Source organism: Alistipes sp. AF48-12, from assembly GCF_003477565.1.
GTDB lineage: Bacteria > Bacteroidota > Bacteroidia > Bacteroidales > Rikenellaceae > Alistipes_A > Alistipes_A hominis.
Genome location: NZ_QUDJ01000012.1, coordinates 1 through 107,402, shown reverse-complemented (window position 1 = coordinate 107,402; position 107,402 = coordinate 1). Strand labels below are relative to the sequence as shown.

The following is a 107,402-nucleotide window of genomic DNA, read 5'->3' as shown; positions in this document are numbered from 1 at the left end:
ATCTGAAAGTCGCTACGGTTCCCTACGCGTTCGACCGACCGCGCGGGTGGCTGCTGCACGAAGGCCGCCCGGTGCTGGTCGATAAGCTGACCCCGGTCGAACTGGAGTTCCTCGACTGGTCGGACATGGGGACGGGCCCCGTCGTGCGTTTCGTATTCAAAAAGGAGGAGTTCGTTTAGCTCCGGGAGCGCGCAAAAGAAGACCCTGCGGCGCAATTCCCGTTGCGGCCGCAGGGCTTCCTGCGTTTCGGTCGTCTGAAATCCGGACGTACGGCGCGTCTGTGCCCGTGCGACCGGACGGTCAGCGGATTTCGTTCCGTCCGCTGCGAAGCGTCAGGTTCCGGTCGCCGTGGCGGTAAGTTCCTTCGAGTCCTTCGGGCAGGACGATCGCCCCGTTCTCCCGGAAAAGCCTCGCCCGTACTTCGTCCTGCGAATATTTGCAGGCGTTGTCGATCTGTTTTTAGATGCAATTTTTTTGCAACTGATAATTTTTATATTTATATTGCGATAGATATGGAACGAAAAACGGGTATAACTCAGGCAATCAAGACTGCGGGACTGAAAGTCACCCCGCAGCGCAGGACGGTTTACGAGGTGATGCAGGAGCTGCGGCATGCTTCCGTCGATACGGTTATCGAGAAAGTGCGCGAACGCAATCCGGATATCACGGTGTCGACTATTTACCGGATTCTGGATTCGTTTTGTAGGGCGAAGGTGCTCTCTTCGGTCGGCAATCCCGCCGATGGGAAACATTATTTCGACATAACGGTCGGGAATCACCATCACCTGTTCGACGGACAGAAGATTGCGGACTACGACGATCCGGAGCTTACACGGCTGATTTATCGCTATCTGGCAGGAAAATTGCCCGGCGACACGAATATCGACAAGATACAGGTGCAAATTATTATTAACCATTTAAAATCCGAATGATTATGGAAAAGAAAAAAATGACTACGGCTTCCGGTCGTCCAGTGGCCGATAACCAGAACGTACAGACGGCCGGCCGGCCGGGGCCGATGCTTCTGCAAGATCCCTGGTTTTTGGAAAAACTTTCGCATTTCGACCGCGAGGTGATCCCCGAACGGCGTATGCATGCCAAGGGTTCGGGCGCTTACGGTACGTTCACCGTGACGCACGACATTACCAAGTATACCCGCGCCTCGATCTTCTCGGAAGTAGGTAAGAAAACGGAATGCTTCGTGCGTTTTTCGACCGTCGCCGGCGAGCGCGGCGCAGCCGATGCAGAGCGCGACATTCGCGGTTTCGCCATGAAGTTCTATACCGAAACGGGCAACTGGGATCTGGTGGGCAACAACACCCCGGTTTTCTTCCTGCGCGATCCGCTGAAGTTCCCCGACCTGAACCACGTCGTCAAGCGCGATCCGCGCACCAACATGCACAGCGCCAACAGCAACTGGGACTTCTGGACTTCGTTGCCCGAAGCGCTTCATCAGGTGACTATTACCATGAGCGATCGCGGTATCCCCGCTTCGTACCGCCACATGCACGGTTTCGGCAGCCATACGTTCAGTTTTATCAACAAGGACAATGTACGCACCTGGGTGAAATTCCACTTCAAGACCCTGCAGGGGATCAAGAATCTTACCGACGAAGAAGCTATGGAATTGATCGGCCGCGACCGGGAATCGCATCAGCGGGACCTTTACGAAGCCATCGAGCGGGGCGACTTTCCGCGCTGGGAACTCAAAGTACAGTTGATGACCGAGCAGGAGGCCGACGGTTACCGCATCAATCCGTTCGACCTGACTAAGGTATGGCCGCATGCGGACTTTCCGCTGCACGATGTCGGCGTGTTGGAACTCAATCGCAATCCGGAAAACTATTTTGCCGAAGTCGAACAGTCGGCCTTTAATCCGATGAACGTGATCGACGGTATCGGTTTCTCGCCCGACAAGATGTTGCAGGGCCGCCTGTTCTCGTACCGCGATGCCCAGAACTACCGCCTCGGGGTCAACCACGGTCAGATTCCCGTGAACCGTCCCCGATGCCCGTTCCATTCGTACCACCGCGACGGGATGATGCGTACCGACGGTAACAATGGCTCGGCGATCGGTTATGAGCCCAACAGCTACGGCGAGTGGCAGGACAGCCCCGAAATGAAGGAACCGCCTTTGAAGCTGCACGGCGACGCTTACAACTACAACGAGCGCGAATACGACGAAGATTATTACAGTCAGCCGGGCGATCTGTTCCGATTGATGTCGCCCGGACAGCAGAAGGCGCTGTTCAAGAACACGGCGGCCAACATGGGCGACTCGGAACTGTTCATCAAGCAGCGGCACGTACGGAACTGCTATAAGGCCGATCCGGCTTACGGTCGAGGCGTGGCCGAGGCGCTGGGTATTTCGCTGGAAGATGCGCTCCAATCGGCAAAGTAATATTGTGAGAACGAACTAATCTCTTTTCCTGACGGGTATGCTGGTGGCGCTACTCGTGGCCGGGGCCCATCACTGACAAAATCGATGCTATTTATTTTACTGCAAACGGGGGTACAAATTTGTACCCCCGTTTGCAGTAAAATGCTCCGTCCTGCCGGCTTTCGAAAAGGCGGTATGCCTCCCCGATCCGGCTCAATGGAAAGCGGTGCGTAATGAGCGGCATGGTGTCGATCTTGCCCTGTCCGATCGGGCGCAGTCGCAGCCATTCATGCCGCCGATACAGAAGGTGAGGTTCTTGCCATACATATCCGCTAAAAGCAGTGTCTGCGGCCGGTCGTAAAATGCCACTGCGGTGACGACGACCTTGGGCCGAACGCACTCCCAGGGCAAGCGGAGCGTATCGACGGCTCCCGCCGCTTCCAGCGCCGCGTCAGCCCTTCCGCGATCGCTGTGGTGCAGTGCGAAATCTCGGCATACCTCCGGTTCGGTAACCAGCGCATCGGAGTAATATTCCCGCACGAAACGAATCCGTTCGGGCGACTTTTCACAGACGATGATGCGCCGGGAGTATTTCAGCAGCACGCAGAGTAGGGTGCAGTTCACAAAGCCGGGGCTTTATCGGTATAACGTTAAAATCTGTTAGGCTCTGTGAAATCGCCGTTTTTTAAATCTGAGTATTTAGGATTATAAGCGCATTCGGTCACATTCCACCGCGTAGCATCGATATAAGGAACCAAAGCCGTGAACCCTGAGAAATCTTTCAGGCCTTTCAGGTTGTCGACGGTAACGCTGTTTACGGAAGTCAGCTTCCCGAAATCGAGCGATGTGATCGCCGTATTCGGCTTGAGAAGAGCTATGGTAGATGTCGGGCCGACAAAAAGATTTCCTCCGACGGCGGTAAGGGCCGGCATACCGATGGATTGCGGTGTGCCCGGACGTCCGGTTGCAAAAGTCATGTTGCCGCCGATCGTTTCCAGAGCAGGCAAGGTAAAAGACGTCGCTTTTGTCAAGGTGGTGATAACCGCTTCGAATTCGCCTCCCACCCGCTTTAGGTTCGGCATTTCGAAGGATGGGCAGCCGCCCATTTTGGTCAGGGTCAAATCACCGAGGATCTCTTCGACGGGCAGCGACACGGCATCGGACGGATTGGCGTTGATCGTCAATCCGCCCATTACCCGAAATCCTTCGATAACGGGCAGTTTAGTAGCCGAACTATTATTCAGGTTTAGCGTGCCTTCAAAACGGTCGGGACCGATGATCTTATCGATCAGCATACTGGAACCCGAAAGCGTGATATTGCCGGTGATGCCGGATTGGGTGAAGTCCAGTTCTCCTCCATCGACAGGAATATTGTTCAGGCCTAGACCGCCTATGTTTTTCAGAGTCCCCAGCTTGTCGAAAGAAAAGGTCAGTTCCTTCACCCCGTCCAGGCTCAGTATCCCGCCTACGGTTTCGAGTTTGCCGAATACGCCCAGATCGGACAGGGTCATCGAGGTCAAAGTAAGATCACTCGTCACGGTCGTCAGGGAGGAGAAGTCGAGCGAAGTGAGGCTGCTGTTGCAAATGATGCTCCAGGCTTTTTTCAGCGTAGGGAATTTATAGGAGGTCAATTGGCTGCACCTCTTGAAGTCGATGCTATAGGAGGTCGTCTCTTCCAGCGCCGGACAAAAGAGTTCGGTAAACTCCCTGCAATCTTCCAAATATATTCCGCCCACGATTTTCAGGGCCGGAACATCCAACTCGACCAATTGTCGTAGACTGTATAAATATAACCGTTTCCCGATGGTTTGAAGCGCGCCCAGCGAGATTTTTTGCACCTGTGCCTGGTTATTGTTGAGCTGTTGAATCTGGAGTTCTCCACCGATCGAAACGAGGGCGGACAACGATATTTCTTCCATTTTGTCGGCTTTCAGTATGAAATCCCCGTCAACCCGTGAAAGGCCCGCAAGATCCAGCGACGTGAGTTCGCCGCTGCATATTTCGGCGTTCATGCTTACGGCCTCCAGCGCGGGCAACGAAAGGCTCTGCACCTCGTCGGCCAAACTGCTCAATCGAAGGGCTCCGGTGCGCTGTAGGTTTTCGAGCTTTATTTCCGGCAGGGTACAGTATTCGCCTATGGTCAGGATGTAACGCACGTTTTTAAGGCTCTGCAATCCGTCGAGATTGGTAATGGGATCGTCTTCCGACGTTTCGGTTCCGACCGACAGGTTCCCGTCGATCGTTTCTATGCCCATCGTCGCAAACGCATCTACTGACGCCTGGGTGTTCAATACGAAATCTCCTTTCGTGTCGGCTTCTGTACGTACCAGCGAATAATGATAGGTTCGCTGCGTCTGGTTGTACGATACGGCTGTGAAATCACGGGACGCCTCCCAATCCGTAATCGAAGCCGGATCGGGCGAAACCGCCACGTGTTCGCAGGTTTCCAATACGACCGCGGCTCCGGACAGATCGGCACCGGCCGGAACGGTAACGGTTATGTTGTTATCGGCGATAATAGCCGGCCACTCCTGCTCCCCGTTTACCAGTTTAAAAGAGATGATATAGTTGTCGCTCCCTACGAAGTCGTTGTTCTCCTTTTCGCACCCTGCCAACAGCAGTGAAAAGAATGCGACGCACAGTAAATTGATCTTATTTTTCATGATATTTTGTACTGTTTGGTTAATTATTGCCTTCCGGAGTGTATTTTCCATCGAGCATATCCTGATAAGTCGGGTCGTAAACGCCTTGCCTTGTCTCCCATGTCGTCTCGTTCAGGCTCGGGATGACCTTTTTGAATGTCGAAAAATCGGTCATCCCGATACGCTGATATATACCGACCCGACCGATTCAAGGTTGTCGAAATTCCAACTGGATATTCCCGTGCTTGCACCCAGATTACGGTTTATAATGGACAGTTTTCCTCCAACGGTCGTCAGGGCTGAGAAATCCAGCGATCCTGGGCCTGTTTGAGTGGATACTTCGATCTCTATACTCCCGCCTATCGAGGTCAGGGCGGGAACGGAAAATCCGTTCGGGAATATTCCTTTTATATCCAGATTGATACTGGCGTCACCGGTGATGGTTTCCAAAAGCGGGAAATTGAAAGTACGCACATCCTCCGCTTTGCTGGTGTAGAGTCCGCCGAAACTCAGGCCGCCTATGCTGACCAGATTCTGAGCGTTTACCTTGCGGAAATATTGATGGTTCGTATATATGCGTAGTAAGCCTGTAATACGGGTAAGGTTCCCAAGGTCGGCCACCTCTATTCCCATCGTGGTGAACTGTAGGTTAAGGCTCCCGATCTGCTTGATCCCTTCGAAAAGGGGCATTTTCGTGACTCCGAAATAGTTGGTTCCGTCCATCGTAACGTCGCATTCGAGCACTTCGGGGCCGACGATCTTCGGCACGTTGAGCGTCGATCCGGTCAGTTGCAGTTTGGAAGTTACCTGAAGGTTCGTCAGGTCGAGTTCGCCGCTGATAGGGATGCGGTCGAGTATCAGTTCGCCTACGCTTTGCAGCGACTCCATTCCGTCGAAAGACTCGACCAGTTCCATATTCGTCAGGGATATTTTAGCCGCCGTTTTCAGGGACTTGAACCCGTCGAGGTTCATAATGGTCAGGGTCTGAAGGTCGAGGATGCCCACCTCGGCAAGGGCGGTGAAATCGACAAAACCTACCGTGCCGTCCAGGATATTGACGCTGCCCGCTTTTTTCAGGGTCGGAAATTGCACTTCCGACAGCGAATTGTTACCCGAGAGGGTCAGTTCCCCGGTCAGGTTTTCGAGTATCGTATTGGTCAAATTGGATATCTTGACACATCCGGTCATGCTGAATCCCCCGGCGGAGGCCAGATCAGGCAGATCGACCGCGGTCATCTGGGGAATATCCGAAAGGGAAAGCGTACCCCCCAACTCTTTCAGGGCCGGCAGGGAGAATGTCTCCAGTTTCGTACCGTTGCGGCCGGATGTAAACGAGAGGTCGCCCCGTACCGTCTCCAGCGAGGTCAGGTCTATGGCATTCAGTTCATCTGTATTGACGGTCATATTCCCGCCGACACGGACCAGTGCCGGCATTTCGATCCGCTGTATATGGGGTTGCCTGATCGTTATCCCGGATACTACTTCAGTCAGCGAGGGCAGGACGATGTTTTTCAGGTTTTTGCAGATAATATTATTGCCCCTGTCATCTGTCGTGCGCGTCAATCCGTACATGCTGCGAAGGCTTTTCAAGTTCAGGGTTTCCCCGGCGAACGTTTCGTTGACGATGACGTTATACTCGACCTCCAGCAGGTTTTCCAGTCCTTCCAGGTTGCGGATGGAATCGAAGGCCGGGCCCCCTTTTTCCGCGCCGATGATCAGGTTCCCCCGGATGACGTCTATTCCCGAACGGGCGAATGCGTCCACATCGGCCTGCGTGTTCAGTACGACGTTGCCGTCGGTGCTGACTTCGGGATGAATGATGCGGTAGCGGTAGATCCTGTCGCTGTTGTTATACGAAGTGGCGATGAACTGGTATTCTTCGCCCCAATCGGTTATGGTCGACGGATCGGGGGTCAGCCTCATGTTCTCGCACAGGACGATATCGGGTTTCCCCTGGCTCAGGTCGGTGCCTTTCGGGACGGTAAGACGGATCTCGTTATCCAGTATGACGGCCTTGTAACTTTCCGAACCCACTTTCATTTCGAACGATATGATGTGGTTGTCCGTTCCGGCGAAATCGCTCTCCTCCTTGCTGCATCCGGCCAGTATCAATCCGGCGAGCGAGGCGCAGAAAATATTTTTCAGTATATTTCTCATGGTTTAATGTTGTTAAGATTATTGAATCGCGGCTTCCGGATCGAGAGATGCGTAGCCGAATACCTCGGTCGAGTTTTCGCCCAGTGCGCCGGCCGAAACGTTCAGGGCCGTATGCACCTTGATAAAGTCGATATATTTCAGGTTTGCCGGTTTCCCGTCCGGGGTGATGGCGTCGCTGATACGGATACGGTTGCCCGAGGCAGTTTGCTGGGTCATGGGATTCTTTGTTGTTATGAGGTCTGTCGTACTGTAATTGTCCACATAGCCCCAGTCGAACGATTTGTTTTTCCAGATACCGCCTTCCTGCACCGTCCTCGGTTCGAGGCGCGTTCCGCGGAGCGTGTAGCTGTTCGGCCTGATCCATTTCGGATACATGGACGAAGTTCCGTGATTGATAAAGCCCATGCTGCCGTTGTTTCCCTGGTTGTCCGACCAGCGGATAGCGGATTTTTCGGAACGGTAATAAGTGATCGCGTAATCCTGGATCGTTTCGGGTTTGCCCGTTTCGCTGCCTTTCACTTCGTACCACGTATCGTTGGGAAGTCCGTCGCCATTCTCGTCCTGCATGACGTATACGATACCGGGTTCGGAACTTCCATCGAACGGGTTGCCGAACACACAGAAATCATAATCGCCGTTGCTGCTGACAATGCTGTGGCTGCAATATACGGTCAGGTAGCCGCCGAAACCGCCGAGGCTGACGTAGTTGCCTTCGTTCAGGCGTTTTTGGGCGTATGCATTGGCTTCTTCGTAGGTAGTCGCTTCATAACCCGCATTGACGAACTGGCCCGGAGCAGCCACGAATTCCATGACGGTAAAGCGTTCCGTGCCGGCATAAGGGCGGAAGCGGTTCATTTCATTGTCCGTACCGACGCAATTTACCTGGATCGTTGCGGATGCGGTATTGCTTTCGCTTTGGGTAAGATTCCGGGAAAGCACGGACCGGACCTGTGGCGTATGATTGGTAACGGTCAATTTTACCGTGTATTCCTTTTGTTCCGCAGGCGTGAAATTGAAATACGGGGTTGTAACGCCTTCCTGCTCGATGTCGTCCACGCTCCAACTGTAAGTCGGATCGACCGCATTGACGATAATGGGCTTGAGGAAAACGGAACGCCCTTCCATTACTGTGCGGGGAGCCGATTTGATGTGGGAAACAGGATCGGTCGTCTCGATTCTAAGCGTCGGGCTCTCTTCGACGCGGACAATCGTTTCGTACTCGGTTGTTCCGTCTTCGTTGGTAGCCACAAGCTTTACCTGGTAATCGCCCGTTTCGGTCTTGGTGAAAACCTGATCTTTGTCCGTCCCCGCCTTTTCATTGTCGATATACCATTGGTAGGTCGCCCCCTCGCTGTTCTGTACATCGGGCGAAAGGGTCAGTTCCGTATTCACATAAGTGACGATACCGCCTTCGGGCACAGCCAACGATATGACGGGAGGCGCCATCTCAAGGACGTCGACGCGCATCTCTTTTTCGGCATAACCGTTCTTGGTGTCAACCCTCAGCGTAACGTAATACTCGCCCGTTTTGTCCGAGCGGAAAATACAGACCGGTTGCGTACAGATGATTTTCCCGTCCTGTTTCCACGAATATATGCCGCCGTCGCCGTGTTCCACGGTGGCTTCAAGCACGATATCGCGGTTGACCTTTCCGGTGTAGATGCTGGTCGAACTACTCAATGTGATTTTCGGCGCGAGTGCATCGTTCACATCGTCTTTGCTACAGGCTGCGAACAAAATACAGCCGAGCAACAGGCATAACCAAGATGTTTGGTACATGTTTTTCATAGCGTAATAAATTATAAATGTTGATTATGAACTATTCCAGAGGTCGGAGTTTCCGTTTGGTAAATGCAAAATGGGCGGGAATATCCCCCGTAGTAGCCGACCATTTTTTCATGCCTTGGGGCGAGAAGCAGTATATCGTTCCCGGTGTTACGTAGTCCCGGGCATCGGTAGCGAAGATTTCACGCGTAACGGGATTGACCGCTATCCCGTATGGTGAGACTATGCTTTTTTCCGTTCCGTCTTTAATAAAATTGCGGGAGACGATCTTTTTCGTTTTGACGTTGACGATGGCATACGATTTTTTCCATGAATTGGTAACGTAGCTCCATTCGTTACTGTAAACATAAAGGGAATCGCCGCACCGGGTCATTTCACTGTTGGGAAGCAGATCCAGCACGTCGGTCACTTTATCCGTCCGGCTGTCGATAACAAGGGTTTTCGACGATGTCCCGTAATAATCTCCGCGGGACGAAACCCATATCTGGCCGTAGACATCCAATTCCATTCGGTGGAGATTGATGACGCCGGTTTCTATTTTTTTTATTTCGGTGAATGTCTCCAGGTCGACCACCGACACCGTACAATCATAATTCGGGTACCGGTATCCGCCTGAATTGGCTACGTATAGTTTATCTCCGGCCACCACCATTTCTTCGGGCTGGTATCCGACATCGCATGTACCTATTATCTCGAGGGTTGCCGTATCTACCTTGGCAATGTATCCGAGCCGGTAATTAGGATCGGATTCCACTACCGGGCCAGCATAAGAACTCACATAAGCATATTTGCCTTTGAACGCGATATAGCGGCAGTTGGGAATAGAAAAAACACCAATGTGCTTAGCCGTATTCACATCCATTACTTCGACGAAATTGGAGCAGTTGATGACGGCATACAAACGGCTGCCGTATATCTGCAAATCATTGCCCACATCGCCGAGCTCTTTCACTACTCCCGGATTGCGTTCTGCATAAATATTTTTGGTATATACTCCGGTTTCATAATCGAAATAATCGAGCGTGGCTTTATTGTTGCCCATATTGCCTTCGTTGAGCAGGAAAAAACCCTTGATCTCGCCGGGATTTGGATCCGGATAAACTACCTGTAAGGATGTCGAAGGGACAATCTCCTCCTCTTTGCGACAGGATGTAACGCACACGATTGCCGCCAGTATCAGGACATATATCAGTTTGTTGTTTTTCATATCGTTATGTTTATTTTAATTTTTAAATTCGTCCCGTGCATCAGGTAGCACTTGGGCGATCTCGTATTGTTGGTTGAAAATATTGTTGACTTCAGCCGTAATCCGTATGCCTACCCGGTTCCACTGAAAATTCTTGGATAACGACATATCGCGGGTGTACCACGGCTGTGAGTTGTTCACCGGTATAGAGGCCATAATCTTTAGCCGATTGGAACCCTGCCGAGGAATTGCCGCACGTTCTATATCCGATATCCCAAAAGGGAAATCATGATTTTTCTTTTGTTGCAAGGTGTTTATTTTCAGTTGTTTGTGTGCAAAGTTATTCGTTTATACAATTTACCTCTGCAATTGACCGAACAGAACAAACGCACTGAATGTTTGAGAAAGTCAATTACCTACCGCCCGTGTTCCCGCAGGGTAAATCTTCGTTGTCGCAAGGCAGGTCTTCTGACTCGTTTCCTCCGCTGCGCCTTCCCAGTTTAAAACCAGTGGCAAAGAGTGCGCGAAGTTGCCCAATCAGGGCTGAAACTCACAGCAACGGGTATTGTCGCCGATTCTCACGGCATTCCCTTATTATTTCCGGCAACAGAATAACTTCCGGAAAACCTTGCGACGCAAAGTTAAAAAAATATTTGTTTTATCGCTTTAAAATACAATGGAACATATTGCCAGATATGTGGAAGAAAGACATTTTATTCAAACGAGGACTTGCCGGTATCGGCTGGTGTCTGTCTTACCTGCTACGTAACGAGCAGGTCGAAAGCGACATGAATAGTATTTTGAGGGCTACCGATGCCGTGATTTTTCGGCGAATGGTTACGATGATTCAAGAGCCGCTACTACGGGATCTGTCCCGTTCGGTCGGGATCGGACTCTATGCAGTGAACAGGGATAGTCGTTTGTTTCAGGAGTTGTTGCGACGTTATGTTCTGGAATTATGTAGTCTGAGACAAAGGATCTAAGTACTCGCACAGCCGTTTGGAACGATTGCGGGCTTTATTCGACCGAAGGGTAAAATTGCAGATAAGCATCCCGATATCGCGCATTCATTCGATGTGCAAGACTATTTTTACGATTTACTGGAAGTCATGCCTATACAGGATCTCGATCTGAAATCGCAGTTTCTTATGGTAGATAAGGAAATTTGTCGTCCCGTAGCACTGAACGAACTGAATCGCCGCGCCCGCTGGACGGTCGAAAATGTGAAAGTCCTGCAATCTGAGGGGGCCGTACAGGCATTCAATACCAGTGTAACTTCATATGTTAACAACTCTACTCGGCTGTTCCGCTCCGTTCCAGTAACTCCAGAAGCGGCGGGGCGATTTCAATCTGTTCGCATTTGAGGGACGAAATCAATTCCTTTCCTTCGGGGTTAACGAAAAATACATCTGACGCTTGTCTTTTGTGCCTATCACGCGCTCGACCAGTCCTTTTTTCTCGATCGAGCCGATCACTTTCGAGTTATTCGACGAAGTCAGTCCCAACAGCTCGCCGATTTCTCCCGAAGAGAGGCTGCCGGCTTTGAGCAACGAACACAGCGCCATTCCTTCGTTCAAACAAATTCCGTATGTTTTTTCAAATCCTTGCTCGAATTGGTTGACCGCGCGCTGAATGTCGCGTATTTTACAGAGTCTATCCATGTCTTTGATGTTTCGATGCATGTTGCAGTATTTTAGTTATTTACCGCATTCGGTTTTCAAAAAGTTATTTATTGTCTTTTCTCTTTTTGGAACAGCCCGAACAACAGCGCCCGTCGACGCATTCCGGGCGACGAGGCGATCGGGCTCGCAGCCTACAAGTCCTCGATAGAGATTTCCGCCGGGGGAATCGTGGCAATGCTGAGCCGGATGATCCCAAACCTGTTCATGATCCTTTCCGTTTAGAATGCAAAAGCGGCATGTATGCCGGCCGACACATGGGAGTGATCCCGCGTCCATGCGTAACCTACGACCGGGCCGAAATGAAAGCCCCACAGATGGATCGCTTCGTAAACGGCCTCGGTGTGCAGGGAAAACTTCGCTTTGTCGACGATCGATATGCCCGGCATCAGCGACAGTTGAAGATCGTTCAGTACCTGAAATCTCGCTCCTGCGCCGATCTCCCAATGACGCTCCTCGCCGGGAATGAATTCTATTCCGGCGCCCAGGGCCCAGCGACTGTGCGGGGCGAGCGTCCTGAAATAGTGCGCGTGGATCGCCGGAGCCCACTCTTTATGCTCGATGCCGTATGCCGCGCCGAGGCTCAGTCCTGCTTCGTTTCGCGGGTGGGCGTGCTCTCCGTGTCCCGCTCGCTCTTGCGCCCGGAGACCGAGGACGGAGGTTGCCGCCGCGAGAACGACTAAAATTCCTTTTTTCATAGCATATGTCGGTTTTAGACGAACAGGTTTACATTCGCTCCTTCGGCACGCTCCATGTAGGTCGCAACGCCGCCTACGGTCGCTTCGTCCAACAGCTCTTCGCGTTTGACACCCATGACGTCCATCGACATCTGGCAGGCGATAAATTCCACGCCGTTGTCTATGGCCTGTTGCCGTAACGATTCGAGCGAGTCGATACCCTTTCGTTTCATGATGTGGCGCATCATCCGGTCGCCGATTCCCAGCATACTCATTTTGGAAAGGTGTAATTTCAGTGAACTTGACGGTAGCATCATGCCGAACATGCGTCCGAAAATATCCTTTTTTACCTTCGGCTTGGCGACTTTCTTGATCACGTTCAATCCCCAGAACGTAAAGAATATCGACACCTTCTGTCCGGTAGCCGCCGCGCCGTTGGCCAGCACGAATGTGGCCAGGGCTTTGTCCAGGTCGTCGCTGAACATGATGAGCGTTTTGGCTTTGCCGTCGCACGAGGTGGCCGTCCTGCACGCTTGGGGCGAACCTTTTTCAATGACGACCGTATATTTGCCCTTTTCTTCCGAATTGGATATCAGGATGTTTCCGGTCGTGTTGCACCATGCCTGCGCGTCGCGCGAGAATCCGGCGTCGGTGGCGACCATTTCGATTCGTTCGCCTTCGCCGATCGAGTCGATCGCCTGTTTGATCTTCATGACCGGGCCGGGGCACTGCAATCCGCAGGCGTCGATTTTCAAGGTTTTTATCCGCTCCCCGGTATGCTGCGTATCCGTTTTGCCATTCGTTCTGATCGTCGCCGTTTTATTTTCGATCGGCGCGGTCGCCGTCGCATAGGTTTTGTATCCGCCCGACAAGTTTTTGACACGGGTAAACCCGTGTCCCGTCAGAATTTTCAAGGCCAGGTATCCCCGTAGACCAACGGCGCAATAGATGTAAATCTCTTTGTCGCGCGGCAGTTCGCCGATCCGGCCGCGAAGCTCGTCCAGCGGAATGTTCACCGAACCGGGGATCGCTCCGAAGGCGTGTTCCTCGCGGGTACGCACATCCAGAAACAGCGTGTCGCAGCGATCCGCTTCCGCCATTTGCCGCCAGGTCGCCACAGGCATCGCCCCGCTGATGATGTTGCCGGCCACATAGCCGGCTATGGCGATCGGGTCTTTTGCCGATGAAAAAGGAGGGGCGTAAGCGTGCTCGACTTTTATCAGATCGTAAACCGTGCCTCCCTGCTTGATCAGCAGGGCAATCTGGTCGATACGCTTGTCCGCTCCGTCGTAGCCCACGCACTGACCGCCGTAGAGTTTGCCGCTCGCGGGGTCGAAGGTCAGCTTGAGGGTCAGCGGCAACGCATCGGGATAGTACCCCGCATGCGAGGCCGAATGGGTGGTCGAACTGGCATACGGAATGCCGAACTGTTTGAGCCGCTTGGCCGCAAGTCCGGTCGAAGCCACCGTCATATCGAACACCTTGGCGATAGAAGTTCCTATCGCCCCTTCATATCGGGTCGTATTGCCGAAGACCATGTTGTCCGCCACGATGCGTCCCTGGCGGTTGGCGGGATTGGCCAGGTAATTTAGCCAGGGTTTGCCTGTCAGCGGATGCGGAAATTCGATGGCGTCTCCCACAGCATAAACATCCGCCGCCGAAGTCTGAAGATAGTCGTCCACCCAGATGCCTCCCGTCTCGCCGATCCTGAGTCCGGCTGCTTTGGCCAGTGCCGTTTCGGGACGGACGCCGATCGAAAGGATAACCAGGTCGGTCGCGATACTCTTCCCGCTTGTGAAAAAGACCTCGATTTTGTCGTCCCGTTTTTCGAAGCGTTCGACGCTCTGCTCCAAATAAAGGTGCACCCCTTTTTGTAACAAGTGTTGGTGCACATGCGAGGCGATGGAGAAATCGACCGGCGCCATCACCTGATTGCCCATCTCTACGATCGACACTCCCGCTCCCGCGCGATGCAAGTTCTCGGCCATTTCCAATCCGATAAATCCCGCGCCCACGACGACAGCGCTGGCGACCGTTCGTGTAGTTATATAGTTTTTGATACGGTCCGTATCGTCGACGTTTCTCAGAGTGAAAATTCCTTCGCTGTCGATGCCCTTCAGCGGCGGACGCACAGGCGAAGCGCCCGGCGACAGGAGCAGCTTGTCGTAGCTTTCCGTATAGGTCGATCCATCCGCACGGCGCACTTCGACGCTCTTTGCCGCGGTATCGATGCCTACCGCCTCGTTTTCGATCCGCACGTCGATATTGAATCGTCCGCCGAACGAAGCCGGGGTCTGTAAAAAGAGTTTTTCCCGTTCGGCGATCGCGCCGCCGATATAATACGGCAGACCGCAGTTGGCGTACGAGATGTATTTGCCTTTTTCGAGTAGGACGATCTCGGCCTCCTCGTCTGCCCGGCGAATCCTGGCCGCCGCGGTTGCACCTCCCGCGACGCCTCCGATAATGATATGTTTCATATAGCCTGTTTGAAAATTATTTACAATGCGATCTAATGGAAGATACTTCTGTAGGAAAGTAATGGCGCAAAGGTGCGAATTGTTTTCCGATAAAACAAGATTCCTGTGGAAAATAATTTCCGGATTTGTATCGTTGTTCTTTTAATGATTTTATAATTAGTATATTATGTCTTTTGTGGGGCGGGTATGCGTTTAAAAATAATGACGTGACAACCGATGAGGGGCGGGAAATAGGTCTTTTTGAAACGGTCAATAGGGCCGGAGCGACTTAAAATATGCTATCTTTGCGGCTCAGCCGTAAATTGACATGAAGTGAAAACAAAAAGAATTACCGAACGCGATTACGTCAAAGCCTGTCGCAGAGGAAGCCGCGAGGCCGAGATCGAGAATCACAACCGTCCGATCTGTTTCAGTCGGATACACAAATCGAAAAAGGTCTACGACCGCAAACGTCGGAAGGCAGATGATAAAAGGCATCTGCCTTCGTCGTTTTACCGGGTCGGACGAATTTGGTAAGCGGACGGTGTCGATATTAAAGATATTTTCCGTCAAGGGAATATCCCTGATTCGTTGCGTTCCGCACTTTATTCGCACAAATCCGGCAGTATAGAATCCCAAAATATTACGGCGTTTCACCGAAGAAGATCTAGGCGCTTTGTCCGTTATTCTGAGCGATCAAAAAGTCAATCGGTTTCTACCGAATTATTTTTATTAAATTTACGGTTGTAGCCGTTCGTCGGCGAAAGCCGGAGAATCGTATCGTGCGGGGCCGGGTTCTGCGGTTGCGCGTGAAACGCGCCGGGCGTCGAAAGGGATCGGTTCTTCGATTCGGCAGGACGGCGCGTTTCGTGGCAAAGTATTTGATAAGCTTGTAGTTGGTATGAATTTAAATTGAATGTTATGTTATATCGTTTTTTATTTCCCGTTAGACCGGAAGGCGCGAAGACGTCGCTGTTATTGTTGGCGGCGAGGGTTATTTTCGGCGTATTGCTGATGTCGCACGGGTTGCAGAAGTGGGCCGGATTCGCGCAGATGGCCGATGTCTTTCCCGATCCGTTGGGCGTCGGCAGCCGTTTCTCGCTGATGCTGGCCATATTCGGCGAGCTGGTTTGTTCGTTCGGTTTTTTGATCGGCTTTTTGTACCGCCTCGCGATGATCCCGATGATTTTTACGATGGCGATGGCCTTTTTCGTGATTCATAGCCAGGATGCCTTTGCCGTTCGCGAGTTGGCGTTGGTGTACCTGGTCGTTTTCGTGCTGATGTACATCGCAGGGCCGGGCAAGTTCGCCGTCGATCGGTATTTTGCGGTGAAAGAGCGCGGCCGCTGAGCCGACGAACCGGCGGCAGGCGCGCGGGGAACGGGCTTCGCTCGCTGCGCGTGTCGCGTTTCAGATAGATAAAAGATGAACTGATGGAAGAATTCGGATCGATTTGCCGGGAGGTGCTTTTGTGGCCCGAAGGCGTGCCTTCGTCCAACGGCCTTTCTGGAGCGGAGCAGACGCTCGGGCCGGGACTGATCGGCAATGTTTCCGTCCCCGTGTTATACGTTTATCCGGCCTCGCAGCCGTGCGGGCAAGCCGTTATCCTGTGTCCGGGCGGAGGATTTCGGGGCGTGGCCGTGGAGCACGAGGGCCGCGCTTTCGCATCGTGGTTCAACGAGCGGGGCATTACGCTGGCCGTATTGAAATACAGGTTGCCGAACGGCCGCCGCGAGATTCCCGGCGAGGATATCCGCCGGGCGGTACGCCTGTTGGAAGAGCGCTCCGGAGAGTTGCGCATCCGGTCTCTGGGGGTGATGGGGGCCTCCATCGGAGGCTATGTCGCGGCGTCGGCGGCCCTGTTCCCGGAGACGGGAATGCGACCGGATTTTCAAATCTTGCTTTATCCGGTTATCAGTATGCGGGACGGGCTGACGCATCTTCCCTCGCGCGAGCGGTTGATGGGGCCGCACCCTTCCGGGGATGAGATCGCCGCATGTTCGCTCGACCGGTATGTTTCCCCGGAGACGCCGGCCGCCTTTATCGCGCTGGCCGGAGACGACCAGGCCGTTACGCCCGAAAACAGCCTGCTGTATTACCGGGCCCTGATGGATAACCGGGTTCCCGCTTCGCTGCATATCTATCCCGAGGGGGGACACGGTTTCGGGTTCAGCGATACGTTCCGCTATAAGCGGCAATGGCTCGCCGAACTGGAGAAATGGCTCGACGGGTTGAGGTAGCGCTATTTTGCGACGGGCGTCCGCCATAAGAAGACCGTTGCGCGGAATGCGGCCGGAAATGCGTCTTCGTATTTTGCCGGATTCTCCCGGGGCCCGTTTATTTGCGGGGCAGGGCGATTTCGGGCAGCGGGCCGGGGGCGACCGGTTCGACGTTGATCAGCCGCAGGTTGTCGAATACGGTCTGCTGCGCCACTTGTCGCAGGTATTCCGCCTGCTGCTGCGGAACGCCCGCCCGGATATCCGAAGTATACGGTTTGCCGTAGATAACGCTGAAAATTACGTTCGCCGCGAGCAGCGTGCCCGCTTCCGACGGATGGCTTCCGTCCGGCATATACAGTTCGTATTCGGGTTTCTCGCTCCGTACCCGCATCCAGGCCAGTCCTACCGGCGCGCACCAGCCGCCGCTGCGGTAAGCCATCTCCAGGTAACTGGTCGCCAACCGCTGCTGCATACCTTCGTAGGTCGCTACCGGCGGATAGTGGTTCCCGTAAGTCTTACTGCCTTCTTTGCGTCCCCAGGTCATGTAATAGATTACCCGCGCCTGCGGACTTCCGGCGTGAACGAGGCTGTCCAGCGTCCGGGCGGGCCGGTACGTTCCCTCGGCGACCAGTTCGGTCGGCAGGGCCGGGGCTTCGCTCTGCTCCTGTAGGACGACGTAGTCCCATCCTCCGGCGGCGAGCATCCGAAGCAGTTTCCCGTTTTGCAGGTGACCGGTAAAGCGTTGGCTGCCCTTGGTGCAGGCCGTCGCGTCGATCGGAAAGCCGACGCTTTCGCCGATTTGCGACACCAGATCGGGAAGGTTATGGTAAAAGGTATAACTGTTTCCGATGAAGAGCACTCGGATCGGTTGGGCTTTCTGGGCCGCCAGGGCGGTTCCGGCAAGCAGGAAGACGAAAAGCAGAATTTTTTTCATGATAAAGGATTTTGGTGGTTACGGTAACGGTTCAAATCCCATGCCCGGCGGATCGTTCCGCCGGAGCCGCTCGTTCGCCGCATTACCGCAGGATCAGCCCCGCGGTTAGCAGTATTCCGAAAATCAAGATATTACGGGACGTTTTTCCCAGGATGAGATTCAGTTCCCGGCCTTCGCGGATTCGTACCATCCGTCGCCAGGCTGCCAGGTGAAACGGCAGGTAGGCCAGCGGGAGTAGCCCCGCCGCGAAATACCCGCCGGAGAGCAGCGTCAGACAGAGTCCTGAGGCGACTATTCCCAGCGTCAGGTACGCCAGGCTGCCCGCTTTCGGGCCGAAACGCACGACCAACGTCCGTTTGCCGCTCTGCGCATCCTGCTCGCGATCCCGGTAGTTGTTTACCATCAGCAGCGTATCGATCACCAGTCCGCAGGCCAGCGAGACGACCGTTACTTCGGTCGTCCATCCGTGACACAGCACATAGTAGGTGACTCCGACCGGAACGAAACCGAAAAAGACGATCACCAGCCCGTCGCCCCAGCCGTGGTAGGCCAGCGGGTACGGCCCGGCGGTGTACAGGAATGCGAATACGACGCAGACCGCTCCGACGACGATCAACTCGGTTCCTCCGTAAAAAAGTAGGCAAAGGCCCGTCGCGCAGGCGGTCGCGGTAATCAGGGCGATTCCCCGTTTCATGGCATGCGGCGAAATCCAGCCCTGCGCGCAGGCTCGTTCGGGCCCGAGGCGGTCTTTGCGGTCGCTTCCTTTGCGGTAGTCGAACAGGTCGTTGATCAGGTTTGCGTCAATCTGCATCAGCAGCGCGAACAGCAGGCAGAGCAGAGCGGGAATCCACCGGAATCCGCCTTCCGCCAGCGCCAGCGCGCATCCCAGCAGTACGGGAACGGCTGCCGCGGGGAGCGTTTTCGGGCGCGCCGCAAGTATCCAGGCGCGCATCGAGTGGGGGCGGACGGTTTGTTTCATAGGGTGTGGTATATTTATGCAAATGTAGGATTAATTTTGTGATAATTAACGTTATCTTTGCTATGAATGTCCGGGTTTTCCGGATATGGAATTCAATTTATAAGATATGCGGGAAAAATCGAGTGTGGAAGAGATTCGGGAACGCTTCGATCACGATGTCGAGCGTTTTTCGAATTTGCAGAGCGGACAGGTTTCGACTGTCGATGCGGCGTTGTCGCTGGAACTGATTACCGAAGCCGCGGCGCGTCTGACGCCTTTGGCGACGGATCTGCTGGACGTGGGCTGCGGGGCGGGAAACTATACGCTCAAAATGCTTTCGAAACGGCCGGGGCTTCATTGCACGCTGCTCGACCTGAGCCGCCCGATGCTCGACCGGGCCGTCGAACGCGTTTCGGCCTGTTCGGCCGGCCGGGTCACGGCGGTACAGCGGGACGTCCGCGAGGCCGATCTGGGCGAATGCCGGTACGATATCGTGCTGTCGGGAGCCGCGCTGCATCATTTGCGCGGGGACGAGGAGTGGCAGACCGTGTTCGCCCGGTTGTACCGGAGCCTGCGTCCGGGCGGCTGCCTGATGATTTCCGACCTGGTCGCGCAGCAAACGGAGGTACTTTCCGCCTATTTTCGGGAGCGTTACGGCGATTACCTGACCGCTCTGGGCGGAACGGAGTACCGCGACAGGGTGCTGGCTTACGTGGAGCTGGAGGATTCTCCCCGGCCGTTGAACTACCAACTCGACCTGATGCGCGAAGTCGGTTTCCGCGAGGTGGAGATCCTGCATAAGAACGTATGTTTTGCGGCTTACGGCGGGGTGCGGTAACCGACGATTGCTCCTGTCCGTTTTTTCGTCCGGGAGATTTCGAAGAACTCCGGAGGAAAAGAGGATGCCGATTCTCTCGTTTTAATCCCGTTTTTGTCTTTTTGCGGAAAACGAAAAAAGGCGGGTCGTGTATTCCAGGCGGTGAAAAACGGGCTGTAAATCCCGTTTCGGTTTTGTTTTTTACGGAAAATGCGAAAAAAGTAATGAAAATGTAACGGGAATTTGTTGTTTATTTAGAAAATTAAATCTAATTTTGAAAACAGAAGTTCGTAAAAGAGGATAGAGCGAACGAAAAAGCGTCGTAACGGCGGCGATTTGTTCCGGTTTGCGAAAGTAATGAACCGAGTAAAAGTAAGAGGCGCTCTCTGTAACGGTAAAGTGCGGTTTTTGTATATTTTTAATAAATTATGAAAAACGTGGATGGCATTTGTTTTTTAACGGTTGTTTTTTTTGAAATTCGAACGGGAGAAAAATCTTTTTTAGGCAGCGCAGCTTAACCGTTTAAGTAGCAGTAATGGCGGACCGGGCCGCGAAAAAAGCAACGGATTGAATACGAGACGATACCGAATGGAGTAACAAACATAATCTATTAACCATTAATTACTTTTGGCAGAAATGCCGCTTTAAAACTTTATGCGTATGAAAAAGTATTTATTGTTGTTGGCGTCAATCGCCACGATGGGGTTCGCCGCTACTTCGTGTAGCGACGAGAAGAACGACGGCGGGGAGGACCCTGATCTGACGACTCCGATCGAGTTGTCCGGCGTCGTGATCCCGACTTTCCAGGAATCGATGAAGGGAGCCAATGTCACGATCCAGGGCAAAGGTTTTCTCGGTAAGGACAAAATCGCCCTTACGCCCCGTCCCAGCGGTACGGCCGTCGAGATCGCTCCGGCGGAAATTACGGCTTCCAAGCTGGTGTTCAAGTTCCCGAGCGATCTGGCCACCAGCGAAGAAGGTTGGACGCTGACGCTCAAGCGCGGTACGCAGAGCAAGGAAATCGGCACGATGATGCCCGAAGATCCGGAAGACCCCGAACTGACGACGCCGATCGAACTGTCGGACGTGGTGATTCCCGATTTTACCGAATCGATGAAAGGCGCCAGCGTTACGATCGACGGCAAAGGTTTCCTCGGTAAAGACAGGGTGGAACTTAAACCCGTTTCGGGCGGCGATGCCGTGGAGGTTACCAATTCCGAAGTTACCGACGCCAAACTGGTGTTCACGTTCCCCGACGACTTGGCCATCGACGAACAAGGCTGGACGCTGACGCTCAAACGCGGTACGCAGAGCAAAGAGTTCGGTACGCTCAAACCGGTCGATCCGGCGGACGATCCCGATCTGAACACCCCGATCGAACTCGCTTCCCTGTCGATTCCTTCTTTCGTGGAATCGATGGTAGGAGGGAACGTGACGGTTACCGGCCGCGGTTTCCTGGGCAAAGATAAAATCGTTCTCCAGCCCCGGTCCGGCGGCGACGCCGTAGAGACCGTATCCGGCGAGATTACCGACGCCAAACTGGTGTTCGCGTTCCCCGCCGACTTGGCTGTCGATGCCAAAGGCTGGGTGATGACGCTCAAGCGCGGTACGCAGACGCAGGAACTGGGATGTTTCCGTTCCGCGGTAGGACGCTTTATGGTTCCCGATGCCGCATTCCGCGAATATTTGCAGAGTCTCGTTCCGGACAATAAGTACCTGTTCGACGAAAAGGGCAACGCTTACAAACCCGATGCGGCCGAAGTCGTATTCCCGGACGAAGTGAAATACGAATCTACTTATAAGACGCTGAACCTTATCGATAAAGCGGTGACTTCGGTGGAAGGTTTGGAAGGATTCCCGGATGCTGCGAACATCAAATTCTTCTCGCTGGACAATTCCAAGTTGCAGTCGCTCGACATGACGTTGTTCCCCAACTGCGAAAGACTGGAAGCCCGGAATACGGGAACGCTCGAAACCGTGAATTTCGGCGCCGTGGGAGTCGCTCCAGCCAACGAATTGCGGTATCTGCATCTGAACGGAAACAAAATCAAGAGGCTCGACGTCAGCAACGTTGTGAAGCTTTGCGAACTGACGATCATGGACAACCCGCTCGAATACCTCGATATCCGCAACATGATGGCTAATGCCGACGGATACATGTATTTGTGGAAAAAACCGGGTCGCGCGGCGGTTAATTTCGAATTTACCGAAGATACTTCCGTGGAACGTACGCTGAAAGTGGAATATTATTGGTGGAGATGCGTTTCGCAGGCCAATGTCGATACGGTGGGCGCCGAACTTACCTGGGTAACGGATAACCCGGCCATCGATGCGTTGAACGCCGGCGTAATCGTTGAATGTTGGACCTATTGGGGCGAAAACGGGCAACCGCAGACCCTGATGCACACGCACAACAAGAACGGCGAGAACCACGAGATATGCGATTTGTATCCGGGTTCGCTCCATCCTTAACCGCGGAGATCGAAACGCTTTAAAACTGAAAAGAATGTCCGTGAGAACGGACATTCTTTTTTCCGATTTTTTTTGAAATATCCGTTGCGGATTCCTGAAGCCGGCCGAAGGCCGGAATGCACGGGGAACGGACGGAAAAAATTCGTTACACGATTTCGATATGAAGAACAAATTGATCGTATGCCTGCTGTGCGGCCTGATGTCCGTCTCTTTCACAGCGGCTAAAAAGCCCGGTTTCGCCGTATGGCAGCTTTGCGCCCAGGGGCCTTCCCAGATGAATTCCTACGTGTTCGTGACCGACCGGGGACGGGTGGTCGTGCTGGACGGGGGAACCGCTGCGGACGCGCCTTTTTTGCGGGGATTCGTGGCCGCCCTGGGCAACCGCGTCGACAAATGGATCGTCACCCATCCGCATGTGGATCACATGGGGGCGCTGACCGAAATCCTGAAAGATCCTCGACAAATGATTATCGACACGGTTTATCAGTCGCCGATGACCGACGAGCAGCTCCGCACGGACATGAACCGCAAAAAGCTTGCGGACGCTTACTACGAAGCGCTCCGGGATTCCGGCCTTCCGGTCGTAAACCTGACCGAGCCGGGACTCGAGATGAAGATCGACGGCATGAACCTGAAAGTGCTCGGCGTCGCCCATCCGTCCATCCTGACGAATGCCTACAACAATGCGAGTATCGTGCTGAGGGTGTGGGACCGGAAAAAGTCGATGGTCTTTCTGGGCGATACCGGCGTCGAGAGCGGCAAAATGCTGCTCGAAGGTACTTATAAACCCCTGTTGGATTGCGATTACCTGCAAATGGCGCATCACGGCCAGCAGGGATGCGACGAGCATTTCTACAAATCGATCCGGTTCCGCGCCTGCCTGTGGCCTACGCCGCTGTGGGTATGGAACAACGATGTGGGCGAAGGTTTCGATACGGCCTACATGAAAACGATCGAGACCCGCCGCTGGATGGACGAGATCGGCATTACGGAACATTATATCAGTTGGCAGGGGATCGTGAAGATCGAGTAGGGGAATCTGCGGCGCGCGCGCCGTTTGGCCGCTTTGCCCGGCGGATAGCCCCGTTTTAACCGAATAAACTACTGATTGGCATGAAAAAATTGTTTTACTTGTGCGCGGCTGCGGCCGTCCTCGTTTTCTCGTGCGGCAAGGACGAAACGTCTTCGAAGGGCGGCGGCGGGCAGCGGCCCGCTCCTCCGGATACCACCGCCGTAACGCCTCCGGATACGACCGGCCGGCCCGATCCGGATCCTTTTCCCGAAAAGCTGCCTTCGCCGGGCCGGATTCCGATCGTCGCCTGGCACGGAGTGCGGGCGAGCCAGGTTAGCGTAGCCCGTTTCCGGGAAGCCGCCGAACTGGGCATCACCGTGAATTACACCCGTTTTTCGGATACCGAGACGGCTTGCAAGGCGCTCGAATACGCCGGGCAGGCCGGCGTGAAGCTGATCGTCGAGTGCGATGCGCTGTATTCGGATACCCGGCGCGAAGCGGCCGTGAAAAAACTGATGAGGTATCCGGCCCTCGAAGCCTATTTCTGCAAGGACGAGCCGCTGTGCAGCGAGTTTCCGACCATTGCCCGGATGATGAACGCGATCCAGGCCGTCGACCCGGATCACTACTGCTATGCGAACCTGTTCCCGGCCGGGCCTGCGGAGCATTTGCAGGCCTTGGGCGTCGCTACCTACCGGGAGTACGTGCAGCGCTACTTGAACGAGGTGCCCGCCACTTTTCTGTCGTTCGACGAATATCCGTTGGTGACTAATCCGGGTTCTTCGGTGCGTCTGATCAAAGACACCTGGTACGAGGATCTCGAAATCGTTGCCGACGAAGCCCGGAAGGCGAATAAGAAGTTTTGGGCTTTCGCGCTGACATGCCCTCACGTGGTGTATCCCGTTCCGACTTTGTCCGATCTGCGGTTGCAGTTGTACAGCGATCTGGCTTACGGGGCGCAGGTGCTGCAATACTTTACTTATTGGACGCCGACGGTGTCGGGCGACTGGAATTATCGGATGGCGCCGATCGCCGAAGACGGAACCCGTACGGCGACGTACGATCTGGTGAAAACCGTGACGAGTGAAATTCAGCGATTGAGCGGCGTTTTCCTCGGAGCCAGGGTCGTTTCCGTACGCCATACGGGGACGTCCGTTCCGAAAGGAACCGTTCGGCTGACCGACCTGCCCGAACCGGTCAGGCGACTGGAAACCGAGGGAAGCGGAGCGGTCGTTTCACAGTTGGAGAATCAGGGATATACGTTCCTGGTGATCGTTAACCGCGATCCGAATACTGCCATGGGGCTTCGTTTCGAAGCGGAGAGCCGGGTACGGCAGGTACTGAAGAACGGTTCGATCGTGCCGGCGGACGACATTACCGAGATGACGGTCGATCCGGGCGACGCCGTGATCTACATGTGGTAGCGGGTTCCTTGTCCGCATATACGGCTTCTTTTTTCGAGTGACGGCTCCGTGTCTTTTCGGCTGGCCGGCTATTGTTTGGCTTTCAGCGTCAGTTCCTGAACAACCTGTTTTTTAGTATCTTTGACCTTCAGGTTCAGCGCGTCGGCCGTCGCTTCGACTTCGACCGCCCGGTCGTTCGAGTTGATCAGCACCGGGAAATCGCATTCGGTTTGGCCGGCCGGCAGGTAGTGGTACGAATGCAGGTGGCCGCACAGCATCAGGTCGATCCCGGCGTCGTTGAGTACCGGCAGGAAATGCTTCTTGATGTCGAGCGGCCCGTGCCACGTGCTGTTGACCGGCGGAACGTGTATGATCGCCACCTTGAACGGGGCCGTGCGGAATGCTTCGCTCGCGACGGTCTCCTTCAGCCAGGCCACCTGATCGGCGCGGTAGCGGTCGAAGTCGGACAGCCCGTAATATTCGATGTCGCTGTCGGGCTTGTCTTCTCCGCCGTCCATCACGACGAAAAATACGGGCCCCTGGCGGAATGCGTAATACGGTTCGCCGGTCGGGGTGGGGAAGTAGTCGAGGTAATGATCCGAGAACAGGCCGCGCGTTTCGTGGTTGCCGCGTGCGAACAGGAACGGGATTTCGGCGGCGAACAGTTCGGTCGAACGGCGCAGAAAGCCGTCGATCAGTTGTTGTTCGCTGCTCATGTTGTTGACCATGTCGCCGTTGAAAAAGACGAAGTCGCGCTGCTCTTTTTTGACGTCCGACAGCAGCGTCGCCAGCATGTCGCTGTTTTCATGGATGTCGTTGACCACGGTGAACGATACGCTTTGCTGCGCGGCGTCCCGCGTTTTGAAGCGGTACGGTTTTTTGCGGTAGACGTCCGAGCAGATCGTCTGTCCGTAGCTGACTTTGTACGGTTGCAGTTCGGTCACTTCGCGCGAGCATACTCGGTAGCGGTAAAACGAGGCGGGCTTCAGTCCGGTGATCCGCACCGTATGCAGTCGTCCCACCGTCCGTTTGCCGAGCTTGGTCTGGTAATACTGCGGGCGTTCTTCGGCGTAGAAGTGGTCTTCGCCGTCGGGTGCGGCTTCGACCCACGACAGCGCGTCGGCGGAGGTTCCCCAGATTACGGTGGCTCCGTCGGCCGTCACGTTTTGTAGATAGGGGCCGAAGGTGATCTGAAACGGAGTTTGCGCTCCGGCCGACAGGCCGAGGAAAAGCGCGGTAAGTAAAATGCAAAATTTTTTCATGACGGGGTGTTGTTCAGGTTGGATTTGTCCGGGCAAAGGCGGCAGGCCTTTTGTACGGGTCGGTAAAATTAGCAAAAATGGCCGGAAAAATCCAATTTCCGCGGCAAAATTCCGGAATTCCGCTCTCGGCGTCGTCCGGAAGCGGATGCTACGGACGGTGCGGAAAAGCTGTCCCGGCGGTCGCTTTTTGCAATCGGTCCGTTTTTTGGGAGTTTAAATATTCGGCGTCCGGGTTGCTTTTTCGGAAAATAGAGTTTAACTTTATCAAATCAATCTAAAATAGTGTCGCGATGAATGGGTTAAGAAAAGGAAAAATTCTGGTGGTCGGCAGTACCAATACCGATATGGTGGTCAGAACCGAACACCTGCCGCGGCCGGGGGAAACCGTACTCGGCGGAACTTTTTTGATGAATCCCGGCGGCAAAGGGGCCAACCAGGCCGTTGCGGCGGCTCGGCTCGGGGCCGACGTGATTTTCGTTTGCAAGACCGGCAACGACATGTTCGGCATCACCACCCGCCAGCAGTTGGCTCAGGAGGGCATCGATACCCGTTTCGTGTTCATCGACGATCATAATCCGTCGGGGGTGGCGTTGATTTCTGTCGACAGCCGCGCCGAAAATACGATCGTCGTGGCTTCCGGGGCCAATGCGAATTTGCTGCCGCTGGACGTGGCCAAGGCCGAAACGGCGTTGGATGATTGCGATATCGTGCTGATGCAGCTCGAAACGCCGATGACGACGATCGAATACGTAGCCGCCGAAGCCGCCAAGCGCGGCAAGCGGACGGTGCTCAATCCGGCTCCCGGCGCCGCGCTGTCGCCGCAATTGCTCAAAAGTCTTTACCTGATTACGCCGAATGAAACCGAGGCCGAGATCATTACGGGTATCCGGATCCACAATGCCGAGACCGAAGCCGAAGCGGCCCGCAGTATCCGGGCGATGGGCGTGCAGAACGTGATTATCACGCTCGGTTCGCGCGGAGCGTATATCTGCAACGACCGGTTCGACGAAGCGGTTCCGGCGCAGAAAGTGCGGGCGGTCGATACGACGGCAGCCGGGGACGTATTCAACGGGGCGCTGGTCGTCGCGCTGTCCGAAGGCAAAAGCCTTGAGGAAGCCGTGCGTTTCGCAAGCCGCGCATCGGCGATTTCGGTGACTCGCATGGGGGCGCAGTCGTCGATTCCGTATCGCAGCGAAGTCGATCGTTTCGTTCCGTAGTATGTCGAACTTTTAAAAACGAAATTATGTATATCGTAAACAATTACACGTTGGCCGTGATTTTCTGCGTCGTCACGATGATCTGCTGGGGATCGTGGGGAAATACGCAGAAACTGGCCGCCAAAACCTGGCGTTACGAATATTTTTACTGGGACTATGTGATCGGGTTGCTGCTGTTTTCGATCCTGTCGGCTTTTACGCTCGGTAGCGTCGGCTCCGAAGGGCGCAGTTTCCTGCCCGATCTGGCGCAGGCCGACTGGAGCAATATCGGCAGCGCGCTGCTCGGCGGCGTGGTGTTCAATGCGGCGAATATTCTGCTGGCGGCGGCTATCGCGATCTGCGGACTGTCGGTGGCGTTCCCGGTCGGGATCGGGCTGGCTTTGGTGCTCGGCGTGCTGGTCAACTATTTCGGGGCCGCGAAGGGCGCGCCGTTGTTCATTTTCATCGGGGTGGCGCTGATCGTCGTAGCCATCGTACTGAACGGACTGGCCTACCGGAAAATGCTGACCGGCTCGAAGAAGGTTCCCACCAAGGGGATCGGGATTTCGATTGCAGCGGGCGTAATCATGGCTTTCTTTTACCGTTTCGTCGCGGCGTCGATGGATCTTACGAATTTTGCCGATCCGGCTCCCGGGAAGCTGACGCCCTATACGGCCGTATTCGTCTTTGCCGTGGGAGTGTTCGCCAGCAACTTTATCTTCAATACGATTGCGATGAAACGTCCGGTCGAGGGCGAGCCGATCTCGATCGGCGGCTATTTCCGGGGCAGTGCGAAGACGCACCTGGTCGGTATCTTGGGCGGTGTGATCTGGTGCGTCGGTCAGTCGTTCAGCATGATCGCTTCGGAACAGGCCGGGGCTGCGATTTCCTACGGACTGGGGCAGGGAGCCACGCTGGTCTCCGCCATGTGGGGTATCCTGGTCTGGAAAGAGTTCAAAGGCGCTCCGAAAGCGTCCGACCGACTGAATGCCTGGATGTTCGTTCTGTTTATCGTCGGACTCGGGTTCCTGATCTACGCGGGGGCTTGAGCGGAAAGCTGGCATCGAAACACTAGCCTAAAAATAGATTCCGATGAGAACGATTGCGAAAAAGTTATTTTGCCTGGGATTTATCGAGTTGCTTTTGTCGTTGATGGTGTGTAGCGACGCACATGCTACCGTTTACGACGCCGATAGATTCGTCAAATGTCCGAAGTGCGGTCATATTTTGCGCGAAATTAGTTGGAGTTCGGGCAATACGTTTAATTCGACGCTATGGTCGGATGGGAAGCTCGATGCGCCGATGCTGCCGTCGGTGCCGTCGTTTGTGCAGTGTCCGGCGTGCGGAGAATTTTTCTATCCGAAAGACAATCATTGCGAGCTTTCACGGCAGCAGGCCGACAAGGTCGAAAAAGAGTATACGAAAGCGCTTAATTTTAGTCAGTGGGTAAGAGCGTTTCCGTTGATCGGGGACAAAAAAATAGCTTACTGGGGTATCTGGCATACTTATAACGATTTTCTCCGCAGCGGAGATAAGGCTTCGTACGATCGGTTACGCAATGTATTTGTTCTTTATGCGTCGAAATTTATCGACGAACTTGATTCGACGCGGGACAAAGACCGTCTTTTCAAAGCCGAATTGTGCCGCGAAATCGGCAGGTTCGACCGGTGTGTCGAATTGCTCGACTGTAAGCAGTTTCCCGATAATATGAAATCTTTTGCTGATAAAGTAAAACAGGCGGCCCTGCGCAAGGACCGCGCTTTGTTCAAAGTCTTCGAGCCGCAAAAAAAGTAAGGGGGAATCAACGTTCCATTTGCGACTTCTCGATCAGTTCGAGCAGCGCGTCGATGGCCTGCTCTTCGGGGATGTTGCGGCGTACCACTTCGCGGCCTTTGTACAGCGTGATCCGTCCGGGGCCGGAGCCTACGTAACCGTAGTCGGCGTCGGCCATTTCGCCGGGTCCGTTGACGATGCACCCCATCACGCCGATCTTCACGCCGACCAGGTGTCCGGTGCGCGCTTTGATCGCGGCCAGCGTTTTTTCGATGTTGTATAATGTCCGTCCGCAGCTCGGGCAGGCGATGTATTCGGGTTTCGAAATGCGTACCCGCGCCGTTTGCAAGATGTCGAGGCTCAGTGCGTCGATTTCGCTCTGCGGGATGGCCGGATTGAGGTTCTCGATCCGAATGGCGTCGCCGAATCCGTCCAGGAACAGCGGGCCGAGATCGGCCGCCGCTTTGATTTGTAAACTTCCGGATCGCTTTCGTCGTACGTGCGTTGGATAATGACCGGGTTGGTCAGCCCGCGTCCGGCCATCGTCAGCAGCGCGGCCCGCTGCTCGGCGATGCCGTTGAGGTTGTTTGTTTTCAGCAGCACGATGCGTCCCCGGGGAATCCGGTCGACCGTCCGGATATCGGCTTCGAACAGCGTTTCGCGGACGGCGGCCGGGATTTCGCTCCAGATCGCAACCTGTGCGTCGCCGCCGATACCGCCGATTTTTTCGGACGGGCGTTTGCGGTAGCTGTAAGGCGAATACAGGGATTCGTCTACGGCAGGGATCGGCGCATGGTTTTCGCGGCCGGCGAAATAGTCCGCCAGCATCCGCGCCACCGGAATCTCGCGTTCGGGGGCTTCGGTCAGCGAAACGCGGATCGTGTCGCCGAGCCCGTCGGCCAGCAGCGCGCCGATGCCCGCAGCCGACTTGATCCGTCCTTCGCGGTCGTTGCCCGCTTCGGTGACGCCCAGGTGCAGCGGATAGTGCATCTCCTCGGCGCGCATGGCCGCCGCCAACATCCGGTAGGCCTGCACCATCACGCGGACGTTGCTCGATTTGACCGATAGCACCACCCGGTCGAACGCCGCCGCGCGGCAGCGGCGTAAGAATTCCATCGCCGAGGCGACCATTCCCTCGGGCGTATCGCCGTAGCGCTCCATGACGGCCGGGGCCAGCGAACCGTGGTTGACGCCGATACGCAGCGCGGCTCCCCGTCTTTTGCAGATGGCCAGCAGTTCGTCGAACTGACCGCCCTTGTCGTTGAAGTTGCCGGGGTTGATCCGTATTTTCTCGACATGCTCCGCCGCGACGAGCGCCGCCGACGGCAGAAAATGGATGTCGGCCACCAGCGGAACACGGCATCCGCGCCGGTCGAGTTCGGCGCGGATGGCGCCGAGGTTTTCGGCCTCGCGGCGGCCCTGCGCCGTCAGGCGTACGATTTCGCCGCCGGCGGCGGCGATCCGTTCGGTCTGCGCGACCGAAGCGGCGGTGTCGTTCGTGTCGGTATTGGTCATCGACTGGATACGGATCGGGTTGTCGCCTCCGATAGCGGTGTTTCCTATCTGAACGGCAACGGTTTCCCGCCGGCTGTACCGGGTCAGCGAATCGCAAAATTTCTCCATGTAGCGTTTAAATTTTTCGCAAAGTTACGAAACTCTGCCGCAGATTCGGTATCTTTGATCCAAATTCGCGACGGAAGATGGGTTATATTCTCGACAACGACGTCAAGTTTCTCACCGGAGTGGGGGAGCGGCGCGCCCTGCTGCTGCAAAAGGAGCTCGGTATCCGCACGCTCGGCGACCTGCTCTACTACTTTCCGTTCCGTTACATCGACCGCAGCCGCATCTGGCGCATCGGCGAGATCGCCGACGATTCGCTGACTTATATCCAACTCCGGGCACGCATCACCGGTTTCCAGCATGTAGGTTCCGGGCCGAAGAAGCGTTTTATCGCCGTCGTTGCCGACGGTAGCGGTACGGCCGAACTGGTGTGGTTCAAAGGGATCAACTGGATCGAAAAACGGCTCGAAGCGGGGCGCGAGTACATTATTTTCGGACGGCCCGCTTTTTTCAACGGCGCGCTGAACCTCGTGCATCCCGAGGTGGAATCCGTGCTCGAACAGGCGAACCGTTTCCATGCCGAAGTGCAGGGAGTGTACAGTACGACCGAAAAGCTGAACAACGGGCAACTGGGCACGAAGGCGATCTATACGCTGATGTGCAATCTGTGGCCGCAGGTCGAGGGACATCTGCGCGAGACGCTGCCCGGGGACGTGATGAGCCGTTACGGGTTGGTGCCGTTGCGCGACGCGCTGTACAACATCCATTTTCCGACTTCGCAGCAGGCGTTGCGGGCGGCCGAATACCGGCTGAAGTTCGAAGAACTGTTCGGCATCCAACTGAATATACTCCGTGAGCAACGCGGTCGGAAAGCCCGTAACGACGGGTTTCTGTTTCCGGCGGTCGGTCGCTTTTTTAACGGTTTTTACAACGAAAAACTGCCGTTCCCGCTGACCGGAGCGCAGAAGCGGGTAATCCGCGAAATCCGGCAGGATACCGTCACCGGCCACCAGATGAACCGGTTGCTGCAGGGCGACGTGGGCAGCGGCAAAACGCTCGTCGCGCTGATGAGTATGCTTCTGGCATGCGACAACGGTTTTCAGGCCTGCCTGATGGCGCCGACCGAGATTCTCGCGACGCAGCATCATGCCACGCTGTCGCGGATGCTCGACGGACTCGGCGTGCGGGTGGAGCTGCTGACCGGGTCGACCCGGAAAAGCGAGCGGACGGCGTTGGCCGAAGACCTGCTTTCCGGCGACGTGCATATTCTGGTCGGGACCCATGCGCTGATCGAGGATACGGTGCAGTTCAAAAACCTCGGGTTCGTGGTGATCGACGAGCAACACCGTTTCGGCGTCGAGCAGCGGGCGCGGCTGTGGAACAAAAACCGCCGGCCGCCGCACGTGCTGGTAATGACCGCTACGCCGATCCCGCGTACGCTGGCGATGACGTTGTACGGCGACCTGGACGTGTCGGTGATCGACGAACTGCCGCCGGGCCGCAAGCCGATCCGGACGCTGCACTACCGCGATGCGCACCGGTTGCAGGTGTTCGGTTTCATCCGCAACGAGATTAAGAAAGGCCGTCAGGTCTACATCGTCTATCCGCTGATCAAGGAATCCGAAAAAATGGATTATAAAGACCTTGAGGACGGTTATGCCGGTATTACGCAGGCGTTCCCGCCGCCGGAGTACGTGACGGTGGTCGTGCACGGCAAGATGAAGCCGGCCGACAAGGACTACGGCATGAACCTGTTCAAGCAGGGCGTCGCGCACATCATGATCGCCACGTCGGTGATCGAGGTCGGCGTCGACGTGCCCAATGCGTCGATCATGGTGATCGAGAGCGCCGAGCGGTTCGGACTGTCGCAGTTGCACCAGTTGCGCGGGCGTGTCGGACGCGGCGGCGAACAGTCGTACTGCATTCTGATGAGCGGCGACAAACTATCGTCCGATTCGCGCAAGCGGCTCGCGGCGATGGTGCGGACGACGGACGGTTTCGAATTGGCCGAGATGGACTTGCAATTGCGCGGTCCCGGCGATCTTTCCGGGACGCTGCAAAGCGGTTTGGCCTTTGATTTGAAGATAGCGTCGCTGGGTAAGGACGGGCAGATCCTGACGTTGGCGCGCGATGCGGCCGAACGGGTGCTGGCCGACGATCCTGAGCTTGCGAAGCCGCAAAACAAGCTGTTATGCGAATTGGCGGCAAAATATGTTTCGAAAAAAGAGACGGATTTCAGCATGATTTCATAACTTTCGGCGCGATTATCCGTTATTTTTAGGACGGAGTACGCGCAGTCGGGTGATTGCGGATCCGGTTACGGAGAATTGAACCGTGGGGAAAATGTTATGAGACGATTTTTTTATTTGTTTGTGTCGGCCGTAGCGATGGCCGTTCAGCTTCGGGCGCAGGATGCGTTCGACGGCAGGGCGTTCGGCGACGGCGAACGGTTGGAATATGCGGTGAGTTACAAAGTGTCGTTCGTGATGACCGACGTGGCCGAAGTGATTATCGCCACGTCTTCGAAGGATTACAAGGGGCAGCAGGCTTTTCAGGTCGATGCGCTCGGCAAGACCTATCCGTTTTACCGTTGGTTTTTCGATTTGAACGATCAGTATGTCAGTATTCTGGATTCCGTAACGCTGCGTCCGCTGGAGTTGCAGACCGAGATCCGCGAAGGCAAGTACCGCTATTCCAGCAGTTTTGTTTACGACTGGGATCAATACGTGGTGAACAATACCTTCCGGAACCATAAGAACGAGAACAGCAACCACAAACAACTGAAGCTCATCGACGGCAGTTACGATGCGCTGGCGCTTTTTTTCAATCTGCGCGGGTCGGATCTGAGCGAGTTGGAGAAGGCCGGCGGAGCCGGGACGATGAACCTTGTGCTGGAGGATACGATCCGCGTGATCCGTTACAAGTTGCTCGGACGCGAGAACAAGAATGTCCGCGGTACCGGGAAATTCCGGACGCTGAAGTTCCGCTGCCAGATGGCCACTTCGACCGGCGAGTCGTTCGAGGACGGCAACGAGTTCACGCTGTGGATCACCGACGACCGCAACCGGATTCCGGTTTACGTCGAGTCGCCGATCCGCGTCGGTTCGATCCGGGCGCGGCTGCTGAAGTACGAAAATCTTAAATACCCGCTGGATAGCAAAATAAATTAAAAAGTTATTATATTTGCAACTGAAAGATATCTTTTGACGTTATGGAAGATTACAATCAACAGCAGCCGTACAATAACCAGGGTTACGGGAATCAGAACTACGGTAACCAAAATTATGGCAACCAAAATTACGGAGGCCCGAATTACGATTACAACAACAATTACGATCCTGGATACGACGGCGGCGGCCCGAACAAGTCGGTCAAAGGATTGAAGATCATGATTATCATCATGGCGGTGATCCTGGTGGCGCTGTCGGCGATCTACTTTATGCAGGTCAAGCAGATGCAAGAGGATTTCGCTATCGAACGGGATACGCTGACCAGTCAGCTCACTTCGCTGCTGAACGATTACGACACGCTGAAAACGCTGAACGATACGCTTTCGGTTCATTACGAGGGCGAACGGCAGAAAGCCGATTCGCTGTTGCAGACCCTGCAGAAGGAGCGCCGTCTGAGCTATGCGAAAATCCGCGAATACGAGAAAAAAATGACCTATATGCGCGAGGTGATGACCGGGTACATCCGTCAGATCGATTCGCTCAATACGATTAATAAAAAGTTGGTCAGCGAAAACAGCTCGATCCGAAAGAAAATCCTGGATTACCGCCTGCGCGCCGAGTCGGCCGAGGAGAAATCGCAGGAGTTGTCGACGAAGGTGCGGCAGGGTTCCGTAATCCGGGCGCGCGACATACGCCTCGTGGCGCTCAGTAAGTCCGACCGCGAAGTGTCGCGTGCGAACCGCGCGGAACGGCTCCGGGTCGATCTGGTGCTGGTAGGCAACGAACTCTCCACGCCGGGCGAGCGGAACGTTTATACGCAGATCATCGGCCCCGACGGCTATCCGCTGGTGAACGGTAGCAACGCGCTGTTCGATTTCGAAGGCAGTTCGATCACCTATTCGGCGATGCGTTCGGTAGATTACCAGAACAATGATCTGAATGTAAGTCTCTTCTATAACGGGCCGGGGATTACCAGCGGAAAATACCAGGTCAAGATCTATACCGACGGGCATATGATCGGTTCCAGCGAGATTTCGCTGCGATAGAAAAGAAGAATAACCATATAGAAACGGGCGGGAAGTCGATACGGCTTTCCGCCTCGTTTTTTGTAGGTTCGTTCGGGGGGGGGGATACTCGGGAAACAAAGGTCGGGCCGCGGAGGCGGGATATGCGTTGCATCGGTTTTTTCTCCTTTGCAGATGTCTCTGCCCATAGACTTGCCGGGGAAGATCGGAATGCGACGATTCTACGGGAAAGGCACGGACGATCCTTTCGTTCGGGAGTTCTCGGAACGGACAGGTTTTGTCCGGCCGGCTCGTTTATTTGCCGTCGGCCGGCGTATGTTTCCGGCAGAAGCGTTTTAGAAACACAGGTCGGCGATCGTGAAAGCGGCGTAGCAGACGCTGGCAATGCCGTTCGTCGTTCCGAATGCCAGACCGATCCGGGAGAGGTTCTTCGGAGACACCAGCAGGTGTTGGAAGATCAGCAATCCGACGAACAGTCCCGCGCCGATCCAGTACAGCGTGCCGCCCCCGTAATACAGTCCGGCGACGACGACCGCGTAAACGCTGATCAGGTGCAGCAGAATGCTGATCAGGATGCCTCCCCGTACGCCGAAACGCGCCGGGATCGAGTGCAGCGAATGACTGCGGTCGAACTCGACGTCCTGCAGGGCGTAGATCACGTCGAACCCGCCGCACCAGGTGATGACCAGTCCGGTCAGCAGGACGGGGAAGACGGCTATTTCGCCCGTTACCGCGATGTAAGCGCCCACCGGAGCGATTCCGAGCGCGACGCCCAGCACGATGTGACACCAGGCCGTAAAACGTTTTGTAAAACTGTATCCGATCAGCACCAGCAGCGCCGCCGGCGAGAGGAAAAAAGCCAGCCGGTTGATCCACAGCGCGACGGCCAGGAACAGCGCCGCGTTGACGATCACGAAGATCAGCGCCCGGCGCGGGGTGATCACGCCCGCCGGGATCTCCCGGTTGCGGGTGCGCGGGTTCAGCGCGTCGATCCGCCGGTCGGCATACCGGTTGAATCCCATCGCCGTGTTGCGGGCGAACACCATTGCCAGCAGTACCTTTACGAGCAGCAGCAGCGAAAATTCCGCATCGGTCGTTTGCAGCGCATAGGCGTAGCCGACCAGCGCGAACGGCATGGCGAAAATCGTATGGCTGAACTTGACCATCGAGGCGTATCGGGAAACGGTTTGCGGACGAATCATAAGGGTGTTTTTTTCAGGATTCGCAAAAATAACTAACTTTGCGTAGCTTTAAAAAGAATGTATGAAGAATATCCGGAATTTTTGTATCATAGCCCATATCGACCACGGTAAAAGCACGTTGGCGGACCGTTTGCTGGAGATGACCAAGACGCTGACCGCGCGCGAGTTGCAGGCGCAGGTGCTCGACGATATGGAACTGGAGCGGGAGAAGGGGATCACCATCAAGAGCCATGCGATCCAGATGGAGTATGCCTATCGGGGCGAGAAGTACGTGCTGAACCTGATCGATACTCCGGGGCACGTCGATTTCTCGTACGAGGTATCGCGTGCGATCGCATCGTGCGAGGGGGCGTTGCTGGTGGTCGATGCTACGCAGGGGATTCAGGCTCAGACCATTTCGAACCTGTATCTTGCGCTGGAGCACGATCTGGAGATTATTCCGGTGCTGAATAAGATCGACATGGACGCTGCGATGGTCGACGAGGTGAAGGACCAGATCGTCGACCTGCTCGGGTGCGATCCCGACAGCATTCTGGCCGCTTCGGGCAAGACCGGACAGGGCGTCGAAGAGGTGCTCGGAGCCATTATCGAGCGTATTCCGGCTCCGCAAGGCGATCCGCAGGCTCCGCTGCAGGCGCTGATTTTCGACTCGGTGTTCAATCCGTTTCGAGGCATCATCGCCTATTATCGGATTTTCAACGGCTCGCTGCGCAAGGGCGAGCGTGTCAAGCTGTTCAATACCGGCAGCGAATATTCGGCCGACGAAGTGGGCGTACTGAAACTCAAGATGGCTCCGCGCGACATGATGAGTACCGGCGACGTGGGATATATTATTTCCGGGATCAAAACCTCTGCCGACGTCAAGGTCGGCGATACGATCACTGCGATCGCCAATCCGTGCAAGGAAGCCATCGCCGGGTTCGAGGATGTGAAACCGATGGTTTTTGCGGGACTCTACCCGGTCGAGACCGACCAGTACGAAGACCTGCGCGCTTCGCTCGAAAAACTGAACTTGAACGACGCCTCGCTGACTTACGAGCCCGAATCGTCGCTGGCCCTCGGGTTCGGTTTCCGCTGCGGTTTCCTGGGGTTGCTGCATATGGAGATTATTCAGGAGCGTCTGTATCGCGAATTCAATATGGACGTCATCACGACCGTGCCGAACGTGTCGTACAAGGTGCATACCAGTAAGGGCGAAGTGATCGATGTGCACAATCCGTCGGGGCTGCCCGAACCTACGCTGATCAGTTCGATCGAAGAGCCTATATTCTCGCTCAGATCATTACGAAAGCCGAGTTTCTCGGCAGCGTTATCAAACTCTGTATCGACAAGCGGGGAACGCTGCTCAACCAGGTTTTCATCACGCAGGATCGTGTCGAGGTTAATTTCGACATGCCGCTGGCCGAAATCGTGTTCGATTTTTACGATAAGTTGAAAAGCATTTCGCGCGGTTACGCATCGTTCGATTATCACCAGACCGGTTACAAACCGAGCAAGCTGGCCAAACTCGACATTCTGCTGAACGGCGAGCCGGTCGACGCGCTGTCGTCGCTGACCTACGTCGATCATGCTTACGATTCGGCCGAAGGATGTGCGAGAAGCTCAAAGAGTTGATTCCGCGTCAACAGTTCGATATCGCTATACAGGCTGCCATTGGCGCTAAGATCATCGCCCGCGAGACGGTCAAAGCGGTTCGCAAGGATGTGACGGCCAAGTGTTACGGCGGCGATATCAGCCGCAAGCGCAAACTGCTCGAAAAGCAGAAAAAGGGGAAGAAGCGGATGCGCCAAGTCGGTAACGTAGAAGTTCCGCAGGAAGCGTTCCTCGCCGTGCTAAAAATGGATTGACGTTTCGCTCCGGGAAAAGCGGTTTCTTCCGGGCTGTCCGTACCGGCGCCGACGGTTCGTAAACGGGGATGCCGACAGCCGGGTTGCCGTTTTTTGAGAAAATGCGTTGTTTTTGTCTGAAAATACTTGCTAAAACGGATAAAAAAACGGATATTTGCAACGCTCAATGCGGAAATAGCTCAGTTGGTAGAGCATCAGCTTCCCAAGCTGAGGGTCGCGAGTTCGAGTCTCGTTTTCCGCTCTTAAAGCCCTGATAAAGAGGCTGTAAAAGACAGAAAAATCCTTATGTATCCATGATATGTAAGGATTTTTTCTTTTTAGGCCCCCGAAAGGAAAAGCAGGAAAAGACCGGGGTACGTAACTTGGTTTATTCCGACTTCAGGTTGTTGACCGGATTCTCGTTGGCTACTTTCCAGGTGCGGTAAACCACGCAGGCGGTGACGATGATGCAAACGCTCAGGCCGCCCGCGATAAAAAACAAAGGGTTCTGCGGAACTTTCTCGGCAAATTGCCGTTGCCAGTATTCCGAAACGAAGTAGGAAATGCCGCAACCCAGCAGGGCTGCCGGGAGGGTTATCCTCAGAATGTCCCCGAGGAAAATCCGGAGAATGGTTCGTACCGATGCGCCGTTTATCTTGCGGATGGCTATTTCCTTGCGGCGGCGGTTGATCTCATCATTCGTATAACCGATTAGGCCGATCAGCGAGATGATTACCGTAATCAGACCTCCGATCGTAACATAGATCCAAAGCATACGCGAACTCTCGTACAGTCCGGCTATTCTCGAGGAGTAAAGCGTCAGCTCCAGTTCCGCATCCGGCATCAATTCTTGCAATCTGGAATCCGCTTTTTCTACGGCTTGCGCCGTCATCCTGCGAAACTTCACGAGCAGGTATCTCGACGGAATGCGCCGATCCTGGCGGCCGTAGAGCATGACGGAGGGCCGATCGTCCAGGTTGCCGGCCAACGATCCGATGCGGTAATTCTCGTATACGCCGCAGATCGTAAAGTCTCTCTGCTCGTGCCCCGTGATCGAGATCCGCTTGCCGACCGCACCGTCGGGCCAATCCGCGAAATCCTTCATCCGATCGACGAAAGAGCGGCTTACCATAATTTCATTGGAATGGGATACTTCTTCCGTAAACGAACGTCCTTCGACGACCGGAATTTCCATCAGGGCCAGAAATCCGTCGCCGACGCGGAAATGATCGGCGATCTCGAAACAGGTCTGGTCCGTGCCGGGTAACATCGCCGCGCCGCCCGGCATTTGGCCGAACGGCAGTCTTATGCAGGAAGACACTTGTTCCACTTCCGGAAGTTTTTCGATTTCGTCGGTCAACATCGTTCGAGCCGTCGAATCCAGATCGGTGACCGCGCAGTAAGCCAGGCGATCGTACGAGTATCCCGGATCGCTGTTCAGCATATGCCGGTGTTGTTCGCCGATTACGATCAGCAGCGAAACCAGCAGCGCCGAGGCCGTAAATTCCATGAACAGCAATCCCTGCTTCCAATGCCGCTGGTTTTCCTTGAAATTGCGGAAGGCGGACGCTACCGGAATGCGGGCGAACAGCATGCCGGGGACGAACCCGGTTACGAAAAATACAATGGCGCAAATGCCCGACAGGATGAAAGCTCCTTTGGAGAAGAACAAGGCGGCAAGCGAAACGTTCAGCAATCCTTCGACGGTGTCCCGGCACGCGAGGATCAGCAGGACGGCCAGAGTGAGCGAAAGAATCATATGTACCAGCGTTTCCGACATCGTCATACGGTGGATGTCGGTCCCGGATGCGCCGTACGATTTAGTCAGGGCGATTTCTTTGCTACGGTTCACGATCGCCGAGATCGCGATCAGGATATAGTTCATCACGGCCGTGAACAGCAGCGCGAAAGCGAGGATCGCCAGCATGACGGTCATGTTCCGGATATTGGCTTCGCCGGTATGCACTTCCCTTATAGGTTTCAGGAAAAATGCCAATCGGTCGACGCCGGCATTTTGCAGGGCTTGGGGGACGATGTGTTTTTGTTGCATCCGGTCGATGGCCGGACGCAGGGTTTCGGGCGTGACGCCGGGGGACAGAAGCACATAGGTTAGGTAGTGGCGGCCGAACCAGGCCAGGAAGCCTCCGTCGTCCGCTTCCTCCAATGTGACCAGTACGTCGTAGCGCAAGTGCGAGTTTTCCGGCGGATCTTCGAATACGCCTCCGATGGTCAGCGTCATCTCCGGTTTGTTGTCGGAAGCGATGACCGTGCCTTCTGCCCGGTCGATTCCTCCGAGCTTATCGGCGAACGAGCGCGAAATCATCGCATAGCCGGGCCGGGCCAATACCTTTTTCGGATCGCCCGACAGTACCGGACGCGGCAGCACGTCGAACAGGCAACTGTCGGCCATCAGGATGCCGCCGACCGAGTAGCGCCGCTTATCGGACGTTATGAATTTGTTCCTGTCTCCGCCGATATGGGTCAGCCGGGTTGCGGCTTCGATGCCCAGTACTTCCTCTTTCATGGTCGGAGCGACGATTGCCGAAACGGATTCGCTGACCTTCGACTCGTTTTCGTTGCTCGTGTAGCCCGTCAAACGATAGATCCTATCCGCATTCGGATAAAACGAGTCGTAGGATTGTTCGAAATAGATCTTGGCAATCAGTACCAGACCGATGGCCAATCCGATACTCAGCGAGACGATTTTTGTTACGTTATGCCGTCCCCTTTTGAAGAGCGAGCGTATGGCGATGTTCAGATCCCTCATATTGGTCGTCGGTTTTTATTTTTCCGCTTTGGATCCGGCGGAGTGTTTTTTCAATCGATACAGCAATGTTCGAAAATAATGCCGTGATGTGCTAATGTTTGTAATACAGGATTTTATGTTGTGTGGTTCGATCCGGGTGTGTAAAATTAATGGACACTGTTGAATGAATCCTTTACAGATGAGGGCAAAAGAGTGTTAAGAACCTGCTCGGAAGTCGGATGGATTGAAAATGAACGGATGGAAAAACGTGGAGCCTGGAAAGACGCAAGAAACTGGCCGGACTGCCCTCGAAATACGGCGTCGCGGTACAGGAAGACAATCCGTACGGCGAGCTAAGATTCGAAGGAGCGTCTTTGCCGTCGGTAAAGTCTTTCGACACGACCGGCAACGTCCCGTGCACGGGACGTTTTTCTAAAATTTTCTGCCCCGGATTCCGGATCGGCTGGATCGCCGGAGACAAGGACATCATCCGCAAGTACGTCCTGGTTGGTCAAACAGGGAACCGACCTGCAATGCAATACGATGGCCCAGATGATCATCGCCCGGTATCTACAACGGTACGACATCGACCGGCATATCGGAAAGATAGTCGAAGTGTACAAAAGGCGCAGGGACGTTGCGGTCGGATCCATCGAACGTTACTTCCCCGCGAACATAAGATTCATTCGGCCCGAAGGCGGACTATTTATCTGGATCGAACTTCCGACAGGGATTTCGGCGCGCGAAATTTTAAACAAATGCCTCGAAAAAAAATAGCTTTCGTTCCGGGCAGCTCTTTTTTCCGAACGAGCATAAAGAGAATATCCTCAGGATCAATTATTCCAATATACCCGGAGACCGGATCGAGAAAGGACTTAAAATCTTCGGGGAGGTCGTCAAAGAATATATCGGCAAATCCGAATGACCTTTTCCGGCGACCGTCCCGGCGCGCAAACCTCGAAAAACGCTCTTCCCGAAGGGAGTTTTTTATTTGCCTTTCTCGCCCGAAAAAGTTCGCAGGTTGCCCTAAAATATCGCGGCGGATCTATTTTAATTAATTTTAAAAACTTATCTTTGCCTCGGAATCGGTTCCGGGGGCGCTTTTCTGTCGTCCGGATTAAAAGGGAATCGGGTGAAAATCCCGGACAGTCCCGCTGCTGTGAAGCTCCGTTTACGCTTTGATCATACGATACCACTGGTTTCGAAAGGGGCCGGGAAGGTTTCAAAGCGGGAGTCAGTCAGAAGACCTGCCGTTCGTAAAAGGCTGTTTTTGCTCGTGGGTTTAGAAAAATAGCGAAAAAAATTATCCTCGTTTTGAGAAATATACGGATGAGAAAGTATGTCAGCGTCGTAGTGGAACTTTTGAACACCGGCACGGCAATGCCGGTTTGTCGGATGTAAAGAGAGGCGGTTATGGAAAAGACATCACAGTATTCGGAAAAACTTTTGCACCGGAAGCTCGACCTGCTGCTGCGTACGGGCAAGCTATTGATGGAAAGCGCGGCGGACACGAGCCGCATCATGCGCAACATGAAACGCACGGCGGCCTACCTGGGACTGCCCGACGAACACCTGCATATTTACATCAACTACAACATGCTGATGGTAAACCTGGGCGACGAAGAACATTCGTTTTCCAAATTCCAGAGTTGCGAAAAACACGGCATCAACATGACTGCTATTTCCGCCGTCAGCAAACTCTCCTGGAGAGCCATCCGCGAGGATTATTCGCTGGAAAAATACGAGGAGGAGCTGGAAAAAATCCGTACCCGCAAACGTAACTACACCCCCTGGCAGGTAGCCGTCGGCGCGGGATTCGCCTGCGGCGGGTTCTGCATCCAGTTCGGTTGCGACTGGCCGGCCTTCTTCTACGCTTCGGTGGCCGCTATCCTGGGGTTCCGCTTGCGTGCGGTGCTCAATGATCTGGGTTCCAATCACTTTATGAATATTGCCGTCGCCGCCTTCGTCTCAACGTTGCTGGCATGGGTTTCCACGTTTATATCGACGCTCGCACTGCCCGGACCGCTCCATGCCGTTCTCCATTCCGATACGCCGTGGCATCCGCTGATGGCCTGCGCTCTTTTCATCGTCCCCGGCGTCCCGCTGATTAATTTTGTAAGCGACATGCTGGATAACTACGTGCAGGTGGGTATCACACGGGCCGTCAATACATTGCTCATCGTGGTCGCCATGTCGTTCGGCATCGCGCTGGCCATCCACGTCTGCGGGATCGACAACTTCGTGAAGGATCTGAGCATGACGCCGCATCACACCTATTTCGAATTCGCCGTAGCGGCCGCCATATCGGCCGTAGGATTTTCGATGATCTTCAATATCCCGCGCCGGTTGCTCTGGGTGGTGGCCGTAGGAGGCGTCATCGCCGTTTGCTCCCGCAACTTTGTCAATCTTGGCCCGAGCAACCACAATATCGGACTGGACATGGGTCCAGTGATCGGTTCTTTGGTCGGCTCGGCCCTTATCAGCATCATCGTAACGCGGGCGGTGCATTGGTTCCACACCCCTCACCATTGCCTATCGATTCCCAGCGTCATCCCGATGATCCCGGGCGTGCTGATGTATCGGGCGCTGTTTGCTTTCATCGATATGCGCGGCGTGGTGGGCGAAGTCACCGTAGCGATGAACAATGCCATCCAGGCCTCGCTTATGATCCTTTGCATCGCTATCGGCGTGGCCATCCCGAACATTTTTGCACGCCGCTGGATCACTCCCAAACGTCAAAAACAGTTGAAACTGCTCATCGAGCGGCGCAGGCTGCACGGTAAGTTCGTCAACCTGACGGACATCGGCTAAACGAGAAGACGCGACAGCGGCCGGCCGCCTACAATGCGGTCCCTTTTTTCGGAACGAACAATCCCGACATTTCCGCCCGTTCGAGATTCAGAAGCCGCACTTTCCGCGTAATGCCGCCCGCATAACCCGTCAGGCTTCCGTTGCTCCCGACGACGCGGTGGCAGGGCACGACGATGCTGACGGGATTGTGCCCCACGGCGCCGCCTACGGCCTGCGCCGATACGTTCCGTACTCCCTGTCGCCGGGCGATCTCCCGCGCGATCTCCCCGTAAGTGACGGTTTCCCCGTACGGGATTTGCCGCAGCACGTCCCAGACGGCGAGCCGAAACGGCGAACCTTGTAGGTGCACCGGCGGCGTAAAACCGGGGATGCCGCCGCCGAAATAACAGTCCAACCATTCCCTGACCTGCCCGAATACCGGCAGCATTTTCTCTTCGTGCCGGGCCGACAGCGTGTCGGCAAAATATTTCTGCCCGTCGAACCACAGCCCCGTCAGGCCTTCGTCGTCGGCTGCGATCGTGATCCCGCCGAGGGGCGACCGGTATTTAAAAGTGTACTGCATCGCTGATTTATTTATTTATTGGTTTTCTTCGATTCGATATTAGGCAGAAAGCCCGTTATTACACCCAGCAAAGGCAACAACGTACTGATCTGAAAAATATACTCGATGCTGGTTTTGTCCGCCAGCCAGCCGAAAAAGGCGGAACCGAGTCCCCCCAGCCCGAACATCAGTCCGAAAAATACTCCGGCGATCATGCCGACCTTTCCCGGCATCAGGTCGGTCGCATAGACCAGAATCGCCGAAAACGCCGACGAGATGACAAGGCCGATCACGACCGCCAGTACGATGGTGCAGGCCAGGTTGGCATAGGGAAGCATCAGCGTGAAGGGAGCGGCCCCCAGAATGGAACCCCAGATCACGTATTTCCGTCCGATGCGGTCGCCCAGCGGCCCGCCGAAGAATGTTCCGACCGCCGAAGCCGCCAGAAATGCGAAAAGACAGTACTGCGCCCCCTGTACCGACATCGAAAATTTATCCATCAAAAAGAACGTGAAATAGTTGGTCATACAGGCGATGTAAAAATATTTCGAAAATACCAATACGCCCAGGATAATGAGCGCGGCCCGGATTTTTCGCTTCGTAAGTCCGTGAGCCGGCGCCGCCGCCGTTGCGACGGTCTTGCGTGCCGCTACGGCCAGCCGCCGTTTGTACCAGTTCCCGATCTTAATAAGTATGAAAATAGCCAGCAGCGCGGCCAATGCGAACCAGCCGATCGAAGCCTGACCGAACGGAATCACGATCAAAGCCGCCAACAACGGCCCCATAGCGCTTCCCGCGTTGCCGCCGACCTGAAAGATCGACTGTGCCAGTCCTTTGCGCCCGCCCGAGGCGAGCTGCGCTACCCGCGAGGATTCAGGATGGAAAACCGACGAACCGCAGCCGATCAGGCCGACCGCCGCCAAAATAAAGACAAAGCCGGGGGCTACGGACAGCGCGAGCAGTCCGGCCAGCGTGAAACACATCCCTACGGCTAGCGAGTAGGGCCTCGGATGACGGTCCGCCAAACGTCCGGCGAAAGGCTGCAAAAGCGACGAAGTCATCTGAAAAACCAGCGTGATGACGCCGATTTGTGCGAATGTAAAGCCGAATTTCTCTTTGAGAAGCGGATAGACCGCCGGAATGACGGACTGCATCATGTCGTTGAGCAGATGAGTGGTGCAAACCATCAACAGGATCGGATAAACTGTCCGGTTCATCGGATTACGGAGCGGCCGCGCGCAGGAGGAGTTCGTATTCATGGGTTACGGTTCTTTCAGGATAATGCCGATCGTATGCAGCGCCTTCCGGGCATCCCGGGCGATTATATCCCGTACCAACCGTTCGTGCGTAGGCTGCGATGCGAGAAAATAGCCCGTATCGACGTAAATGTGTTCGAAACCTTTTTGCAGGTGGATGGTCGCCGACCGGTAGAGTTCGTACAAAATCTCGTTGTGCGTAGCTTCCGCCAAAGCGACATGAAACCGGATATCCGCTTCGATACACGCCTCCAACCGCCCCGCCGCTGCCGTCGCGCCGCGTTCCGCAAGGATCTTTCGATCTTTTCGATATCCTGCTCCGTACGCCGTCCGGCAGCCCGCTCGACGATGGCGACCTCCAGTATTCTCCGCACTTCGTCCAGGTCGCGGATGTCGGCACGGCGGAGACGTTGCGCCATCGGGTCGTCCGCCGCCGCCCGGCTCTCGACAAACGTCCCGGCTCCTTGTTGCACTTTCAGGAACCCCATGTTAACCAGTATCTTCACAGCTTCGCGCACCGTCGAACGGCCGACGCCGAAAATACGCATCAGTTCCGGCTCGGCCGGCAGTTTTTCGCCTACCTCGAATTGCCCGTCCGTAATCCGTTGGCGGAGCCGTTCGGCCAACTCTTCGGCCAGCGATCTTTTCCGTATGACCGAATCCGGTCGCTCTTTCATCATATCATCTGATGTTTATTGCAAAGATAACCGTTTATTCGGAACCGGAGAATTTTTCCGGTATTTTCCTCCAAAATCATTATAATGGCGGCGGCTCGTTTTCGATAACCGAATGCGAAAAATAGCTTTAAAAGCGAATCCCGGAATCTATACGAAAGAGATGCAGGATGATCCCCAAGGGCTGGGTATCAATGTTTTCTTTGTTGCGGATCGCTGTTGGTAATTTATAGGTTTAGGATGTTTCTTTGTAAGAGACGGCATGGAATAATAAAATACTGTAAACAAGTGTAATAAACAATGAGAGAGTAGCGTTTATACATCATTCAGGATAAGAGATATATAAATTGGGCAATGGGATCGTCGATTCGATAACGTATTCCGAACTTTTCCGGAGTAAATGCTGTTGCGATTTGAAAGTCACGTATATAATTATATAAATCAATGTGTTAGTAATACATAAAAACGCGCGAAATAGCTATAAATGATGATGGAATATTTGGCCGTTAGATTTATATTTCCAATATTTGTACCCATAAAGTGCCGTCTCTTACAAAGAAACGATACTGATACGAAAGTGCGTATTTAGAATTTTAGTTTTCAATGACCTTAGTATTAGTGATATAGGTGATATTAGGGGATTCAGAGTTATGTCCATAGCTCAAATTTAGCGATGATTAAGCCTGAAAGCAGAGAGAATTCGAATGTCACAATGCATGGAGGAAGAACGACTCGTTTGGTATGTAATGCGTTTTCTGTATAATCGCAAATCGGATACGCGGGACCGTCTCGATAAAGCTTCTGTCGAAACATTCGTTCCTATGCGTTGCGAGATTAAAAATCGAAATGGTAAGAAAATACGCGCTTACGTTCCTGTAATATGGGATTTGCTGTTCGTTCATTCTACCGAAAAAGTTTTAGCTCCTTTTTTGGAAGCCGATAATTATTTCCAATATAGGTACCGCCGGGGCGGCAGACAGGCAGAACCTCTTATTATTCCCGACAGCCAGATGGAACAGTTTATCAATGCGGTGAAAGGATCGGAACGTCCCATTTATTTTACGCCTCAGGAGTTGAATATCGATAAAGGAACCCGAATCCGAATTCACGGAGGGCCGTTTGATGGAATTGAAGGCATATTTATGAAGGTAAAAGGCGCAAAGGCCAAACGGCTGGTGATAGAGTTGCCCAATACTTTGGCTGTCGCGGTTGAAGTCAATCCCGATCTGATCGAAATTTTATCCGAATAGACAGCGGTCGTTTCATCCCGTTCATCTCTTATTTTAACAGCCATAACCGGAATTTCCATGACCGAAACAGATTTACAGGTATTGCTTCCGTTTTTGTGTAATCACCGCATAAAAGGACAAAGCGAAGTACGTATCGATGCTCTTCTTCGTATGTATTTGTCGATTAGTATGTTGTGTTGTGTTGCGTCGTCTTGTGATTATTTGAATTGCAATAAAATTATCCGCAAGATGGACATTCTTTATCAGATCATGGATCGTACCTCGGTTAATGGTTTGTGCCGGATGTATCGCCTGGTTAAAGAATCCGCATGGGGCGTTTACGGAAAAAAAGACGAAGAATGTAGCGGATTATATTACCGACTTTTAGACAGTTATTTGAAAGATCCCGATCCAGGACAGGAGTTGGAGGTACTGCGCTGTATAGCTTATGAGTTGGGAAATGTTATGGGTGATAATACGGAATTGGATTATTACCCGTTTTACCGAGCAAAGTGCGGGCAATGGGTCGGCGAACTGGATACGAAGGGTTGCTGGAGAAGACTTCCTCAGGAAATAGCCGTACGTAGGATCGAGTTGCTGCAAAATTATAGCGATGCTTTCCGGGACGATCGTTTTCACGATGCGGTGTTGCGTGCGTATAACTATTATAAGAAACGTTTGGTTCTTCCTGAGAACGCTGTCGCCGAACAACTTCCGTTGTTGACGGCATGGTATGATCTGTTGCGGATTTCCGGTGCGTTCCCTTGTGAGCACGATCTGCCGAAGCGGATTGCCGGATTGATCGAAGGGGTGGCGAATACTGTCGAGACTCGTACCGATACATGGTATCTTGCTACCAGTTACGCCGTCGAGCAATGTTGCTCCGATATTATGGACAGGGTGCAGCATGAAATAATGCAGGAGGCCGAATGAATTTGCCTGTACGTATTGGGGTAATCCCGTGTCTTTCGGGCGGTACGAGACATTCGTACCGGCCTTATAGGGATATGATATTGGGTGTGTTTCGAGAATGTCTCCTCGCTTTATGCGTCGGTGCTGGATGCAATATCTGTTACAAAAGATTTATTTTTCGGACATAGTAATGGGTAAAATCCGATGGTCGTAAATCAACTGAAAGCCGGAGCCGTTCTAAATTACGTAGTGATCGGGCTGAACTCGCTGGTCGGGCTGCTTTATACGCCCTATATGCTGCGGATGATGGGGCAGAGCGAATACGGTCTTTATTCGCTCGTGGCGTCTGTGATCGCCTATCTGACGATCATGGATTTCGGCTTTGGAAATGCTATTATCCGTTATACGGCTAAATTTCGCGCGGAAGGCAGACAGCAGGAGCAATACGCCATGTTCGGAATGTTTCTGATCCTCTATTCGGTGATCGGTATACTTGCATTCGGAGCCGGCTTGGGACTGTATTTCAATGTCGAAGCATTGTTCGGAGATACGATGACCGTCGTTGAGGTCGAACGGGCTAAGGTGTTGATGATCATTTTGATTTTTAATTTGGCCGTCACTTTTCCTCTGAGTATTTTCGGAGCCGTTGTTACGGCTTACGAAGATTTTATTTTTCAGAAAGTCGTTCAGATCGTCCGCATCTTGCTTAACACCGTCGTGATGATCTGTTTGTTGAAAATGGGGTATCGGGCCGTAGCGATGGTAGTCGTGCAAACGCTGTTCAATCTCGTTACACTGTTGTTGAATTATTATTACTGTCGTCGCAAAATCGGGATACGGATCGTTTTCGGACGTTTTCGCTGGGGGTTTCTCCGGGAAGTGACCGTTTATTCGTTTTGGATATTTCTGAATGCGATTATGGACCGCATTTACTGGGGTACGGGGCAGTTTGTGTTGGGAGCCACCGTCGGCACCGCAGCCGTGGCCGTTTTTGCCGTAGCGATTTACCTGAAAGATATGTACTATTCGTTTTCGACCTCGATATCCGGCGTTTTCCTACCCAAAGTTACGGCAATGATCACTACCGGCGCGTCGGAGCAGACCGTATCCGATCTGTTTATTCGTATCGGACGTATCCAGTACATCGTACTGGCATATGTCCTGTCTGCTTTTATTCTGTTGGGGCGGCCGTTTATCGCGTTGTGGGCCGGCGAAGGGTATGACGAAACTTATGTTATCGCGTTGATGTTTTTTGCTTCGACCCTGATTCCGATGATTCAGAATCTGGGAATTACGATTCTTCAGGCGAGGAATGAAATGAAATACAGGTCGATCCTTATTCTGGCGGTTTCCGCGGCGAGTCTGGCTGCGGCCATCCCGGCAGCCAGACAGTTCGGAGCTTTCGGTGTGGCGGCGGTAACTTCCGTAGCGGTCGTGCTGGGACATGGCATCCTGTTGAATATCTATTATAAGCGCAAAATTCATTTGGATATACCGCTTTTCTGGACGGAGATCGCGCGGATGAGTGTCGCTCCGTTGATCATTACTGTCGGCGCGTTCATCTTGTTGAAATACGTATCGGTAGACAGCGTACTCTCTTTCCTGTGTGTTGCGGTTGTTTTTTCGTTGATATATTTTCCCTGTATCTATCGGTTCTCAATGAATCAGTATGAACGCGACCTGTTCATAAAGCCTATTCGCAAAATAGTACGGCTCTGAGTAGTCCGGTTGATGCCTCGTAGACAGGCGTCTGCTGAATGGTTCTTCATTTCGGTATTTTTTAAGAAGAAATTCTCGGCGGAGACTCCTTGTAGAATACATGTCCGGATTATTTCATTCCGAATTGACAGGCCGGTAAAATGTCTGAAAAAGTATGCGGATTTTAATTATGGGAGGTACCGGCGCCATGGGATCGCACCTGGTCGGGATCCTTGCGGCCGATCCTGCGAATGAACTGACGGTTACCACCCGCAAAGAATTTCCCTCCGTCGAAAACGGTTGTATACGGTACGTACGGGGAAATGCCCATGATATCGGCTTTGTCCGATCGCTTGTCCCTGTGGGGGCGAAGTGGGACTGCATCGTGGATTTTATGGTTTATACGCCCGACGAATTCAGGGAGCGCGTGGATTTCTTGTTGTCGGTATGCAAACAATATGTTTTTTTGAGTTCGGCCCGGGTTTATGCCGGATCGAACGAGCCGATCGTCGAAACCTCGCCGAGGTTGTTGGATACCGTAAACGATGAAGTTTACCTGCGAACCGACGAATACGCCCTTGCAAAGGCCCGCGAAGAAAATTTACTGTCGCAGTCCGGAAAAACGAACTGGGTGATCGTCCGCCCTTATATAACTTACAGCGAAATACGGTTGCAACTGGGCGTACTGGAAAAAGAGCAGTGGCTATACCGGGCTATGAACGGTAGAAAAATCGTTTTTCCGAAAGATATCGCGGAAAAAATGACTACGTTGACCTATGGTTACGATGTGGCGTGCGGTATAGCCGCTGTTGCCGGAAAACCGGCGGCTAACGGCCGTGCGTTTCATGTTACTGCTGCGGAGGCGATCAGATGGAGCGATGTGCTGGGAATATACCTCGATGTACTTGAAACTCATCTGGGGACACGTCCCGGAGTGGTGATGCCTGACGCGGCTCCCAACCTGAAAAATCCGGAAACGCAATATCAGGTGCGATATGACAGATGGTATGATCGCAAATTCGACAATACGCAAATCGACCGGTTCTGCGACACGGCCGGTTTTACGAAACCGGCCGACGGATTGCGGTTCTGTCTGGAACGTTTTGTTCGGAATCCGCGGTTCGCGCAGATCGTTTGGACGGCGGAAGCCCGTTGCGACAGAATCACGGGCGAACGGACTCCGCTTCGTGAGATTCCGTCCGTAAAATTCCGCTTGGCGTATCTGGCGGCAAGGTATATGCCCCGTAATTTATTTGAACTCATACGAAAACTTATCAAACGGTAATTGATCCTTTTTTCGATAATCGTCAGACAAATATCATGGAAAAGTATTACACATCCGAACGCAATGCGCAGATCGTGATCGCTCTGTTGAAAGCTAATAACATCCGTAAAATCATAGCATCTCCGGGCGCTACGAACATAACGTTCGTCGCTTCGATACAGCAAGATCCCTATTTCGAGATCTATTCTTCGGTCGATGAGCGTTCGGCGGCCTATATGGCGTGCGGTCTGGCGGCAGAGTCCGGCGAGCCGGTCGTCTTGAGCTGTACGGGCGCTACAGCTTCGAGAAATTACCTTCCTGGGCTGACCGAAGCCTTTTACCGGAAGTTGCCCGTACTGGCGATCACGTCGACGCAGTACGAAGGCAGGGTCGGGCATCATATACCTCAGGTAATCGATCGCAGCAGACCGCTCAACGATATCGTTCATGTAAGCGTTTCGCTTCCGGCCGTAAGGGACGAGGAAGAAGCGTGGAGTTGCGAAATAAATGCCAATAAGGCGATCCTGGCCCTCAAGCATCGCGGCGGCGGTCCGGCGCATATCAATTTGGCGACCACTTACAGCAGGGATTATTCGGTGAAGGAACTGCCGTCCGTCCGCGTGATCGACAGGATTTGTGCAGGAGACCGGTTTCCGGAATTTCCTGAAGGTAAAGTTGCCGTTTTCGTCGGTTCCCATCCGAAATGGACTTCGGAGCAGACCGAGGCGGTCGATCGATTCTGCGAGGCGCACGATGCCGTCGTTTTCTGCGATCATACGAGTAATTACAAAGGGAGATACAGGGTTCTTTATTCGTTGGTGCAGAATCAAAAGATGCTTACAACCGAAACCAACAGCGTCGATTTGCTGATTCATATCGGAGAGGTATCCGCGTCTTACTATCCTTCGGCTCGGACTGTATGGCGCGTCAGCGAGGACGGCGAGATCCGCGATACCTTTCATAAACTGCGTTATGTATTCGAAATGTCCGAGCAGAATTTTTTCGGGCATTATGCCGGTGTATCCGATAGGCATTCCGATGAATATCTGAAAAACTGTCGGGCGCTTTATCAAAAAGTTTACGACGCTATTCCGCAGAATTTGCCCTTTTCGAATGTTTGGACGGCGTATAAAATGGCGCCTCTTCTTCCGGAGAACTCCGTGTTGCATTTCGGCATTCTGAATACGCTGCGATCGTGGAATTTCTTCGAAATACCGAAGTCCGTGTTTTCCGATTCGAACGTCGGCGGGTTCGGGATCGACGGCGGCGTCTCTTCGCTGATCGGGGCTTCGTTGGCCGACCCGACCCGACTTTGTTTCGGTATTTTCGGCGATCTTGCGTTTTTCTACGATATGAATGCGGTCGGAAATCGTCATGTCGGCAACAATGTCCGGATTTTGATAATCAATAACGGCCGGGGAACCGAATTTCGTCAGTATGACCATCCTGGAGCTCTTTTCGGAGACGAAGCCGATCCTTATATCGCAGCGGCAGGGCATTTTGGCAACAAATCGCAGGCATTGATCCGGCACTATGCGGAAGATCTCGGATTCGAATACATGTGCGCTTCGGACAAAAATGAATTCGAAGCGCTGTACGAGCGGTTCCTCTCTCCTGAACCGGCCGCCCGGCCGATGCTTTTCGAAGTGTTTACCGACAGCGGGGACGAGAGCGATGCCCTTCGCGCCATTCGCTCCGTCGAACAGAATACGACAGGGAAGTTGGTGGATTTCGCACGATCGGTTATGAGCGAAAAACAAAAAAGTTTCATCAAAAAAACGCTGGGCCGGTAACTATTGGCTTTTTGTCTCATAAGAATATTTGCAGAATATGAAAATTGGAATCGTAACTTTCTGGAACAGCGAGGATAATTACGGTCAAATACTTCAGTGTTATGCTCTTCAGCGTTTTCTGCAGGATAAAGGGCACGATGCTTTTCTGATAAGATATGCGCCCGGACGGAAAATAAACCTGAAATGGGTTTTGTCTCTTCCGTGTAGAATCGTCAGGAAGATCTCGCTACGGTTATTCCGTCGGAAGGAATTCCGTTTTTCGCAGCGATTTAAAGAAATGAACCGGATCGTGAGGCAGGAGAATGCTGCCCATCCGCGTCATTTTTCGACATTCAAAGAGCGCTTTATTGCGGTCACTTCGAGAGTCTATGATCAATATGATATTTTCACCGATCCGCCCGGGGCGGATGCATACATCGCCGGAAGCGATCAGGTCTGGGGATCGGTCGATCCGGTCTATTACCTGATGTTCGTGCCGGAAGGTTGCAAAAAAATTGCTTATGCGCCGTCGTTCGGCGGTATGAAACTCGCCGGGAGCCTCCGGAAAAAGATTAAACGGTACATATCCGGGTTCGACGTACTGGCATTGCGGGAGCGACAGGGCGTGGAAATATGCAGGGAGTTGGGACGCAGCGACGCTTCATTGGTACCCGATCCTACTTTGCTGTTGTCCGTGCACGATTATTCGTCGATAGCCGCCCCGTGCCTATATTCGCAGGATTACCTGCTGCTTTACCTGCTCGGCAATGAAATCGATTTCGATGTGGCCGAAGTTTATGCTTGGGCTCGAAGCCGGCATATCGAGGTGAAATACGTCGCAAGTCAGGGACGGCAGGACGCATACGACAAAATCTATCCCAATGTGGACGAGTGGCTCAGTCTGATCCGGAATGCCCGGTACGTCGTCACCAATTCGTTCCATGGAATGGTGTTCAGTATTATTTTCAATAAACCGTTCGTCGTCATTCCGTTGGCCGGGTCTTTTACGCGGATGAACGATCGTATCTTCGATACGCTGTCGGCGGTGCATCTGACCGAAAGGATTTATAAAAATTCACTCGATATTTTACTCGACCCGCTGGACATCCGGGCGATCAACGATTATTTGAAACAAACGGGGAACGACATATCCCTAAAATTCGACTATTGGCTGGGAGCGTAAATAGTGCCCGGCATATATGCCTCGAAGTCGTCTGTCGACGTCGGTTCCGGGGAATTCGGGGCAGGCTGTACGTTCTCCCCATAAGATTGATCAAAAGCATCGGCCGCATGGCGAACGCTTGCCGTAATCGATAGAGCGGCATTTATTCGGATGTACTACCTCATTTTTTTCTTATTTATCGTCGTATGCTGCAGCCTCTCGCTGCACGGTCGTTTGTCTCCGGAAACTAAACGGGGATTGCAATTTTTGTTGTTTATCTTTTTCTGGTTTACGGCCGGATGGAGGTATGAAACGGGGACGGATTACCTGGCGTATGTCCGGATTTTCGACAGTTCCTCCGATCTCAGCCATTTATTGCATACGGGTACGTTCGATGTGCCGATGATCGAACCGGGGTATCTGTTTATTAATTCCATATTCATTTCGTTGGGAGTGGATGTCAATTACATGTTTCTGTTTATCTCTTTCTGTACGACTTTACTGTTATTCCGTTCATTCGAAGATTATCTGCCCGATTATAAATACCTCGGATTGTTGACTTACTTCGCTTTCATCTATTTTCAAATGGATATGAGCGGATTGAGACAGGCCATCGCATTGAATGTATTTTTCGTGGCGCTTCGATATATTTACAGGCGCCAGTTTTGGCGTTATACGCTTTGTATCCTGTTAGCTGCGACTTTTCATGTGTCGGTGATCATCGTTTATCCGTTATATTTCTTTTTGAATAAAAAAATATCGTCCCGGCTGATCGTGGGAACGTCCGTGGCAGGATTGCTGGTAATCGGTTTGCAGTTGCCGATTATAGGTTGGATAACCGAATATCTGATTTCACCGCTTTTCTCGTCGAATATACTATACAAGGTATTGTATTATACGACTTCCGATATAGAACCCTGGCCGATCAATATTAAAGTATTCTTCTACCTGGCCATACTCTTTGTCATCGTATATAACCGAAATAAACTGGCGGAACGTTTTCCTTATTTCAATATTATATTGAATCTGCTTTTCCTTTTTGTGCTGCTCAGAAACGTATTGTGGGAATCCGTCGAACTGGATATGCGATTGGGCTTTTACATGTCGTTGGGCATGACGATGGGATTTCCGCTGTTATTCGAGATCGTATCCCGGAAATTGATCCGGCAGTTGACCTTTGTAGTTTTCGTTTTTGTCAACTGGTATCAATGTCAGAATTATTTCTTTTCGATCCCGACTTTTTCGCCGTACCAGAATTACATCGTGCATAAAATCTTTAAGCTCCCCAGTAACGGCGAGGAGCGTTTGTACGAATTGATGAATCGTGAAAATAATGACTAAAACCCGGCTCCTCATCGTCGCGCATTCGGGTTATATGGGAGGGGCGGAGACCGTGCTGGCGCACGCGATCAACAACGTGTTGTCGGATTCTTCCCGGTATGAAACGGATGTATATTACCCGCTGGGAACGGGTTCCCTTTTCAGAACAGCGCTTCGTTCGGAAACCGTAAGGCGATGTTGCGCATTGCCTTACCGGAATATAGCTTCGGGCTCATTAAAGACATTGATTGTTCTCCTGTACAGCCTTCCGACGATTTTGTGGCTTATCGCTGTCTGCCTGTTCCGCAAGACCGATCGGATTTATGTGAACAGCGCTGTTAATTTCCCCGGAGCATGGGTCGCTTACATTACGGGGAAACGCTGTCTGTGGCATATTCATGAGCAGCCCAATGCACATACCGATTACCTCCCCCGCTGGATGATTTCGACCTATCGAAAACTGTTTACGGCATCCAATATCACTCCCGTATTCGTGACCGAACGGTGCCGTAGGTTATGGAGTCAAAAATTAGCGTGCGATTTCCCCGTTTACAGGATTGCTTATCCTCCGTTGAAAGAGCTGCCTTTAACGGTTTCGAAGAAAACAGGAACGGCTCTCACGATCGGTTATCTGGGGGCTTTGATTCCGGGGAAGAACGTCGCTGCGCTCGTGCGGTCTTATGCGCGGTTGCATACTTCTCATCCGCAGGATCCTCCTTATTTGCTGATATGCGGAAGCGGGCCTTGCCTGCATGAATTGCAGGATTTGGCCCGTACGCTTCATGTAGAGACGTTTACCGAGTTCCGGGCTTTTCAAAACGATGTGTCCGGCTTTTTTGCCGATATCGATATGCTTGTCCAGCCTTCGCTGAACGAATCGTGGGGATTGACTGTTTTGGAAGCCATGAGCCAGCGGAAAGCGGTCATTACGACGACGGAAACCGGTTTGCACGAGATACTGACCGGAGAAGAGTGCCTGTTTTTCGACCCGTCCGACGAAGACGAATTGTATAAGTGTTTGGAAGCATTACAGGAGGAAGGGCTTCGCAACAGGCTGTCTTCTAACGGATATGATAAAGTCCGCCTTCTAAATCTCAATCATCAGTTTGAACTAACGATAAAAGACATATTATGACTATTCCGAAACTTATTGCATTTTATTTCCCTCAGTTTCACGCTATTCCGGAAAACGACGTGTGGTGGGGGGCCGGATTTCATGATTGGCAACTGGTGCAAAATGCAAAACCGCTGTTTAACGGACACTATCAACCCCGTATCCCCATAGATGGAAACTATTACAACCCCTGTGATAAAGAGACGCTTGCCAAACAGGCTCGGCTGGCTTCGGAATACGGTGTCGGAGGATTTTCTTTTTATCATTATTGGTTCGACGGTAAATTGATGCTGGAGAAGCCGCTGGAGACTTTTCTGGAACATAAGCAGATTGATATTCCGTTTTGTCTGACCTGGGCCAACGAGACCTGGACACGGGCATGGATAGGACATCCCGAAGCGGTATTGATACAACAGAATCATACGGACAATGTAGATCTGTGGCGCAGGCATTTCGATTACCTGTTGCCGTTTTTCAAAGACGAGCGGGCAATCCGCATCGACAATAAGCCTTTATTGTTGATTTATCAGCCGTTTATTATTGCGAATACGCAGGAAATGTTCGGATACTGGCGTAAATGGGCGGAAGAAAGCGGCCTGCCCGGCTTATACCTGATGGCCGTCAAAGGACACCAATATCCTTCCTGCGATTTTCTAAAATCGTATGATGGTTTGTTAAAAACGCAGCCACGGGAAGCCTTCGGTTCGAAACATTTCAAACATCAGAATCTAACGGATCGTTTTTACTGGCTGCGCAAACTCCCGGAAAGCATTCAAAATTATTTGCGTAAAATCAATCAAAGTATACGCAGCTATCAAATCATCGATGCGAATGAATTGTGGGAGGTGATTTTAAAAAATGCTTATTGTCCCGAATTCAAAGAGTCTGTCGATATTTATGAAACGGCGTTTTTTGACTGGGATAATACGGCCCGCTACAAAAACAAGGCAAAAATATACCGGGGGCTCTCTTTCGACTCCATGGAAAACAACCTGACCGAACTCATGAAAAAGGCGCGGGAGCACGACTCTCCTTATGTGTTTTTCAATGCATGGAACGAATGGTCGGAAGGCGCTTATCTTGAACCCGACTTGAAAAACGGTTACCGTTATCTGGAGATCGTAAAGCGTGTGAATCAAAATCTGAGTGCGCTGTAGGATGCGCAGGTTGCCGATTGAATCTCTGTTATGACTTTCGGTATTCTGTTTCGCTAGTTATTGTCCCTGTTTACATTCGGCTTTAAAATTCAATCGAACAAATAATACCGGATAGTCCTGTATCGGCGCCGCGTTGTTGCTGCCCGTATAGGACTGTTCGGTGCATATATCAATTATGAAAACAAAAATTCTGCACATTCAGGTGCTTCCGAAATTATCCGGCGTACAACGCGTATCTCTGGAGATTATGAAGAGTCTGCCCGATAGCCAGTATGACAAATGGATACTTTTCAGCGATTCGACGGACGTCGGCGATCGGGAGCAGTGTGAAAGAGAATTCCGGAGAGCCGGCGTTCGGGTTATCTACTCGAATAAAATGAAGCGAGCGATCGGATTGTCGGATATCGGAGCTGTCCGGGAGATTTATCGGTTATGCCGGCGGGAAAGATTTGACATCGTACATACCCATTCCACGAAACCGGGTGTGGTCGGGCGCATAGCGGCGACGTTGGCCCGTACGCCGCGGGTAATACATACCGTGCACGGACTGGCCTTTCATAAATTCGTCGGGCTTCCCCGGTGGCTGTTTTACTGGGGATGCGAGATGTTTGCGTCGTTGTTTTGCGACAGAATCATCCTGGTCAACCGTTATTACAGCAAATATTTCAAATGGTGCGCCCGTAAAGTTTCGACCGTTTATAACGGGATAGATTTTTCCGCTTATCCGGGACATCTTCCGGTTTCTCAGAAAGGAACGACGCCCCGGATTCTTTTTGTCGGCAGGCTGGATACGCAGAAAGACCCTCTGACTTTTCTCGAAGCGGCGAAAATCCTTATCGGGGAATACCCCGACGCAAAGTTTACTATGGTCGGAGACGGCGAAAAATACGGGGAGTGCAAGCGTTTTATCCGAGACAATGGTTTGACGGCCAGTATCGATTTGGCCGGATGGCAGCAAGATGTTTCATCGTTCTATGTTTCGCACGATATTTTTGCGATGTCTTCGATCTACGAATCTTTCGGATTGATTTTCGTCGAAGCCGCCCATTACGGGCTTCCGGTAGTTGCGACCAACGTGGAAGGTATTCCCGAGGTCGTTTCGGACGGAGAAACCGGACTGTTATGCAATCCGCGTGATCCGCAGGCTTTGGCGAAAAATATGATGACCCTGATCCGGCACCCGGAACTTCGGGATTCTTTCGGACAAGCGGCCCGCAAACGGGCATATGCCCTGTTTACGAGCGAACTTATGACCGATCGTTACAAAAAAGTTTATTGGGAACAGCGTAAAATGCCGGTGACATGAGGGCGTCCCGAACGGGCCGGCTTGTATATCCGACTTGAGGGCGGTTCCGCTCAGTGGGCAAAATATTCGTATTTATTTTTTCCGGTATGCGGATCAAAATCGCCTGAGGCCATCGGCCTCAGGCGATTTTGATTGATCGTCGTTTGTAAATCGGGTTAAAATACGAAGCTATATTCGCCGGACAGCACTTCGAACACCTGTTTGCCGTTTACGGTGCCCCGATACCTGATGTTTTCGTCGTTCGCCGCGACGGTATGTCCCGATTCGGTGATCTTTTCCCTCGCCGCTGCGGGGAAGTGTACCTCGGCGCTGCAATTGGCCGGTATCCGGATATTCCATTCCGTTTTTTTGCGCTTCGTCCGCCGCCACCTGCTCTCTATTTTTCCGGAAACCGAATGGTGGGACGCTTCGACGAAGTCGAGTCCTTCGGGAAAGTCGGGATTCATGACGATCCGCCGGAAGGCCGGTTTCGCGGGATCGGTTCGGATGCCTGCAAGGTTCTCGTAAAACCATACCAGCAGGTCGCCGAGCATCATCACGTGGTTTTGCGAATTCATATCGGGTGCGGCCGTATCGAAATTCCAGAGCTCCCAGATCGTCGTGGCGCCATGCGTTATCATATAACCCCAACTCGGGTAGGTTTTCTTCAAGGCGATGCCGAGCGCGAGATCCGGACGGCCGATGCCCGACAGCGTTTTCATCAGCCATTGGGTGCCGATGACGCCCGTACTCAGGTGGCCCCGATTCTTCACCTCGACGAGGTTGCCGACGTAAGCGGTCACGCGGGGCAGTTCTTCCGCCGGCACCATTCCGAACGCTACCGGCAACAGGTTGGATGTGAGTTCCCCATTGTCGTAATAGCCGTCCTCGGAACGGTAGAACCTGCGGTTGAATCCGTTTTTGATGTTTTCGCCCAGCTCGGCGTAATAGGCTTTATCCTGCGGCCTGCCGGTCAGTTCGGCGAATTTTTGCATCAGTCCGGTGAAATGATAATAGTATGCCGTGGATAGGAGCGGGTTCGGTTTTTTCACGTTCCCGCTCAATCCTTTCCCGGCCTCGGCCGTAGAGGGAGGCGCGCACCAGTCGCCGTAGACGTCCCTGCTGACGATATACTCCGCGGTCATGTAACGCCCTTTCATGTAGGCCAGCCATTTCTTCATGGCATCGTAATGATCCGATACGGCGGAGAGGTCTCCCGTCTGGGTATAAAGCATGTCCGCTATGATCAGCATGACTCCGGGCCAGGTCATGTTGTCGCTGAAATAGCGCCAGAAGTCGGGCGCCAGGTCCGGCAGCGAACCGTCCGCTTTCTGCGCCCTTTTCAGGTCGTCGAGCAACTTGCGGTAGAGCTTCGCATTGTCGAACACGAAATTCTCTCCCAGGGCGGCTACTCCCCGGTCGCCCAGCCACGGCTGTTTTTCGTTGCGCTGCGGACAATCCACCGGCATTCCCTTGTAGTTGCCCGCAATGCCCCACCAGGCATTGCGGTAGATCCTGTTGAGCAACTCGTCCGAGGTTTTGAAACTGCCTACCGTACGCATATCGTCGGAGACCATGCAGGCCGTGAAATCGGACGGGTCGCATTGTCCGGGATAACCGGAGACTTCGACGAATCGGAAACCGTAGTACGTAAAAGCCGGTTCGTAGGTTTCTCGTTCGCCGCCCCGCAGGGTGTACAACCCTTCGGCTTTGGCGCTCCGGAGGTTGGCCGTGAATAGCTCTCCGTTTTCGTCGAGCGATTCGGCGTATCTCAGCCGGACAGTCTGTCCGCGCTCTCCGCGGACGCTGAAACGCATCCATCCCGTCAGGTTTTGCCCGAAATCGACGATGAACCGGCCGTCCGTTTTCTCCGTTACGGAGACGGGGGCGAGTTCTTTTACGACCTTCATCGGGTCGGTCGTTTGCGCCTCGTAGGTTCCGCCCGGCTCCTGGACGAACTCGGCCTGCAGCCATCCGCCGTCGTCGAATCCCGGCGCGTCCCAGTCCGGAAACTCCCGGGTCGCGTCGTACTCTTCGCCGTCGTACAGGTTGTTGGCCCGGATGGGGCCGTCGGCCGTTCCCTTCCACGAGTCGTTCGTGAAGATCACTCTCGAGGAGCCGTCGGCGTAGGTGATCGCCAGGTTGAACAGTACTTTCGGATAGCCGAAGTTTTTTATTTTGAACGCTTGCTGGAACTGCTGCATCGTGAAATACATACCGTTCCCGAGGACTATGCCGATCGCGTTGCGGCCGCGTTTCAGCGCGTCCGTTACGTCGAATGCATTGTACTTTACGTTTTTGGTAAATTCGGTCTGTACGGGAGCCAGTACCCGGTCGCCTATTTTCCGGCCGTTGATGCGAAGTTCGTAAAATCCGAGCCCGATGATATAAGCCGTCGCCGAACGGATCTCCTTGTCGCAGTCGAACTCTTTGCGGAAGTAGCGTGCGGAGAGTCGCGAACCTTGCGGATCGCTGTCCCACGGGAAGCGGCGGTCGAAACCGATCCATTGGCCGACCCAGTCTTGGAATTGAAGAAGCCCGACCTGCCATAGCGCCGGTTCGCTCCATGCCGTTTCTCCTTTGTTGGTATTCGCTTTTACCTTCCAGTAGTAATAGCTGTTGCGCTGCAGCGGCTTTCCCGCATATTTTATCCCCGACGTCGCGTCGCTTTCGATCTCTCCCGAATCCCACATGTCGCCCTGGTCGCGGTCGAGCAGAGTCTTGTCCGTAGCGACGAGGATCCGGTAAGCCGTCTGAAGCACGCCCCGCCGGTCGGATTCGAGTTCCCAGCTCAGCCGCGGCTGCAATACGTCGATCCCGATCGGGTCGGTCATCTCTTCGCAGCGGAGGCGGGCTATGCGCTCGTTCGCAGATAGGCTGCCGGTCAGTAGCAGCAGGGCGGATAACAATAGTTTTTTCATGGGTAAATGATTATCGGACCTCCAGAGCATCGTTTGCGAACTCCCAAAAAACGATGCTCTGCCGGTTCCACGTGTAAGTGACCGCCACACGGTCTCCGTGGGCGATAATCGCCGGGTAGGAATACTCCGCCGGCGGATTGTCGTTTTCGAGCGCGATTGTCTTCGGCCACGTTTTGCCGTTGTCGAACGATACGGCCAAGTTGAGCAGCGACCTCGACCCCGCATCGCCGCCGACCGGATTGTATGCCAGAACCAGCGCGCCGTCCGGGAGTTTTATCAGGTCGATGCCGCTGTTGTTGTTCGGCATGTCGGTCGGGTAGAGCGGACACCAGGATTTTCCGTAGTCTTTCGAGTCGCTCCGGTAGATGCGGGCGTTGCTACTGCGTACGAGCATGTGGACGATTCCCGGCTCCGATTCCCAGAGCGTGGGCTGGATGACCCCGTGTCCCCTGAAATTGCTGCGGTCCAGTTCCAGAAAGGGCGTCGCCTTCCATGTTCTGCCGTTGTTGCTGCTGCGGTCGACGAATACGTCCCAGTGTTTGTCGCCCGTCTCGCTTTCGAACGATGCGCCGGCCAGCCATACGCCGTTCGATAGGACGATGGGCTTATTGCGAACAGGGCCCCGGCCTCCCCGGTCGCCTTTGACGAGTTCGACGGGTTTCGACCAGGTCGTTCCGTCGTCCGACGAAGCCGTCCACCAGGTCTCCCATTCGGTTATTTTTTCCCCCACTTTGAAAAAAAGATAAACTTTTCCCTTCCCGTCGCGGAACAGCACCGGGTTCCAGTGGGCGTCGTCGCGGATTTTCGCGACTCGGCGAGGCGCCGACCAGTTGCCCGGCTTGCCTTTGGACAGCCATATGGCTACGTTGTCCGCGCTCTCCTTGTCTCCGCCGAACCATGCTACCAAGAAATTGCCGTCGTCGAGTCCTACCAGCGTGGATGCATGGCACTGTTTGAAAGGACGGTCGTCGCCGAACAGGAAATCCCGTTCCGTCAGGGCCGCGTCTTTCCCTTCGACGTTCACGGCGCGTTCCGGTTCCGTTTGTAGCGCCGGTTCCGCCGGGATTTTCGGATAAACGGCTTTCGGGCCGGCAATGCAGAAAAAAAGGAGGACGGGTAAAAACAGTCGATAAGGTTTTTGCATACTGGGCTTCGTTTTATTGTACGTCGGATATTCCGGATGTCCGGCTGCCGACAGTCGGCCTATCGCGGATAAAAATACGAATAAAATTCGAGATGTCGAATTTTCGGCGGCGTTCTCCGAAGCGACGGCTATATTCCTTTGATCGGCAGTACGCGGCGGAGCGTCGCCCGCGTGAGTATCCTGCGGTTCAGAAAACTGACGATGTATCCTGTGCTGCAAGCAGCGATCAGTGTTCCTTCGCGCACGCCTTCGATGCGCCGTGCCAGCAGGAGCGACAGCAGCGTGGCAACCGTTACGAGCGAGATGTCGAAAGCGACTTTGAATTTTCCGAAATCCGTATTATAGCGCTGCGAGGCGTAGTTGACGAATCCTTCGGCGCTCATCATGACCACGCGGGGTTTGATCTCCAGTACGACGCCGATCGACTGCACGATACAGCCGGCCAACAGCAGTACGATCGCCGCTGCGTAGTTCGGCGGCAGCAGATGTTGCGTCAGGGCCATGTTGAAATCGATGAACAGCCCGAAAAGCAACGAAAAAGGCATCTGTAACAGGATTTCGACCGTGTCGCGTCGCGTCATGCGGTCGCGAATAAACCAGAACTGTCCGGCGATAAGCAGCATGTTTATCACGAATGTCCAGGTTCCCAACGTCAGCGCGCTGTTGAGGCTCAACACGTAGTTCACGCTCGATATCGGGGTTGTCCCCAACGACGAACGCAGGATCAACACGATTCCGGCGGCCAGGAAATAAAGCCCGATCACGAACAACAGGTATCTGCCCACAAGATTTTTCATCGATACGAAAAACAACGGCGCGAATTTACGAAAGATTTTCGTATTTCGCACCGACGCGGCGTCGGCGATCCGGCAGGCGATCTTCGTGGGAGCGTAAGGCGTGTCGTCCGCATTCGGATTCTCGGGAATCCGAATGTTTAGAATTCGAGCCGTATTTCAGTCTCTCCGTCGAAAGGGCGGACGACGACCGTTTCGTCGTCCGCGTTATATGTGCCGCCCGTTACCCGCACGGGTTTTTTCCCTTCGGGATGCGGCAGCCTGATTTTCACGCAGGCGGGTTTCCGGGCCGGGTCGCATCGAACGCTGGCTTCGATCCGGTTGTTGCGGACGTTCGATACCGCCCGGACGTTCAGCGGCCCGAAATAGCTTTGCACGCCGCTCAGTTCGATTCGATCGCCGTCCGCCATCCACCGGCGCGGAATTACCCGGAAGAGATTCAGTGTATCCGCATCCTCCATATAAAGCATCCAGCGGGTTTCCATCAGGAAGTTGGCTTCTTCGTGGGTCTTGTGGGGACTCAGTTTGTAGAGATGCTCCCAGAACGTATAGGTTCCCGGATCGGCGTAGGGGGCCATGGTGTGGTAATAGGTGCTTAGGAAAGGTTTTACCATTCCTTTTTTCGCTTGCAACCAGTTGTGACGGCTGTAATACGGTTGGCTGAAAGTCGAATTTTCCTGGAACATCAGTTCGCTGTGATATTTCAACAACAGATCCGAAACGGGCTCTGCCGGGTCGATTACCTCGCAAAAAACCAGGTACATCGGCCCCAGCATGGCATCCGGGACGGTAAAGGTGCCGTGAGAGCGGAAACATTCGGCCTGTTGGTACAGCAGGCGCGGTCCCGGAGCTTCCGTCCAGGGAGGCGCGGTCGGGCTCCACGTTCCGTCTCCCAGCGGAACGACCGGCGAAAGAGCCATCGTCCGTTCGAGCGATTCGCGGATGTCGTTTCTCCAGTCGGCCGCTTCCTTCTGCAGGCTTTCGGCTTCTTCCGCTCCGATGGCTTCGAATACTTCTCCCATGCGTTTCATGCCGAGGTAACCGTAGCCGTTCAGCATGAATTGGTGGAAATAGTCTTCCGGATCGGCGACCTTTCCGTCGATCATGCCGTATCCGCGTCCTCTGAGGCTGTCCTTTTTACTGCGGTTTCTCCATTCGGTCAGGTAGCGGCAGGCTTTCAGCAAGGCCGGTTTGATTTCCCCGATCCATTCCTTGTCCCGGGTGTAGCGGAAGTATTCGCCCACCGACCACAAAACGGCCCCCGTTTCGACCATATAGCCGTTGTAATTCTCGATTTTTCCATTCTCCTGCTGGGTTTCGATAAAGTAGTTCAATGCCCGCCGGGCCAGGTCGTTCAACCCCATCGAGGCGTAAAATTGAATGATCGGGGCGCTTTCCGTTCCGATCGGAGAGTAAACGCCCACGTTAGCGGCCAGCGTCCCGTCCGGCTCCTGCCCGAAAGTCACCAGGTCCAAATGCAGCAGGCCCGCGCGGACCATCTCGTCGATCCTTTTTTCCGGGACATGGATACGGGCGGCGCGCTCCAGTTTCCCGTTCCAATAGGCCTTGCACGCTTCGTAGCGTTTTTCGAACGACTGTGCGGCCAGTTCTTCGGCCCGCTGTCGGGAGACGGGTTCGTGCGGAATGTAAAAGTTCACTTCGATCCGTTCCCCGGGTTGGAGCAGTACGGCGAGTTCCTCGTTACACAGCGGTTTCCCTTTGATTGTGGAAATACAGAATACCCGGTCCTCCGAGAAAAATGAAAATCCTTTTTCCCGGTCGAATTGATAAGCCGCTCCGATATACAGATTGTTGGTGGGCATTGCCGGGCGGGGGGCCTTGATCCAGGCGTAGCGGGGAACGGCTCCTTCGTTTTCGATTTCCGTCCGGATGTAGAGGACGGCTTCCTCGTCGGCGGGCGGGATCGCGGCCTGTATGTCGGCCAACTGTTTCTGCTGCGTTTCGGTAAATACCCTCCCTCCGGAACGGCTGTCCGAGATCAGGAAGTGGGTTCCCTGCACGTTGCCGGCGTTCAACTCCGACTTTTCGAGCGACACGAACGATACGCTGTGGTAACGGACATCGTCGTCCGTGAGTTCGGAGTGGTAAATGGGAAGTACGCCCTCATCCAGATGCCGGGCGATGTTATCCATGACTCCCACGCCGCGTCCCAGCGCGTACCGGTAGTAGAGCGCCGAAGGGGCCGTTTCCGGCAGTACGACGGGGGAAGAAGAGAAAATCGGACGGATCAGTTTGTCCTCTAATGTGCCGTCCGGCAGCTCTTCCGATATTTCGAACATGCGGATGTCTCTTCCCATGCCGAGCCAGATCGGAACGTTCGACCGGCGGGCGCGTGCCGCCGCGGTTTCGAAAGAGACTTCCGGCTCGGTTTCGATCCGTTCGATCTTGGTACGGCTTTTTCGGGAAAGGATCTCTCGCTCGACCTCCGCATAACAACGGCCGTCTCCGGCCGGGAGTACCGTTACTTTGTAATTCGGAATGTAGATCGGCGTATTCCGGTTTACGTCCCTCAGGAAAAAGGAGAAGGAACCCTGCGGAGCTTCGACGTGGATCAGAGTCGCCTCCGGTCCGATTTTCGTATCGGCGCTGTCGACGAAGCATTCCAGCCGAGCTCCGGAAGCGTTCCGGATGCGGTAGGCGTTCCCGTCGATCCGGACATTCCCTTTTACGGCTTCGATCCGGGCGATTTTCCCGTTCGTAGCCGAAATGCTTCCCGTTCCGGTTCCCCCTTCCCATTCGATGGTAAAGGAGCCGGTCGTTTTATTTTCGGTTTGTGAAGACAGTTTTCCTCCGACAATCAAAAAAAACAGAGCGCAACGAGTACTTTTTCCTTCATTTTGTTTAGATTAAGTATTCTACAAAAATAATATTATTTTCGGTTCGTCGCGAATGCGGAACCGAATATTGTCGAATCGGCGGAATTATGTGCGTCCTGCATTCCGCTCGCGTCCTTTCCGGCGGCGGAAACGGCGAAATTCGGACGGATTACCGATAAAAGCTTCGTTGTCGGTACGGGCAAATGATTTTCGTACCGATATTTACACTATATTTGAATGTGCTTTGTCGAACGGGGACGCATGTTTTGTCCGTCGATCCCGAATCATGAAAAGATGACCCGTTGCCCGATCGTCGATTATGCGCCCGAGCGGCTTGTGCCGGTTCGGAATACGGATGAATTCCGGTAAACAGAAAAAACTACTAAACTATGTCCCACACTCTATTCGGAGCGCGGCTGATGTTGATCGCCGCCGTGTTTTTAACGGGTTGCCGCAGCGATGCGGGAACCGTTGCTTCGTCCATGCTCGAACGGGGATTCGTCGCCCCGCCCGATTCGGTAAAAATCAGTACGTATTGGTATTGGATTTCCGGGAACGTATCGAAAGAAGGTGTAGCCGAAGACCTGCGATCGATGAAAGCAGCCGGAATCGACCGCGCCTATATCGGCAACATCGGTCACGACGACGTTCCTTACGGGCCGGTCGAGCTGATGAGCGAGCCGTGGTGGGAGATATTGCATACGGCCCTCAAGACCGCAACGGAACTGGATATGGAGATCGGCATTTTCAACTCTCCGGGGTGGAGTCAGTCCGGCGGTCCCTGGGTGAAGCCGGAAGAGTCGATGCGTTATCTGTGCAGTTCGCAGGTGCGGGTCGAGGGCCCTTCGAAGTTTTCGGGCAGGTTGCCGAAGCCCGAAGGGATGATTCAGGACGTGCGCGTGATCGCCTATCCGGTGCCGAAAAACGACGGAGTGCTGCTGAACGGCGCGTCCGGAACGGTGCGTTCCGTACCGGCTTTGCCCGGTATCGGACGGTTGGCCGACGGGGATACGCTTACGTCCGTCCGGCTCCCCGTCGGGAAAACCGCGATCGTTTTCGAGTCGCCGGAGCTTTTTACCGCCCGCAGCATCACCGTACGTCCGGAACACCGCCCGATCGTAGCGAATGCCGTCCTCGAGGCTTTGGACGGGAGCGACTACCGGCCGGTGGCGGAGTTCGATATCAGTCGGTTCAACGAAATGCCCAATGTCGGGTTCGATGTTTATGCTCCCGTTACGATCTCTTTCCCGGCCACGTCTTCCCGGGCGTTCCGCCTTTCGGTCGATAATGCCGGCGGACCCGCCGCCCTGCGCGAGGTGGAACTTTCGGCAGCGGCGCGGGTCGAACGTTACAGCGAAAAAAGTCTGGCTAAAATGCACCAGACTCCTCTGCCGTACTGGGAGGACTACCTTTGGCCCGCTCCGGCCGAAACGGACGATCCTTCGCTGGCGGTCGATCCTGCCGCCGTGCGGGATATCACGGAGTTCGTATCCGGGGACGGAATGTTGACATGGGACGTCCCGGCCGGGGAGTGGGCGATCCTGCGCACCGGAATGGCTTCCACGGGCGTTACGAACAGTCCCGCCGCCCCGGAGGCTACGGGGCTGGAGATCGACAAAATGAACAGGGAGCATGTCCGTACCCATTTCGACGCTTTTATCGGTAAGATTCTCGAGCGGATTCCGGAGGCCGACCGCCGGTCGTTCAAAGTGGTGGTGCAGGATAGTTACGAAACCGGCGGGCAGAATTTTACGGACGATTTCATCGCCCGGTTCGAAAAATGTTACGGATACGATCCGGTGCCGTTTTTGCCGGTGTTCGAAGGCGTCGTGGTCGGAAGCGCCGAAACTTCGGATCGTTTTCTGTGGGATGTGCGCAGGATGGTGGCCGACGCCGTGTCGTACGAATATGTAGGCGGCATGCGCGAAGTCTGTCACGAACACGGGCTTACCACATGGCTCGAAAATTACGGGCACTGGGGATTTCCGGGCGAGTTCCTGCAGTACGGCGGACAGTCGGACGACGTGGCCGGCGAGTTTTGGAGCGAGGGCGAACTGGGCGATATCGAGAACCGGGCGGCTTCGTCCTGCGCGCATATTTACGGCAAGTCCAGGGTGTATGCCGAGTCGTTTACATGTGCGGGGGCGGCTTTCAGCCGTTATCCGGCCAATATGAAACAGCGTTGCGACCGTTTTTTCGCCGAAGGGATCAACAGCACCCTGCTGACGCTGTTCATCTCGCAGCTCGACGACGGCCGGCTTCCGGGCGTGAATGCCGCTTACGGAAACGAATTCAACCGCAACAACACGTGGTATCCCCAGTTGAATACTTTTATCGAGTACCTGCGTCGCTGCAATTTCATGTTGCAACAGGGGCTGAATATAGCCGACGTGGCCTATTTTGTCGGCGAGGACGCTCCGAAGATGACCGGCGTCGCCGATCCCGCGTTACCTGCCGGTTATCAGTTCGACTATATCAACGGGGAGGTGCTGCGCGACCGGGCGTCTGTGCGCGACGGGTTGCTGACTCTGCCGCACGGAACGCAGTACAGATTGCTGGTGCTTCCCGAACTCGAAACCATGCGGCCGGAACTGCTGACGAAGATCGCCCGGTTGGTAAGGGACGGGGCCGTCGTGCTCGGCCCGTGTCCCGACCGTTCGCCCAGCTTGCAGGGACAGCCCGGCGCCGACCTGCTGGTGCGTGCGCTCGCTTCCGAAATGTGGGCGGAGGTGGACGGAGTGACCCGGAAGTCCCGGCGGTACGGCAAAGGAGCGGTGTTGTCCGGCATGAGCATGGAGGAGGCCCTGGCCTATGTCGACTGCCCGCCGGATCTGAAAACCGATTGCCGCGATATCGTATACGGGCATCGCAGGGTGGGGGAGACGGATATCTATTTCGTGGCGAACCAATCCGCCCGTCCGGTTGCGTTCGAGGCCGGTTTTCGCGTTAGGGGGCTTCGACCGGAGCTGTGGCTTCCCGTTTCGGGTGCGATGCGCCCGCTTCCCGAGTTTACGGTTTCGGACAGGAGCGTTTCGGTTCCGTTGAAGCTGGAGCCTTACGAAAGCGCGTTCGTCGTTTTCCGTGAGCCTGCGCAGGCGTCGGACGCTTCCCGCGGGGGAGTCAACTATCCGGAGCCGGTTCCGGTCGTCGAGATAACCGCTCCCTGGACGGTGGCTTTCGACGCCGCCCGGCGCGGACCCGGAGAGTCCGTAACGATGGATTCCCTGACCGACTGGGCGCTCAGCGACGACGACCGGATCCGGTTCTATTCGGGAACGGCTTCGTATAAGAACCGGTTTACCTGGCAGGCGGCCGATCCTTCCCGGCGGTTGTTGCTCGACCTGGGGTGCGTCGCCGCGATGGCCCGGGTCAGGCTGAACGGACGCGACGTCGGAGGGGTGTGGACTTATCCGTACCGGCTGGACGTAACCGACTTCGTAAAAGAGGGCGGGAACGATCTGGAAATCGAGGTCGTCAATACCTGGGTCAACCGTCTGATCGGCGACAGCGCGTTGCCCGCCGGCGAACGTCCGACGTGGTCTCCGCACAATCCGTGGACCCCGTCGTCGCCGTTGCAGACATCCGGGCTGCTGGGCCCCGTACGTATAGAAAGCGTTTGTTATCAATAAATCGTAAGAATGTGAGGACGGAAAATATTCACCTGGTATATTTCAGCGCGACTTATACGACCCGGAAGGTCATGAGACAGATCGCCGCGCAAATCGAAGGACGGAAGACGGAGTACGACATTACCCGGAGCGCGTCCGGGGCGGAAGTAACGATGGGCGACGGCGACCTGCTGGTAGTGGGTATGCCCGTCTATTCCGGACGCATTCCCGCATCCGCGCTGCCGGCGCTCCGCAAGTTCCGGGGAAACGGGACGCCTGCCGTCGTCGTATGCGTTTACGGCAACCGGGATTACGACGATGCGTTGCTCGAACTGACCGATGTTGTCGGAGAAAACGGATTCAGGGTCGCCGCCGCCGCCGCGTTCGTCGCGCAACACTCCATATTTCCGCAGGTCGGAACGAATCGTCCGGATGAGGAAGACATACGGCGAATTGCCGCATTCGTTCGGCAGTTCCGTCGGAAAATCGATTCTGCGGCCGATTCCGCCTCTTTGCAGGAAGTCGTGCCTCCGGGCGGCCGTCCTTATAAAACGCCGGGGAAAGTGCCGTTGCGACCGACGGGCGGCCGCAAGTGCACGGGGTGCGGCGTATGCGTCGAACGATGCCCCGTACAGGCCATTCCTGCCGGCCGTCCCCGGCAAACGGATCCGCAGAAGTGTATCGCCTGCGGCCGCTGCATCGTCGTATGTCCGGCCCGCGCCCGTCGTTTCGGGGGATTGCTGTATAAAATCGTCCGCCGGAAATTCGTGAAAGCTTATTCCGTGCGGAAGGAGCCGGATATTTATGTGTAGTTCCGCGACCGTCCGGATATTTCGTTATCTTTGTATCCTTACTCAATTCGGATAGGCATGGAAGATATCATACGGTTTCTGGAACAGTTGAGGCGCCATAACAACCGGGAATGGTTCGAAGCGAACAAGCTTTGGTACCGCGACGTAAAGGCCCGGTTCGACGGTTTGGTCGCCCGGCTGATCGACGCGATCGCCGCTTTCGATCCTTCGGTCGCTGGGCTTGCGGTGAAGGACTGCACTTATCGGATTTACCGGGATACGCGGTTCAGTCCGAACAAAGAACCCTACAAAACCCATTTCGGGGCTTATTTTTGTCCTCGCGGGAAAAAGTCGGGGTATGCCGGTTATTATTTCCATGTGGAGCCGCAGGGGGACGGACTGATCGGCGGTCACCTGCTTTCGGCCGGATTGTATATGCCGGAACCGAACGTGTTGAAAAGCGTCCGGGACGAGATCCTCGATAACGGGGAACGTTTCGCCGCCGCTGTCCGGGGAGCGTCCGGTTTTTCGTTGAACGCGGAGAACCGGCTGAAACGGGCGCCGGCTGGTTTTCCGTCCGACAGTCCGTATGTCGAATACCTGAAACTGAGGACGTCTATTTGGAAAAGTTCGTCGACGACCGTTTTATGTTGCAGGCGGATCTGGTCGAAAGCGTTGCCCGCGAGCTCCGCGCGACGATGCCTTTCATCGCTCTGTTGAACAGGGCCGTGGATTATGCCCGTGAGGAGATGTAGTCTAATAACCCAGATCCTCGTTGATCAGGATGACGGCGATCCGCTCTTTCGGAAAACACTTTTCGAGGATCAACCAGCCGTTGCAAATCCGGTCGGGACTGTTGCAGTCGTGACACCGGGCGGTCGTCCGGCAGGGCGTTTTGAATGTCGCATGAGCGAGGGCGTTCATCGGGGCGGCGAGGGTCTTGATCCGCTGGCGGGCCGATTCGAGGTCGGGAGTCAACTTGTTCCGCCCGATGAACAACAGGACGTGTTCCGGCCCGAATGCGACCGCCGCGATGCGGTTGCCGATCATATCCAGCCATACCAATTCCCCCTTTTCTGTCACGGCATTCGCTCCGGTCAAAAACAGATCGGACAGCAGGGCCTGCCGTCTGGTCAGGAGATTTTCGGCGCGTTCTTTCGACGGGTCGAATCCGTCGATCAGCGTGCGCCGGTCGTCCTGCCGGATGACGTTCAGGATTCCGCTGCGGTGCATGGTCCGCGAATCGGCATAACCTATCGTGCGGGGAGCCAGCTTTTCGATGATCTCCGCCGCCGCGTTTGCCGCATCTTCGATCCGGTCTACGACGATTGCCGAGAATCCGTTTTTAGTCAGCGCTTTCGCACAACTTTCCAGGCGTGTCAGCCAGTATTTTTCGGATGGATTCATGTTTTTCGTATTCTGGTTTCAGATCCGGAAACGATTCGGACGTTGCAATGTTAGGGATTTCCGCCTGAAAAAACAAATAGAGGCGGGGATAACGAAAAACTCCGCGAAGAGATCCTCTTCGCGGAGTTTTCATACCGGTGTACGGCCGGATGTTATTTTTTATCCGGCTTCACGATCCCTTCGCGCATGTGGGTGTCGGCCTGGATGTTCTGGATTTTGTAGTAATCCATCACGCCGAGATTGCCGTTGCGGAAGGCTTCCGCGATCGCCATCGGGATTTCAGCCTCGGCCAGGATGACTTTGGCCCGCGCTTCCTGCGCTTTGGCTTTCATCTCTTGTTCCAGCGCTACGGCCATCGCCCGTTTCTCTTCGGCTTTGGCCTGCGCGATGTTCTTGTCGGCATTGGCCTGGTCCATCTGCAAGAAAGCGCCGATGTTCTTGCCCACGTCGATATCGGCGATGTCGATCGACAGGATTTCGAAGGCGGTTCCCGCATCCAGTCCCTTTTCGAGTACTACCCGCGAGATGAAATCCGGATTCTCAAGCACGGTCTTGTGCGACGTCGACGAACCGATCGACGATACGATCCCTTCGCCCACGCGGGCCAGCACGGTGTCCTCGCCGGCGCCTCCGACCAGTTGTTTGATATTCGCCCGTACCGTTACGCGGGCTTTGGCGATCAGTTGGATGCCGTCTTTGGCTACGGCCGCTACCGGAGGGGTGTTGATCACTTTCGGGTTGACCGACATCTGTACGGCTTCCGCCACGTTACGGCCGGCCAGGTCGATGGCCGCCGCCATCCGGAAGTCGAGCGTAATGTTGGCTTTTTGCGCCGAGATCAGAGCCGTCACGACGTTGGGCACGTTGCCGCCCGCCAGGAAGTGCGCTTCCAGGTCGTTGGAGGTCAGATGCAGACCCGCTTTGGTTCCGGCGATCATCTGGTTGACGATGACCGAGGGCGGCACCTTGCGGAACCGCATCAGCACCAGTTGCAGCAGACTGATGCGTACTCCCGATACGAGGGCCGAAAACCATAGCCCGATCGGAATAAAGTATAAAATGAACCATAACAGAACGAGCGCGACGAACGCAATCACCCAAATACCAAATCCTTCCATAGTCATATTTTTAGTGTTTTTGTGTTTTTAATCGAGCGGTTCGGAAAATGTTCCCCGGTATCCGGCCGCGGAATCGACCCGCCTTACGATGACGGCGGTATTGTCGTAGCCGATCACTTCGATCGCCTGGTGCGGGTCGATGTAGGCGTCCACGGATTTTGCTTCGATGGTCACTTCGCCGAGCTGCACTTTACCCATCGGAGCGAGTCGGGTCAGCGTTTCGCCCCGTTGTCCGACATGGATGTCCTGCTGTTCGGGGGTAGGGGTAGACGTGCTGTCCACGGTCGCTTTCAGCGAGAAACGGCGCCATGTATTGGCTCTGAGCGAAACGACTACCGCGATGACGCAGAGGATCACGATCGTTGCGAGGATCAGTGCGCCGCCCATTACGCCGTATTGCATGAAACCGTAAAATGCGGCCGCCAGAAATGCGACGAATGCTCCGATCCCGGCGACACTGATTCCCGGCAGCAGTACCAGTTCCGCTACCAGCAACAGTACGCCCACGACGATCAGCGCGACGATTAACCACATAAGCCTGTTTTTATCAGATTTTATCCCGGGCGGGAAATTCTTTTCCAAGGTACGGATTTTTTGGAAACCTGCAAAAGAACCGGTCGAAAATAAGGTGAAAAACAAATGCCTTCCGTTTTTTACCGGGGAAGGCATCGTTTTTAGGGGGCGCGGAACCGGTCGCTAATAGTCGAGGGTCAATACGGTCGCGCTACCCTGCGAGACTGCATTGATAGCCCGGCACAGCGAATCGGCGGCTTCCTTGCTGTCGAAATTCCCGATCGAATAGAGGTAAGATCCGTCGTCGTTCGTGGCGCGCGAGAGTTCCTTGCCGGCCGCCTGGCTGTCGGTCACTTCTTTGATCGCCTCGCTAATGGTTTCGCCCTGCCCGGCGATCTCTACGCGGTACAGGGTGGAAAGCTCGCCGGCCGTTCCTTCGCCGCCCGTTTCACCGGGAATTTCGAAGCGGCCGTCACGCCATACGACGATTTCCGGTTTGCGGAATCCCATGCTTTTCAGCTTGGCCAGTCCGGCGTCGGCGGCGGCCGCATCGCGGAACGCCCCGGCGAAGTAGCGGAATTTCCCGTCTTCGCTCTTCTCGTAACACAGCGGATAGACTCCCTTGAAGAGCGAAACCGCTTGCTTCTGGGTGAAAGCGCCCAGTTGGATGCGGTATACGGTTCCCTGTCGGTATACTTCCATTTCCGGGATCGGGTTCGAGGCGTTGTATTTCGACGGGCTGGCCCGTTCGATATCGGCGTATTCGATGAAAATACGCTCTTTAGGAGCTATTTTCGGCAGGTCGTAGTGCAGTTTGCCGAAAATTTCGGCCTGTTTGTTCACCGAGTCCCGGGCCGCCGTGTATCCGAGGATTCCGGCCAGGGCCTCCTCGTAGCCGAGCAGCAGCCGTTTGTTCAGCGGGTAGCCGTAAACGGTTTCCGAGGCTACGCTGTCCTGCATCGCGGCGATTTGCTGGCGGTTGTTGCGGAATTGCGTGCCGAATTTGTCCAGCATCTCGTTCTTGCCCATCTTGTCGAGCAGGTAGTTGTAAGCGTAGGTCTTGTTGTCGTAAATGTAATTCCAGACATGCGACAGCGAGTCGCTGAGCGCCCGGTTCAGCGATCCGATCGATTCCAGTTGCGCATAGGTCTCTTCGGCCAGCGTTTTGTTGGCGGTCGTGTCGTACAGGGTTGCCAGCGAGTCTGCTTTCCGATAGTTTTCCAGATAGGTTCCCAGCAGTTTCAGCGGCAGCGGTTCGAGTTCCTGCGCGTGCCGCAGCGCTTTGTAATCCTGCTCCGACAGGTTTTCTTTGAAGTAGACGTTGTAGACCAGATTCGGAGTTTGTTTTCCGCCCGCCGGAGCCGGAGTGCCGGCTGCCGCCGGATTTTCGGCCGTACCGTTCAGATTCTTTAGGATGAAGTCCTGCTCGATCGCTCCGATTTCATTGGCCGTGACCCCCTGCTGGTTCCGGATTTCGAAGAGTTCTTTTTCGAGTTGCAGGATTTTGGTTCCGAGCTGTTCTTTTTCCGAATCGGTGGTTTCGGCGGTAAAAAGTTTGCGCGTGTCGTTGATGACCTGCACGACCGAATCTTCGGTTCGGTGCAGACGCTGTTCCTGTTCGAGCAGGGACATGTATTTCGCATTGCTTTCCAGTCCCGCTACGCGCGCCGTGACCTGCTGTCCTTGCAGTCCGGTCGAGAGGGCAACCGCAAACAACGTAACAAATAGCTGACTCAGTCTGTACATGGCAATATCAATCTAACTGCAAAAATATATTTTTTAACGACACGGACATACGGCCCGGCGTCATTTCCACTTGTTCAAAAAGAAAAGCTGGATGAATCCGAAAATTTCGAACCGTCCCAGCAGCATCATGATCGTAGCGATGAATTTCACCATCCCCGGCATCTCGTGGTAGTTGCCCATCGAACCGACCTGCCCGAACCCGGCTCCTGCATTCGCCATGCTGGCTACCGTCATGCTGAAGCTGGTTTCAAGATCGATGCCGAAAGCGGCTACCACGACCGTTCCGATCCCCAGCAGCATCAGGTACAGCACGATAAAAAGCATCGCCATGTTGACCGTATTGTTCTCCTGGATCACTCCATTGAGTTTCACCCGGATGATGGCGTTCGGATGTTGCCGCTGAATGATGGCGGCTTTCATCGCTTTGAACGACAGTAGAATACGGTCGCATTTGATGCCGCCTGCGGTCGACCCGGCGCAGGCGCACTGGATCGTGAACAGCATCAGCACGACGATGGCAAGCGGCGTCCATACCGACGAGTCGGCCGTGGCGAAACCGGTGGTCGAGGCGACCGATATAATCTGGAATAGGCTGTATCTTAGTGAAATCCATATATTCGGATAGATGTCCGTCAGCCACAGGCTGATCGCAATGACGACGCCTCCCGCGAGTGTCGAAAAAATGTAGTATTTGCTGATTTCCGATTTGAAGATGTTGTTGTTCTTGCCGGTCAGCGTGCCGTATATCAGGCCGAAATGCAGTCCGGAGACCAGCATGAAGAACATCACGATGAATTCGACCCCGGCGTTGTTGAACGACGCGATGCTCGAATTGCGGGTGCAGAACCCGCCGGTAGCGATGGTCGAGAACGAGTTGCAGACCGCGTCGAACCAGCCCATCCCGACGATCTTCAGCAGCACGGTCTGGATCAGCGTCAATCCGACGTAAACGACGATCAGGATTTGCAGCGTTTTCTGGGTGCGGTACCGGAAATTGTCCTTGGCCATCGACGACAGTTCGACGCTCGAAAGTCGCATCTTGGTCGAGCCCATCGACGGCAGCACGACCAGAACGAACATCACGACCCCGACGCCTCCCAACCAGTGTGTCGACGCCCTCCAGAACAGCAGTCCTTTGGGTAGCGCTTCGACGTTGCTCAGCGACGTAGACCCGGTCGTCGTGAAGCCCGAAACGCTTTCGAACCATGCGTCGGCCAGCGTGAATTCGCCGCCCCAGAGCATGTAGGGCAGCATACACATCAGGCACGACATCAGCCACGCCCCGACCACCACGCCATAGCCTTCGGAGCTCGATATCTGTTCGCCGCCTTGCACGAAGATCAGCGGAAAGGCTCCGAGGATCGCCGTCAGCAGGAAACTCTGCAACAGCGGGTAGAAAGCGGTATCCATGCCGTTCAGCAGCGAAACGCAAGCCGACAGCAGCAGGAACGCCGCGTTCAGCAGCAAGATGAGACCGATGTATCTGAGTACGATGTTCAACCGCATGTCCGACTATTCGTTTCGTTTGCTTTTTTGCTGATCGATCAGTTTTTCGATGGATTCCTTCAGCCGGAACATTTCATCCCGGCCCTCGACGTTCACCTTGAACGGGATTTTCGAATTCAGGTAATTTTTCAGCGCGTCGGTGATTTTCAGCACCGGGGAGATGTAGTACAGGTTGATGAAATAGAAAAATACCACGACGATCAGAATGCCGATCAGCAGCGCGATGAAGCCCGGCATCGTAGCGCGGTAGGCGTTGTCTTCGAGCCGCTGGGCTTTGACGTCCATGATGCGCTGCGAGGAGACCATGAAATTTTTGATCGACGTGGTCAGGTCGGCATACGACGTTTCGTAGATGTTGACGTACCAGCCGACGCTGTTTTTGTGCAGACTGTCGCTGAGGTAGGCGTCGACGATCCGGTTGTAGGCGACGTTGGCGGCGTAGATCGAGTCGAACCCCTGTAGGTCGCGGATCAGCACGTTGGCTTCGCGCATCGACGAGTCGAATTTTTGCCGGCCGACGATCAGCATCGAGTCGCTGTTGCGGCTGCCCGAGACGATCATCTGCAGCAGTGCGGTGTTCTGATCCTGCACGGCGTCCAGCATCGTTTTCGACAGTTCCATGTTGCGGAAGCTGGCTCCCAGCATGCTGTGCGTCGAATGGCTCAGCCTGCTGAGCTCGAAGTAGGAAATGATTCCCGAAAAGAAAAGCAGCAGGGCCAACGAAAGGAAGCCCAACCGTATTTTGTTTTTCAAACCCATGCCCGATTGTCGTTGTTCACCGCTACAAAGTTACAATAAATCTCTGGAAAAGACGAATAAAAAGGGACAAATGTCTTCGTAATGCCTGTCAATAAGGCGTTTGCGAAGACAAATGAGGACAGGCGAAAAATCGAGGTAACGTAAAGGAAAGCGGATTTATGAAGAAGAACGGTCTCCAAATCATTACCCGCCGAATGGTGATTTTTAACACACCGTGTTGTATTTGGCAGCTTGTGGCACAGGTTGGCATATCAAGGTCTAACTCGTTGAGTAATAACTTTGCAAACAAAAAACGAGTATGGCAAGAAGCACATTCAAGGTTCTGTTCTACGTGAACGGCAGCAAGGAGAAAAACGGTATTGTCCCCATCATGGGACGAGTGACAATCAACGGGACTGTGGCGCAGTTCAGTTGTAAGCAGAACATCCCGAAAACGCTTTGGGACGTGAAAGGAAACAAGGCGAAAGGCAAGAGCCGCGAGGCACGAGACATCAACCTTGCCCTTGACAACATCAAGGCGCAAATCATCAAACATTACCAGCGCATTTCAGACCGCGAGGCATTTGTTACGGCTGAGATGGTGCGCAACGCCTATCAGGGAATCGGCAGCGAGTATGAGACGCTGCTAAAAGCATTCGACCGTGAGAACGAAGTGTTCAAGAAACGGGTAGGCAAAGACAGGGTAATGGCTACCTATCGGGCACGTGTACGGGCAAGAAACCATGTAGCCGCCTTTATCAAGTCGTTTTACAGACGCAGCGATATGTCCATGTTGGAACTTACTCCCGATTTCATCAAGGAGTTCGCCGCATACCTCTCGACTGAAGCCGGATTGCGGAACGGTTCGATATGGGCAAACTGTATGTGGCTGAAAGGCGTGGTCATGAAAGCGCATTATAACGGGTTGATACCGCGCAATCCTTTCATCCAGTTTCATATCAGCCCCAATGTGAAAGAACGGGAATATCTGACGGAGGATGAACTGAAAGCGGTCATGACACATGAGTTTGCAGACAGCAAGCTCGCATACATCCGTGACATTTTCATCTTTGCCAGTTTCACCGCCTTGTCATTCGTGGACATTCAGGAACTGACGAATGACAACATCGTGGAGGTGAACGGCGAGAAGTGGATATTGTCCAAACGCCACAAGACAAAAGTCGCCTTCCAAGTGAAGCTGCTGGATATACCCTTGCAGATAGTCGAACGCTACCGACCGATGCAGAAAGACAATCGTATATTCCCCGGCTTGAACTATTGGTCTATCTGCAAACCGTTGAAACGGATGATAAGGGAATGTGGCATAACCAAGTCAATATCATTTCATTGCAGTCGTCATGGCTTCGCAACATTAGCTTTGAGCAAGGGGATGCCCATTGAAAGCGTAAGCCGTGTGTTGGGACATACGAATATAGTCACGACCCAACTCTACGCAAAGATAACCACGCAGAAGCTCGACAACGACCTGACCATGTTCGGCGACAAACTGAGTAAGACGTTTAACGGAATAACGATGTCATGAGTATGAGAAGAAACAGCATAACAGTGAATGAATCCGGCAATATCATCATGCCGGAGAATGTCTCAAACATTTGGATGAGCGAGCCGGAATTGGTGGAACTGTTCGGAGTAATTGCTCCGACACTTCGTTCTGCCATCAGAAACATCTATAACAGTGGAGCATTAAAAGAATACGAGGTACAGAAGTATGTTCGGCAGGAGAACGGGTATCATGCCGATGTGTTCAGCTTTCCGATGATAGTCGCACTTGCTTTCCGCATTGACAGCTTCGGTGCGGAACAGGTGCGCAATGCCATATTTAAAAGGCTGTACTTGCGAAAAGAGAAAACAAATATCTTCTTTTCGCTGGGTATAAATGGTTGGGATATGTCTAATTATCAGGCATAAGTTCTAATGATATGACGACATGAAGTAGTGAGACCTATGCGTATTCCCATTGCCAACAATGTATTTATACGAGTATGTGAATAGGTGTATTGCCATTCATACGTACGATTACGACAAACCCGAAGAAAAATCCATTAGAATGGCATTTCTTCGGGCTTTTGTTGTATGTCATAAAGCCAAATCCAAGAAAATCTTACGTGAGGTATGCGTGAGTTGTTAATCCGTTCTGCGCTAATTGCCGAGTTTTGCACTGATTAAACAAAAAAATGAAGTGCTAATGAAACAAGGCAACTTTGAAAATGAGGAGTTTATCCGTGTGGGTACTACCCTCTACAAGTTAGTGAACCAGCCCCGTCTGAACGGAGGCTATGTGAAGAAGCGCATCGTGTGGAACAACGAAACACTGCGGCAGGACTACGGCAAGGACTATCTCGCCACCGTGCCGAAGTACGACGGCTTCTGCACCGTCCCCGACCATGTGGACTACCGTCCCGTGGTGGACAAGTTCCTGAACCTCTACGAGCCGATAGGACACCGTCCGCAACAAGGCGAGTTTCCCTGTATCCGGTCATTGGTGCGCCATATCTTCGGTGAACAGTATGAATTGGGCATGGACTATCTTCAATTGCTCTACCTGCAACCCGTGCAGAAACTGCCTATCCTGCTGTTGGTATCAGAAGAACGCAACACGGGCAAGAGTACATTCCTGAACTTCCTGAAAGCTGTGTTTCAAAACAATGTCACTTTCAATACCAACGAGGACTTCCGCAGCCAGTTCAATTCCGACTGGGCAGGAAAACTGCTCATCGTGGTGGACGAGGTATTGCTCAACCGCAGGGAGGACAGCGAGCGGTTGAAGAACCTCAGCACCACACTTTCCTACAAGGTGGAAGCCAAAGGCAAAGACCGTGACGAGATAGCGTTCTTTGCCAAGTTCGTGCTATGCTCCAACAACGAGTATCTGCCTGTTATCATTGATGCAGGTGAAACACGCTATTGGGTGCGCAAGATAGACCGTCTGCAATCCGATGACACAGACTTCCTGCAAAAGCTGAAAGCTGAGATACCTGCCTTTCTGTATTACCTGCAATACAGACAACTTTCCACCGAAAAGGAAAGCCGTATGTGGTTTGCGCCCTCTTTGCTGCATACCGAAGCCTTGCAGAAGATTATCCGCAGCAACCGCAACCGATTGGAGATAGAGATGTGCGAACTTATCCTTGACATTATGGAAAGTGTCGGCACGGACACATTCTCGTTCTGCCACAACGACATTCTTCTTTTGCTGGTACATTCGCAGGTAAAGGTGGAGAAGCACCAAGTCAGAAAGGTATTGCAGGAATGTTGGAAACTTACTCCTGCCTCTAACGGGCTTACATATACCACTTACCAATTCAATTACAATCGGGAGTGCCGATATGAGCCGATAAAAAGAGTCGGTCGTTTCTACACCGTCACAAGGGAACAACTTGAATCCCTGTAATACTATTCTTTTTTTGTTGAATTGATGAATAATGATATAACCATACTGATAATAAACAGCATACACTCTCAACAAATTCTCAACAATCGAAAAGAAAAGTTGAGAGGGAAACAGCATCAGTTTGTTGGATTCTCTATTTGTGAGTGGTTTGTTGAGAAGATGTTGAGAATATAAAGCATTAACGTATAGGACAATACATATCTCATTCATCAAATCAACGTTTTTACAGTCATCATCAAATCCATAGAAATTATATCATGAACATCCAAGAAGCAAAACAAATCAAAATTGCGGACTATCTGCAAAGTTTGGGTTATTCGCCCGTAAAGCAACAGGGAAACTGCCTGTGGTATAAATCCCCGTTCCGTCAGGAAACGGAAGCCTCGTTCAAGGTGAACACCGACCGCAACCTGTGGTTCGATTATGGACTGGGAAGAGGTGGTAACATCATCGCACTTGCAGGGGTACTGTACGCATCCGACCATGTGCCTTATCTGCTTGGCAAGATAGCGGAACAGGCACCACACATCCGTCCCATATCTTTCTCTTTTCGCCAGCAGGCATCCGAACCGAGTTTCCAACATTTGGAGGTGGGCGAACTCACCCATCCGGCATTGCTCCGATACTTGCAGGAACGGGGCATAAACATCGCTTTGGCAAAGGCGCAATGTAAAGAGCTCCACTTCACCCATAACGGCAAGCCCTATTTCGCCATCGGTTTTCCGAATGTGGCGGGAGGATTTGAAGTGCGTAACCGTTTTTTCAAAGGCTGTGTCGCACCCAAAGACATCAGCCATATTCGGCAACAGGGAGAAGCGAGAGAGAAATGCCTTGTATTCGAGGGCATGATGGACTATCTTTCATTCCTCACGTTGCGGAAGAGGAACTGCTCGAACTTGCCCGACCTTGACAGGCAGGATTACGTCATCCTCAATTCGACCGCCAATGTTTCCAAAGCTATAGATGTGCTGCACGGGTATGGACGTATCCACTGCATGCTCGACAATGACGAGGCGGGAAGAAAGGCGTATCGGGAATTGGAAAGGAAGTTCGCCGGACGCATCCGCGACTTCTCCGACAACTACAAAGGGCATAAAGACCTGAACGATTACCTGCGTGGAATCCGGCAGAAATTAGCCGTTAGTCCACCGCCAAGAACTATCGTAAAACCCAAGAAGAAAGGGTTGGGATTATGACATCCCGAATGAGAAAAACGGGAGATGCCCGAAACTCATTCCTTAAGGATTGGGAGGTAGCAAGTTTGTGTTTCGGGTGTACCGAAACCGCTTGCCACCCACCATCCAAATTGCAGGAGGTGGCATCCCGTCGGTCTATACAGTTGAATCAGTAACCGAATTAAAAGGAATAAAATATGGAACAGACAAAGGAACACAAGGAACGCAACAAGGGAGGTCGCCCCAAGAAGGAAGCAACCGAGAAACTGAAATACCGTATCGCAGTGAAAATGACGGCAGCCGACTACTTCCGCCTGCTGACACGATCGCATGAGGCGGGCGTATCACCAAGCGAGTACATGAGGGAATGTTTCCGTAACGGTCATGTGAAAGAACGGCTGTCGGAGGAACATGCCGGATACATCCGCCAACTCTGCGGCATGGCTAACAATCTCAACCAGCTTGCGCGTAAGGCAAACGCCGGAGGCTTCCACGATGAACGGTGGGACTGCAAGGTGGCAGTGGCAAGGATTCATGAACTTATAACCAAGATAGGGATATGATGGCGAAAATCGTAAAAGGAAGCGACTTCAAGGGTGCGGTGGATTACATCATCGACAAGAAGAAGGATACGCAGATAGTAGCAAGCGAAGGCTTGTTTATGGAAAATCTGGAAACTATCGCCATGAGTTTCAATGCCCAGTCACGGATGAACGATAAGGTGACAAAACCTGTCGGACATATCGCGTTGAGTTTTTCCAAAGAGGATGAGTTACGGCTGACGAACCGTATCATGGCAGGCATCGCGCTTGAATATATGGAACGGATGGGAATCAAGAATACGCAGTTCTTCATCGCCCAGCATTTCGACAAGGAGCATCCGCACGTGCATATTGCTTTCAACCGCATAGACAACAACGGCAATACCATATCGGACAGGCACGAGCGTCTGCGCAGTACCCGCATCTGCAAGGAATTGACCTTGAAATACGGCTTGCATATGGCTGGCGGAAAGGACAATGTCAAACGCAACCGCCTGAAAGAGCCAGACAGGACGAAATATGCGCTTTACGACATCATCAAAATGGAAGTCGGCAGATGCGGCAACTGGAACGTGCTTATCGCCAACCTGAAACGGCAGGGAGTGGAAGTACATTTCAAGCATAAGGGGCAGACCAGCGAGGTGCAGGGTGTTGTATTCTCCATGAATGGCTACCATTTCAACGGCTCCAAAGTGGACAGGCGTTTCAGTTATTCCAAGATTGACGCGGCTTTGCAGCACAACAGATGCAGGGAACGTATGGGAATAACAGCCGGAATATATGAAACGGCTACACCAAGCGCACCGTCCGGCACGGCACAAAGCGAGTTGTTCAACGGCTCTTGGGGATTGCTAAAAAGCAGTGGCTCATCTTATAACGCTGCTGATGCGGAAGCCAATCAGGAAATGGTGGATATACTTCGCAGAAGGAAGAAAGTTAAGCGCAAGAGAGGTGTTGGGTTCTAATATTCTGTACTAATCCAATTCTCACGACACTTGCGCTCTATATTCATTCGGAGTGTAACCTACCTCTTTCTTGAACAGTCGGGTAAAATGTTGCGGGTACTGAAAACCGAGATTATAGGCGATTTCATTAACGGTGTCGTCTGTAGATGCAAGTTCCGTCTTGGCTATTTCAATAGACTTGTCATGAATGAAATGCAGGGCGGTTGAACCTGTTTCTTTTTTCAATAAATCACTGAAATAGTTGGGCGAGAGGCAGAGCTTGTCTGCACAATACTGTACAGTGGGCAAGCCTATCCGTTTAGCAGCCCCATCATGGAAGTATTCGTCAAGCAACCGCTCAAATCTTGCGAGGATGTCTCGGTTTTGGTTGTCGCGTGTGATGAACTGACGGTCATAGAAACGTGTGCAGTAATCAAGGAACGTCTTGATGCTGTCTGTGATGAGGTTCTTGCTGTGACGGTGTATCGGATGGTTCAATTCATATTGAATCTTGTGGAAGCAATCCATGATGATTTGCCGTTCTTCCACACTAAGGTGCAATGCCTCGTTTGTCTCGTAGGAAAAGAACGAATATTCACGCATTATCCGCCCGAGAGGTGTATTCCGCAGCAGGTCGGGATGGAACATAAGCAGGTAGCCATCTGGTTGGAACTGCATGCCGTCATCTTCCGCACCGAACACCTGTCCGGGCGCGATAAATATCAGTGTGCATAATTATTCCTAAGTCTGTGAAACCGGAACGCATGAAGCAGAATCTCGACATATTAGACTTCACCCTGTCGGCCGACGACATGGCACGGATAAAGACGCTGGATACCGACAAGCCTTTCTTACTCGGCTCGCACGAAGATCCAGAAATCGTAAAATGGTTCATGCAGTACAAAAACGCCTGAACATCAACAACCATATTTCGATAGCCGCTATCGACTATATTAAGAAGTTATTCGTATATGCCTTTATTGTAATCCGTCATGTACTGAGTAAATGTTTTGCCTGTTTGCTGTTTGAAGAAGCGCATGAGATGGCTCGGATCAGAGAAATTGAAATCATCCGCCATTTCACTGACAGTGCGGTTGGAGAATAGCAATTCGTTCTTCAGTTCCTCAAGCAGACGTTGTTTTATCAAATGGGTAGCTGATACTCCGAATTGGGCTTTTACTGAGTTATTGAGTGTGATGCGACTGACATGAAGCATGTCTGCATATTCCTGCACCCGCTGGTGGGTGCGGATATTCTGTTCCAACAAGTCCTTGAACCGAAAAGCGAAATTGTTTTTAGCAATTTCAGCGGGCAAGCAATAGGCGGCAGCGTATGTACGATTGATAATCAGCAAAAGATAATATAGTAAGGAAACAATGATATTGTACGTATCGGACACTGGATTCATCAGCTCATACTTAATCTTTCCGAGCAGCCGCATATATTCCTTCATTTCGTCATGTGTGGCATTGATGTAAGGCGGCGTATCTGTCTGGTAACAATACAAAAGGCGAAAAACGAAGAACTTGTCGGCGATAAAAGTACGCATGAAATCTTCGCGGAATATAAGGAACGTGTAATCCAACGCCGTCTCATCTACATGCCACTCTTGTTGCTGATGGGGTGAAAGCAGGAGAACCATGCCGTCGCGCAGTTCAATCTTGCGGAAGTTCAGTAGCAAATATCCGTTTGCCTTACGGAAAAAGTAGAAGCTGAAGAAGTCTGTCTTAAACCGCTTGTTTTCTGTCAGCACAAGTCCGATGTCCTTGTTTATGGCAGTATTGATGTAAAAATCCACGCCGCAGCGTGTCTTGTTGAACGGTACGCTGACCAGTCGATCAGGGTTGATTATCTCGTCCATATCCTTGTCGTTTTTGCAAAGATAATAATTTCATTTATCAAAATGGCATAATTACCGTTTTTTCAGGCATAGATGTTTCGCCGGATTCTTCCGAACTTTGCACCCGTAATCAATAACAAGACATATAGTCATGAAAAAGACATCTACAGTACAATTGGTGCGCAATGCCACCTTGAAAATCAGGTATGCGGGACACACCATGCTAATTGACCCCGTTTTAGCCGACAAAGGCACTTTGATATCGGCCCTCGGTGTGAATAAAACACCGAGGGTACACCTCACCATCCTATTCAGGATATTATCGGAGGCGTGGACATGGTGCTCCTGACCCACAATCACATCGACCATTACGAGCCGAGTGTCCCCACACATTTGCCCAAAGAAATTCCTTTCTACGTTCAGCCCCAGGACGCGGACGCCATCAGAAACGACGGATTTACAAATGTGATACCCATCGAAGAAATAAAAACAATAGACGGCATATCCATTTACCGCACGACCGGACATCATGGTTTCGGGCAGATCGGGCAGATGATGGGACCTGTATCAGGTTATGTGCTAAAAGCCGAGGGCTTCCCGACCGTTTATATAATGGGTGACTGCCGATGGGAAGCATGTATCCGAGACACCGTGGAACGGTTCAATCCTGACTATATCGTGGTAAACTCCGGAGGTGCAATCTTTCCCGAATTTTCCAAAACGGACGGTCCTATCATCCCCGACGAGAACGAAGTGATGCAGATACTTGACGAATTGCCTTCGCATATCAAGCTGATAGCCGTACACATGGATGCCATCGACCATTGCCAGACCACCCGTGCAATTCTGCGCAATGAGGCAACGCATCACGAAGCCGACATGAGCCGGCTGATTATCCCGGAGGACGGAGAAACAGTTGTGTTATGAGTGTCTGCATTAAATCCCTGATAAAAAACATGAACATAGTGGTAGGGTGCACTATAGGATGCCCTTACTGCTATGCCCGTAACAACTGCCGCCGTTTCCACATTACCGACGACTTTTCCGTGCCTGAATACATGGAACGAAAACTGCGCATCATCGATACGTCCCGTCCTCATGTGTGGCTCATGACAGGAATGAGCGATTTCTCCGATTGGAAGCCTGAATGGAACGCAGAAATTTTCGAGCGGATCAGCAGCAATCCCCAGCACGCCTATATCTTTCTGACGAAGCGCCCTGACAAAATCAGTTTCTCCTCTGACGACGAGAACGTATGGATGGGCGTGACCGTTACGCGCAGTTCCGAGAAAAGGAGGATTGATGATTTGAAAAAGAATATCAAAGCACGACACTACCATGTCACGTTTGAACCTCTCTTCGATGATATCGGCGAGATTGATTTCGAGGGAATTGACTGGATTGTCATAGGCACAGAGACCGGAAACCGAAAAGGAAAGTCATATTCGCGCCCCGAATGGGTGCTTAGCATTGCAGAACAGGCAAAGGCTCATGGCATACCGGTGTTCATGAAAGAGGATTTGCTGCCGATTATGGGCGACGAAAGAATGATTCAGGAATTGCCGGAACAATTTACCAGACGAATACAATGAATATGGATACAATAAAGGAAATAGATGTAAAGAGTGTAATGACCAAATCCTCTCTGCCGGTGGGAGGATATTCGGTCAACCCTTATGTAGGGTGTCCCCACGCCTGCAGGTATTGCTACGCATCGTTCATGAAACGGTTCACCGGGCACACCGAGCCGTGGGGTACGTTTTTAGATGTAAAAAACTGGAAGCCGATAACGAATCCTCATAAATACGACGGTGAACGTGTTGTAATAGGGTCTGTGACGGACGGTTACAATCCGTATGAAGAAGAATTCCACCGTACCCGAAGGCTGCTCGAAGAGCTGCGAGGAAGCGATGCCGAGATTATGATATGCACAAAGTCCGATCTTGTCCTTCGCGATCTCGACCTGTTGAAGAGTTTTCCCAAAGTGACTGTGTCATGGTCTGTCAATACGCTCGACGAGCAGTTCTGCGCAGATATGGACAACGCCGTAAGCATTGAACGCCGTCTGAAAGCGATGCGTCAGACATACGAGGCAGGTATCCGCACCGTATGCTTCGTCTCGCCCATATTCCCCAGAATAACAGACGTAAAGGCAATAATAGAGGAGGTAAAAGATTATGCTGATTTAATCTGGCTTGAAAACCTGAATTTACGCGGGCAGTTCAAAGGCGGGATAATGACGTATATCCGTGAGAAGTATCCTGACCTCATACCGCTTTACGAGGAAATTTACAATAAAAAAAGGCTTGAATACTGGCAGGCATTGGAGCAGGACATTTCAAATTACGCCAAGGAGCAGGGCTTCCCGTATCGTATAAACGATCTGCCATACGGACGCTCGGAAAAAGGCAAACCTGTCATCGTAAACTACTTCTACCACGAAAAAATACGATTGACAAAATGAGGCTATGCCGGACTGATGCAGAAAAGTTGTAGCGCGGATAAAAGCACCATGTATGTGGATAATATCCGGCAATCTTCCGAGCGTATGCGGGAGATGCTCAACACGCTGCTGGATTTCTTCCGTCTGGACAACGGCAAGGAGCAACCCAACCTTTCCCCTTGCAGGATTTCCGCAATCACGCATATTCTTGAAACGGAGTTCATGCCCATTGCCATGAACAAGGGGCTGACTTTGATAGTGGAGAGCCACACCGATGCGGTGGTTTTGACCGACAAGGAACGTATCCTGCAAATCGGCAACAACTTGTTGTCAAACGCCATCAAGTTCACGGATAACGGTAGTGTATCATTGGCAGCGGATTATGATAACGGTTTGCTGAAACTTATCGTTGAAGATACCGGTACGGGCATGACCGAAGATGAGCAACAACGAGTATTCGGTGCATTTGAACGTCTTTCAAATGCCGCCGCAAAAGACGGCTTCGGATTAGGATTGTCCATCGTGCAGCGTATTGTGGCGATGCTCGGTGGAACTATACGCTTGGAAAGCGAGAAAGGCAAAGGGAGCCGCTTCACGGTGGAAATTCCCATGCAGACAGCCGAGGAACTGCCGGAACAGACAATTCAAGCGCAAATGCGCCATAATCATATCTGCCATGATGTGATTGCCATCGACAATGACGAGGTACTTCTCCTTATGTTGAAAGAAATGTATGCCCATGAAGGGATGCACTGCGATACCTGTACCAATGTTTCGGTACTGATGGAGCTGATACGAAAAAAGGAATACAGCCTGCTTCTGACGGATCTGAATATGCCTGAGATAAGCGGTTTTGAACTGCTGGAACTGTTGCGCTCATCCAATGTAGGCAACTCGAAGAGTATTCCCATAGTCGTGACAACCGCTTCGGGCAGTTGCAGCAAGGAGGAACTTATAGGGCGTGGATTTGCCGGATGCCTGTTCAAGCCGTTCTCCATATCCGAACTGATGGAGATTACGGATAAATGCGCATTAAGCAGCATATTGGATGAAAAGCCGGATTTTTCCACTCTGCTATCTTATGGCAATGAATCCGTCATGCTGGACAAACTGATAGCGGAAACCGAAAAGGAAATGCAGGCGGTCAAGGATGCAGAACAGCGTAAAGACCTCCAAGAACTGGACACACTTACACACCATCTGCGAAGTTCATGGCAGATTCTCCGTGCCGACCAGCCATTGAGGGAACTTTACGCCCAACTTCATGGAAGTGCCACTCCAGATGACGAAGCGATATGCAAAGCGGTGACCGGCTGTGCTGGATAAAGGTGCTGAAATTATCCGGCAGGCAAAAGAAGAAAGGAAAAATACGAAAATGGATAAAACAAGAATCATCGTGGTGGAGGACAATATCGTGTATTGCGAGTTTGTCTGCAACCTGCTGGCACGGGAAGGATTCCGTACCGTGCAGGCTTACCACCTCTCGACCGCGAAGAAACTTCTGCAACAAGCCTCAGACGGGGACATCGTGGTTTCTGACCTACGACTACCCGACGGTGACGGCATCGACCTATTACGATGGATGCGCAAGGAAGGCATGACACAACCGTTAATCATCATGACCAACTATGCCGAAGTGCATACGGCAGTCGAAAGTATGAAACTCGGCTCGCTGGACTATATCCCCAAGCAGCTTGTGAGGATAAACTTATGCCTCTGCTTCATACCATCCTGAAAGAACGGAGTATCGGACGAAATCGTATGCCCGTTTTTGCCCGTGACAGTTCCGCCTTTCAGAAAATCATGCAACAGATAAGATTAGTTGCCCCTACTGATATGAGCGTGCTGATATTCGGAGAGAACGGCACGGGCAAGGAGCATATCGCCCACCATCTGCATGATAAGAGCAAAAGGGCAGGGAAACCGTTTGTGCCTGTGGACTGCGGTTCACTCTCCAAAGACCTTGCGCCCTCGGCATTCTTCGGACATGTCAAAGGCGCGTTTACGGGTGCGGACAGCACAAAGAAAGGATACTTCAATGAGGCAGAGGGTGGCACATTGTTCTTGGATGAGGTAGGCAATCTCGCATTGGAAACCCAGCAGATGTTACTCCGTGCCATACAGGAACGGAGATACCGCCCTATAGGTGACAAGACGGACAAGAGCTTCAATGTCCGCATCATCACCGCCACCAACGAGGATCTGGAGAAAGCGGTCATTGAAAAACGTTTCCGACAGGATTTGCTGTACCGTTTGCACGACTTCGAGATAACTGTTCCGCCCTTGCGTGACTGTCAGGAGGACATCATGCCGTTGGCGGAGTTCTTCCGTGAGATTGCCAACAATGAATTGGAATGTAGCGTGACTGGGTTCGATGCGGAAGCCCGTAAGACATTGCTGACCCATCCGTGGCCGGGTAATGTCCGTGAGCTTCGGCAGAAGATAATGGGCGCGGTGTTGCAGGCACAGACGGGAGTTGTCATGAAAGAGCATCTGGAACTTGCCGTAACGAAACCGACCTCACCTGTCAGCTTCGCCTTGCGAAACGATGCGGAGGACAAGGAACGCATCTTACGCGCGTTGAAGCAGGCAAACGGAAACCGCAAGGTTGCCGCCGAATTGCTCGGAATCGGACGTACAACGCTGTATAGCAAGTTGGAAGAGTATGGATTAAAGTATAAATTTCAGCAATCATAGCCCGCAACTTGCCGAAAATAGAAGTAACGGTTAAACCGGATTATTCAGCGAAGATAAAAAACGTCCTGTGATAAAAATCATGGGACATTTTGATGTGTATCCGATTTTTATTGCTACTTTTGTACCAAGACGAGAGACATTGACAGCAACTCACAGCAGAACGTAGAAATAGACAGGGTTGCCAAATCATTACCTCATTTTTACCTTATCCTCAGAACTGCTTGCTAATAAAGTGGTTATAAAAATCTTCCAGAATTACTACAAAAAAGAGAAATGCGGAAAGATATAGTGATAGAATTGAGTTACAAGGGTTTCAGTCGTGCTTCCGATTATTCGTGAAGCCATCGCAATCACCGCTGAAGCCAAATCAGGACGCCGCTACGTTACTTGTCCGTAACCATGCACGGAATGGCGACAAACGGACACGGATAACGAAACAAGGCGTTAAGGATTAGTGAGTTACTGACAACTCACGCAACAAATCCGGTTACGGAAAAAGATTGCGCCGTTCCTCCCCGTTTTGCGTACCGGCGACGGACTCTTCACCAACTAATTTTGAACCTAAAAAAATAAGGACGATGAAGAGTACATTTTCAGTAATCTACTACCTCAAACGTCAGGTAGTGAAAAAGGACGGGACAGTACCCGTCATGGGACGCATTACGGTGGACGGCAGCCAAACGCAGTTCAGCTGCAAACTGACCGTCGATCCCAAGCTGTGGGACACCAAAGGGGGACGTGTCACGGGCAGAAGCTCGGCGGCACTCGAAACGAACCGCATGCTCGACAAGATGCGTGTGCGCATCAACAAACACTATCAGGAAATCATGGAGCGTGACAACTTCGTCACGGCGGAGAAGGTCAAGAACGCCTTTCTCGGACTGGAACATCGCTATCACACGCTGATGCAGGTGTTCCGGCAGCACAACGAAGACTACGAGAAACAGGTGGATGCTGGCATGAAAGCCAAAGGCACGCTCCTGAAGTACAGGACCGTTTACAAGCACCTGCAAGAGTTCCTCACCATCCGCTACCGCGTGAAGGACATCGCGCTGAAAGAGCTTACGCCCGCCTTCATCTCCGACTTCGAGATGTTCCTGCGCACGGACAAGCACTGCTGCACCAACACCGTGTGGCTGTATGTCTGCCCCTTGCGGACGATGGTGTTCATCGCCATCAACAACGAGTGGCTCACACGCGACCCATTCCGGGAGTATGAAATCAAGAAGGAGGAAACGACACGCAGTTTCCTGACGAAAGAGGAAATCCGGCTGCTGATGGAGGGCAGGCTGAAAAACGCCAAGCAGGAGCTTTACCGCGACCTCTACCTGTTCTGCGCCTTCACGGGCCTGTCGTTCGCCGACATGCGCAACCTGACGGAAGAGAACATCCATACCTACTTCGACGAACACGAGTGGATAAACATCAACCGCCAGAAGACGGGCGTGGTGTCCAATATCCGCCTGCTCGACATCGCAAAGCGCATCATCGACAAATACCGGGGTCTGTGCGGGAACGGCAGGATTTTCCCCGTTCCCCACTACAACACGTGCCTTGCCGGAATCCGTTCCGTCGCCAAGCGTTGCGGCATCACCAAGCACATCACGTGGCATCAGAGCCGACACACGGCAGCCACGACGGTGTTCCTCTCCAACGGCGTACCCATCGAAACGGTCAGTTCCATGCTGGGACACAAGAGCATAAAAACGACGCAGATATACGCGAAAATCACCAAAGAAAAGCTCAACCAAGACATGGAGAACCTTGCCGCAAGGTTGAACGGCATCGAGGAATTTGCAGGTTGCACCATCTAAAAAGAAAAGCCATGAAACGTGACATAATCATCATAGAGGACAAGGCGGTCAGCGTAACCGGTAACGAGATATGGATGACCTCCACAGAAATCGCCGGACTGTTCCACACGGGCGTCCCGGCAGTGAACGCCGCCATCAGAGCCGTCCGCAAGCCGGACGTGCTGAACGACTACGAGGTGTGTCGCTACATGCGGCTTGAAAACGGGCTTTCAGCCGACGTGTATTCGCTGGAAATCATCATCCCCATCGCCTTCCGGCTGAACACCTACCATGCACACGTGTTCCGCACGTGGCTGGTGGGCAAGGCACTCTCGAAGGAAAAGCGGCAGGCATACGTGATGTTCATACAGAACGGAAAAGCCGGGTATTGCTAAACACGCATAAAAAGAAAAAAGAAAAAGGAAACGGACAGCCCGTATGGAGTTGCCCGTTTCCTTTTTTCATGCAGCCGCCTTATTCCATCGGCTTGCGGTAGTTCGCCTCCAATAGTTCACGCAACCCCGATTCGGGGTAAAGCACCTTCCCTCCCAAAAGTATAAAGGGCAGCACCCTGTTGTTGCGGTACTCCTGCAAGGTGCGGCGGCTGACACGGAGCAGTTCCGCCACCTCCCTGTCCGTCAGGTAACGCTCCCCGTCCAACGGCGGGCGGTAACTTTCCAGAAAGGCGGAGAGCCATTTCGAGCCTTTGCGCATGTTCTGCACGACGGTGGCAAGCGGCTCGTCCTCCATCGTAAACACTTCATTGTTCTCGTTCATCATAACTTCGGATTCAGTGGGTTGTGAATAATAAAAATCAAATCATTTTCCGCCGGGATAGAGCGTGCCGACAAGCGGAATGAGCCTTTTGACCTCCTCCGGCTTGTAATAGAACCTGCGGTTTATCTGCGAGTAGCCGATAAGCCGCCTGTCACGCAAAGTCTGCAACGTGCGCGGGCTGATCCTCAACTGCCCGCAGACCTCCTCGCCCGTGAGCCACCTTTCCATCCGCCCGCCGTCGCTCCTGCGCCTCAGGGCGGCTACCTTCTCCGCGAGGGCGTTGAAGGACGCCACCATCATCTCGAAGGTCTTTTTCTCGATAGATACTATTTCCATAAGCAAAACATTTCAGAGTTTGCCGCAAAGGTAACGAAGCCGCCTTGAACACGTACCGTTTCCCGCTAAAAGGCAGCTTGTTGCGCCGTCTGTCCGGGTTACGGAGCCATTATCCGTAAAAATCTTACGTGAGCCACGTAGTGAGCTGTTAAAGCCCATTTGGTTTATTGCCGAATTTTGTCGCAGAAACATAGCGCAAGCCGAGCGCAGAACGTCAAGCCCGCTTGAACGGTATGCCGAGGCGCAGCCTATGTTCATGCAAATAAACCAAAAGAAAGAACTGAATATGAAAGTGATAACGATGGAAAGTTCCGCCTTCACCGCATTGACGGAACAGATAGCCGAGATAGCGGCACACGTGCGTGCCGTTTCCGGCGGTAGGAAGGAAGAAGCTCCCGACAGGTTGCTCACCACCCGCGAGGCGGCGCACCTGCTGAACGTGAGTTGCCGCACCCTCCAGCGCATGCGCAGCGAACAGCGCATCGCCTATGTCGTGCTGCGCGGCAAGTGCCGCTACCGGCAGTCGGAAATCGACCGCCTGCTCGAAGACAGCACCGTTACGGGCGAAGCCGCGACACCGGAACAGTTGAAACGCAACCACACGCTGCGCACGGGCGGCAGACCCAAAGGAAGGAGGACGTAAGACATGGAACTGCTTACCCGCAACAATTTCGAGAACTGGATGCAGAAGGTGATGGAACGGCTCGACCGTCAGGACGAGATGCTGCTCTCCATGCAGCCGTCCGGCAAAGCCCCGAACCCGATGGACGGGATCAGGCTTTTCGACAACCAAGACCTGTGCATACTGCTCCAGATCAGCAAGCGCACCCTGCAACGCTACCGCAGCATCGGCGCGCTGCCCTACAAGACGCTCGGCAAAAAGACCTATTACAGCGAGGCGGACGTGCTGACGTTCCTCTCCGAACATGTAAAGGATTTCCGCAAGGAAGACATAGCCTTCTACAAGGCTCGTATCCATAATTTCTTTCAAAAATAACCATTAAAACATTTTTCAGATGGCAAAGAAAAAAGACGAAAAGGACGTGCTGGTTGTCCGTGACGAGAAGACGGGCGAAATCAGCGTGGTAGCCGGGCTGAACGCCGACGGCTCCCCCAAGCGTATCCCCGCGAAAGCGGAGAACGCGCAGAGTTTCCTGCAATTCGACCGGCACGGCGACGTGCTGGACAACTTCTTCAGGAACTTCTTCCGGCAGTGCAGGGAACCCAGCCGCTTCGGTTTCTACCGTGTCGCGGCGGACCAAGCCGACAAACTGCTGGAGGTTATCAAGGACTTGCTGAAAGATCCCGACGGCAACAAGGAGATGCTTGCGCCCCACAAGGTGGACACCTCCGGCTACGAAAAGAAAGTACAGGAGGAGCAGTCCGCCGAAAAACAGGAACAACCGGAACAGAAACAAGATGACGAACCTAAAAAACAGGAAGAAATGGAACAGAAAAACGAACAGAATCAGGAAAGTCCTCAGCAGACGCAGGGCAACCGGGGCTACCAGCCCATCGACGAGAGCAAGATCAACTGGCAGAAGTTGGAGGAGAAATGGGGCGTGAAGCGCGACGACCTTGAAAAGTCGGGCGACCTTAACAGGATGCTCAACTACGGCAAGTCCGACTTGGTGAGGGTGTCGCCCAATTTCGGCGGAGAGGCTTTCGAACTGGACGCCCGCCTCTCCTTCAAGAAGGACGGCGAGGGCAACGTCAGCCTTGTGCCGCACTTCATCCGCAAGGAGCAGAAGCTCGACGACTACAAGGAACACAAGTTCTCCGACGATGACCGGAAGAACCTGCGCGAAACGGGCAACCTCGGCAGGGTCGTGGACCTCGTGGACAGGGAAACGGGCGAGATCATCCCCTCGTTCGTCAGCATCGACCGCAAGACGAACGAAATCACGGATGTCTCGGCCAGCAAGGTGCGCATACCGGAACGCATCGGCAAGACGGAAATCACCAAGCAGGAGCAGGACATGCTGCGTGCCGGTCTGCCCGTGCGTGACAAACTCATCGAACGCAAGGACGGCAGGAAGTTCGTCACCACCCTGCAAGTGAACGTGGAGCAGCGCGGCGTGGAGTTCGTGCCGGGAACCGGCAGGTCGCCCCGTGCCGTCCAGACACAGGAAAATAAGGAGAAACAGGCGCAAGGTACGGAAAACACAGCCAACACGAACAAGGAGCAACGCCGCAACACGTGGACGAACGCCGACGGCAGCATCCGCCCCATCAGCAAATGGAGCGGCGTGGACTTCACCGAGCAGCAGAAAGCCGACTACGTGGCGGGCAAAGCCGTGAAACTGGAGAACGTGACCGACAAGCAGGGCTTCCACGCCACGATGTACATCAAGTTCAACCCGGAGAAGGGACGCCCGTACCGCTACGACACCAACCCCGACAACGCGCAGAAGGTCGCGCCTTCCAACGAGAGCCGCACGCAGGTGGCGGTGAACAGCGAGGGCAAGACCAACGAGGCTACCAAGAACCTGAAGGAGCCGTTGCGGAAGGGACAGACCGCCCCGAAGGACACCGCGCAGCAACAGCAGCAGGAGAAGCCGCAAAAAAGAAACAATAAGGGCATGAAGATGTAATCCGGTGTCCGCCACTAAATCCGAAGTAACATTTGTAAAATTCAAAACGACAGAAGAATATGAAGACAATCATTGCAGAAAAGCCGTCTGTGGCACGTGAGATCGCCCGTATCGTGGGCGCGACAAAGAGAGAGGAAGGATATTTCGAGGGAGGCGGCTACGCCGTGACTTGGGCGTTCGGACATCTCGTACAGCTTGCCATGCCCGACGGCTACGGCATACGCGGCTTCGTCCGTGACAACCTGCCCGTCATCCCCGACACCTTCACGCTCGTCCCCCGTCAGGTAAAGACGGAGAAGGGCTACAAGCCCGACAGCGGCGTGGTGACGCAGATCAAGACCGTCACCCGGCTATTCAAGGAAAGTGAACAGATCATCGTGGCGACCGATGCCGGACGCGAGGGTGAGCTTATTTTCCGCTACCTCTACCATTACACCGGATGCGCCACCCCGTTCGTCCGCCTCTGGATAAGCTCGCTTACCGACAAGGCTATCCGCGAGGGACTGCGCAACCTTGAAGCGGGCGGCAAATACGACGACCTCTATCTTGCCGCCAAAGCGCGGAGCGAATCGGACTGGCTCGTGGGCATCAACGGCACGCAGGCACTCTCCATCGCCGCCGGACACGGCACTTACTCCGTCGGGCGGGTGCAGACACCTACATTGGCGATGGTGTGCGCACGCTACTGGGAGAACCGCCGCTTCACGCCCGAAGCCTTCTGGCAGCTCCATATCGCAACGGACGGCTGCGACGAAGGAACTGTGAAGTTTTCCTCTTCCGAAAAATGGAAAGAGAAAGAGCCCGCGACGGAACTGTATAATAAGGTGAAGTCGGCAGGCACAGCCACCGTCACGAAAGCCGAACGCAAGGAGAAGACGGAGGAAACACCGCTCCTGTACGACCTGACCACGCTCCAGAAGGAAGCCAACACCAAGCACGGCTTCACGGCGGAACAGACGCTTGAAATCGCGCAGAAGCTCTACGAGAAGAAGCTCATCACCTATCCGAGAACCGGAAGCCGCTACATCCCCGAGACGTGTTCGCCGAAATCCCCAAGCTGCTCGCCTTCATCGGGGCTTTGCCCGAATGGAAAGGCAAGGTGCAGCCGAAAGCCGTCCCGACACGCAGAAGCGTGGACGGTAGCAAGGTGACGGACCACCACGCCCTGCTCGTCACGGGAGAGAAACCGCTGTTCCTCTCCAAAGAAGACAACACCGTCTATCAGATGGTTGCCGGGCGCATGATCGAGGCGTTCTCCGAGAAATGCGTCAAGGACACCGCTACCGTCACGGCGGAGTGTGCCGGAGTGGAGTTCACGGTGAAAGGCAGCGTCATCAGGCAAGCCGGATGGCGTGCCGTATATGGTGAGGAGGACAAGGAAGAAACCGCCATCCCCGGCTGGCGGGAAGGCGACACGCTGACGTTGAAAGGCTGTTCCATCACGGAGGGAAAGACCAAACCCAAGCCGTTGCATACCGAAGCAACCTTGCTCTCGGCTATGGAAACGGCGGGCAAGGACATAGAGGACGACGCACTCCGTCAGGCTTTGAAGGACTGCGGCATCGGCACGCCCGCCACCCGTGCCGCCATCATCGAAACGCTCTTCAAGCGCGGCTACATGGAACGCTGCAAGAAATCGCTTGTGCCGACAGAAAAAGGGCTTGCCCTTTACTCTGTCGTGAAGACGATGCGCATCGCCGACGTCGCCATGACGGGCGAATGGGAGAAGAATCTGGCACGCATCGAGCGCGGGGAGCTGCCCGCCGACACCTTCTGCAAGGAGATAGAGGCGTACACAAAGGAGATTACCTCCGAACTGCTCTCGTGCGACAAGCTGTTCGCCCGCAGGGATTCCGGCTGCAAGTGTCCCAAGTGCGGAACGGGCAGTATGCAGTTCTACGGCAAGGTCGTCCGCTGCGACAACGCGGACTGCGGGCTACCCGTGTTCCGCCTGAAGGCGAACCGCACCCTTTCCGATGACGAGATCAAAGAGCTGCTCACCGATGGGCATACGAAGCCGCTCAAAGGCTTCAAGAGCAAGCAGGGCAAGAGCTTCGACGCCATAGTCGCCTTTGACGGGGACTATAACACGACTTTCGTGTTCCCCGAAAGGAAAACGAGCAGGAAATTTTCAGGACGGAAGAAATAGTATTAACTTTGCCACTTGTTCAGAGTAATGAATTGTTCTTCGATACCGGATTACACTCATACTTTGGATTTAGTGGTGGCACTCGGAGGGATACCGAGTGCCTTTTCATTCTCCTTTTCAGACGATTATCCCCATCATTATCAACCCACTAAATTCCAAAGTAATGAACAACAAGAAGAAAAACGAAGGTCAGACCGACTTTTCCTATTACGGTCTGTACCTGCTGGACTATCTCCGCACGAACAGGTTTGAACAGGCTTCCGACGATGCCTTCATCCGGGAACGTGCCGACCGTGCCGCCGAAACGTATGAGCGTGCGCGGCTCGAAGGCTATCCGTCCGAGGGGGCGCAGGAGTTGGCGATGGACACGCTCCTGCGTGGTCTTCGCTATTCCAAGTACGCCATCCTCCGCGAAGTCGTGGAAAACGAGTTTGCCGACGAAGTGCCGGAAAAGAAACGCGAAGCCTTCATCCGAAAGCTGCTGCCGCCTGTCGGCAACGTATTCTCCGCCTATGATCTTTCGGACGACAACTTCGCCCTGTCGCCCGAATACGACCTGCTCTACACGGAGCTGACGGGAGCCGTCGTCCTTTATATCGGGGAATATGGCGTTTAACCGCAAACAACGGCTGCGGGACAACATCGAGGCGATACGGACGGCATTCATCCTTGACAGGGAACGGAGGACGGCAACCGCCGAGGAACAAGCCATACTTCGGAAGTATTGCGGTTTCGGCGGGTTGAAGTGCATACTGAACCCGGCAAAGGAACTGACGGATGCCGTGCATTGGGCGAAATCGGACCTCGAACTGTTTGCCCCTACGGTGGAACTGCACAGGCTGGTGCGTGAAAACAGCAAGGACGATACGGAGTACAAGCGGTACGCGGATGCCATGAAGCAGTCCGTGCTGACCGCATTCTACACACCGCCGGAGATAACCGGCACGATTGCGGAGGCTCTGCATGAACACGGCATACGTCCCGACCGTGTGTTGGAGCCGTCGGCGGGCGTGGGCGCATTCGTGGATGCCGTGCTGGAAAACAAGCCGGACGCGGACATCATGGCTTTCGAGAAAGACCTGATGACGGGCAAGATATTGGGACACCTGCATCCCGACCAAAAGGTAAGGGTGCAGGGATTCGAGAAGATAGAGAAGCCCTTCACGGATTATTTCGACCTTGCCATCTCGAACATCCCGTTCGGCGACGTGGCTGTGTTCGACCCGGAGTTTACAGGAAGCCAAGACCCGGCAAGGCGTTCCGCACCGAAGGCAATACACAACTACTTCTTCCTGAAAAGCCTTGACGCTGTGCGTGAGGGCGGCATCGTGGCGTTCATCACCTCGCAGGGGGTGCTGGACGCACCGTCCAACGCACCCATACGCGAGTATATGATGCGTAATGCCAATCTGGTGGGTGTCGCACGCCTGCCGAACAATCTCTTCACGGACAACGCGGGTACGGAGGTGGGCAGCGACCTGATTATCCTGCAAAAGAACAGCGGAAAGAACGGGGAACTGTACTACAACGAGAAACTTTTCATGCAGACCGAACAGACGCCCATCGGCACTTCGGTGAACGGGTATGTATGGAGCATCAGCTCTCTTTCCAATACGGATTTAATCAGAGGCACAGACCCTTACGGGAAACCTGCCTATCAACTCCTGCACCGGGGCGGCATCGGGCAAATGGCGGAGGACTTGCGGGAACATCTGAAAATCGAGTTGCATCAGTTTGACAAAGAACTGTATGAAATGTACAGCCTGCATCCGGCACAGGGGAAAAGCACGGTTACGGAAACCATTTCCATACCAGTTGTCACTCCTGAGATACAGCCACGTAATGAAATGGCAGCCAAGCCCGAAGCGGTAACACCGCAGCCGGAGGAAGAAAAGCCGGAGATAGAGCCGCACCGTCCCGATTATTCGGAGGGCGTGCAGCTCTCCCTGCTCGACCTCTGGGGCATGACCGAGGAGGTACGCAAGCAGGAAGCACCCTCCAAGAAGAAAAAGACGGCGAAAAAGGAAAGCCCGGCAAGACGTATGCCTCCCAAACCGCAGGCGCAGGTTACGCCGAAGGTTACGACCGCACCGCCACAGCCGTCTGCCGCACCACCGACGGAGAACAGGGACAGCCAAGAAACAAAGCCGGTGAGTGTCGCAGCCAAAGCCGATCCGGATGATATTTACGCCACTTTGGATTGGGATACCAACCCGCCCATCAACGGCTTCTATGAAATGATGATGGACCTCACGCCGGAGCGACGCAAGGAGCTTCGCAGGCTGGCGGCACAGCATCAGGAGAAACGGCAGCATGTCCCGGACGTGAAAGCCGCACCGGAGCAGGAAACACGGCAACCCGAAACGCAGCCGGAAGTTGCCGCCACTCCTGCCGCTCACGCAACGGAAACGGCTGCAACCTCCCTTTTCCCCGAAATGGAAGCGGAAAAACCGGAGGAGGAACCTCTCGACCTTTCTCCCCGTCCGTTCAACGGCATGCTGGAGCCGCACTATCGTGACGGCTCTATGGTACTGGATGCTTCACGCAATCTCGGTTATTTGAAAGACCTCACGCCTTACGGCGCGACATTCCAACCGCTTGACCTGACTGGCTACCAGAAGGAGAAAGCGATGTTGTATGTGTCACTCCGTGATTCATACGAGCGGCTTTACCGCTACGAGGCGGAGTATCACGATGAAGGGTCTGCACAACGCATAGCGTTGAACACCTGCTACGATGAGTTTGTCATGCGCTACGGCAACCTCAATGCCAAGCAGAACGTGAAACTGTTGATGATGGATGCCGCCGGGCGCGACATCCTTTCGTTGGAACGTGCGGAAGACGGCAGGTTCGTCAAGGCGGACATCTTCGAGCGTCCCGTTTCCTTCTCGGTGGAGAGCCATGCCAACGTAAGCTCTCCCGAAGAGGCACTCTCCGCATCGCTCAACAAGTTCGGCACGGTCAATCTCGACTATATGCGGGAGATAACCGACAGCACGGAAGAGGGATTGCTTGACGCCCTCAAAGGACGCATCTTCTACAACCCGCTCGTAACCGGTTACGAGATAAAGGACAGGTTCATCGCCGGGAACGTGATAGAGAAGGCGGAGCGCATCAAGGCATGGATGGGTGACAACCCAGAAAACGGGCGTATGCCGGAAGTGAAGCAGGCGTTGTTGGCTCTGAAAGAAGCCGAGCCGCCGCGCATCGCCTTCGAGGACCTCGACTTCAATTTCGGGGAACGCTGGATTCCGACGGGCGTGTACGCCGCCTACATGAGCCATCTTTTCGACACGGACGTGAAAATCGCCTACTCCGCAAGCATGGACGAGTATTCGGTGGCGTGCGGCTACCGCACCATGAAAATCACGGACGAGTTTTTAGTGAAGGGCTATTACCGGAACTATGACGGTATGCACCTGTTGAAACACGCCCTGCACAACACCTGCCCCGACATGATGAAGTCCATCGGCAAGGATGAGCATGGCAATGACATCAAGGTGCGCGACAGCGAGGGCATACAGCTCGCCAACGCCAAGATTGACGAAATCCGTAACGGGTTCTCGGAATGGCTGGAAGAGCAGTCGCCGCAGTTCAAGGAACGGCTGACGACAATGTACAACCGCAAGTTCAACTGTTTCGTGCGACCGAAGTATGACGGTTCGCACCAGACGTTTCCCGACCTCAATCTGAAAGGATTGGCAAGCCGGGGTATTCAAAGCGTTTATCCGTCGCAGAAGGATTGCGTCTGGATGATAAAACAGAACGGAGGCGGGATCTGTGACCACGAAGTTGGAACAGGTAAAACACTGATAATGTGTATTGCAGCGCATGAAATGAAGCGTCTGAACTTGGCGCACAAGCCGATGATTATCGGCTTGAAGGCGAACGTGGCGGAGATAGTAGCCACTTATCAGGCGGCATATCCTAATGCGAGGATTCTCTACGCTTCGGAAAAGGATTTCTCGACTGCCAACCGCGTGCGTTTTTTCAACAACATCAAGAACAACGACTACGATTGCGTCATCATGTCGCACGACCAGTTCGGCAAGATACCACAGTCGCCGGAGTTGCAACAGCGCATCCTGCAAGCGGAGCTTGACACGGTGGAGGAAAACCTTGAAGTGCTGCGGCAGCAGGGCAAGAACGTGTCGCGGGCGATGCTGAAAGGATTGGAGAAACGCAAGCACAACCTTGTGGCGAAGTTGGAGAAAGTGGAACACGCCATCAAATCCCGCACGGATGACGTAGTGGACTTCAAGCAGATGGGCATCGACCACATCTTCATTGACGAGAGCCACCAATTCAAGAACTTGACTTTCAACACCCGGCATGACCGTGTGGCGGGGTTGGGAAACTCGGAAGGAAGCCAGAAAGCCCTGAATATGCTTTTTGCCATACGAACTATACAGGAGCGCACGGACAAGGACTTGGGGGCTACGTTCCTGTCCGGCACAACCATTTCCAACAGTCTGACGGAATTGTACCTGCTCTTCAAGTATCTGCGTCCGAAGGAATTGGAAAGGCAGGATATCCGATGCTTCGACGCATGGGCGGCAATTTTCGCCAAAAAGACAACCGACTTCGAGTTCAACGTGACGAACAATGTGGTTCAGAAGGAGCGTTTCCGATATTTCATCAAAGTGCCGGAGCTTGCCGCCTTCTACAACGAGATTACCGATTACCGCACGGCGGAGGACGTGGGTGTGGATCGTCCGCGTAAGAACGAGATACTGCATCACATACCTCCCACGCCCGACCAAGAGTATTTCATCAAACAGCTGATGCAGTTCGCCAAGACGGGTGACGCCACGCTGCTGGGCAGACCGCCCCTGTCGGAAACGGAGGAGAAGGCGAAGATGCTTATCGCCACCGATTACGCGCGGAAGATGGCTCTCGACATGCGCATGATAGACCCGCATTATGAGGACCACCCCGACAACAAGGCTTCCCACTGCGCCAAGACGATTGCGGAGTATTACCACAAATACGACGCGCAGAAAGGCACGCAGTTCGTGTTCTCGGATCTGGGAACATACCAGCCGGGCGACGGATGGAACGTGTACAGCGAGATAAAGCGGAAGCTGACGGAGGACTACGGCATCCCGGCAAGCGAGGTGCGCTTCATTCAGGAGTGCAAGACCGACAAGGCACGCAAGGGGGTGATAGACGCCATGAACGCCGGAACGGTGCGCGTGCTGTTCGGTTCCACTTCCATGCTCGGAACGGGTGTGAACGCGCAGAAACGGTGTGTCGCAATCCATCATTTGGATACGCCGTGGCGTCCATCCGACCTGCAACAGCGTGACGGACGCGGAGTTAGGGCGGGCAACGAGATTGCCAAGCGTTTTGCCGGGAACAATGTGGATGTCATCATCTACGCGGTGGAAAAGTCGTTGGACAGCTACAAGTTCAACCTGCTGCACTGCAAGCAGACGTTCATCTCGCAGCTCAAAAGCGGGGCGATGGGCGCACGTACCATCGATGAGGGGGCTATGGACGAGAAATCGGGCATGAACTTCTCGGAGTACATGGCGTTGCTCTCCGGCAATACCGACCTTTTGGACAAGGCGAAACTGGAGAAGCGTATCGCATCGCTTGAAGGGGAACGCAAGTCGTTCAACAAGGGCAAGCGCGATTCGGAGTTCAAGCTGGAAGCCAAGACGGGGGAACTGCGCAACAACACGGCTGTCATCGAAGCCATGACGGAGGACTGGAACCGTTTTCTTTCCGTTGTGCAGACTGATAAGGAAGGTAGTCGCCTTAATATTGTCAAGGTGGACGGCGTGGATTCAACCGACGAAAAAGTTATTGGAAAGCGTTTGCAGGAGATAGCCAAGAACGCCACGACGGGCGGTTTGTACAAGCCTGTCGGGGAGATTTACGGTTTCCCGATAATGGTGGTCAGCGAGAGGATACTCAAAGAGGGGCTGGAATTTACCGACAATCGCTTCGTGGTGGAAGGGAATTACAAATACACCTATAACAACGGGCATCTGGCGATGGCTGACCCGGTAGCCGCCGCACGTAATTTCCTGAATGCATTGGAGAGGATTCCGTCCATCATCGACCAGTATAAGGCGAAGAACGAGGTGCTGGAAAAGGAGGTTCCGCAGTTGCAGGAGATAGCGGGCAAGGTGTGGAAGAAAGAGGACGAACTGAAACAGTTGAAGTCCGAACTTGCCGCGCTTGACCGCAAGATACAGTTGGAGCTTGCGCCGCCCGCGCAGGAAGTCACCGAAAAAGAAAAGAACGGGCAGGAGATCAAGCCAGATGCGGAAGGTGTACGGAGCATATCGCCACAACAAACCGATGATGTCCCGCAGATTCGCAGCCCGATGGATAAACGAAGTCCGTCTGGCAATTTCATTGCCAATCATATCATTATCGGGCGTCCGGGTTTTCAGTTTAAGGATGAAAACCGATCGAAAGGGATAAAAATTTAAAATTATGAATTTTATATAAAATATTAATAGGGGCTATCCAAAAGGTCTAAAAGTAAATCTTATCCCCTCTGCAAGTATCTGTAGAAGAGTGATTGCAAGAATTTCTTTCTTTTTGGGCAGCCTCTATTAAATTTATTTATTCTTTCTTGATTTATGTTTATAAACATTATACCAAAAACATTCCAACTAACCTTGTTTATGTTTTGTCAGCCACCATTTGCACAACCATATTTGACTCCCAAAGAGAGTGAATTCGATAAGATAACTTGCTGCATACCCACAATAAGGGGCTAAATAGAATACGAATGGGAAATAGATAACAGTACCGACAACAGATTGCGTTATGTAGTTGGTTAAACTCATTTTACCATAAAGCTGTAATGTGGAAACCGCTTTTTTGACACGTTCCTTATGACACAATAATATGAACGAGAATATTTCTACAGAATCATCAGTAAAACAGAAAAAAATACTAATTTTGTTTTTGATGATCATTTCAAAAGGAATTAGAAAAAATGTCTAATTCTAACTTATAGAGGAAAAAGCAACAATTAAATATTAAAGAATAAAAGATACGAAAAATATGACGCCAAAAGAGATACTACAAGAATGGATTGACTGCTTCAACGCCGCCGATGCAGTCGCTTTGGCAAACTTATACGCTCAGGATGCCATAAACCATCAAGTCGCAAACACCCCGGTTATAGGAAAAACAGCTATCCATAAAATGTTTGTAAATGAATTTGCAACCTCAAAAATGGTTTGTATTGTTGAGCATATATTCGAGGATGGAGAATGGGCTATCATGGAATGGAAAGATCCGCTCGGGTTGCGAGGATGCGGATTCTTCCATGTGCAAAACGATAAAATCGTTTTCCAAAGAGGTTATTGGGATAAGCTCAGCTTTCTCAAACAGCACGGTTTAACCGTAGAGAATAGTGATAAAAATCCAAACACATAACACCGTCCGATATGGGAATCATCATTCATTCTTTAGAGTCCGTTTCTTTCAAAGATTTGTATGCGGCATTCTCATCCGCATTCAAAGATTATGATTTCTCTTTGAATGCGGATGAATTGCGACGCATGCTCGACCGACGAGGATACAATCCACAACTATCTTTCGGAGCATTTTTCGAAGGACGGCTGATTTCTTTTGTGTTTAACGGAACAGGCATGTACAACAACATCTTGACGGCCTATGACACAGGGACGGGAACCGTACCTTCATTCCGGGGATTACACCTAACCCAAAAAATATTCACTTTCAGCCTCGAATTGATATATCAACAAGGAGTTCGGCAATATGTACTGGAAGTTTTGCAACACAATCACAAAGCAATAAAAATATATCGCAAATTAGGCTTTGAAACACAGAGAAATTTCAACTACTACTCTGCCAAACTGAGCGATATTGTTCCTGTATTGCAAGTAAACCATACCGCATGTCGCATACTCCCATCGGATTTAAAAAACTGCCTTAACCAAACGGCCTGGTTCGATTTTCATCCTTCATGGCAAAATGACAGGGCTTCACTGGAACGCGGAATCGACAATTTGGACATATTGGGAGCTTATGAAAGAGAAGAACTTGTCGGATTTGTTATCTTTGAACCGGCATCAGGCGATATTTCATCCCTCGCAGTTGCAAAAGATTACCGGCGTAAAGGAATAGGTAAGTCCTTGCTTAAAAGTGCTGTCAGTCATTTTCAAAGCGATGTACTCAAATTTACTAATGTTGATTGCGATTGTGAATCAGTCACTGGTTTCTTGTCATCATTAGGACTTACCCCAAAAGGACAACAGTTTGAAATGGTCAGAAAAATTTAACCTACATTTATATGAATAGCCCTCATCATCAAATAACGGTTCTCAGCTATACGCAGGCAGGGATTTTAACCACTGAACTTCCTACGAAGAACTGAACTTTAAATTTACCACTTAACTGTCCTACGAAGCACGAAAGCCCTGCTTGCGTATAGGTGATGTTATGCGGTCGGTTTTCATTTTCTCTTCTTTCTCGTTAATTTGTCAAGCAAAGTTACTAAATTTGCAGTCAAGCAATTTCAATTTTTGAATTATGTATTTCAGCAGACCTTGGACTTCTATCTAAGTGATAGGCAGTCCTGAAAATTCCAATCTCTTTTAGGTCAAGACAATTAGTCTATGGGTTTCGTGTACCGACTTTTTTGTAAAGGCGTTACGTTGTCATAGTTGCTCTGTCGGGTAATACTGTCTATTCACTTCTCCACGATTTGAATTCAAGTATTCACCTGTAAGAAGTTACTAAACCTGTTGGCGGAATTAATTTAGTGCATACTTAATTCTGCCAATGGGCTTGTCGTTAATGAAGTTTACGTATTGCAGAATGGTAAGTGCACTAATTTTGCCAATGATTC

The 107,402-nt window shown here is 53.2% G+C and carries 77 protein-coding genes, 1 tRNA gene, 12 pseudogenes and 2 riboswitches; of the genes and pseudogenes, 55 read left to right on the top strand and 35 right to left on the bottom strand.

The window, feature by feature from the left end; all coding sequences use genetic code 11:
• Positions 1 to 512: 512 nt before the first annotated feature.
• Both DW082_RS09080 and DW082_RS09075 read left to right on the top strand, forming a co-directional pair.
• Positions 513 to 932, top strand: a complete 420-nt coding sequence (locus DW082_RS09080) for a Fur family transcriptional regulator (protein WP_118458298.1) — start codon at positions 513 to 515, stop codon at positions 930 to 932.
• Between the two features lie 2 nt (positions 933 to 934).
• Complete coding sequence (locus tag DW082_RS09075) at positions 935 to 2,401, top strand: catalase (protein ID WP_101573923.1); 1,467 nt, start codon at positions 935 to 937, stop codon at positions 2,399 to 2,401.
• Between the two features lie 91 nt (positions 2,402 to 2,492).
• Here the strand turns inward: DW082_RS09075 and DW082_RS09070 are convergent.
• From DW082_RS09070 to DW082_RS09050, 6 genes and pseudogenes are all read right to left on the bottom strand, one after another.
• A pseudogene (locus DW082_RS09070) lies at positions 2,493 to 2,998 on the bottom strand (hypothetical protein); the annotation flags it as partial.
• A 32-nt stretch (positions 2,999 to 3,030) separates the two neighbouring features.
• Positions 3,031 to 5,043, bottom strand: a complete 2,013-nt coding sequence (locus DW082_RS09065) for a hypothetical protein (RefSeq protein ID WP_118458297.1) — start codon at positions 5,041 to 5,043, stop codon at positions 3,031 to 3,033.
• 19 nt (positions 5,044 to 5,062) lie between these two features.
• Positions 5,063 to 5,197: a hypothetical protein gene (locus tag DW082_RS15055; protein ID WP_259335570.1), complete on the bottom strand. Its 135-nt coding sequence runs from the start codon at positions 5,195 to 5,197 to the stop codon at positions 5,063 to 5,065.
• Positions 5,194 to 7,179, bottom strand: a complete 1,986-nt coding sequence (locus DW082_RS15050; RefSeq protein ID WP_259335569.1) for a hypothetical protein — start codon at positions 7,177 to 7,179, stop codon at positions 5,194 to 5,196. Before DW082_RS15050 ends, DW082_RS15055 begins: the two co-directional genes overlap by 4 nt.
• Positions 7,180 to 7,197: 18 nt before the next feature.
• A complete protein-coding gene (locus tag DW082_RS09055) occupies positions 7,198 to 8,958 on the bottom strand; it encodes a PKD-like domain-containing protein (RefSeq protein WP_182424133.1) in 1,761 nt (586 codons plus the stop codon).
• A 40-nt stretch (positions 8,959 to 8,998) separates the two neighbouring features.
• Complete coding sequence (locus DW082_RS09050) at positions 8,999 to 10,171, bottom strand: YncE family protein (RefSeq protein WP_101573929.1); 1,173 nt, start codon at positions 10,169 to 10,171, stop codon at positions 8,999 to 9,001.
• Between the two features lie 419 nt (positions 10,172 to 10,590).
• A riboswitch (cobalamin riboswitch) is annotated at positions 10,591 to 10,796 on the bottom strand.
• A gap of 502 nt (positions 10,797 to 11,298) precedes the next feature.
• On the opposite strand from DW082_RS09050, the gene DW082_RS14720 reads away from it, so the two are divergent.
• Entirely contained in the window at positions 11,299 to 11,514 is a 216-nt protein-coding gene (locus DW082_RS14720) for a hypothetical protein (protein ID WP_147386997.1), read from the top strand.
• Here DW082_RS14720 and DW082_RS09030 read toward each other — a convergent pair.
• The 3 genes and pseudogenes from DW082_RS09030 to DW082_RS09020 all read right to left on the bottom strand — a co-directional run bounded on the left by DW082_RS09030 (position 11,444) and on the right by DW082_RS09020 (position 14,983).
• A pseudogene (locus tag DW082_RS09030) lies at positions 11,444 to 11,811 on the bottom strand (winged helix DNA-binding protein). The gene DW082_RS14720 and the pseudogene DW082_RS09030 overlap by 71 nt on opposite strands.
• A 239-nt stretch (positions 11,812 to 12,050) precedes the next feature.
• Positions 12,051 to 12,527, bottom strand: a complete 477-nt coding sequence (locus tag DW082_RS09025; protein ID WP_118458290.1) for a hypothetical protein — start codon at positions 12,525 to 12,527, stop codon at positions 12,051 to 12,053.
• A gap of 14 nt (positions 12,528 to 12,541) precedes the next feature.
• Positions 12,542 to 14,983, bottom strand: coding sequence for an FAD-dependent oxidoreductase (locus DW082_RS09020; protein WP_118458288.1), 2,442 nt, complete (start codon positions 14,981 to 14,983; stop codon positions 12,542 to 12,544).
• Between the two features lie 312 nt (positions 14,984 to 15,295).
• Between DW082_RS09020 and DW082_RS09015 the strand changes: the two genes are divergently transcribed.
• From DW082_RS09015 to DW082_RS09005, 3 genes are all read left to right on the top strand, one after another.
• Positions 15,296 to 15,499: a hypothetical protein gene (locus tag DW082_RS09015; protein ID WP_101573939.1), complete on the top strand. Its 204-nt coding sequence runs from the start codon at positions 15,296 to 15,298 to the stop codon at positions 15,497 to 15,499.
• Positions 15,500 to 15,883: 384 nt separating this feature from the next.
• Entirely contained in the window at positions 15,884 to 16,312 is a 429-nt protein-coding gene (locus tag DW082_RS09010) for a DoxX family protein (protein ID WP_101573941.1), read from the top strand.
• An 83-nt stretch (positions 16,313 to 16,395) separates the two neighbouring features.
• Positions 16,396 to 17,202 carry an alpha/beta hydrolase gene (locus tag DW082_RS09005; protein WP_101573943.1) on the top strand — a complete coding sequence of 269 codons (807 nt, stop codon included), beginning with the start codon at positions 16,396 to 16,398 and terminating at the stop codon, positions 17,200 to 17,202.
• Positions 17,203 to 17,299: 97 nt separating this feature from the next.
• Here the strand turns inward: DW082_RS09005 and DW082_RS09000 are convergent, their stop codons facing one another.
• Both DW082_RS09000 and DW082_RS08995 read right to left on the bottom strand, forming a co-directional pair.
• Positions 17,300 to 18,115, bottom strand: a complete 816-nt coding sequence (locus tag DW082_RS09000) for an SGNH/GDSL hydrolase family protein (RefSeq protein WP_118458286.1) — start codon at positions 18,113 to 18,115, stop codon at positions 17,300 to 17,302.
• Between the two features lie 82 nt (positions 18,116 to 18,197).
• A complete protein-coding gene (locus tag DW082_RS08995; protein ID WP_118458284.1) occupies positions 18,198 to 19,094 on the bottom strand; it encodes a 1,4-dihydroxy-2-naphthoate polyprenyltransferase in 897 nt (298 codons plus the stop codon).
• Between the two features lie 124 nt (positions 19,095 to 19,218).
• On the opposite strand from DW082_RS08995, the gene DW082_RS08990 reads away from it, so the two are divergent.
• The 4 genes from DW082_RS08990 to DW082_RS08975 all read left to right on the top strand — a co-directional run bounded on the left by DW082_RS08990 (position 19,219) and on the right by DW082_RS08975 (position 24,798).
• Positions 19,219 to 19,911, top strand: coding sequence for a trans-aconitate 2-methyltransferase (locus tag DW082_RS08990; protein WP_220452651.1), 693 nt, complete (start codon positions 19,219 to 19,221; stop codon positions 19,909 to 19,911).
• Between the two features lie 639 nt (positions 19,912 to 20,550).
• Positions 20,551 to 22,362 carry a hypothetical protein gene (locus tag DW082_RS08985; protein ID WP_147386996.1) on the top strand — a complete coding sequence of 604 codons (1,812 nt, stop codon included), beginning with the start codon at positions 20,551 to 20,553 and terminating at the stop codon, positions 22,360 to 22,362.
• 160 nt (positions 22,363 to 22,522) lie between these two features.
• Positions 22,523 to 23,395: a ComEC/Rec2 family competence protein gene (locus DW082_RS08980; RefSeq protein WP_118458278.1), complete on the top strand. Its 873-nt coding sequence runs from the start codon at positions 22,523 to 22,525 to the stop codon at positions 23,393 to 23,395.
• An 80-nt stretch (positions 23,396 to 23,475) separates the two neighbouring features.
• Complete coding sequence (locus DW082_RS08975; protein ID WP_259335567.1) at positions 23,476 to 24,798, top strand: hypothetical protein; 1,323 nt, start codon at positions 23,476 to 23,478, stop codon at positions 24,796 to 24,798.
• A gap of 68 nt (positions 24,799 to 24,866) precedes the next feature.
• Here DW082_RS08975 and DW082_RS08970 read toward each other — a convergent pair whose 3' ends face one another.
• Entirely contained in the window at positions 24,867 to 26,039 is a 1,173-nt protein-coding gene (locus DW082_RS08970; RefSeq protein WP_118458276.1) for an FN3 domain-containing metallophosphoesterase family protein, read from the bottom strand.
• 290 nt (positions 26,040 to 26,329) lie between these two features.
• Here DW082_RS08970 and rbsK point away from each other — a divergent pair, with 290 nt between their 5' ends.
• Genes rbsK through DW082_RS08950 form a run of 3 tightly spaced genes read left to right on the top strand, consistent with a single transcriptional unit; the run spans position 26,330 to position 29,029 of the window.
• The gene (gene rbsK / locus DW082_RS08960) at positions 26,330 to 27,256 is read left to right on the top strand and encodes a ribokinase (RefSeq protein WP_118458272.1); all 927 of its coding nucleotides are present in this window, start codon (positions 26,330 to 26,332) and stop codon (positions 27,254 to 27,256) included.
• Between the two features lie 26 nt (positions 27,257 to 27,282).
• Positions 27,283 to 28,284, top strand: coding sequence for a GRP family sugar transporter (locus tag DW082_RS08955; protein ID WP_118458270.1), 1,002 nt, complete (start codon positions 27,283 to 27,285; stop codon positions 28,282 to 28,284).
• Positions 28,285 to 28,327: 43 nt separating this feature from the next.
• Complete coding sequence (locus tag DW082_RS08950) at positions 28,328 to 29,029, top strand: hypothetical protein (protein WP_118458268.1); 702 nt, start codon at positions 28,328 to 28,330, stop codon at positions 29,027 to 29,029.
• Between the two features lie 7 nt (positions 29,030 to 29,036).
• On the opposite strand, the pseudogene ispG reads toward DW082_RS08950, so the two are convergent.
• Positions 29,037 to 30,631: pseudogene (gene ispG, locus DW082_RS08945) on the bottom strand ((E)-4-hydroxy-3-methylbut-2-enyl-diphosphate synthase).
• Positions 30,632 to 30,708: 77 nt separating this feature from the next.
• On the opposite strand from ispG, the gene recG reads away from it, so the two are divergent.
• From recG to DW082_RS08930, 3 genes are all read left to right on the top strand, one after another.
• Positions 30,709 to 32,820 carry an ATP-dependent DNA helicase RecG gene (recG, locus tag DW082_RS08940; RefSeq protein WP_101573963.1) on the top strand — a complete coding sequence of 704 codons (2,112 nt, stop codon included), beginning with the start codon at positions 30,709 to 30,711 and terminating at the stop codon, positions 32,818 to 32,820.
• A 96-nt stretch (positions 32,821 to 32,916) separates the two neighbouring features.
• A complete protein-coding gene (locus DW082_RS08935; RefSeq protein WP_070103329.1) occupies positions 32,917 to 33,738 on the top strand; it encodes a DUF3108 domain-containing protein in 822 nt (273 codons plus the stop codon).
• A gap of 41 nt (positions 33,739 to 33,779) precedes the next feature.
• Positions 33,780 to 34,784, top strand: a complete 1,005-nt coding sequence (locus DW082_RS08930) for a hypothetical protein (RefSeq protein WP_055205100.1) — start codon at positions 33,780 to 33,782, stop codon at positions 34,782 to 34,784.
• A gap of 314 nt (positions 34,785 to 35,098) precedes the next feature.
• Here the strand turns inward: DW082_RS08930 and DW082_RS08925 are convergent, their stop codons facing one another.
• Positions 35,099 to 35,965, bottom strand: a complete 867-nt coding sequence (locus DW082_RS08925) for a UbiA-like polyprenyltransferase (protein ID WP_055205101.1) — start codon at positions 35,963 to 35,965, stop codon at positions 35,099 to 35,101.
• A gap of 61 nt (positions 35,966 to 36,026) precedes the next feature.
• Here DW082_RS08925 and lepA point away from each other — a divergent pair.
• Both lepA and DW082_RS08915 read left to right on the top strand, forming a co-directional pair.
• A pseudogene (lepA, locus tag DW082_RS08920) lies at positions 36,027 to 37,812 on the top strand (translation elongation factor 4).
• A 168-nt stretch (positions 37,813 to 37,980) separates the two neighbouring features.
• A tRNA-Gly gene (locus DW082_RS08915) sits at positions 37,981 to 38,053 on the top strand.
• A 126-nt stretch (positions 38,054 to 38,179) separates the two neighbouring features.
• Here the strand turns inward: DW082_RS08915 and DW082_RS08910 are convergent.
• Positions 38,180 to 40,558 carry an ABC transporter permease gene (locus tag DW082_RS08910; RefSeq protein ID WP_118458266.1) on the bottom strand — a complete coding sequence of 793 codons (2,379 nt, stop codon included), beginning with the start codon at positions 40,556 to 40,558 and terminating at the stop codon, positions 38,180 to 38,182.
• A 239-nt stretch (positions 40,559 to 40,797) separates the two neighbouring features.
• Between DW082_RS08910 and DW082_RS08905 the strand changes: the two are divergent.
• Together DW082_RS08905 and DW082_RS08900 are read left to right on the top strand one after the other, a co-directional pair.
• A pseudogene (locus tag DW082_RS08905) lies at positions 40,798 to 41,462 on the top strand (PLP-dependent aminotransferase family protein); the annotation flags it as partial.
• A 144-nt stretch (positions 41,463 to 41,606) separates the two neighbouring features.
• Positions 41,607 to 41,807, top strand: a riboswitch (cobalamin riboswitch).
• A 143-nt stretch (positions 41,808 to 41,950) separates the two neighbouring features.
• Positions 41,951 to 43,348 (top strand): threonine/serine exporter ThrE family protein, encoded by a 1,398-nt coding sequence (locus DW082_RS08900; protein ID WP_055205105.1) that lies wholly within the window; start codon positions 41,951 to 41,953, stop codon positions 43,346 to 43,348.
• A gap of 28 nt (positions 43,349 to 43,376) precedes the next feature.
• Here the strand turns inward: DW082_RS08900 and DW082_RS08895 are convergent, their stop codons facing one another.
• The 4 genes and pseudogenes from DW082_RS08895 to DW082_RS15040 all read right to left on the bottom strand — a co-directional run.
• Positions 43,377 to 43,910, bottom strand: a complete 534-nt coding sequence (locus DW082_RS08895) for a methylated-DNA--[protein]-cysteine S-methyltransferase (protein ID WP_101573993.1) — start codon at positions 43,908 to 43,910, stop codon at positions 43,377 to 43,379.
• Between the two features lie 11 nt (positions 43,911 to 43,921).
• On the bottom strand, positions 43,922 to 45,106 hold the full coding sequence (locus DW082_RS08890) for an MFS transporter (RefSeq protein ID WP_101574042.1): 1,185 nt from the start codon (positions 45,104 to 45,106) through the stop codon (positions 43,922 to 43,924).
• A gap of 45 nt (positions 45,107 to 45,151) precedes the next feature.
• Positions 45,152 to 45,400: a FadR/GntR family transcriptional regulator gene (locus DW082_RS15045; protein WP_259335566.1), complete on the bottom strand. Its 249-nt coding sequence runs from the start codon at positions 45,398 to 45,400 to the stop codon at positions 45,152 to 45,154.
• Between the two features lie 251 nt (positions 45,401 to 45,651).
• Positions 45,652 to 45,822: pseudogene (locus DW082_RS15040) on the bottom strand (FadR/GntR family transcriptional regulator); the annotation flags it as partial.
• 713 nt (positions 45,823 to 46,535) lie between these two features.
• Between DW082_RS15040 and DW082_RS08880 the strand changes: the two are divergent.
• The 10 genes from DW082_RS08880 to DW082_RS08835 all read left to right on the top strand — a co-directional run bounded on the left by DW082_RS08880 (position 46,536) and on the right by DW082_RS08835 (position 58,753).
• Positions 46,536 to 47,069, top strand: a complete 534-nt coding sequence (locus DW082_RS08880; RefSeq protein ID WP_172970798.1) for a UpxY family transcription antiterminator — start codon at positions 46,536 to 46,538, stop codon at positions 47,067 to 47,069.
• A 57-nt stretch (positions 47,070 to 47,126) separates the two neighbouring features.
• Positions 47,127 to 47,981 carry a hypothetical protein gene (locus tag DW082_RS08875; RefSeq protein WP_118458264.1) on the top strand — a complete coding sequence of 285 codons (855 nt, stop codon included), beginning with the start codon at positions 47,127 to 47,129 and terminating at the stop codon, positions 47,979 to 47,981.
• 183 nt (positions 47,982 to 48,164) lie between these two features.
• Positions 48,165 to 49,679, top strand: a complete 1,515-nt coding sequence (locus DW082_RS08870; protein ID WP_118458262.1) for an oligosaccharide flippase family protein — start codon at positions 48,165 to 48,167, stop codon at positions 49,677 to 49,679.
• A 154-nt stretch (positions 49,680 to 49,833) separates the two neighbouring features.
• Complete coding sequence (locus DW082_RS08865; protein WP_101574001.1) at positions 49,834 to 50,943, top strand: NAD-dependent epimerase/dehydratase family protein; 1,110 nt, start codon at positions 49,834 to 49,836, stop codon at positions 50,941 to 50,943.
• A 35-nt stretch (positions 50,944 to 50,978) separates the two neighbouring features.
• Complete coding sequence (locus DW082_RS08860; protein ID WP_101574002.1) at positions 50,979 to 52,715, top strand: thiamine pyrophosphate-binding protein; 1,737 nt, start codon at positions 50,979 to 50,981, stop codon at positions 52,713 to 52,715.
• 37 nt (positions 52,716 to 52,752) lie between these two features.
• The gene (locus DW082_RS08855; protein WP_147386995.1) at positions 52,753 to 53,877 is read left to right on the top strand and encodes a polysaccharide pyruvyl transferase family protein; all 1,125 of its coding nucleotides are present in this window, start codon (positions 52,753 to 52,755) and stop codon (positions 53,875 to 53,877) included.
• 237 nt (positions 53,878 to 54,114) lie between these two features.
• The gene (locus DW082_RS08850; RefSeq protein WP_180951586.1) at positions 54,115 to 55,197 is read left to right on the top strand and encodes an EpsG family protein; all 1,083 of its coding nucleotides are present in this window, start codon (positions 54,115 to 54,117) and stop codon (positions 55,195 to 55,197) included.
• Complete coding sequence (locus DW082_RS08845; RefSeq protein ID WP_101574007.1) at positions 55,190 to 56,311, top strand: glycosyltransferase family 4 protein; 1,122 nt, start codon at positions 55,190 to 55,192, stop codon at positions 56,309 to 56,311. Before DW082_RS08850 ends, DW082_RS08845 begins: the two co-directional genes overlap by 8 nt.
• The gene (locus DW082_RS08840) at positions 56,308 to 57,447 is read left to right on the top strand and encodes a glycoside hydrolase family 99-like domain-containing protein (protein WP_118458258.1); all 1,140 of its coding nucleotides are present in this window, start codon (positions 56,308 to 56,310) and stop codon (positions 57,445 to 57,447) included. Before DW082_RS08845 ends, DW082_RS08840 begins: the two co-directional genes overlap by 4 nt.
• 175 nt (positions 57,448 to 57,622) lie before the next feature.
• Positions 57,623 to 58,753 carry a glycosyltransferase family 4 protein gene (locus DW082_RS08835; protein WP_118458257.1) on the top strand — a complete coding sequence of 377 codons (1,131 nt, stop codon included), beginning with the start codon at positions 57,623 to 57,625 and terminating at the stop codon, positions 58,751 to 58,753.
• A 155-nt stretch (positions 58,754 to 58,908) separates the two neighbouring features.
• Here DW082_RS08835 and DW082_RS08830 read toward each other — a convergent pair whose 3' ends face one another.
• The 4 genes from DW082_RS08830 to DW082_RS08815 all read right to left on the bottom strand — a co-directional run bounded on the left by DW082_RS08830 (position 58,909) and on the right by DW082_RS08815 (position 66,413).
• A complete protein-coding gene (locus DW082_RS08830) occupies positions 58,909 to 61,653 on the bottom strand; it encodes an alpha-L-rhamnosidase (RefSeq protein WP_220452650.1) in 2,745 nt (914 codons plus the stop codon).
• Between the two features lie 10 nt (positions 61,654 to 61,663).
• On the bottom strand, positions 61,664 to 62,797 hold the full coding sequence (locus DW082_RS08825) for an exo-alpha-sialidase (RefSeq protein ID WP_118458253.1): 1,134 nt from the start codon (positions 62,795 to 62,797) through the stop codon (positions 61,664 to 61,666).
• Positions 62,798 to 62,925: 128 nt separating this feature from the next.
• Positions 62,926 to 63,594: a YitT family protein gene (locus DW082_RS08820; RefSeq protein WP_055205167.1), complete on the bottom strand. Its 669-nt coding sequence runs from the start codon at positions 63,592 to 63,594 to the stop codon at positions 62,926 to 62,928.
• A gap of 137 nt (positions 63,595 to 63,731) precedes the next feature.
• Positions 63,732 to 66,413 (bottom strand): hypothetical protein, encoded by a 2,682-nt coding sequence (locus tag DW082_RS08815; protein WP_118458252.1) that lies wholly within the window; start codon positions 66,411 to 66,413, stop codon positions 63,732 to 63,734.
• Positions 66,414 to 66,817: 404 nt separating this feature from the next.
• Here DW082_RS08815 and DW082_RS08810 point away from each other — a divergent pair, with 404 nt between their 5' ends.
• Genes DW082_RS08810 through DW082_RS08800 form a run of 3 tightly spaced genes read left to right on the top strand, consistent with a single transcriptional unit; the run spans position 66,818 to position 71,547 of the window.
• Complete coding sequence (locus tag DW082_RS08810) at positions 66,818 to 70,057, top strand: glycosyl hydrolase (protein ID WP_118458250.1); 3,240 nt, start codon at positions 66,818 to 66,820, stop codon at positions 70,055 to 70,057.
• Positions 70,058 to 70,068: 11 nt separating this feature from the next.
• Positions 70,069 to 70,848 (top strand): 4Fe-4S binding protein, encoded by a 780-nt coding sequence (locus tag DW082_RS08805; protein ID WP_118458248.1) that lies wholly within the window; start codon positions 70,069 to 70,071, stop codon positions 70,846 to 70,848.
• Between the two features lie 57 nt (positions 70,849 to 70,905).
• Complete coding sequence (locus DW082_RS08800) at positions 70,906 to 71,547, top strand: DUF2461 domain-containing protein (RefSeq protein WP_310648310.1); 642 nt, start codon at positions 70,906 to 70,908, stop codon at positions 71,545 to 71,547.
• Between the two features lie 36 nt (positions 71,548 to 71,583).
• Here the strand turns inward: DW082_RS08800 and DW082_RS08795 are convergent, their stop codons facing one another.
• The 6 genes from DW082_RS08795 to DW082_RS08770 all read right to left on the bottom strand — a co-directional run bounded on the left by DW082_RS08795 (position 71,584) and on the right by DW082_RS08770 (position 77,876).
• Positions 71,584 to 72,234 (bottom strand): lactate utilization protein, encoded by a 651-nt coding sequence (locus DW082_RS08795; RefSeq protein ID WP_055205115.1) that lies wholly within the window; start codon positions 72,232 to 72,234, stop codon positions 71,584 to 71,586.
• A gap of 152 nt (positions 72,235 to 72,386) precedes the next feature.
• Positions 72,387 to 73,352, bottom strand: a complete 966-nt coding sequence (gene floA, locus DW082_RS08790) for a flotillin-like protein FloA (protein WP_101574024.1) — start codon at positions 73,350 to 73,352, stop codon at positions 72,387 to 72,389.
• Between the two features lie 27 nt (positions 73,353 to 73,379).
• Positions 73,380 to 73,886 carry an NfeD family protein gene (locus DW082_RS08785; RefSeq protein WP_055205169.1) on the bottom strand — a complete coding sequence of 169 codons (507 nt, stop codon included), beginning with the start codon at positions 73,884 to 73,886 and terminating at the stop codon, positions 73,380 to 73,382.
• A gap of 162 nt (positions 73,887 to 74,048) precedes the next feature.
• Positions 74,049 to 75,611 (bottom strand): SPOR domain-containing protein, encoded by a 1,563-nt coding sequence (locus DW082_RS08780; RefSeq protein WP_118458246.1) that lies wholly within the window; start codon positions 75,609 to 75,611, stop codon positions 74,049 to 74,051.
• Positions 75,612 to 75,671: 60 nt separating this feature from the next.
• Positions 75,672 to 77,117 (bottom strand): TrkH family potassium uptake protein, encoded by a 1,446-nt coding sequence (locus DW082_RS08775; RefSeq protein WP_180951588.1) that lies wholly within the window; start codon positions 77,115 to 77,117, stop codon positions 75,672 to 75,674.
• 6 nt (positions 77,118 to 77,123) lie between these two features.
• Positions 77,124 to 77,876 (bottom strand): hypothetical protein, encoded by a 753-nt coding sequence (locus DW082_RS08770; protein WP_055205118.1) that lies wholly within the window; start codon positions 77,874 to 77,876, stop codon positions 77,124 to 77,126.
• 298 nt (positions 77,877 to 78,174) lie between these two features.
• On the opposite strand from DW082_RS08770, the gene DW082_RS08765 reads away from it, so the two are divergent.
• The 6 genes from DW082_RS08765 to DW082_RS08740 all read left to right on the top strand — a co-directional run bounded on the left by DW082_RS08765 (position 78,175) and on the right by DW082_RS08740 (position 83,949).
• Positions 78,175 to 79,398 (top strand): site-specific integrase, encoded by a 1,224-nt coding sequence (locus tag DW082_RS08765; protein ID WP_005775881.1) that lies wholly within the window; start codon positions 78,175 to 78,177, stop codon positions 79,396 to 79,398.
• Positions 79,395 to 79,784 carry a hypothetical protein gene (locus DW082_RS08760; RefSeq protein ID WP_004328110.1) on the top strand — a complete coding sequence of 130 codons (390 nt, stop codon included), beginning with the start codon at positions 79,395 to 79,397 and terminating at the stop codon, positions 79,782 to 79,784. Before DW082_RS08765 ends, DW082_RS08760 begins: the two co-directional genes overlap by 4 nt.
• Positions 79,785 to 80,061: 277 nt before the next feature.
• Positions 80,062 to 81,267 (top strand): primase-helicase family protein, encoded by a 1,206-nt coding sequence (locus tag DW082_RS08755; protein WP_004328112.1) that lies wholly within the window; start codon positions 80,062 to 80,064, stop codon positions 81,265 to 81,267.
• 257 nt (positions 81,268 to 81,524) lie between these two features.
• Complete coding sequence (locus DW082_RS08750; protein ID WP_005775883.1) at positions 81,525 to 82,463, top strand: toprim domain-containing protein; 939 nt, start codon at positions 81,525 to 81,527, stop codon at positions 82,461 to 82,463.
• A gap of 176 nt (positions 82,464 to 82,639) precedes the next feature.
• Positions 82,640 to 83,005 (top strand): MobC family plasmid mobilization relaxosome protein, encoded by a 366-nt coding sequence (locus DW082_RS08745; protein ID WP_004329306.1) that lies wholly within the window; start codon positions 82,640 to 82,642, stop codon positions 83,003 to 83,005.
• Entirely contained in the window at positions 83,002 to 83,949 is a 948-nt protein-coding gene (locus DW082_RS08740; RefSeq protein ID WP_004329305.1) for a relaxase/mobilization nuclease domain-containing protein, read from the top strand. The genes DW082_RS08745 and DW082_RS08740 overlap by 4 nt, the downstream gene beginning before the upstream one ends.
• Positions 83,950 to 83,970: 21 nt before the next feature.
• On the opposite strand, the gene DW082_RS08735 is transcribed toward DW082_RS08740, so the two are convergent.
• On the bottom strand, positions 83,971 to 84,630 hold the full coding sequence (locus DW082_RS08735) for an AraC family transcriptional regulator (protein WP_004329304.1): 660 nt from the start codon (positions 84,628 to 84,630) through the stop codon (positions 83,971 to 83,973).
• Positions 84,631 to 84,692: 62 nt separating this feature from the next.
• On the opposite strand from DW082_RS08735, the gene DW082_RS14525 reads away from it, so the two are divergent.
• Positions 84,693 to 84,842, top strand: a complete 150-nt coding sequence (locus DW082_RS14525; RefSeq protein ID WP_004329303.1) for a hypothetical protein — start codon at positions 84,693 to 84,695, stop codon at positions 84,840 to 84,842.
• 47 nt (positions 84,843 to 84,889) lie between these two features.
• Here the strand turns inward: DW082_RS14525 and DW082_RS08730 are convergent, their stop codons facing one another.
• Complete coding sequence (locus DW082_RS08730) at positions 84,890 to 85,789, bottom strand: AraC family transcriptional regulator (RefSeq protein ID WP_004329302.1); 900 nt, start codon at positions 85,787 to 85,789, stop codon at positions 84,890 to 84,892.
• A gap of 130 nt (positions 85,790 to 85,919) precedes the next feature.
• Here DW082_RS08730 and DW082_RS08725 point away from each other — a divergent pair.
• The 7 genes and pseudogenes from DW082_RS08725 (at position 85,920) to DW082_RS08695 (ending at position 93,096) form a co-directional block, all read left to right on the top strand.
• A pseudogene (locus DW082_RS08725) lies at positions 85,920 to 86,695 on the top strand (MBL fold metallo-hydrolase).
• Positions 86,692 to 87,360: a radical SAM mobile pair protein A gene (locus DW082_RS08720; RefSeq protein ID WP_004329299.1), complete on the top strand. Its 669-nt coding sequence runs from the start codon at positions 86,692 to 86,694 to the stop codon at positions 87,358 to 87,360. The pseudogene DW082_RS08725 and the gene DW082_RS08720 overlap by 4 nt, the downstream one beginning before the upstream one ends.
• Positions 87,357 to 88,232, top strand: coding sequence for a radical SAM mobile pair protein B (locus tag DW082_RS08715; RefSeq protein ID WP_004329298.1), 876 nt, complete (start codon positions 87,357 to 87,359; stop codon positions 88,230 to 88,232). The genes DW082_RS08720 and DW082_RS08715 overlap by 4 nt, the downstream gene beginning before the upstream one ends.
• A pseudogene (locus tag DW082_RS08710) lies at positions 88,233 to 89,594 on the top strand (hybrid sensor histidine kinase/response regulator); the annotation flags it as partial.
• A pseudogene (locus tag DW082_RS08705) lies at positions 89,587 to 90,908 on the top strand (sigma-54-dependent transcriptional regulator). The pseudogenes DW082_RS08710 and DW082_RS08705, both read left to right, overlap by 8 nt.
• Before the next feature lie 578 nt (positions 90,909 to 91,486).
• The gene (locus DW082_RS08700) at positions 91,487 to 92,722 is read left to right on the top strand and encodes a site-specific integrase (RefSeq protein ID WP_008645569.1); all 1,236 of its coding nucleotides are present in this window, start codon (positions 91,487 to 91,489) and stop codon (positions 92,720 to 92,722) included.
• Between the two features lie 11 nt (positions 92,723 to 92,733).
• Complete coding sequence (locus DW082_RS08695; RefSeq protein WP_008645570.1) at positions 92,734 to 93,096, top strand: hypothetical protein; 363 nt, start codon at positions 92,734 to 92,736, stop codon at positions 93,094 to 93,096.
• 79 nt (positions 93,097 to 93,175) lie between these two features.
• Here the strand turns inward: DW082_RS08695 and DW082_RS08690 are convergent, their stop codons facing one another.
• Both DW082_RS08690 and DW082_RS08685 read right to left on the bottom strand, forming a co-directional pair.
• Complete coding sequence (locus DW082_RS08690) at positions 93,176 to 93,481, bottom strand: helix-turn-helix domain-containing protein (protein WP_008645571.1); 306 nt, start codon at positions 93,479 to 93,481, stop codon at positions 93,176 to 93,178.
• A 39-nt stretch (positions 93,482 to 93,520) separates the two neighbouring features.
• Positions 93,521 to 93,814 carry a helix-turn-helix domain-containing protein gene (locus DW082_RS08685; protein ID WP_032535412.1) on the bottom strand — a complete coding sequence of 98 codons (294 nt, stop codon included), beginning with the start codon at positions 93,812 to 93,814 and terminating at the stop codon, positions 93,521 to 93,523.
• Between the two features lie 250 nt (positions 93,815 to 94,064).
• On the opposite strand from DW082_RS08685, the gene DW082_RS08680 reads away from it, so the two are divergent.
• From DW082_RS08680 to DW082_RS08655, 6 genes and pseudogenes are all read left to right on the top strand, one after another.
• Positions 94,065 to 94,457 carry a helix-turn-helix domain-containing protein gene (locus DW082_RS08680; protein WP_008655856.1) on the top strand — a complete coding sequence of 131 codons (393 nt, stop codon included), beginning with the start codon at positions 94,065 to 94,067 and terminating at the stop codon, positions 94,455 to 94,457.
• Positions 94,458 to 94,460: 3 nt separating this feature from the next.
• On the top strand, positions 94,461 to 94,811 hold the full coding sequence (locus tag DW082_RS08675) for a helix-turn-helix domain-containing protein (RefSeq protein ID WP_008655857.1): 351 nt from the start codon (positions 94,461 to 94,463) through the stop codon (positions 94,809 to 94,811).
• Between the two features lie 19 nt (positions 94,812 to 94,830).
• Positions 94,831 to 96,408 (top strand): DUF4099 domain-containing protein, encoded by a 1,578-nt coding sequence (locus DW082_RS08670; RefSeq protein ID WP_008645573.1) that lies wholly within the window; start codon positions 94,831 to 94,833, stop codon positions 96,406 to 96,408.
• 59 nt (positions 96,409 to 96,467) lie between these two features.
• Positions 96,468 to 98,557, top strand: a pseudogene (locus DW082_RS08665) (DNA topoisomerase).
• Between the two features lie 163 nt (positions 98,558 to 98,720).
• A complete protein-coding gene (locus DW082_RS08660) occupies positions 98,721 to 99,173 on the top strand; it encodes a DUF1896 domain-containing protein (protein ID WP_008645575.1) in 453 nt (150 codons plus the stop codon).
• Positions 99,163 to 105,003, top strand: coding sequence for an N-6 DNA methylase (locus DW082_RS08655; RefSeq protein WP_008655861.1), 5,841 nt, complete (start codon positions 99,163 to 99,165; stop codon positions 105,001 to 105,003). The genes DW082_RS08660 and DW082_RS08655 overlap by 11 nt, the downstream gene beginning before the upstream one ends.
• 186 nt (positions 105,004 to 105,189) lie before the next feature.
• Here DW082_RS08655 and DW082_RS08650 read toward each other — a convergent pair.
• A pseudogene (locus DW082_RS08650) lies at positions 105,190 to 105,468 on the bottom strand (DUF418 domain-containing protein); the annotation flags it as partial.
• A gap of 118 nt (positions 105,469 to 105,586) precedes the next feature.
• Between DW082_RS08650 and DW082_RS08645 the strand changes: the two are divergent.
• Positions 105,587 to 105,964, top strand: coding sequence for a nuclear transport factor 2 family protein (locus tag DW082_RS08645; RefSeq protein ID WP_007366528.1), 378 nt, complete (start codon positions 105,587 to 105,589; stop codon positions 105,962 to 105,964).
• Between the two features lie 11 nt (positions 105,965 to 105,975).
• On the top strand, positions 105,976 to 106,833 hold the full coding sequence (locus DW082_RS08640) for a GNAT family N-acetyltransferase (protein ID WP_007366527.1): 858 nt from the start codon (positions 105,976 to 105,978) through the stop codon (positions 106,831 to 106,833).
• 474 nt (positions 106,834 to 107,307) lie between these two features.
• Here DW082_RS08640 and DW082_RS08635 read toward each other — a convergent pair.
• Positions 107,308 to 107,402: pseudogene (locus tag DW082_RS08635) on the bottom strand (IS982 family transposase); the annotation flags it as partial.

What these genes read in the sequence shown, in the direction of transcription:
- DW082_RS09080 (WP_118458298.1), top strand. Translation starts at nt 513, where the DNA reads ATGGAACGAAAAACGGGTATAACTCAGGCAATCAAGACTGCGGGACTG.
- DW082_RS09075 (WP_101573923.1), top strand. Translation starts at nt 935, where the DNA reads ATGGAAAAGAAAAAAATGACTACGGCTTCCGGTCGTCCAGTGGCCGAT.
- DW082_RS09065 (WP_118458297.1), bottom strand. Translation starts at nt 5,043, where the DNA reads ATGAAAAATAAGATCAATTTACTGTGCGTCGCATTCTTTTCACTGCTG.
- DW082_RS15055 (WP_259335570.1), bottom strand. Translation starts at nt 5,197, where the DNA reads ATGACCGATTTTTCGACATTCAAAAAGGTCATCCCGAGCCTGAACGAG.
- DW082_RS15050 (WP_259335569.1), bottom strand. Translation starts at nt 7,179, where the DNA reads ATGAGAAATATACTGAAAAATATTTTCTGCGCCTCGCTCGCCGGATTG.
- DW082_RS09055 (WP_182424133.1), bottom strand. Translation starts at nt 8,958, where the DNA reads ATGTACCAAACATCTTGGTTATGCCTGTTGCTCGGCTGTATTTTGTTC.
- DW082_RS09050 (WP_101573929.1), bottom strand. Translation starts at nt 10,171, where the DNA reads ATGAAAAACAACAAACTGATATATGTCCTGATACTGGCGGCAATCGTG.
- DW082_RS14720 (WP_147386997.1), top strand. Translation starts at nt 11,299, where the DNA reads ATGGTAGATAAGGAAATTTGTCGTCCCGTAGCACTGAACGAACTGAAT.
- DW082_RS09025 (WP_118458290.1), bottom strand. Translation starts at nt 12,527, where the DNA reads ATGAAAAAAGGAATTTTAGTCGTTCTCGCGGCGGCAACCTCCGTCCTC.
- DW082_RS09020 (WP_118458288.1), bottom strand. Translation starts at nt 14,983, where the DNA reads ATGAAACATATCATTATCGGAGGCGTCGCGGGAGGTGCAACCGCGGCG.
- DW082_RS09010 (WP_101573941.1), top strand. Translation starts at nt 15,884, where the DNA reads ATGTTATATCGTTTTTTATTTCCCGTTAGACCGGAAGGCGCGAAGACG.
- DW082_RS09005 (WP_101573943.1), top strand. Translation starts at nt 16,396, where the DNA reads ATGGAAGAATTCGGATCGATTTGCCGGGAGGTGCTTTTGTGGCCCGAA.
- DW082_RS09000 (WP_118458286.1), bottom strand. Translation starts at nt 18,115, where the DNA reads ATGAAAAAAATTCTGCTTTTCGTCTTCCTGCTTGCCGGAACCGCCCTG.
- DW082_RS08995 (WP_118458284.1), bottom strand. Translation starts at nt 19,094, where the DNA reads ATGAAACAAACCGTCCGCCCCCACTCGATGCGCGCCTGGATACTTGCG.
- DW082_RS08985 (WP_147386996.1), top strand. Translation starts at nt 20,551, where the DNA reads ATGAAAAAGTATTTATTGTTGTTGGCGTCAATCGCCACGATGGGGTTC.
- DW082_RS08980 (WP_118458278.1), top strand. Translation starts at nt 22,523, where the DNA reads ATGAAGAACAAATTGATCGTATGCCTGCTGTGCGGCCTGATGTCCGTC.
- DW082_RS08975 (WP_259335567.1), top strand. Translation starts at nt 23,476, where the DNA reads ATGAAAAAATTGTTTTACTTGTGCGCGGCTGCGGCCGTCCTCGTTTTC.
- DW082_RS08970 (WP_118458276.1), bottom strand. Translation starts at nt 26,039, where the DNA reads ATGAAAAAATTTTGCATTTTACTTACCGCGCTTTTCCTCGGCCTGTCG.
- rbsK (WP_118458272.1), top strand. Translation starts at nt 26,330, where the DNA reads ATGAATGGGTTAAGAAAAGGAAAAATTCTGGTGGTCGGCAGTACCAAT.
- DW082_RS08955 (WP_118458270.1), top strand. Translation starts at nt 27,283, where the DNA reads ATGTATATCGTAAACAATTACACGTTGGCCGTGATTTTCTGCGTCGTC.
- DW082_RS08950 (WP_118458268.1), top strand. Translation starts at nt 28,328, where the DNA reads ATGAGAACGATTGCGAAAAAGTTATTTTGCCTGGGATTTATCGAGTTG.
- recG (WP_101573963.1), top strand. Translation starts at nt 30,709, where the DNA reads ATGGGTTATATTCTCGACAACGACGTCAAGTTTCTCACCGGAGTGGGG.
- DW082_RS08935 (WP_070103329.1), top strand. Translation starts at nt 32,917, where the DNA reads ATGAGACGATTTTTTTATTTGTTTGTGTCGGCCGTAGCGATGGCCGTT.
- DW082_RS08930 (WP_055205100.1), top strand. Translation starts at nt 33,780, where the DNA reads ATGGAAGATTACAATCAACAGCAGCCGTACAATAACCAGGGTTACGGG.
- DW082_RS08925 (WP_055205101.1), bottom strand. Translation starts at nt 35,965, where the DNA reads ATGATTCGTCCGCAAACCGTTTCCCGATACGCCTCGATGGTCAAGTTC.
- DW082_RS08910 (WP_118458266.1), bottom strand. Translation starts at nt 40,558, where the DNA reads ATGAGGGATCTGAACATCGCCATACGCTCGCTCTTCAAAAGGGGACGG.
- DW082_RS08900 (WP_055205105.1), top strand. Translation starts at nt 41,951, where the DNA reads ATGGAAAAGACATCACAGTATTCGGAAAAACTTTTGCACCGGAAGCTC.
- DW082_RS08895 (WP_101573993.1), bottom strand. Translation starts at nt 43,910, where the DNA reads ATGCAGTACACTTTTAAATACCGGTCGCCCCTCGGCGGGATCACGATC.
- DW082_RS08890 (WP_101574042.1), bottom strand. Translation starts at nt 45,106, where the DNA reads ATGAACCGGACAGTTTATCCGATCCTGTTGATGGTTTGCACCACTCAT.
- DW082_RS08880 (WP_172970798.1), top strand. Translation starts at nt 46,536, where the DNA reads ATGGAGGAAGAACGACTCGTTTGGTATGTAATGCGTTTTCTGTATAAT.
- DW082_RS08875 (WP_118458264.1), top strand. Translation starts at nt 47,127, where the DNA reads ATGACCGAAACAGATTTACAGGTATTGCTTCCGTTTTTGTGTAATCAC.
- DW082_RS08870 (WP_118458262.1), top strand. Translation starts at nt 48,165, where the DNA reads ATGGTCGTAAATCAACTGAAAGCCGGAGCCGTTCTAAATTACGTAGTG.
- DW082_RS08865 (WP_101574001.1), top strand. Translation starts at nt 49,834, where the DNA reads ATGCGGATTTTAATTATGGGAGGTACCGGCGCCATGGGATCGCACCTG.
- DW082_RS08860 (WP_101574002.1), top strand. Translation starts at nt 50,979, where the DNA reads ATGGAAAAGTATTACACATCCGAACGCAATGCGCAGATCGTGATCGCT.
- DW082_RS08855 (WP_147386995.1), top strand. Translation starts at nt 52,753, where the DNA reads ATGAAAATTGGAATCGTAACTTTCTGGAACAGCGAGGATAATTACGGT.
- DW082_RS08845 (WP_101574007.1), top strand. Translation starts at nt 55,190, where the DNA reads ATGACTAAAACCCGGCTCCTCATCGTCGCGCATTCGGGTTATATGGGA.
- DW082_RS08840 (WP_118458258.1), top strand. Translation starts at nt 56,308, where the DNA reads ATGACTATTCCGAAACTTATTGCATTTTATTTCCCTCAGTTTCACGCT.
- DW082_RS08835 (WP_118458257.1), top strand. Translation starts at nt 57,623, where the DNA reads ATGAAAACAAAAATTCTGCACATTCAGGTGCTTCCGAAATTATCCGGC.
- DW082_RS08830 (WP_220452650.1), bottom strand. Translation starts at nt 61,653, where the DNA reads ATGAAAAAACTATTGTTATCCGCCCTGCTGCTACTGACCGGCAGCCTA.
- DW082_RS08825 (WP_118458253.1), bottom strand. Translation starts at nt 62,797, where the DNA reads ATGCAAAAACCTTATCGACTGTTTTTACCCGTCCTCCTTTTTTTCTGC.
- DW082_RS08820 (WP_055205167.1), bottom strand. Translation starts at nt 63,594, where the DNA reads ATGAAAAATCTTGTGGGCAGATACCTGTTGTTCGTGATCGGGCTTTAT.
- DW082_RS08810 (WP_118458250.1), top strand. Translation starts at nt 66,818, where the DNA reads ATGTCCCACACTCTATTCGGAGCGCGGCTGATGTTGATCGCCGCCGTG.
- DW082_RS08800 (WP_310648310.1), top strand. Translation starts at nt 70,906, where the DNA reads ATGGAAGATATCATACGGTTTCTGGAACAGTTGAGGCGCCATAACAAC.
- DW082_RS08795 (WP_055205115.1), bottom strand. Translation starts at nt 72,234, where the DNA reads ATGAATCCATCCGAAAAATACTGGCTGACACGCCTGGAAAGTTGTGCG.
- floA (WP_101574024.1), bottom strand. Translation starts at nt 73,352, where the DNA reads ATGGAAGGATTTGGTATTTGGGTGATTGCGTTCGTCGCGCTCGTTCTG.
- DW082_RS08785 (WP_055205169.1), bottom strand. Translation starts at nt 73,886, where the DNA reads ATGTGGTTAATCGTCGCGCTGATCGTCGTGGGCGTACTGTTGCTGGTA.
- DW082_RS08780 (WP_118458246.1), bottom strand. Translation starts at nt 75,611, where the DNA reads ATGTACAGACTGAGTCAGCTATTTGTTACGTTGTTTGCGGTTGCCCTC.
- DW082_RS08775 (WP_180951588.1), bottom strand. Translation starts at nt 77,117, where the DNA reads ATGCGGTTGAACATCGTACTCAGATACATCGGTCTCATCTTGCTGCTG.
- DW082_RS08770 (WP_055205118.1), bottom strand. Translation starts at nt 77,876, where the DNA reads ATGGGTTTGAAAAACAAAATACGGTTGGGCTTCCTTTCGTTGGCCCTG.
- DW082_RS08765 (WP_005775881.1), top strand. Translation starts at nt 78,175, where the DNA reads ATGGCAAGAAGCACATTCAAGGTTCTGTTCTACGTGAACGGCAGCAAG.
- DW082_RS08760 (WP_004328110.1), top strand. Translation starts at nt 79,395, where the DNA reads ATGAGTATGAGAAGAAACAGCATAACAGTGAATGAATCCGGCAATATC.
- DW082_RS08755 (WP_004328112.1), top strand. Translation starts at nt 80,062, where the DNA reads ATGAAACAAGGCAACTTTGAAAATGAGGAGTTTATCCGTGTGGGTACT.
- DW082_RS08750 (WP_005775883.1), top strand. Translation starts at nt 81,525, where the DNA reads ATGAACATCCAAGAAGCAAAACAAATCAAAATTGCGGACTATCTGCAA.
- DW082_RS08745 (WP_004329306.1), top strand. Translation starts at nt 82,640, where the DNA reads ATGGAACAGACAAAGGAACACAAGGAACGCAACAAGGGAGGTCGCCCC.
- DW082_RS08740 (WP_004329305.1), top strand. Translation starts at nt 83,002, where the DNA reads ATGATGGCGAAAATCGTAAAAGGAAGCGACTTCAAGGGTGCGGTGGAT.
- DW082_RS14525 (WP_004329303.1), top strand. Translation starts at nt 84,693, where the DNA reads ATGAAGCAGAATCTCGACATATTAGACTTCACCCTGTCGGCCGACGAC.
- DW082_RS08730 (WP_004329302.1), bottom strand. Translation starts at nt 85,789, where the DNA reads ATGGACGAGATAATCAACCCTGATCGACTGGTCAGCGTACCGTTCAAC.
- DW082_RS08720 (WP_004329299.1), top strand. Translation starts at nt 86,692, where the DNA reads ATGAGTGTCTGCATTAAATCCCTGATAAAAAACATGAACATAGTGGTA.
- DW082_RS08715 (WP_004329298.1), top strand. Translation starts at nt 87,357, where the DNA reads ATGAATATGGATACAATAAAGGAAATAGATGTAAAGAGTGTAATGACC.
- DW082_RS08700 (WP_008645569.1), top strand. Translation starts at nt 91,487, where the DNA reads ATGAAGAGTACATTTTCAGTAATCTACTACCTCAAACGTCAGGTAGTG.
- DW082_RS08695 (WP_008645570.1), top strand. Translation starts at nt 92,734, where the DNA reads ATGAAACGTGACATAATCATCATAGAGGACAAGGCGGTCAGCGTAACC.
- DW082_RS08690 (WP_008645571.1), bottom strand. Translation starts at nt 93,481, where the DNA reads ATGATGAACGAGAACAATGAAGTGTTTACGATGGAGGACGAGCCGCTT.
- DW082_RS08685 (WP_032535412.1), bottom strand. Translation starts at nt 93,814, where the DNA reads ATGGAAATAGTATCTATCGAGAAAAAGACCTTCGAGATGATGGTGGCG.
- DW082_RS08680 (WP_008655856.1), top strand. Translation starts at nt 94,065, where the DNA reads ATGTTCATGCAAATAAACCAAAAGAAAGAACTGAATATGAAAGTGATA.
- DW082_RS08675 (WP_008655857.1), top strand. Translation starts at nt 94,461, where the DNA reads ATGGAACTGCTTACCCGCAACAATTTCGAGAACTGGATGCAGAAGGTG.
- DW082_RS08670 (WP_008645573.1), top strand. Translation starts at nt 94,831, where the DNA reads ATGGCAAAGAAAAAAGACGAAAAGGACGTGCTGGTTGTCCGTGACGAG.
- DW082_RS08660 (WP_008645575.1), top strand. Translation starts at nt 98,721, where the DNA reads ATGAACAACAAGAAGAAAAACGAAGGTCAGACCGACTTTTCCTATTAC.
- DW082_RS08655 (WP_008655861.1), top strand. Translation starts at nt 99,163, where the DNA reads ATGGCGTTTAACCGCAAACAACGGCTGCGGGACAACATCGAGGCGATA.
- DW082_RS08645 (WP_007366528.1), top strand. Translation starts at nt 105,587, where the DNA reads ATGACGCCAAAAGAGATACTACAAGAATGGATTGACTGCTTCAACGCC.
- DW082_RS08640 (WP_007366527.1), top strand. Translation starts at nt 105,976, where the DNA reads ATGGGAATCATCATTCATTCTTTAGAGTCCGTTTCTTTCAAAGATTTG.